This is a genomic window from Embleya sp. NPDC008237 (assembly GCF_042956465.1).
Classification (GTDB): domain Bacteria; phylum Actinomycetota; class Actinomycetes; order Streptomycetales; family Streptomycetaceae; genus Embleya.
In genome coordinates this window covers 57105-170970 of sequence record NZ_JBIBGL010000014.1, presented here as the reverse complement: position 1 = coordinate 170970, position 113866 = coordinate 57105, and the positions used below count along the sequence as shown (strand labels likewise).

100 protein-coding genes, 3 tRNA genes, 1 pseudogene and 1 riboswitch (2 of these 105 only partly in view) are annotated in these 113866 nt (G+C 69.8%); of the genes and pseudogenes, 45 read left to right on the top strand and 59 right to left on the bottom strand.

The features are described 5' to 3' along the window. On the bottom strand, positions 1-195 hold the 5' portion of the coding sequence (locus ACFZBU_RS32600) for a rhodanese-like domain-containing protein (RefSeq protein ID WP_391587288.1). 138 nt of this gene lie to the left of the window's left edge; 195 of the gene's 333 nt are visible here — the first part of the coding sequence; its start codon is at positions 193-195; its stop codon lies beyond the left edge, outside the window. 292 nt (positions 196-487) lie between these two features. Then, positions 488-1318, bottom strand: coding sequence for a hypothetical protein (locus ACFZBU_RS32595; protein ID WP_391587287.1), 831 nt, complete (start codon positions 1316-1318; stop codon positions 488-490). Between the two features lie 182 nt (positions 1319-1500). Between ACFZBU_RS32595 and ACFZBU_RS32590 the strand changes: the two genes are divergently transcribed. Continuing rightward, positions 1501-2088: a TetR/AcrR family transcriptional regulator gene (locus ACFZBU_RS32590; protein ID WP_391587286.1), complete on the top strand. Its 588-nt coding sequence runs from the start codon at positions 1501-1503 to the stop codon at positions 2086-2088. A 473-nt stretch (positions 2089-2561) separates the two neighbouring features. Here the strand turns inward: ACFZBU_RS32590 and ACFZBU_RS32585 are convergent, their stop codons facing one another. Beyond that, entirely contained in the window at positions 2562-3944 is a 1383-nt protein-coding gene (locus tag ACFZBU_RS32585) for a DUF2252 domain-containing protein (RefSeq protein ID WP_391587285.1), read from the bottom strand. A gap of 110 nt (positions 3945-4054) precedes the next feature. Continuing rightward, a tRNA-Leu gene (locus tag ACFZBU_RS32580) sits at positions 4055-4138 on the bottom strand. Between the two features lie 387 nt (positions 4139-4525). Here ACFZBU_RS32580 and ACFZBU_RS32575 point away from each other — a divergent pair. The 6 genes and pseudogenes from ACFZBU_RS32575 (at position 4526) to pknB (ending at position 12887) form a co-directional block, all read left to right on the top strand. Then, complete coding sequence (locus ACFZBU_RS32575; protein ID WP_391587284.1) at positions 4526-5413, top strand: FhaA domain-containing protein; 888 nt, start codon at positions 4526-4528, stop codon at positions 5411-5413. A gap of 10 nt (positions 5414-5423) precedes the next feature. Continuing rightward, positions 5424-5960: an FHA domain-containing protein gene (locus tag ACFZBU_RS32570; protein ID WP_391587283.1), complete on the top strand. Its 537-nt coding sequence runs from the start codon at positions 5424-5426 to the stop codon at positions 5958-5960. Between the two features lie 5 nt (positions 5961-5965). Beyond that, positions 5966-7546: a PP2C family protein-serine/threonine phosphatase gene (locus ACFZBU_RS32565; protein WP_391587282.1), complete on the top strand. Its 1581-nt coding sequence runs from the start codon at positions 5966-5968 to the stop codon at positions 7544-7546. Further along, positions 7512-8942 (top strand): annotated as a pseudogene (locus ACFZBU_RS32560) (FtsW/RodA/SpoVE family cell cycle protein); the annotation flags it as partial. The gene ACFZBU_RS32565 and the pseudogene ACFZBU_RS32560, both read left to right, overlap by 35 nt. Positions 8943-9252: 310 nt before the next feature. Continuing rightward, positions 9253-10779, top strand: coding sequence for a peptidoglycan D,D-transpeptidase FtsI family protein (locus ACFZBU_RS32555; protein WP_391587281.1), 1527 nt, complete (start codon positions 9253-9255; stop codon positions 10777-10779). A gap of 206 nt (positions 10780-10985) precedes the next feature. Next, the gene (gene pknB, locus ACFZBU_RS32550) at positions 10986-12887 is read left to right on the top strand and encodes a Stk1 family PASTA domain-containing Ser/Thr kinase (RefSeq protein WP_391587280.1); all 1902 of its coding nucleotides are present in this window, start codon (positions 10986-10988) and stop codon (positions 12885-12887) included. A 155-nt stretch (positions 12888-13042) separates the two neighbouring features. Here pknB and ACFZBU_RS32545 read toward each other — a convergent pair whose 3' ends face one another. From ACFZBU_RS32545 to ACFZBU_RS32520, 6 genes are all read right to left on the bottom strand, one after another. Next, entirely contained in the window at positions 13043-13828 is a 786-nt protein-coding gene (locus tag ACFZBU_RS32545) for a class E sortase (protein ID WP_391587279.1), read from the bottom strand. Between the two features lie 65 nt (positions 13829-13893). Continuing rightward, complete coding sequence (locus ACFZBU_RS32540; protein WP_391587278.1) at positions 13894-14592, bottom strand: class E sortase; 699 nt, start codon at positions 14590-14592, stop codon at positions 13894-13896. 596 nt (positions 14593-15188) lie between these two features. After that, positions 15189-15827, bottom strand: coding sequence for an aminodeoxychorismate/anthranilate synthase component II (locus ACFZBU_RS32535; protein WP_391587277.1), 639 nt, complete (start codon positions 15825-15827; stop codon positions 15189-15191). Next, positions 15824-16081 carry a hypothetical protein gene (locus ACFZBU_RS32530; RefSeq protein ID WP_391587415.1) on the bottom strand — a complete coding sequence of 86 codons (258 nt, stop codon included), beginning with the start codon at positions 16079-16081 and terminating at the stop codon, positions 15824-15826. Before ACFZBU_RS32530 ends, ACFZBU_RS32535 begins: the two co-directional genes overlap by 4 nt. A 46-nt stretch (positions 16082-16127) precedes the next feature. Then, entirely contained in the window at positions 16128-16820 is a 693-nt protein-coding gene (locus ACFZBU_RS32525) for a class E sortase (protein ID WP_391587276.1), read from the bottom strand. A gap of 49 nt (positions 16821-16869) precedes the next feature. After that, positions 16870-17619, bottom strand: coding sequence for a DUF881 domain-containing protein (locus ACFZBU_RS32520; RefSeq protein WP_391587408.1), 750 nt, complete (start codon positions 17617-17619; stop codon positions 16870-16872). A 130-nt stretch (positions 17620-17749) separates the two neighbouring features. Here ACFZBU_RS32520 and crgA point away from each other — a divergent pair, with 130 nt between their 5' ends. Next, positions 17750-18001, top strand: coding sequence for a cell division protein CrgA (gene crgA, locus ACFZBU_RS32515; RefSeq protein WP_020557121.1), 252 nt, complete (start codon positions 17750-17752; stop codon positions 17999-18001). Positions 18002-18196: 195 nt separating this feature from the next. Here crgA and ACFZBU_RS32510 read toward each other — a convergent pair whose 3' ends face one another. After that, on the bottom strand, positions 18197-19084 hold the full coding sequence (locus ACFZBU_RS32510; RefSeq protein ID WP_391587275.1) for a rhomboid family intramembrane serine protease: 888 nt from the start codon (positions 19082-19084) through the stop codon (positions 18197-18199). 56 nt (positions 19085-19140) lie between these two features. Continuing rightward, the gene (locus tag ACFZBU_RS32505; protein WP_391587274.1) at positions 19141-19671 is read right to left on the bottom strand and encodes a peptidylprolyl isomerase; all 531 of its coding nucleotides are present in this window, start codon (positions 19669-19671) and stop codon (positions 19141-19143) included. A gap of 201 nt (positions 19672-19872) precedes the next feature. Here ACFZBU_RS32505 and ACFZBU_RS32500 point away from each other — a divergent pair, with 201 nt between their 5' ends. Then, the gene (locus tag ACFZBU_RS32500; RefSeq protein ID WP_391587407.1) at positions 19873-20484 is read left to right on the top strand and encodes a DUF5324 family protein; all 612 of its coding nucleotides are present in this window, start codon (positions 19873-19875) and stop codon (positions 20482-20484) included. A 130-nt stretch (positions 20485-20614) separates the two neighbouring features. Here the strand turns inward: ACFZBU_RS32500 and ACFZBU_RS32495 are convergent, their stop codons facing one another. Further along, entirely contained in the window at positions 20615-21427 is an 813-nt protein-coding gene (locus ACFZBU_RS32495) for a helix-turn-helix domain-containing protein (RefSeq protein WP_391587273.1), read from the bottom strand. Positions 21428-21688: 261 nt separating this feature from the next. Here ACFZBU_RS32495 and ACFZBU_RS32490 point away from each other — a divergent pair, with 261 nt between their 5' ends. Both ACFZBU_RS32490 and ACFZBU_RS32485 read left to right on the top strand, forming a co-directional pair. Next, a complete protein-coding gene (locus ACFZBU_RS32490; RefSeq protein WP_391587272.1) occupies positions 21689-22336 on the top strand; it encodes a hypothetical protein in 648 nt (215 codons plus the stop codon). A 29-nt stretch (positions 22337-22365) separates the two neighbouring features. After that, positions 22366-22932: an RICIN domain-containing protein gene (locus ACFZBU_RS32485; protein ID WP_391587271.1), complete on the top strand. Its 567-nt coding sequence runs from the start codon at positions 22366-22368 to the stop codon at positions 22930-22932. A 72-nt stretch (positions 22933-23004) separates the two neighbouring features. Here the strand turns inward: ACFZBU_RS32485 and ACFZBU_RS32480 are convergent. The 11 genes from ACFZBU_RS32480 to dnaA form a co-directional block, all read right to left on the bottom strand. After that, positions 23005-23077: transfer RNA gene (locus ACFZBU_RS32480), tRNA-Ala, on the bottom strand. A 134-nt stretch (positions 23078-23211) separates the two neighbouring features. After that, complete coding sequence (locus ACFZBU_RS32475; RefSeq protein ID WP_020557117.1) at positions 23212-23349, bottom strand: DLW-39 family protein; 138 nt, start codon at positions 23347-23349, stop codon at positions 23212-23214. A gap of 263 nt (positions 23350-23612) precedes the next feature. Continuing rightward, positions 23613-23686, bottom strand: a tRNA-Ile gene (locus ACFZBU_RS32470). 50 nt (positions 23687-23736) lie between these two features. After that, a complete protein-coding gene (locus tag ACFZBU_RS32465) occupies positions 23737-24159 on the bottom strand; it encodes a DUF3566 domain-containing protein (protein WP_391587270.1) in 423 nt (140 codons plus the stop codon). Positions 24160-24564: 405 nt separating this feature from the next. Beyond that, positions 24565-27189 carry a DNA gyrase subunit A gene (gene gyrA / locus ACFZBU_RS32460; protein ID WP_391587269.1) on the bottom strand — a complete coding sequence of 875 codons (2625 nt, stop codon included), beginning with the start codon at positions 27187-27189 and terminating at the stop codon, positions 24565-24567. An 82-nt stretch (positions 27190-27271) separates the two neighbouring features. After that, positions 27272-29308 (bottom strand): DNA topoisomerase (ATP-hydrolyzing) subunit B, encoded by a 2037-nt coding sequence (gene gyrB, locus ACFZBU_RS32455; RefSeq protein ID WP_391587268.1) that lies wholly within the window; start codon positions 29306-29308, stop codon positions 27272-27274. Positions 29309-29700: 392 nt separating this feature from the next. Next, a complete protein-coding gene (locus ACFZBU_RS32450; protein ID WP_391587267.1) occupies positions 29701-30228 on the bottom strand; it encodes a DUF721 domain-containing protein in 528 nt (175 codons plus the stop codon). Continuing rightward, on the bottom strand, positions 30221-31363 hold the full coding sequence (gene recF, locus ACFZBU_RS32445; protein WP_391587266.1) for a DNA replication/repair protein RecF: 1143 nt from the start codon (positions 31361-31363) through the stop codon (positions 30221-30223). The genes ACFZBU_RS32450 and recF overlap by 8 nt, the downstream gene beginning before the upstream one ends. 19 nt (positions 31364-31382) lie before the next feature. Next, on the bottom strand, positions 31383-32324 hold the full coding sequence (gene gnd / locus ACFZBU_RS32440) for a phosphogluconate dehydrogenase (NAD(+)-dependent, decarboxylating) (RefSeq protein WP_391587265.1): 942 nt from the start codon (positions 32322-32324) through the stop codon (positions 31383-31385). 190 nt (positions 32325-32514) lie between these two features. Further along, positions 32515-33648, bottom strand: a complete 1134-nt coding sequence (gene dnaN, locus ACFZBU_RS32435) for a DNA polymerase III subunit beta (protein ID WP_360311326.1) — start codon at positions 33646-33648, stop codon at positions 32515-32517. A gap of 843 nt (positions 33649-34491) precedes the next feature. Beyond that, complete coding sequence (gene dnaA, locus ACFZBU_RS32430; protein ID WP_391587264.1) at positions 34492-36477, bottom strand: chromosomal replication initiator protein DnaA; 1986 nt, start codon at positions 36475-36477, stop codon at positions 34492-34494. 350 nt (positions 36478-36827) lie between these two features. Here dnaA and rpmH point away from each other — a divergent pair, with 350 nt between their 5' ends. The 8 genes from rpmH to ACFZBU_RS32390 all read left to right on the top strand — a co-directional run bounded on the left by rpmH (position 36828) and on the right by ACFZBU_RS32390 (position 42770). Then, positions 36828-36965 carry a 50S ribosomal protein L34 gene (gene rpmH / locus ACFZBU_RS32425; protein ID WP_010849920.1) on the top strand — a complete coding sequence of 46 codons (138 nt, stop codon included), beginning with the start codon at positions 36828-36830 and terminating at the stop codon, positions 36963-36965. 16 nt (positions 36966-36981) lie between these two features. Then, positions 36982-37485: a ribonuclease P protein component gene (gene rnpA, locus ACFZBU_RS32420; RefSeq protein WP_391587263.1), complete on the top strand. Its 504-nt coding sequence runs from the start codon at positions 36982-36984 to the stop codon at positions 37483-37485. Further along, positions 37482-37826 carry a membrane protein insertion efficiency factor YidD gene (gene yidD / locus ACFZBU_RS32415; protein WP_020557146.1) on the top strand — a complete coding sequence of 115 codons (345 nt, stop codon included), beginning with the start codon at positions 37482-37484 and terminating at the stop codon, positions 37824-37826. The genes rnpA and yidD overlap by 4 nt, the downstream gene beginning before the upstream one ends. Positions 37827-37828: 2 nt before the next feature. Continuing rightward, positions 37829-38998 (top strand): membrane protein insertase YidC, encoded by a 1170-nt coding sequence (gene yidC / locus ACFZBU_RS32410; RefSeq protein ID WP_391587262.1) that lies wholly within the window; start codon positions 37829-37831, stop codon positions 38996-38998. A 65-nt stretch (positions 38999-39063) separates the two neighbouring features. Beyond that, positions 39064-39615 carry a protein jag gene (locus ACFZBU_RS32405; RefSeq protein WP_391587261.1) on the top strand — a complete coding sequence of 184 codons (552 nt, stop codon included), beginning with the start codon at positions 39064-39066 and terminating at the stop codon, positions 39613-39615. Between the two features lie 82 nt (positions 39616-39697). Then, positions 39698-40450 (top strand): 16S rRNA (guanine(527)-N(7))-methyltransferase RsmG, encoded by a 753-nt coding sequence (gene rsmG / locus ACFZBU_RS32400; RefSeq protein WP_391587406.1) that lies wholly within the window; start codon positions 39698-39700, stop codon positions 40448-40450. Positions 40451-40719: 269 nt separating this feature from the next. Next, the gene (locus tag ACFZBU_RS32395; protein ID WP_391587260.1) at positions 40720-41652 is read left to right on the top strand and encodes a ParA family protein; all 933 of its coding nucleotides are present in this window, start codon (positions 40720-40722) and stop codon (positions 41650-41652) included. Beyond that, positions 41649-42770 carry a ParB/RepB/Spo0J family partition protein gene (locus ACFZBU_RS32390; RefSeq protein WP_391587259.1) on the top strand — a complete coding sequence of 374 codons (1122 nt, stop codon included), beginning with the start codon at positions 41649-41651 and terminating at the stop codon, positions 42768-42770. Before ACFZBU_RS32395 ends, ACFZBU_RS32390 begins: the two co-directional genes overlap by 4 nt. 468 nt (positions 42771-43238) lie before the next feature. Here ACFZBU_RS32390 and ACFZBU_RS32385 read toward each other — a convergent pair whose 3' ends face one another. The 9 genes from ACFZBU_RS32385 to ACFZBU_RS32345 form a co-directional block, all read right to left on the bottom strand. Next, positions 43239-44417, bottom strand: coding sequence for an N-acetylmuramoyl-L-alanine amidase (locus ACFZBU_RS32385; RefSeq protein WP_391587258.1), 1179 nt, complete (start codon positions 44415-44417; stop codon positions 43239-43241). 228 nt (positions 44418-44645) lie between these two features. Beyond that, positions 44646-44978 carry a thioredoxin gene (trxA, locus tag ACFZBU_RS32380; protein ID WP_391587257.1) on the bottom strand — a complete coding sequence of 111 codons (333 nt, stop codon included), beginning with the start codon at positions 44976-44978 and terminating at the stop codon, positions 44646-44648. Positions 44979-45028: 50 nt separating this feature from the next. After that, positions 45029-45976, bottom strand: a complete 948-nt coding sequence (gene trxB / locus ACFZBU_RS32375) for a thioredoxin-disulfide reductase (protein WP_391587256.1) — start codon at positions 45974-45976, stop codon at positions 45029-45031. A gap of 166 nt (positions 45977-46142) precedes the next feature. Continuing rightward, entirely contained in the window at positions 46143-47078 is a 936-nt protein-coding gene (locus ACFZBU_RS32370) for an anti-sigma factor family protein (protein WP_391587255.1), read from the bottom strand. Next, the gene (gene sigM / locus ACFZBU_RS32365; RefSeq protein ID WP_391587254.1) at positions 47075-47788 is read right to left on the bottom strand and encodes an RNA polymerase sigma factor SigM; all 714 of its coding nucleotides are present in this window, start codon (positions 47786-47788) and stop codon (positions 47075-47077) included. Before sigM ends, ACFZBU_RS32370 begins: the two co-directional genes overlap by 4 nt. Positions 47789-47874: 86 nt before the next feature. Then, complete coding sequence (locus tag ACFZBU_RS32360) at positions 47875-49791, bottom strand: protein kinase family protein (RefSeq protein WP_391587253.1); 1917 nt, start codon at positions 49789-49791, stop codon at positions 47875-47877. Positions 49792-50335: 544 nt separating this feature from the next. Further along, on the bottom strand, positions 50336-52999 hold the full coding sequence (gene murJ / locus ACFZBU_RS32355) for a murein biosynthesis integral membrane protein MurJ (protein WP_391587252.1): 2664 nt from the start codon (positions 52997-52999) through the stop codon (positions 50336-50338). Between the two features lie 52 nt (positions 53000-53051). Continuing rightward, positions 53052-55472 carry a DUF6049 family protein gene (locus ACFZBU_RS32350; RefSeq protein ID WP_391587251.1) on the bottom strand — a complete coding sequence of 807 codons (2421 nt, stop codon included), beginning with the start codon at positions 55470-55472 and terminating at the stop codon, positions 53052-53054. Beyond that, positions 55469-55930, bottom strand: coding sequence for an NUDIX hydrolase (locus ACFZBU_RS32345; protein WP_391587250.1), 462 nt, complete (start codon positions 55928-55930; stop codon positions 55469-55471). Before ACFZBU_RS32345 ends, ACFZBU_RS32350 begins: the two co-directional genes overlap by 4 nt. 129 nt (positions 55931-56059) lie before the next feature. Here ACFZBU_RS32345 and ACFZBU_RS32340 point away from each other — a divergent pair, with 129 nt between their 5' ends. Beyond that, on the top strand, positions 56060-57547 hold the full coding sequence (locus ACFZBU_RS32340) for a CCA tRNA nucleotidyltransferase (RefSeq protein ID WP_391587249.1): 1488 nt from the start codon (positions 56060-56062) through the stop codon (positions 57545-57547). Positions 57548-57607: 60 nt separating this feature from the next. On the opposite strand, the gene ACFZBU_RS32335 is transcribed toward ACFZBU_RS32340, so the two are convergent. The 5 genes from ACFZBU_RS32335 to ACFZBU_RS32315 all read right to left on the bottom strand — a co-directional run bounded on the left by ACFZBU_RS32335 (position 57608) and on the right by ACFZBU_RS32315 (position 62306). Next, on the bottom strand, positions 57608-58270 hold the full coding sequence (locus tag ACFZBU_RS32335) for a hypothetical protein (protein ID WP_391587248.1): 663 nt from the start codon (positions 58268-58270) through the stop codon (positions 57608-57610). A 145-nt stretch (positions 58271-58415) separates the two neighbouring features. Further along, positions 58416-58814: a hypothetical protein gene (locus ACFZBU_RS32330; RefSeq protein WP_391587247.1), complete on the bottom strand. Its 399-nt coding sequence runs from the start codon at positions 58812-58814 to the stop codon at positions 58416-58418. A 242-nt stretch (positions 58815-59056) separates the two neighbouring features. Then, entirely contained in the window at positions 59057-60376 is a 1320-nt protein-coding gene (locus ACFZBU_RS32325; protein ID WP_391587246.1) for an MFS transporter, read from the bottom strand. Positions 60377-60518: 142 nt separating this feature from the next. Next, positions 60519-61598, bottom strand: a complete 1080-nt coding sequence (locus ACFZBU_RS32320; protein WP_020557165.1) for an inositol-3-phosphate synthase — start codon at positions 61596-61598, stop codon at positions 60519-60521. A gap of 48 nt (positions 61599-61646) precedes the next feature. Beyond that, complete coding sequence (locus ACFZBU_RS32315; protein ID WP_391587245.1) at positions 61647-62306, bottom strand: PadR family transcriptional regulator; 660 nt, start codon at positions 62304-62306, stop codon at positions 61647-61649. A 531-nt stretch (positions 62307-62837) separates the two neighbouring features. Here ACFZBU_RS32315 and ACFZBU_RS32310 point away from each other — a divergent pair. Further along, complete coding sequence (locus ACFZBU_RS32310; protein WP_391587244.1) at positions 62838-65207, top strand: transglycosylase domain-containing protein; 2370 nt, start codon at positions 62838-62840, stop codon at positions 65205-65207. Between the two features lie 143 nt (positions 65208-65350). Beyond that, the gene (locus ACFZBU_RS32305; protein ID WP_391587243.1) at positions 65351-66790 is read left to right on the top strand and encodes a glycosyltransferase family 87 protein; all 1440 of its coding nucleotides are present in this window, start codon (positions 65351-65353) and stop codon (positions 66788-66790) included. A gap of 128 nt (positions 66791-66918) precedes the next feature. Here ACFZBU_RS32305 and ACFZBU_RS32300 read toward each other — a convergent pair whose 3' ends face one another. From ACFZBU_RS32300 to ACFZBU_RS32290, 3 genes are all read right to left on the bottom strand, one after another. Then, complete coding sequence (locus ACFZBU_RS32300) at positions 66919-67950, bottom strand: alanine racemase (protein WP_391587242.1); 1032 nt, start codon at positions 67948-67950, stop codon at positions 66919-66921. A 132-nt stretch (positions 67951-68082) separates the two neighbouring features. Then, positions 68083-69201: a lipid II:glycine glycyltransferase FemX gene (locus ACFZBU_RS32295; protein WP_391587241.1), complete on the bottom strand. Its 1119-nt coding sequence runs from the start codon at positions 69199-69201 to the stop codon at positions 68083-68085. A 248-nt stretch (positions 69202-69449) separates the two neighbouring features. After that, positions 69450-69776, bottom strand: coding sequence for a hypothetical protein (locus ACFZBU_RS32290; RefSeq protein WP_391587240.1), 327 nt, complete (start codon positions 69774-69776; stop codon positions 69450-69452). A 244-nt stretch (positions 69777-70020) separates the two neighbouring features. Between ACFZBU_RS32290 and rpsF the strand changes: the two genes are divergently transcribed. From rpsF to ACFZBU_RS32245, 9 genes are all read left to right on the top strand, one after another. Then, positions 70021-70311 carry a 30S ribosomal protein S6 gene (rpsF, locus tag ACFZBU_RS32285; protein WP_020557172.1) on the top strand — a complete coding sequence of 97 codons (291 nt, stop codon included), beginning with the start codon at positions 70021-70023 and terminating at the stop codon, positions 70309-70311. Between the two features lie 76 nt (positions 70312-70387). Beyond that, positions 70388-70993, top strand: coding sequence for a single-stranded DNA-binding protein (locus ACFZBU_RS32280; protein ID WP_391587239.1), 606 nt, complete (start codon positions 70388-70390; stop codon positions 70991-70993). Between the two features lie 66 nt (positions 70994-71059). Continuing rightward, the gene (gene rpsR / locus ACFZBU_RS32275; RefSeq protein WP_020557174.1) at positions 71060-71296 is read left to right on the top strand and encodes a 30S ribosomal protein S18; all 237 of its coding nucleotides are present in this window, start codon (positions 71060-71062) and stop codon (positions 71294-71296) included. A gap of 17 nt (positions 71297-71313) precedes the next feature. After that, entirely contained in the window at positions 71314-71760 is a 447-nt protein-coding gene (gene rplI, locus ACFZBU_RS32270; protein WP_020557175.1) for a 50S ribosomal protein L9, read from the top strand. A gap of 157 nt (positions 71761-71917) precedes the next feature. Then, on the top strand, positions 71918-73462 hold the full coding sequence (locus ACFZBU_RS32265; protein ID WP_391587238.1) for a phenylacetate--CoA ligase family protein: 1545 nt from the start codon (positions 71918-71920) through the stop codon (positions 73460-73462). Beyond that, positions 73459-73914, top strand: coding sequence for a DUF4188 domain-containing protein (locus ACFZBU_RS32260; RefSeq protein WP_391587237.1), 456 nt, complete (start codon positions 73459-73461; stop codon positions 73912-73914). The genes ACFZBU_RS32265 and ACFZBU_RS32260 overlap by 4 nt, the downstream gene beginning before the upstream one ends. After that, complete coding sequence (locus ACFZBU_RS32255; protein WP_391587236.1) at positions 73911-75023, top strand: hypothetical protein; 1113 nt, start codon at positions 73911-73913, stop codon at positions 75021-75023. The genes ACFZBU_RS32260 and ACFZBU_RS32255 overlap by 4 nt, the downstream gene beginning before the upstream one ends. Next, entirely contained in the window at positions 75020-75985 is a 966-nt protein-coding gene (locus ACFZBU_RS32250) for a hypothetical protein (protein WP_391587235.1), read from the top strand. Before ACFZBU_RS32255 ends, ACFZBU_RS32250 begins: the two co-directional genes overlap by 4 nt. A 126-nt stretch (positions 75986-76111) precedes the next feature. Next, complete coding sequence (locus tag ACFZBU_RS32245; RefSeq protein WP_391587234.1) at positions 76112-76321, top strand: heavy-metal-associated domain-containing protein; 210 nt, start codon at positions 76112-76114, stop codon at positions 76319-76321. A gap of 101 nt (positions 76322-76422) precedes the next feature. Here the strand turns inward: ACFZBU_RS32245 and ACFZBU_RS32240 are convergent, their stop codons facing one another. Further along, a complete protein-coding gene (locus ACFZBU_RS32240) occupies positions 76423-77706 on the bottom strand; it encodes an MATE family efflux transporter (RefSeq protein ID WP_391587405.1) in 1284 nt (427 codons plus the stop codon). A gap of 591 nt (positions 77707-78297) precedes the next feature. Here ACFZBU_RS32240 and ACFZBU_RS32235 point away from each other — a divergent pair. Then, on the top strand, positions 78298-80940 hold the full coding sequence (locus ACFZBU_RS32235; RefSeq protein WP_391587233.1) for a replicative DNA helicase: 2643 nt from the start codon (positions 78298-78300) through the stop codon (positions 80938-80940). Positions 80941-81068: 128 nt separating this feature from the next. Here the strand turns inward: ACFZBU_RS32235 and ACFZBU_RS32230 are convergent, their stop codons facing one another. The 3 genes from ACFZBU_RS32230 to ACFZBU_RS32220 form a co-directional block, all read right to left on the bottom strand. Beyond that, entirely contained in the window at positions 81069-81632 is a 564-nt protein-coding gene (locus ACFZBU_RS32230) for a dihydrofolate reductase family protein (protein WP_391587232.1), read from the bottom strand. A 262-nt stretch (positions 81633-81894) separates the two neighbouring features. After that, a complete protein-coding gene (locus ACFZBU_RS32225; protein ID WP_391587231.1) occupies positions 81895-82713 on the bottom strand; it encodes a hypothetical protein in 819 nt (272 codons plus the stop codon). After that, entirely contained in the window at positions 82700-83611 is a 912-nt protein-coding gene (locus ACFZBU_RS32220; protein ID WP_391587230.1) for an ATP-binding cassette domain-containing protein, read from the bottom strand. The genes ACFZBU_RS32225 and ACFZBU_RS32220 overlap by 14 nt, the downstream gene beginning before the upstream one ends. Before the next feature lie 850 nt (positions 83612-84461). Between ACFZBU_RS32220 and ACFZBU_RS32215 the strand changes: the two genes are divergently transcribed. Genes ACFZBU_RS32215 through ACFZBU_RS32205 form a run of 3 tightly spaced genes read left to right on the top strand, consistent with a single transcriptional unit; the run spans position 84462 to position 88642 of the window. Then, on the top strand, positions 84462-86630 hold the full coding sequence (locus ACFZBU_RS32215; RefSeq protein WP_391587229.1) for an MMPL family transporter: 2169 nt from the start codon (positions 84462-84464) through the stop codon (positions 86628-86630). A gap of 24 nt (positions 86631-86654) precedes the next feature. Then, positions 86655-87977 (top strand): sensor histidine kinase, encoded by a 1323-nt coding sequence (locus ACFZBU_RS32210; protein WP_391587228.1) that lies wholly within the window; start codon positions 86655-86657, stop codon positions 87975-87977. Beyond that, positions 87974-88642, top strand: coding sequence for a response regulator (locus tag ACFZBU_RS32205; protein ID WP_391587227.1), 669 nt, complete (start codon positions 87974-87976; stop codon positions 88640-88642). The genes ACFZBU_RS32210 and ACFZBU_RS32205 overlap by 4 nt, the downstream gene beginning before the upstream one ends. A 39-nt stretch (positions 88643-88681) precedes the next feature. Here the strand turns inward: ACFZBU_RS32205 and ACFZBU_RS32200 are convergent, their stop codons facing one another. The 4 genes from ACFZBU_RS32200 to ACFZBU_RS32185 form a co-directional block, all read right to left on the bottom strand. Continuing rightward, positions 88682-89143, bottom strand: coding sequence for an NUDIX domain-containing protein (locus ACFZBU_RS32200; RefSeq protein ID WP_391587226.1), 462 nt, complete (start codon positions 89141-89143; stop codon positions 88682-88684). Positions 89144-89243: 100 nt separating this feature from the next. After that, complete coding sequence (locus tag ACFZBU_RS32195; RefSeq protein WP_391587225.1) at positions 89244-90143, bottom strand: LysR family transcriptional regulator; 900 nt, start codon at positions 90141-90143, stop codon at positions 89244-89246. 74 nt (positions 90144-90217) lie between these two features. Beyond that, complete coding sequence (locus ACFZBU_RS32190; RefSeq protein WP_391587224.1) at positions 90218-91339, bottom strand: cystathionine gamma-lyase; 1122 nt, start codon at positions 91337-91339, stop codon at positions 90218-90220. Positions 91340-91403: 64 nt separating this feature from the next. Further along, positions 91404-91781: a phage holin family protein gene (locus ACFZBU_RS32185; protein ID WP_391587223.1), complete on the bottom strand. Its 378-nt coding sequence runs from the start codon at positions 91779-91781 to the stop codon at positions 91404-91406. An 82-nt stretch (positions 91782-91863) separates the two neighbouring features. Here ACFZBU_RS32185 and ACFZBU_RS32180 point away from each other — a divergent pair, with 82 nt between their 5' ends. From ACFZBU_RS32180 to thiC, 4 genes are all read left to right on the top strand, one after another. Beyond that, positions 91864-92181: a cupin domain-containing protein gene (locus tag ACFZBU_RS32180; RefSeq protein WP_391587222.1), complete on the top strand. Its 318-nt coding sequence runs from the start codon at positions 91864-91866 to the stop codon at positions 92179-92181. A 169-nt stretch (positions 92182-92350) separates the two neighbouring features. Continuing rightward, the gene (gene tenA / locus ACFZBU_RS32175) at positions 92351-93016 is read left to right on the top strand and encodes a thiaminase II (protein ID WP_391587221.1); all 666 of its coding nucleotides are present in this window, start codon (positions 92351-92353) and stop codon (positions 93014-93016) included. A 115-nt stretch (positions 93017-93131) separates the two neighbouring features. Beyond that, positions 93132-93350, top strand: a complete 219-nt coding sequence (locus tag ACFZBU_RS32170; RefSeq protein WP_391587220.1) for a hypothetical protein — start codon at positions 93132-93134, stop codon at positions 93348-93350. Positions 93351-93401: 51 nt separating this feature from the next. Continuing rightward, positions 93402-93510: riboswitch (TPP riboswitch) on the top strand. After that, positions 93501-95276, top strand: coding sequence for a phosphomethylpyrimidine synthase ThiC (thiC, locus tag ACFZBU_RS32165; RefSeq protein ID WP_391587219.1), 1776 nt, complete (start codon positions 93501-93503; stop codon positions 95274-95276). Its footprint overlaps the riboswitch before it by 10 nt. Before the next feature lie 51 nt (positions 95277-95327). On the opposite strand, the gene ACFZBU_RS32160 is transcribed toward thiC, so the two are convergent. From ACFZBU_RS32160 to ACFZBU_RS32140, 5 genes are all read right to left on the bottom strand, one after another. Continuing rightward, positions 95328-96023, bottom strand: coding sequence for a response regulator (locus ACFZBU_RS32160; protein ID WP_391587218.1), 696 nt, complete (start codon positions 96021-96023; stop codon positions 95328-95330). Further along, entirely contained in the window at positions 96020-97060 is a 1041-nt protein-coding gene (locus ACFZBU_RS32155) for a sensor histidine kinase (RefSeq protein WP_391587217.1), read from the bottom strand. Before ACFZBU_RS32155 ends, ACFZBU_RS32160 begins: the two co-directional genes overlap by 4 nt. Positions 97061-97143: 83 nt before the next feature. Next, positions 97144-97863 carry an ABC transporter permease gene (locus ACFZBU_RS32150; RefSeq protein ID WP_391587216.1) on the bottom strand — a complete coding sequence of 240 codons (720 nt, stop codon included), beginning with the start codon at positions 97861-97863 and terminating at the stop codon, positions 97144-97146. Continuing rightward, positions 97860-98756 carry an ABC transporter ATP-binding protein gene (locus ACFZBU_RS32145; protein WP_391587215.1) on the bottom strand — a complete coding sequence of 299 codons (897 nt, stop codon included), beginning with the start codon at positions 98754-98756 and terminating at the stop codon, positions 97860-97862. The genes ACFZBU_RS32150 and ACFZBU_RS32145 overlap by 4 nt, the downstream gene beginning before the upstream one ends. Positions 98757-98862: 106 nt before the next feature. Further along, complete coding sequence (locus ACFZBU_RS32140) at positions 98863-100182, bottom strand: transcriptional regulator (RefSeq protein WP_391587214.1); 1320 nt, start codon at positions 100180-100182, stop codon at positions 98863-98865. Between the two features lie 281 nt (positions 100183-100463). Here ACFZBU_RS32140 and ACFZBU_RS32135 point away from each other — a divergent pair, with 281 nt between their 5' ends. After that, entirely contained in the window at positions 100464-100943 is a 480-nt protein-coding gene (locus ACFZBU_RS32135) for an ATP-binding protein (RefSeq protein ID WP_391587213.1), read from the top strand. 165 nt (positions 100944-101108) lie between these two features. Then, positions 101109-102362, top strand: coding sequence for a methyltransferase (locus ACFZBU_RS32130; RefSeq protein ID WP_391587212.1), 1254 nt, complete (start codon positions 101109-101111; stop codon positions 102360-102362). Positions 102363-102481: 119 nt separating this feature from the next. Here the strand turns inward: ACFZBU_RS32130 and ACFZBU_RS32125 are convergent, their stop codons facing one another. The 5 genes from ACFZBU_RS32125 to ACFZBU_RS32105 all read right to left on the bottom strand — a co-directional run bounded on the left by ACFZBU_RS32125 (position 102482) and on the right by ACFZBU_RS32105 (position 107472). After that, positions 102482-103852 carry a flotillin family protein gene (locus tag ACFZBU_RS32125; RefSeq protein ID WP_391587404.1) on the bottom strand — a complete coding sequence of 457 codons (1371 nt, stop codon included), beginning with the start codon at positions 103850-103852 and terminating at the stop codon, positions 102482-102484. Positions 103853-104170: 318 nt separating this feature from the next. Continuing rightward, the gene (locus tag ACFZBU_RS32120) at positions 104171-104380 is read right to left on the bottom strand and encodes a hypothetical protein (RefSeq protein WP_391587211.1); all 210 of its coding nucleotides are present in this window, start codon (positions 104378-104380) and stop codon (positions 104171-104173) included. A 98-nt stretch (positions 104381-104478) separates the two neighbouring features. After that, positions 104479-105102, bottom strand: a complete 624-nt coding sequence (locus ACFZBU_RS32115; RefSeq protein WP_391587210.1) for a hypothetical protein — start codon at positions 105100-105102, stop codon at positions 104479-104481. 177 nt (positions 105103-105279) lie between these two features. Beyond that, complete coding sequence (locus tag ACFZBU_RS32110; RefSeq protein WP_391587209.1) at positions 105280-106209, bottom strand: metallophosphoesterase family protein; 930 nt, start codon at positions 106207-106209, stop codon at positions 105280-105282. 243 nt (positions 106210-106452) lie between these two features. Continuing rightward, positions 106453-107472, bottom strand: a complete 1020-nt coding sequence (locus tag ACFZBU_RS32105; RefSeq protein WP_391587208.1) for a LacI family DNA-binding transcriptional regulator — start codon at positions 107470-107472, stop codon at positions 106453-106455. Between the two features lie 244 nt (positions 107473-107716). On the opposite strand from ACFZBU_RS32105, the gene hisC reads away from it, so the two are divergent. The 4 genes from hisC to cydD all read left to right on the top strand — a co-directional run. Further along, a complete protein-coding gene (gene hisC, locus ACFZBU_RS32100) occupies positions 107717-108784 on the top strand; it encodes a histidinol-phosphate transaminase (protein ID WP_391587403.1) in 1068 nt (355 codons plus the stop codon). A 354-nt stretch (positions 108785-109138) separates the two neighbouring features. Then, a complete protein-coding gene (locus ACFZBU_RS32095) occupies positions 109139-110575 on the top strand; it encodes a cytochrome ubiquinol oxidase subunit I (protein ID WP_391587207.1) in 1437 nt (478 codons plus the stop codon). Between the two features lie 12 nt (positions 110576-110587). Next, a complete protein-coding gene (gene cydB / locus ACFZBU_RS32090) occupies positions 110588-111625 on the top strand; it encodes a cytochrome d ubiquinol oxidase subunit II (RefSeq protein ID WP_391587206.1) in 1038 nt (345 codons plus the stop codon). A 101-nt stretch (positions 111626-111726) separates the two neighbouring features. Then, positions 111727-113866: the 5' portion of a thiol reductant ABC exporter subunit CydD gene (gene cydD / locus ACFZBU_RS32085; RefSeq protein ID WP_391587205.1), read on the top strand. It continues 1421 nt past the right edge of the window; the window shows 2140 of its 3561 coding nt (coding positions 1-2140); its start codon is at positions 111727-111729; the stop codon falls past the right edge of the window.

Here is a 113866-nt window from a genome sequence, read left to right as displayed (position 1 = left end):
GCCGACGCGGCACATCACGTACACACGCGTGTCGTGCGGCACCTCGTCGATCCGCTCCAGGAGCGTGCTCATCGGGAGGTGCCGGGCACCGGCGACATGACCGGCGTCCCATTCGTGCACCTCCCGTACGTCCAGGACGAAGGCGTCGTCAGGGACCGCGGCGGCGGGCACGGCCGGCGGGGGCGACAGGTGCATCGAATCTCCGGGAGGTCAGGCGTCCGGAACCCGTCCGGCCGCGCTCATCGCACATTGTCGGCCATCGGCGCCGTGCACACGTGCCTCGAAAGAGCGAACCACCCCGCCCACGCGCACGACACGCGGCCGAAATGACGGCTGTGTGCCACCGAGCGAGCAGGATGGGCGAGCGGCGATGGCCGCAATCCTCCCGGGCCGACCGACGCCCATCCGGCCGGCCCGGGAGGGTCGCCGGCGCGCCGCGATCCGCTCGGCCCCCGCCGGAAGCCGCCGGACGGGCCCGGGCCCGCGGTCAGGGATCGACCAGCGTGCCGAGCACCTTCTCCTTCTCCGCGATGTCGTGCAGGAGCTGATCGGCCAGGTGCTCCAGCAGCCCGTCGGGGTCGTTCGGCGCGAGCTGGAGCAGCTGCCCCATCGCGCCCTCCATCAGCTGATCGCGCAGGCCCGCCAGCTCGGCCCGCCGGTGGGTGAGCCAGGCCAGTCGGCTGCGCAGCCACTGCCCCCGACTCTCCGCGTCCGGACCGATCGCACCCTCCGGGGAGGTGGCCCATTCCGTACCGAGAGCCAGCAGCTCGGTCACGTCGCCGCGCGCGTAGGCGGCGTTCACCCGGGCGATGAAGGTGCCTCGGCGCTGCTTCTCCTCGGGATCCTGGACCAGGTCCGGGTGGGCCCGCCGGGCCAGCTCGCGAAAGAGCTTGCGCGCCTCGGCACCGGGGCTGACCCGGTGCACCTCCGGCACCGGCATCGGCTCGTCGGCCGCCTCGCCGGCGCCGCCCGCCGCCCCGCCCGACCCCCCGCCCGCGCCGTCGAGGGCGCCCAGCAGCGAGTCCAGGTCCGGCATGTCCGTGACCACACCACGCAATTCGACCGCGCGCCGGATGTCCGTGGGATCGCCGGTGTGCGCCGCGATCGCCTCGGCGATCAGCGCGTCCAGCTCGTCGAGTCGCTCGTACAGCGGTCCCAGTCGGCGGTGGTGCACGATCGCCAGGTTGTCCAGCTCGACCTGAAGGGTCGTCACATCCACTTCGTCGTCGAGCAGCGCGGTCTCTGCGGCGGCGACCTGTCGTTCCAACTCGGCGATTTCGGGGTCCGACCAGGGGGTCGGCGCGCTGACCTCGTCCATCACGTCCCTTGTGTGCTGTTCTGTTCCCGCGCGACACCGGCCGGCGGGCGCGTCTGCCGGACTTTGAAGATCAAATCACTCGCAACACCCCCCAGCAGCCTATGTGGTAGGGCAGCATGGTCAGGCCGTCCCTGGCCAGTCGATCCAACAAAGCAGTTGGCTAGAGGGGATAAGATCCAGCCATGCCGCCCGACACCGCACGCACCCGAGCCAAACTTCTCGACGCCGCCCGCGCGGAGTTCGCCGAGCACGGCATCGCCGGCGCCCGCGTCGACCGCATCGCCCTGCGCGCCGGGGTGAACAAGGAGCGCATCTACGCGTACTTCGGCAACAAGGAGCAGCTCTTCCAGCACGTGCTGACGGAGTCGCTCCAGGAGCTCAACACGGTCGTCACGATGCCCAACGACGACCCGGCCGAGTACATCGCCCAGGTCTACGACTTCTACTGCGCCCGCCCGGAGCTGCTCCGGTTGCTGGTGTGGGAGGCGTTGTACTACGGCCACGACCCGGTTCCGGACGAGGAGCGGCGAGTCACGAGCTACGCCGCGAAACTTCAGGAGTTCGCCGATCATCTCGGCGTGAAGCCCTCGCCGGAGGTCGCCCAGCTGCTCTTCTCGCTCATCGGCGTCGCCGCCTGGCAACAGACGATGCCGCAGATGTCGCGGGTACTGCTGGGGGCCGACTCGGAATCCGAGGAGGCCCGGGCGAACCGGCGCAAGCACCTCATCGAGTTCACGCGAGCGTCCATCGCGTCGATGAAGCAGTCATAGGGCGCACGGCCGGATGAAGGGTCCACCCTTCATCCGGCATGCCCACGCAATACCGTCCTTCCCGGCACCGCATCCCCCGGGGAAGGCGCACCCGAGGTCCTGCTCGTCCCCGCGGATCCCCTGAACCCCCGTCGCACCGACCCGCACTTCGTCCCCGAGGCAACGGCCGCGCTCGCGTCGGGGATCCCGGTGGCGCGGGTGGACCACGAAGCCCTCGTGCGCGGCGACGCGCACGAGGCGGTGCACCGCGCGCCCCACGATCGGGGACCGCCGCACCATCGCCGCGGCGCACTACGCCGCCCCGGACGCGGCCCCGCCGGCCCGTGGCACGAGCCCGGCCGGTTCGCCGGAGCGCCGGCGGGCGGCCCACGAACTTCCCGGCCGGTATCCGCGCCTTCGCGACCCGACTCCGCACCCGGTGCGGGATCCCGCACCGGCGGCACGGCTGTTCGCCGGCCGCCCGTGACCCGGGGTCAGACCCCGGTCTCGGCCGGCAGCCGCCCCGATCGCACGGCCGCGAGCAGTTGTTCGTGGTCGGCTTCGGTGCGATCCGCGTAGCGCACCGCGAACCGCGCGAACGCGTCGTCCAGCCGATCGCTCTTGCCGCAGTAGCCCGCGAGCACCTTGGGGTCCACCGAGTGGCTGTGCGCGCGGGCCAGCAGCGCGCCGGTCATCCGGGCGTAGTCGTCTATCTCGTGCGCGGCCAACGCGCTCGGGTCGATGCTCCCCTTCATGTTGCGGAACCGGCGCACCATGTACGCGCGCCCGTCGATCGAGGTCCACCCGAGCAGCGAGTCGGTACCGGCCTGCATCCATTTCTGGCCCACCACGACCCGGCGCCCCTCGTGCTCGACGTGCGCGGGCGGCAGATACGGCGCGAGCGCCGAGGGCCGGGCCTCCTTCACCTGGAGCACCAGCGGCTCGTCGCCGTTGCCCAGCAGCAGCACCACGTAGGCCCGGGTACCGACACTGCCCGTGCCCACCACCCGAAATGCCACGTCCTCGATCGCGAACCGGGCCAACAACGGCCGGCGTTCGGTGGAGAGCGTGTCCACATAGCTCTCCAGGCCGGCCGCCACCGCGTGGGCGAGCGCGTCGTCCACCGAGGTGAGCACCGGCGGCTCCGGCACGAAGTGCCAGGTGCCGTCGGAGCGCCGCCGGGTCGCCTTGGCCGCGAACCGCGCGCTGGTGTTGCGCCGGGCCTTCGCGGTGACCTGGGCCAACAGACCGGACAGTTCGGCCGCGTCCGCATGCGCCACCAGCGACTCGTCCGCGATCGCGTGCCACGCCTGCAACACCGGCAGCTTCGCCAGCACCTTCATCGTCTTGCGATAGGAGGCCGCGGCGTCGTAGGCCGCCCGGTGACACGCGTCCGCATCCAGACCGCCGACCCGGCCGGCCACCACGAGCGAGGCGGTCAGTCGTTTCAGGTCCCACTCCCACGGGCCCTGTACGGTCTCGTCGAAGTCGTTGAGGTCCATCACCAGCCGGCCCTCGGCGGTGCCGAACACCCCGAAGTTCCCGGCGTGCGCGTCACCGCAGATCTGCCCGGTCAATCCGGTGACCGGCTGCGCCGCGAGATCGGCCGCCATCAACCCGGCCGAGCCGCGCAGGAATGCGAACGGCGAGGCCGCCATGCGGCCGATCCGCAGCGGCACCAGGTGTTCGAGCCGCCCGAGGTTGGCCCGCTCGACGCTCTCCACCACGTCGGGCCGATCCACCGCGGGTTCGAAGCTCGCGTGCGCGGCCCGCGACACCCGCTCGCGCAGCCCCTTGCCCAGCGCCTTCGACGCCACATCCGACCTGTCCCGAAAACCCGGAACGATGAATTCCCGCCCCACCGAAGTCCCCGACATGTACCGATCCTCCCCGGATCAAGCGCACGGCCCACCGCCGACACCCAGCCGGCTCACCCGGCCGGAGATACAGAAAGGCCCCAGGTCGATGACCTGGGGCCTTTGCTCGGTGCGCGAGGGGGGAGTTGAACCCCCACGCCCTTTCGGGCACTGGAACCTGAATCCAGCGCGTCTGCCTATTCCGCCACCCGCGCGAGCAATCAAAGATTAGCACGGGCTCCAGGCCCGATACGAATCCATACCCGCAGGCCCCACCGCTCACACCATGAGCATCCGTATGGACACCCACAGCAACCAACGGTTCATCTTTGTGGACCGGGATCCCCACGACCCCCACCTCTCCGGCATGCTTGCCCTGCACCGTACGGTGAACGGGCTTCGACCCCGGCCACGCACACGGTCGCGGCACAACTACTGCAAGCGAGCCACGGAGGGGGCAACAGGGTGTAGGAATCCCTGTGAAAGCCAACACTCCTTACAGTGGCCACGGTAGGGAACCGCGCCCGTTTCCCACGCGTGGATACGATCAGTGAGCAGACTGTAGGACCGGACCGGCCGATCGCGTACGGAAGGAGGTGCCCGTGGGTCCCCTGAAGAAGTTCGAGCAACGGCTTGAGGGCCTGGTCAACGGCGCCTTCGCCAAGGCGTTCAAGTCGGATGTCCAGCCCGTCGAGATCGCCAGCGCGCTCAAGCGCGAGTGCGACAACAACGCGACGATCTGGAACCGCGACCGAACCATGGTCCCGAACGACTTCGTCGTCGAGCTCGGCCAACACGACTATGAGCGCCTGAGCCCGTACGTGCAGCAACTCGGCGGCGAGCTGGCGACCGTGGTGCGGGACTACGCGCAACAACAGCGCTATTCCTTCATCGGTCCGGTCGAGGTCCACTTCGAGCATGCCGACGACTTGGACACGGGTCTGTACCGTGTGCGCAGTCAGGCGCTCGCGGGCAGTCAGTCGCACGAACTACAGCAGCCCCCACAACAACCGCCCTTCCCGGGCGGGGGGCCGCAACCGGAGCAGCCACCACAGGGTTACGGATACGGTCGACCCGGCGGGCCACCCCCGCCCGGGGTGCCCGCACCACCGCCCTTCGGTCCGCCCGGGACCCCGGGAACGCCGACGCCTCCCCGGCCGCAGCCGGGGGAGCAGGCCGCCTACGGCCAGAATGCGCAGCCTGCACCACGGCTGCGTACCTGGCTGGAGGTCAACGGGGTACGTCACGAGCTCACTGCCCCGGTCGTGAAGTTGGGCCGCAGCACCGATGTGGAAGTTCGCGTGGACGATCCGAGCGTCTCGCGGCACCACGCCGAGATCCGCATCGGCGCTCCGGCGTCGATCACGGACCTCGGTTCGACCAACGGGATCGTCGTCGACGGCCAGCACTGTCAGCGTGCCGGTCTGCGGGACGGATCGCGCATCGTGCTCGGCAGCACCACTGTCGTGTTCCGCCAAGCCGAGGGGTGACAACGGGCGCATGTCTGAGCTGACCCTCACCGTTATGCGGTTGGGTTTCCTCGCTGTGCTGTGGTTGTTCGTGATCGTCGCCGTACAGGTGATCCGTAGCGACCTCTTCGGCACACGCGTGACCCAACGCCCCGCGCGGCGCAGAACCGCCGCGCCCGCCGCCGGTGGAGGAGGTGCCGCTCCGCCTCAGCAGGCGCAGCAGGCCCCGCCCCCGCAGCGGCAACAGGCCCGGCCCCGCCGCGGCCAGCGCAACAATCCCAGCAAGTTGGTGATCACCGAGGGCTCGCTGACCGGCACGACGATAAATCTGACGGATCAGCAGATCACCATCGGCCGGGCGCACGACTCGACCATCGTGCTCGACGACGACTACGCGTCGAGTCGGCACGCCCGCATCTACCCTGCGCCCGACGGCAGCTGGGTGGTCGAAGACCTCGGGTCGACGAACGGTACCTACTTGGACCGTACGCGCCTGACCGGTCCGACCCCCGTGCCGCTCGGAGCGCCGATCCGTATCGGCAAGACCGTTATCGAGCTGCGCAGGTAGCCTGAATGAGCCTCTCTCTCCGCTTCGCCGCCGGATCCCACAAGGGCATGATCCGAGAAGGCAACGAGGACTCCGGCTACGCCGGCCCTCGCCTGCTCGCGGTCGCCGACGGCATGGGCGGGCAGGCAGCGGGCGAAGTCGCCAGCTCCGAAGTCCTGTCCACCATCGTCGAACTCGACGAGGACGTGCCCGGAGCCGATCTGCTGGACGCGCTGCGTTCGGCGGTCGATCGCGCCAACGACCGACTGCGTGTGATGGTCGACGACGACCCCCAGCTCGAGGGCATGGGGACCACGTTGACCGCGCTGCTGTGGACGGGTAGCCGACTCGGCCTCGCCCACATCGGCGACTCCCGTGCCTACCTCCTGCGTGACGGCGCCCTGGAACAGATCACCCAGGACCACACCTGGGTGCAGCGCCTGGTCGACGAGGGCCGCATCACCGAGGAGGAAGCCGACCATCATCCGCAGCGCTCGCTGTTGATGCGTGCCCTGGACGGGCGCGGCCACGTCGAGCCGGACCTGTCGGTGCGCGAGGCCCGCCCCGGCGATCGTTATCTGATCTGCAGCGACGGCCTGTCGGGGGTGGTCAGCCGGGAGACCATGGAGGCCACCCTCCTGACCTACGCCAACCCCGGCGACGCGGTGCAGGAGCTGATCCAGCTCGCGCTGCGCGGCGGCGGCCCCGACAACATCACCTGCATCGTCGCCGATGTGGTGGACCCGGCCGATCAGCCCTCCGACAGCCCGATCGTGGTCGGCGCGGTGGCCAGCGTCGTGGACGACACCACGACACTGCCGACCACACCCGCGTCCCGGGCCCGCGAGTTGACCGCCGGCGAGTACGAGACCGAGGCCCTGGTCTCCGAGCCGGGCAGTCGGCGCAAGCCCAAGCCGAAGTCCACACTGCGTCGGACACTGCCGATCTGGGGCGGGGTCGCGGTGCTCGTGGCCGCACTCGGCGGCGCGTACTACTGGACGCAGACGCAGTACTTCGTGGCCGACAAAGGAGACCACGTCGCGATCTACCGGGGGATCGACTCCAAGATCCTGGGCCTCAACCTCGCGAGCACCTACCAGAGCTACGACGAGCTGAAGCTCACGATGATCGGCCAGACCAACCGGGACGCGGTCAACAGCACGCTCGACGCGGCCAGCCTGACCGAGGCCCGGCACACCATCGACCGGCTCAAGCGGCAGGCCGACGTGTGTCGCAGGGCGTATGCGGCGGACGACGCGAAGAAGGCGGTCGAGGGCAACCCGGGCGCCCAACCCGCGGGCAGCGTGGACACGTTCCCGCAGCAGAACCCGGGCTTGCCGGCCGCGCTGCAGACCAACGCGCCGGCCGCCAAGCACACCCCGACCACCGCATCGCGAAGCACTCGAAGCTCCTCCACGGCCGACCCGGGATCCAAGGGCCGCGGTGCCACGGCGACCAGCCCGACCGCACCGGCGAGTTCGGCGCCACCGAGTTCGGCACCGCCGGCCGCGGTGCCGGAGGCGCCCGGATCGGGACTCTCCGCCGAAGAGGCCGACCTGGCCAAGCAGTGCTATCCGCGACTGCCCGGAACCACCGGAACGAACTGAGGGGAGCGCCGTGAGCAACACGACGATCACCCCCCAAGCCGCACCGAATCGCCGCAACACCGAGTTGATGATGCTCGGCTTCGCGGTTCTGGTGCCGATGCTGGCTTATGCCAACGTGGGACTGGCGGGGGACGGGTCACTGCCGGTGGGGAGCCTGGTCAAGTACGGGCTCGGCCTCGGCGTCTTCGCGGGCCTCGCGCACCTGTTGGTGCGCAAGTTCGCGCCGTACGCCGACCCGCTGCTGCTGCCGTTGGCCACCTTCCTCAACGGCATGGGCCTGATGTTCATCAATCGGCTCGACCTGGACATCGTCAAGGGGGTCGGCCTCCCCGGCAACCTCAAGGGCACCGCGGCGGCCGGATCCCAGCTGATGTACTCGGCGATCGGCGTCGCACTGTTCGCCGTCGTGGTGGTCGCCTTGCGCGACCACCGTCTGCTGCAGCGCTACACCTACACGTTCATGGCGTTGGCCCTGGTACTGCTGGTGTCCCCCATCCCGTTCCCGGGTGACACGTACGGCGCCAAGATCTGGATCCGACTCGGACCGTTCTCGATCCAGCCCGGCGAGTTCACCAAGATCGTGATCACCATCTTCTTCGCGGGCTACCTGATGGCCAAGCGCGACGCGCTGGCGCTGGCCAGCCGCAAGGTGATGGGCCTGTACTTCCCGCGTGGCCGGGACATGGGCCCGATCATCGTGGTCTGGTTGCTCAGCATCCTGATCCTGGTCTTCGAACGCGACCTCGGTACCTCGCTGCTGTTCTTCGGCGTCTTCGTGGTGATGCTCTACGTCGCCACGGAGCGCACCAGTTGGCTGCTGTTCGGTGTCGTGATGGCCGTTGCCGGCGCGGTGGTGGTCGGCACGCTCGAACCGCACGTGCACGACCGGGTCGCGGCCTGGATGGACCCGATGGACGCGTACGCGAACCCTGCCCCGGGCAAGTCGCAGCAGCTGGCCCAGGCACTGTTCGGCTACGGCACCGGCGGCCTGCTCGGCACCGGTCTCAACCAGGGACACCCCACCGAGATCGGTTTCGCGGCGCGCAGCGACTTCATCCTCACCACGGTCGGTGAAGAGCTGGGTCTCGCCGGAATGATGGCCATCTTCATGGTGTACGCCCTGCTGATCGAACGCGGCCTGCGTACCGCGTTGGCCGCTCGCGATCCGTTCGGCAAACTGCTCGCGGCGGGCCTGTCGATCGCGCTCGCGCTCCAGGTCTTCATCGTGGCCGGCGGTGTCACCGGACTGATCCCGCTCACCGGTATGACGATGCCCTTCCTGGCGCAGGGTGGTTCGTCCGTGATCACCAACTGGGCCCTGGTGGCGGTCCTGATCCGGATCAGCGATACGGCCCGCCGACCGGCGCCACCGCCCGGCGCGTTCGACCCGAGCGAGGGCGTCGCACCCAGGCGCGGCTCGCATGCCTCGGGCCGGGGCGACACCCCCGCCGCCGGCTCCACCCCGCCGCCGAGTTCGACGCCGGCCGAAGGCTCCGCCTCCCCCGAGGCGCTGACGGTCGCGGGCGGAGTGCCGAGCGCACCCGGCGGACCGGCACCCTCGGGCGGATCCCCGACGCCACCCAGACCATTCGTTCCGCCGCCGAGCCCCGGCGGCGGAACACCATACGGCCCACCGGGCCAGAGCGGCACCGGCGGGCAGAACCCGTGACCGCCGCCGCAACGCACGCCCAGGGGAGGGACATACCGTGAACAAGCCTTTGAGGCGGGTCTCCGTCTTCTGCCTGATCCTGATCGCGGCGCTGATGCTGCGGGCCAACTGGGTCCAGGTCGTCAAGGCCGACGACTACGCGGACAACAAGAACAACAGACGCGCGGCCTACGAGAAGTACTCGCACCCGCGCGGCGACTTCCTGGTCGAGGGCAAGCCGATCACCAGCTCGGTCAAGACCGACGACCGGCAGTACGAGTACCTGCGCAAGTACGAGTTCGGCCCGATGTACGCGCCGATCACCGGCTACATCTCGCCCTTCATCGGCAGCAACCTCCTCGAGAGCATCGAGGACGACATCCTCAGCGGCAAGGACAGCCGACTGTTCGTCCGCAAGGTGCTCGACACCGTGACGAACAAGGGCACCCGGGGCGGCAACGTCGCGCTGACGATCAACGCCAAGGCCCAGGAGGCCGCGTTCAACGGCCTCGACGGCAAGACCGGCGCCGCGGTCGCGATCGACCCCGACACCGGCAAGGTGCTCGCGATGGCCAGCACGCCGTCCTACGACCCGAACGTGCTCGCCCAGAACGACCGCAACGCGGTCGCCAAGGCGTACGACGGGCTCACCCTGGACACGTCCAAGACGCGCAAGACCCCGGATACCAACTTCGACCCGAAGAAGCCGATGGACAACCGGGCGATCCGATACACCTACGCACCCGGTTCGACCTTCAAGCTGGTCACCGCCGCGGCGGCGCTGTCCTCGGGGGATTTCAAGCCGGACACCGTGCCGAACGTCCCGCTCGTGGGGGGCAAGCTGTTCTACCCGAACTCGACCCAGTTCCTCCCGGACTCGCACCCCACCGAGTGCGCCGGCGCAACACTGCAGAAGGCGCTCGAACTGTCCTGCAACACCGTGTTCGCCAGCGTCGGTCAGCAGTTGTCGCAGGAGAAGGTGAAGGCCCAGGCCGATGCCTTCGGCTTCAACAACTTCGGCAAGGGCACCAACCAGAACCCGCTGGACATCCCGAGTCGGGTCGCCCCCAGCGTGTTCCCCGCCGGGCTGGACCAGGGCCAGCTGATGCGCTCGTCGATCGGCCAGGACAGCGTGGCCTCGACCCCGATGCAGATGGCCATGGTCGTCGCCGGGATCGTCAACAACGGCAAGGTGATGAAGCCCTACCTCGTCGACGAGTTGCGCGCGCAGAACCTCTCGGTGCTGGAGAAGACCCAGCCGCAGGTGGCGAACCAGGCCATCACGCCCGAGGTCGCGCAGATGCTCCAGGACATGATGAAGGGCGTCGTCGAGAACGGCACCGGCAAGTCGGCCCGGATTCCCGGGGTCACCGTCGGCGGCAAGACCGGCACGGCGCAGCGCGGGGTCAAGAACAGCGAGCCGCCCTACGCGTGGTTCGTCTCCTACGCCAAGGGCGCCGACGGCAAGAAGGTCGCCGTCGCGGTCGTGGTCGAGGACAGCGACGCCGAGCGCAACGAGGTCAGCGGCAGCAGCCTCGCCGCTCCGATCGCCAAGGCAATGATGGAAGCCGTGGTCAAGAAGTGAGCCATGGCCTGCGATCACACCGATAGCAACTCCGACCACTACTGCAATCAGATACCGACGTGTCCTCGTGACTCGGGTGTGACGACGACCCGGGCCGTCACACCGGTACCGTGTCGGAGAACGTGCCGGACCGGTCGGGCAACCGCCCCGGTCCCGGCCGGCCGAAGACCGAAGGCCGTGGACCGGTAAGGGAAGGGCTGGAAGTTATGGAAGAGCCGCGTCGCCTCGGCGACCGGTACGAGATCGGCGCGGTCCTCGGCCGTGGTGGCATGGCCGAGGTGTACATGGGCCGTGACATTCGTCTGGGACGCAGTGTGGCGGTCAAGACACTGCGCGCCGATCTCGCCCGTGACCCTACGTTCCAGGCCCGGTTCCGCCGCGAGGCGCAATCCGCCGCATCGCTGAACCACCCGGCGATCGTCGCGGTCTACGACACCGGCGAGGACTACATCGACGGGATCTCGATCCCGTACATCGTGATGGAGTACGTGGACGGCTCGACGCTGCGCGAGCTGTTGCACTCCGGTCGCCGGCTGCTGCCCGAACGGGCGCTGGAGATGACGGCCGGCGTGCTCCAGGCCCTGGAGTACAGCCACCGCAACGGGATCATCCACCGCGACATCAAGCCCGCCAACGTCATGCTGACGCGGCAGGGCACGGTCAAGGTGATGGACTTCGGCATCGCCCGGTCCATGGCCGACAACGGCATGACGATGACCCAGACCGCGGCCGTGATCGGCACCGCCCAGTACCTCTCCCCGGAGCAGGCCCGCGGCGAGACCGTGGACGCCCGTACCGACCTGTACTCCACCGGCTGCCTGCTCTACGAGCTGCTCACCGAACGCCCGCCGTTCATCGGCGACTCGCCGGTCGCGGTGGCCTATCAGCACGTCCGCGAGGACCCGCTGCCGCCGAGCACCTTCGACCCGGAGGTCTCGCCGACGATCGACTCGATCGTGCTCAAGTCGCTGGCGAAGAACCCGGACAACCGGTACCAGAGCGCCGACGAGATGCGAGCCGACATCGAGCGGGCCCTGCACGGGCTCCCGGTGGGCGCGCCGAGCGTGATGGCCGCGCCGATGGGGGCCGACCCGGCGACGCAGTACCTGCCGCCGACCGCGGGCGGGGCGACCCAGGTCATCCCGGCGCACGGTCGCGGGCCGAACACCGGGCAGTACGAGCTCGACGACAACGATCGCCACCGGGACGAGCCCCGGAAGTCCCGCGGCGGTGCGTGGATCCTGCTCGCCCTGGCCTGCGTCGCCGTCCTGGTCGCCGCGTTCTTCGTGGGCAAGACCCTGATGGGCGACGGCGAGGACAAGTCGGCGAGCACGCCGACGCTGGTGGGGAAGACCCTGGTCGAGGCCACGACGGCGGTGGAGAACGCCGGCTTCAAGATCAACATGAACGACGATCCGTCGAAGTGTCCACCGGGCGCCACCGGCACGAAGGGGAACATCTGCAAGCAGACCCCCGAGGCCGGCACGAGTGCCAAGAAGGGCGACACGATCCAGGTCTGGGCCTTCGGCGGCCCGAAGAAGACCACCGTGCCCACCGGCCTCAAGGGTCTGTCCGAGGAAGAGGCCACGGCCAAGCTCAAGGCCGCGAACCTGGTGGCCGAGGTGACGCGCAGCCAGACGCTGACCAGCTGCCAGCGCGACACGGTGTGCTCGACCAACCCCGACTCCGGCACCGAGCTGAACGAGGGCGACAAGGTCACCCTGACGATCTTCAGCGGCAAGCAGCAGGTACAGGTGCCGAGCGTGGTCGGACTCTCCTACGAGGAAGCCAAGGCCAAGCTCGAGAACCTCGGGTTCAAGGTCACCAAGTCGCCCGACCAGTACTCGGCGGACAAGCCGGTGGGCCAGGTCGTCAAGCAGAGCGAGACCGCGAACTCGAAGATCAACGAGGGCAGCACGGTCAACCTGACGGTGTCCAAGGGCCCGCAGCCGGCCACCACATCGCCGCCGCCGTCCAACTCGACGGGCAACCCCGGCGGCAACACCGGCGGCACCACGTCCCCGCCCCCCTCGGGTGACAACCGCGGCGGTGGCAACCCGATCATGGGCGGCGACCTCCGCGGCGGCCACGGCAACTGGCCCAACTGAGCCGGGCGGTCACCGCACATCAAGGCCCGAGGCCCCGGAAGCGTTGCTTCCGGGGCCTCGGGCCTGTTCGTTGCGGAAGTTCCGTGCACGTCCCTCGACGGCGCGATCGGCGGGGCCGCACAGGAGCAGCCGCCCCGCTCGGCGGCGCGACTCGCTCAGTGGCGCAGCGCCGCCGGCTTGGATTTGCCCTGTTTGGCGTCGGTGGCGGTGAGTTCGCCCCAGTAGATCATCCGGTTCCGGGAGGTGAACTCCGGATCGCACGTGGTCAGGGTGATCAGCCGACGACCGGCCGGGCCGCCCAGGTCCGGCGGTTGCGCGGTGAGCACCGAGCCGTTGGAGGGCTTGGTGATGAACGGGCCCTTGACGATCGTGTAGGTGAACCACTGGTTCTTGGTCTCGACGACCACCTTGTCGCCCGCCCTGAGCTTGTTGAGGTACCGGAACGGCTCACCGTGTCCGTTGCGGTGCCCCGCGAGCCCGAAGTTGCCCGGGCCACCGGGGCCGATGTAGGGCGGATAGGTGTAGTGGCCGACGCCCTTCGACAACGATGCCAGGCTGGAGCCCTCGATGATCGGCTGGGCCCAGTCCGAGCCGAGTCTGGGAATCCACAGGATGGCCAGCGTCTCACCGCGAATACTGTACGAACCGGGCACCCGCTGGCCGTCCTTGCCGCCGTCGACGCTGACGTCGGTGGGGCCGTCCACGATGTCGCTCGGTGGCAGCGCCTCGGGCGGCGCGGAGTTCGGCGCGGAGTCCGGCGCGAAGGCCGGTGCGGGCGCCTTGGCCCAGTTCTTGCGCAGTTGCTCCACTTCGCTGCGGGCCTCGGCCCGGGCCTCGAAGTTGGTCCAGTAGAGCTGGTGGACACACAGCAGCAGACCGACCAGGCCGAGTGTCAGGAGGAGTTCCGCCCCGACGCGAATCGTTTTGCGTACAACGCCCATGAGCCGACAGCTTGGCATAGACAAGCAGTTAGGTCAGGTCCCGGAGACCGGAATGTGATGCGTCCTCACTTGGCCGCGGCGAGCAGCGCGTCCGGTTTCCCCTGCGACCGGGGACGCTCCTCCTCCAGATGTCCCCAGACGATCAGCCGGTAGGTCGACGCCCCGTCGGGGGTGCACGTGGTGAGCGTGATGTACCGGCCGGCCTTCTTGTACGGCCCCCGGTCCGGGATCGGGTCGATCACCTCGATGTGCTGCGGCGAGGTCTGCGGCAGGTCGGCGTCGACGGTGTACGTGAAGTACGTGGTGGCCGTCTCCACGACCAGCTTGTCGCCCGGCTTGAGCTTGTTGATGTAGCGGAACGGCTCACCGTGTCCGTTGCGGTGTGCGGCCACCGCGAAGTTGCCCTGGGCATCCCACGGCATCGCCGTCTGCGGGTCCGTGTAGTGGCCCACCAGGCCGTTGTTGAGCACCTTGGCCCGATCGGTGCCCTCGGCTATCGCCTGCTTCTCCATCCCGATCCGGGGGATGTACAACAGCGCGAACCCCTTGTTCGGCGCGACGAATTGGCCGGGGTTGCGGGGATCCACCGCCGCCGGGTCGCCCCAGCTCTGCTGTATGTTGTGCGCCGTGTCCCGGGCCTTCTCCTCCGCCACGATGTTCGTCCACCACTTCAGGTAGACCACGTAGAGCACGAGCAGCAGGCCCACCGTCATGGCGAGTTCGCCGACGAATCGGGCACCCGCGGTCAACACCCGCGAACCCATCGACGGTTTGGCGGCCCGACGTCGGGCGGCCCGACCGGCCCCCTCGGCGACCGCCGGGCCCGCGGGCGGCCGGCCGCCGGTTCGACCGGGCTTCCTCCGTTGCGCCTTGCGCCGGGCCGCCCGCCCGCCGGGGGTGCTCGAAGCCGCGGTCGTCGGACTCGACCGCACGGCCGGTGCGGGGGACGGGTCGACGACCGGGTCGAGCACCGGCCCGCCAATCGGTACCTGCGCGTCGACCCGAAACCACGCGTCCGGGTCGTCCGCCGGCTCGGTCGGAGCCGGTCGAGCCGCGGGCACTCCCGACACCGGTCGAACGGCCGGCAACCCGGCCGCCCCCGGCGTCGCGGGGAACGACCGCGTCGGGGCGTCCGGGGGTGTCCCGATCGGAGCCTGCGCCCCGGCCGCGGCCGCCCGGCTCTGCGCAGCCCGCCGCCGCGCCGCACGACCACCGGGCATCGGCTCGGAAACGGCGGGAAGGGCCGTTGTGGGCGGTTCCGCGAAGCCTGGCTGGACCAGGTCCCCCGAGTACGCTCCGGCCGCGTATGGGGCGATCTCGCCGGATCCGTACCCGCTCTCGGGTATCGGGGCGGCCTCGGTCAGGTCGGGAGCGGCGTGCGCTCTACGACGGGAGCCAGTCCCGCCGACCGGGCCGGCGCCGTCGGGTCCCCGCACGTCACCAGCCAGTTCGCCAGCATCCGGTGGCCGTACTCCGTCAGCACCGACTCCGGGTGGAACTGCACGCCTTCGACCGGTCGGTCGCGGTGCCGCAGGCCCATGATCACGCCGGTCCCGGTCCATGCGGTCACCTCCAGTTCGGCCGGAATCGTGTCCGGATCCACCGCGAGCGAGTGATAGCGCGTCGCGGTGAACGGCGACGGCAGGCCGGCGAACACGCCCGCCCCCTCATGCACCACAGGGCTGGTCTTGCCGTGCAGGAGTTCGGGGGCTCGGCCAACGGTAGCGCCGTGCGCCGCCGCGATGGACTGCATGCCCAGGCACACCCCGAAAACCGGCACCCGGCCGCCCTCGCGACGGACCATCTCCATGCAGATCCCGGCACCCTCGGGCGTCCCGGGGCCGGGCGAGAGCAGTACGCCGTCGAACTCCTCGGCCTCTTCGACGGTCACCGCGTCGTTGCGTCGGACCTCACAGGTCGCGCCGAGTTGGTACAGGTACTGCACGAGGTTGAAGACGAAGCTGTCGTAGTTGTCCACGACGAGAATGCGCGCGCTCATCCGGGCAGCCCTCCCGGCAGCGCCGCAGGGGAGGTCCCACCGGTCGCACCGGCCGGGCGCGGTGCGCCGCCGGGGCCGGTGGTGTTCGTGACGTTCTCCTGATCGACCGTCACATCGCTGAACGGGAGCAGGGGTTCCGCCCACGGGAAGACCCACGTGAACAGCGCGTACACGATCGCCAACACCAGGAGCAGGGAGATCAACAGCTTCACCCACGCGTTTCCCGGCAGAGTGCGCCAGATCCAGCCGTACATCAGGCCCAGGCCCTCTCTCGCTCGCCGCCCGCGCGGCTCGACTCGCTCATCCCTGCAACGCCGCCGGCTTGCCCGCCGCCAACGGAGTACGCGACTCCAGGTGGCCCCAGACGATCAACCGGTGCGTGCTGCCGAACTCAGGTTCGCAGGTGGTCAGGGTGATGTATTTCCCGGGAGTCGTATAGGCCTTCTCCGGGACCGCGTCGAGCACGTGCACGTCCTCGGGGATGGTCTTCAGGACCGCCTTGTCACCGCTGAGGCTGACCGGCTTGTCGATCGAGTAGACGAACCACTCGGTGATGCCCTCGATCACGATCTTGTCGCCCACCTGCAGCTTGGGCACGTTCAGGAACGGGTCGCCGTAGGTCTTGCGGTGCCCGGCGATCGCGAAGTTGCCGTCCTCGCCCGCCTGCGCGCTGCCCTTGTACCAGCCCAGGCCCTTCTGCAGTTCCTTGGGCGTCACGCCGGGTCGGATCGTCTTGTACCAGTCGTTCCCGAAGCGCGGCACGTACATGGTGCCGAACGGTTCGCCGTCCTGGTACGGAGCCTGCTTGGGCGTCTGCGCGACCGGTGTGTCCTTGGGCATCGCCGCCACGGTCCGCTTGCGCGCCTCGTCGAGCTTGTGCATCTCGTCGGCCCGCGCCCGATCGGCCAGCACGCCGGTCCAGTAGAGCTGATAGACGACGAACAACAGGATGACGACGCCCAGCGTGATGAAGACCTCCCCGAGGCCTCGCATCGTGGTCCGCAACACTGTCGTCAGACTCCCCTCGGTTCACCGCTGCCGATCACGTCCCGGAGACTTTCGCATACTCCAGGCCGAGGGGGCCCGTATACCCCGGCGCGTCCAGGCGCTTCCTGTCCTCGACCTTCCAGCCGAGTCCGAACGCCTCGACGTAGTCGGTGTAGTTGGACACGCTCTTGCTCTGGTCCAACGCGCGCCGCAGGGCACCGGTGTCGCCCACCGCCGAGATCACGTACGGCGGCGAGTACACCCGACCGTGCAGGATCAGCGTGTTGCCGACACACCGCACGGCGGAGGTGGCCACGATCCGCTGGTCCATGATCTGGATCGCCCGGGCGCCGCCGCTCCACAGCGCGTTCACCACGCCCTGGATGTCCTGCTGATGCACCACCAGATCGTCCGCGGTGGGCTCGCGCACCCCGGGCACGCGCGACTTCGCGTCCGGCGGGGCGTCGGTCAGGGTCACCGTCAGCCCCTCGCCGGACACCGGGGTGACCCCGGCCGGGTCCGCGACCGCGTCGATCCGTCCGCGTGCCTGCGGGTCGTTGGCCTGCTCCTGCACCAGCGAGTCCACGTCCTTCTGCAACGCGGACAGATCCTGCTGGGCGCTCTCGTTGCGCCTGCCCTGGTCCCGGATCACATCCGACAGCCGAAGCATCTGCGCGTCGCTGCGCAGATTGGTGCCGTGCGAGGTGTCCGCACTGATCCAGAACAGCAGCCCGGCCAGGGCGAACACCACAAGAGCGGACAACCGGGGTACGATCGCACGCCAAGTCGTTCCGAACGGCCGCATGGCGAAGATACGCACGTCGCCGTACCCTCCTTCCGGACCTGACAGCGACTACGCTAACCGACACATCACCGGATCGTGTCGCGTGTGCTGCGCACCCACTCGTCCGGCTACATCGACAGGAGAGACTCTCGTGCCGAAGTCCCGGATCCGTAAGAAGGACGACTTCACCCCGCCGCCGCCCAAGAAGACGACCATAAAGCTGGACTCGCGCCGCTGGGTGGCGCCGTTCATGCTGGCTCTCTTCGCGATCGGCCTGCTGTGGATCGTGGTCTTCTACGTGACCGACATGCGCTTCCCGGTCGAGTCCCTGAAGAACTGGAACATCGTCGTCGGCTTCGGCTTCATCGCCGCCGGCTTCGGTGTGTCCACCCAGTGGAAGTAGCGCATCGGCGCAGCTCAGCGAGTTTTCCCCGGAAGACTCCACAGAGTTATCCACAGTGGGGATAACCCGGCAAAGCCTGTGGATAACCCTTCATGGTCCAACGAGCGACCGGGATGCGGGCAACGGCTCGCATCCCGGATTCATCACTTCGGGTCATTGAAATGATTCACTGCGCAACCGGGACCCGTCGCTCGATCAGGCGATCTGCGCGGTCCGGACCAGCACGATCACCACGATGACCGCGGACACCGCGAGCAGTGTCCCCACCTGGATCAGTGTGCGATTGCGCTGCGGTGCGTAGACCAGGCCGATCGCCGCGAGGGTGCCCGCGACGAGTCCGCCGATGTGCGCACGCCAGTCGATCGTGCCCATGTTGAGAAACGTGATCATCAGGTTGAGCGCGAGCAGGATGCCCAGCGGTCGCAGGTCGTATCGGAGTCGGCGACCGAGCACGATCATCGCGCCGAACAGCCCGAACAGCGCCCCGGAAGCACCCAGCGAGCCCTGCCGCGGATCGGCGATCAGGTACGACAGGGCGGTGCCGCCGAACGCGGAGACCAGATAGAGGGCGACGAATCGGGTACGGCCGAGCGCGGCCTCCAGCGGGGGCCCCAGCATCCACAGGCCGACCATGTTCAACCCGATGTGCCACACCTGCTGATGCAGGAACGCCGCGGTGAGCAGGCGGTACCACTGACCCTCGGCGACCCCCTGCCACTCGCCGCCGTCGAAGAACCGGCCGACCAGGATCATCCTGTCGACGAACTTGTCGCCGACCACCAGGACCAGCACGAAGACCGCGAGGTTGAGCCCGATCAGGGTCTTGGTCACGATCGCGTTCGCGGTCGCGGTCGCCACCCGGCCGCCCGCCACGGTGCGCGCCTCGCGAACCTGACGGGTGCCCTGCCGTACACAGTCCGGGCACTGGAAACCGACCGACGCGCTCACCATGCAATCGCCGCAGACCGGGCGCTCACAGCGGGTACAGCGGATGTTCGTCTCGCGGTCGGGGTGCCGGTAACACACGGGCGGACCGGCCGGTCCGGCCGTACCCGGTCTTTGTTCGTCGGGGCTCATGCTCACCTTCGGGCACGTGACGCGGGCCGGGACCCGAAGGCCCCGGCCCGCGTACTCGGGGTTCAGGACGTGACGGTCTCGACCTCGACGGTGTTGATCAGGACGTCGGAGGTCGGACGGTCCCGCATGTCGGTCTCGGTGCCGGCGATCGCGTCGACGACCTTGCGGCTGTCCACGTCGGCGACCTCGCCGAAGATGGTGTGCTTGTGGTTCAGGTGCGGCGTGACACCCACGGTGATGAAGAACTGGGAGCCGTTGGTGCCCGGTCCCGCGTTCGCCATCGCCAGCAGGTACGGCTTGGAGAACTGCAGATCCGGGTGGAACTCGTCGGCGAAGCGGTAGCCCGGGCCACCGGTGCCGGTGCCCAGCGGGTCGCCGCCCTGAATCATGAAGTCGGCGATGACGCGGTGGAAGACGGTGCCGTCGTACAGCCGGTCGGTGGTCTTCTGCCCCTTGCCGGGGTGGACCCACTCGCGCCGGCCCTGGGAGAGCTCCACGAAGTTCGCGACCGTCTTGGGCGCGTGGTTCGGGAACAGCCGGATACGGATGTCCCCGTGGTTGGTCTTGATGGTGGCGAAAAGGTCCTCGGCCACTGGTGCGCCTTCCCTACGGTTACACGGACGGTCTTCTTGAATCCTCGAAATCCTCGCACGCCGCGGTCGGCTCCTGCCACGAGACCACCGCGGGCACCTTTCCACCGTACGGATCCCCGGCCGATGCGTGGCGCATGATCCCGGGATCGTCGGGAACAGATAGCGGATGAACCCGGCGAGTAGGAGGATGTCGTGACCCGCATGGATCCGGTACGTGAGGCGACCGGCAGGACCAGGGAGCGGCTCGCCCCACACGCCGCCAACGCGAAGGACGCGGCGGCACACTACGCGGGCGCGGCTCGTGACCGAGCGGTCGAGACCACCCGCGAACGTGTGGTCCCCGCCCTGGTGCACGCCAAGGACAGCGCCGCCCCCCGTGTGGAGCACGCCGTGGAGGTGGCCCGGCACCGGGTCCGCCACGACGTGGTGCCGCGCGTGTACCAGGCGGTCGACCAGGCCCGGGTGGCCGCCGAGCCGGTCCGCGACGAGGCTCGCTCCAGGGCCGGCGCGGCGCTTTCGGTGATCAAGGGCGAGGTGACCGCGGCGGAGATCGAGAAGGTCGCCCGCAAGAAGCGGCGTCGCGGACGCGGCCGGCGCGTCCTGCTGATCACCGCGGTCGCGGGCGGTGGCTACCTGGCCTTCACGTGGTGGCGTCGGCGCAACGCGCAGCCCGAGTGGCTGACCGACGAGCCCGACCCCACGCTCCAGGGCGCCGCGACCACGCCCAAGACCCCCGAGTCGCTCGACAATCTCGACAACGAGGCCAAGCCCGCAGAGGACGAGTTCCGCTCGACCACCCCGAAGAACGACTGACGGCACGACACCCGCTCCGCAGGGCCCGCCGCACCACCCGGTACGGCGGGCCCTGCGGCGTGCGCGCGGGCGCGGGCGCCGAGTGCGGGGCGGTGTGTGGGCCGGGCGTGCGCGTGGGCCGCGCCGGCGGTCAGGCCAGCCGGCCCAGCGCCGCCGCGGTTCGCGCGTTCGCGGCGGTGTAGACGATGACCAACTCGTCCGGGTCGCCCTTCGGTTGGAACGCCTCCCAGGTCAGGTCCAACGTTCCGACGGGTGGACGGTTGAGGTGGGTGATGTCGTGCGTGTGGTCGAGCACGAGCTGCGCCGCCCACAGCCGCCGGAAATCCGCGCTGGCCTCGGCCAGTTCCTCGATTTGCCGGGACAGCGCCGCGTCGTGCGGCCGTTTCCCCGACTCGGTCCGCAGATAGGCCACCGCCTCCCGCGCCTTCACTTCCCAGTCCACGTAGAGGAGGCGGGCCCGGGGATCGGTGAAGACGAGCAGACCGACGGTGCGCCGAGCCGTCGGCACGCGCGCGAAGTCGACGAAGACGAGCACGGCCATGCGGTTCCAGGCGAGGATCGCCCCGCCGCGGCCGACGAGGTAGGCGGGCGTGTCGCACATCGAGTCGAGGAAGCGCTGCACACTCTCCCGCACCGGCCTTCCGGCGCCCGCCTCCGGGGACGCGGCGGCCGGGCGGGCCAGGCTGCGCAGATAGCGGCACTCGCCCGGGGTCAGGCGCAATGCGTGCGCAACGGCGTCGACGACCGCGTCCGACACCCGGGACGCCTGTCCCCGCTCCAGGCGGATGTACTGGTCGACGCTGACGTTCGCGAGGGCGGCGACCTCTTCCCGGCGTAGCCCCCGCACCCGGCGCATTCCCTGCCGCGGCAGCCCCAGATCCTCGGGGCGCAGCTTCGTCCGGCGGGAGATGAGGAAGTCCCGGATCGCGATCTCGGTGTCCATGCCGCATTCTCGGCGCTCATCGATCCCTGCCGAAAGTCACCAACCAGCCATTCGGGGCATCGACGGTGGCCCGGTTCCAGGGCAAGCCTTGCACTGGAATGCCGAGTAACACCACGTGACCCTTGAATCGCTCACAGCACAAAGAGCACACAGGAGACGTCATCGCCTGCCCCCGCTCCCGGGGCGGGACGAGACCTGTCCGCCCGCCCCCGCTCCCGGGGCCGGGACACCGCAGCACCCAATCCCCGAAAGGGAATCGGCATGTCCATATCCGCCAGACGCGGTGCCGTGCCCGCCGTCCTCGCCGTTGTCGTCGCCACCGGCTTCGGTGGGCCGACCGTTGGGACCGCGCACGCCGACACGCCTCCGCGTCCCCCGGCCACCAGCAGTTGCAATCCGACCGTCGACTCCGTCTATTACGACGTGACCACCCGCGTCACTCCGGTGATCACCGACTTCCTCCCCGTCTACATCGCAGAGGGCACCACCGGTCAGCGCACCGAAACCCTGACGCAGGTCGACTCGGTGGCAACCACGGTCAACAACAGCGAGGAGTTCAGCGCGTCCGTGGGCCCCGTCTTCGCCAAGGTCGAGTTCAAGGTCGGCTTCTCCGTCTCGAACACCAAGTCGTCCACCAGGACGAATGCGATCACCAACACCTGGAACTTCAACAAGACGGGCTACTACGGCCTCTATCGCGGCACCCGCCGGGTCGACGGCCGGTTCGTGAAGTACATCTGCGCCCAGACCGGCCCGACCACCGGCATCTGGATCAACGCGATCAGGGGCGGTATCGGCACCTACACCACGTTCGAGACCCCCGAGATCGGCACCGTCGTCAAGAACTGCATCCCCGAACCGGTGAACACAGTGCGTCGCGCCGCCCAGGACCGCCTGGGTCCCTGCTGACCCGGCAATCGATCCGAGAGGAAAACAGCGTGACCACGATTCCCCACCGCAACCGACGCCGAGCACGGCGCCCGCTGCGGGCTCTGGGCGCCGCGCTCATCGCCGTCATCGCGATGCTGTCGACCGCCCTGCCCGCGTCGGCGTCACCCAATCCCACCGACGATGGCTGGATCTGCGACGGCTACTACACGATCGGCACCTCCAACGGCATGGTGTTCGACATCTCGTTGGGCCCCGACAACGCAGGATCGGTCCTGCAGTACCGCTACTGGGGTGGATACAACCAGCAGTGGCGGGTCTGCCACTGGCCCGGCGACACGGCCCAGTACATCTTCAAGTCCCGACACAACGGCAAGTGCCTCACGCTGTGGTCCCAGGATGAAGGCGCGTGGGTCACCGAGGGCGACTGTAACGGCTGGATCTACGGAAACCAGATTTTCTGGCTCTCCCGTGATGCCGCCACCGGCAAGGTCGCCCTACAGGCCGAGCACTCCGACATGTGGCTGACGACGGAGGCGGGCAAGTACACCGTCGAGCGATCCCACATCGTCCAGTCGGCCACCCGGGCCGGCGCCTTCACGCTGAATCCCGTCTGATTCGATCGCGCCCGATGCGATCAAAAAGACCCCGCCGACTGCGTGGTCGCAGTCGGCGGGGTCTGATCCCTGTGGAGCCTAGGGGAGTCGAACCCCTGACATCTGCCTTGCAAAGGCAGCGCTCTACCAGCTGAGCTAAGGCCCCTCGGTGCCGAACCAGGTTACCGGTAATCGCGGTCGGCGTTGGACAATACCTCACCCGGGGAAACGGGCGTTTCACGTGAAACGTGCGTTTCCCCGGGTGGGTCAAGCTTCTGCGGGGTCTCCCCCAGGATCTGCTCAGCGGGTGGCAGTACCCGCCGGAACCGCGTCCGTCGCCTCGGTCCACAGATCCTGCTCGGCCCGATCCGCCTGGATCTGGCGGTAGACCAACAGGCCACCTACAGCAGCCAAAGCCACCAGGATCAGCTTCTTCATCAGCGTGGCCTCTCCGTCCTGCGAGTGACGTTCGTGCACCTGTCCGCACGCCTGGGGCGCCGCGGTCGGGTTGGGCTCGACAATAACAGGTGCATCAAGGCACCGACCAATACCGAAAGACCCGGTCAGGCGCCAGTCGAGCCCCCCACGAGAACCGCGGGTGGACGGGCGCCGACCACGGGAGATCCCCGCTCGATCCCGGAAACGATCGAGGGCCCTTCCCCGAATCACGGGGAAGGGCCCTCGAACTGCTTGCGCGAAAGTGGGCCTAACAGGACTTGAACCTGTGGCCTCTTCCTTATCAGGGAAGCGCTCTAACCGTCTGAGCTATAGGCCCGCGTGCGTGCTCAGAGAGCGTACCGCACCGCTTGCCCGCCTCCAAAATCCTTAGTCCTCCTCGGCCAGCGTGACCTCGATGCCACCCGTGAACGACGCGGTGAGGTTGTAGAGGAATGCTCCGAGTGTGGCCAGCGCCGTCACGAGGATGACGTCGACGATGGCCACGACGCCGCTGAAGAAGAGGGTGTTCTTCAGGGACAGGAAGTGCTGGAGATCGAAGCCGGCGTTGTTCTCCGACTGGGTGGCTTCCTTGACCGTGTCACCAACCGAGGTGAACACCCCCAGGCCGTCCAGGACCAGCCACAACACGGTCACCGCGACCATCAGCACCACGCCCAGTGCCAAGGACAGCAGGAAACCGACCTTCATCACCGACCACGGGTCCACCCGCGCGGCCCGCAGCCGGGCCCGCCGGGTGCGCGCGATCGGTCGGGCCTGCGCCTCCGGCCCGGTCCGCCCTTGCTGCGCCACGGGCTGCCCCACTCGGTGAGCGGACGACGGGGCACCGCCGGCCGGGGTGCCCCGGGTCGGGCGCGGCGAGGTCATCGTGCCGCCACCCGTCGGGCGGGTGGCGGCCTTGCTGCCGTTGACTGCGGCCGGCGGCCGCTCCGTGCCCGCGCCCGCGCCCGCCGCTGCCGCGGGCGGGAACGGCGACGTGAACGGGGTGGGCGCCGAAGGACGCGGCGGGCGAGCCGCCGCGTCCCCGGTGGGCCCGGCCCCGTGCACGGGGGGTGGGGCTGCCGGCTTCGGCGGCACCGGTCCCGTGGGAGGCGGTGCCGCCTCGTTGCGGCTCGTGCTGTCAGCGCGCCCGCCGGCCCGACCCCGGTCGGCGCGCTCGCCTCTCCCGCCGGCCGACTTCCGGTCTGTGCTCACGCGTCACCCTTCCTGCCCGCCGGGCGCGACCTCCCCTTCGACGGTGGAGGTCGGCTCGTGCGTGCCATCGGCCGCACCGGCTTCGGCCCCGTCGACCTCAGGGTCGATCTCGGCCTCGGGCTCAGGTTCGGCGTTACGTGCGATGCCGACAACGGCGTCGCCCTTACCCAGGTTGATCAGCTGCACACCCATCGTGTCACGTCCGGTGTGCCGGACACCCGCGGCGCGGGTGCGGATCACTCCACCGCCGAGCGTGATGGCGAGGATTTCATCCGTGTCGTCCACGACGAGCGCCCCGACGAGTGAACCTCGGTCCTCGACGATCTTGGCGGCCTTGATACCCAGGCCCCCACGTCCCTGGACGCGATACTCGTCCACACTGGTTCGCTTTGCGAAGCCGCCATCGGTGGCGGTGAACACGAAAGTACCCTCGCGCACCACATTCATCGACAGCAGTTCGTCGCCTTCGCGGAAACTCATCCCCTTCACCCCGGATGTCGCCCGACCCATCGGTCGCAGCGTCTCGTCCGTGGCGGTGAACCGGATCGACTGTGCCTTCTTGCTCACGAGCAGCAGGTCGTCGTCCGCGGAGACCAGTTCGGCGCCGATCACCTCGTCGTCGTCACCGGCCTCGTCCGAGCGCAGGTTGATCGCGATCACGCCGGCCGCGCGGTTGGTGTCGTACTCCTTGAGCGCGGTCTTCTTCACCAGACCGGCCTTGGTCGCCAGCACCAGGTACGGCGCGACCTCGTAGTCGCGCAGGTCGAGCACCTGGGCGATCTTCTCGTCCGGCTGGAACGCGAGCAGGTTCGCCACGTGTTGTCCACGCGCGTCGCGACCGGTGTCCGGCAGCTCGTACGCCTTCGCCCGATAGACCCGGCCCTTGTTGGTGAAGAACAGGATCCAGTGGTGCGTGGTGGTCACGAAGAAGTGGTCGACGATGTCGTCCTGCTTCAGCTGCGCGCCGCGCACCCCCTTGCCGCCACGCTTCTGCGAGCGGTACAGGTCGGTCCGGGTGCGCTTGACGTAACCGCCGCGCGTGATCGTGATGACGATGTCCTCTTCGGCGATCAGGTCCTCGATGGACATGTCACCGTCGAAGGGCACCAGCGCGCTGCGCCGGTCGTCGCCGAACTTGTCGACGATCGCGGCCAGTTCCTCGCTGATGATCTGCCGCTGCCGGTCCGGCGAGGCCAGGATCGCCTGGTAGTCGGTGATCTTCGCCATCAGCTCGTCGTGCTCGGCGGTGATCTTCTGGTGCTCCAGGGCGGCCAGCCGGCGAAGCTGCATCTCCAGGATCGCGTTGGCCTGGATCTCGTCGATCTCCAGGAGCCCGATCAGGCCCGTACGCGCCTCGTCGACCGTGTTCGAGGCCCGGATCAACGCGATGACCTCCTCGATCGCGTCCAGGGCCTTGAGCAGACCACGCAGGATGTGCGCGCGCTCCTCGGCCTTGCGCAGCCGGAAGCGGGTCCGCCGGACGATCACCTCGATCTGGTGCTCCACCCAGTTGCGGATGAAGAGGTCGATCGAGAGCGTGCGCGGGACACCGTCCACCAGCGCGAGCATGTTCGCGCCGAAGGTGTCCTGCAGCTGGGTGTGCTTGTACAGGTTGTTCAACACGACCTTGGCCACCGCGTCGCGCTTGAGCACGATCACCAGGCGCTGGCCGGTACGCGAGGAGGTCTCGTCGCGGACGTCGGCGATGCCGCCGATCTTGCCGTCCTTGACCAGGTCGGCGATCTTCTGCGCGAGGTTGTCCGGGTTGACCTGGTAGGGCAGCTCGGTGACCACCAGGCACTGCCGGTTCTGGATCTCCTCGACCTCGACCACCGCGCGCATGGTGATCGAGCCGCGGCCGGTGCGGTACGCGTCCTCGATCCCGCGACGGCCCACGACGAGCGCGCCGCTGGGGAAGTCCGGGCCCTTGATCCGCTCGATCAGGGCGTCCTGGAGTTCTTCCGCGGAGACGTCCGGGTTCTGCAGGAACCACTGCGCGCCCGACGCGACCTCACGCAGGTTGTGCGGCGGGATGTTGGTCGCCATGCCGACCGCGATGCCCGCGGAGCCGTTGACGAGCAGGTTCGGGAAGCGCGCCGGCAGGACCGTCGGCTCCTGGTTGCGGCCGTCGTAGTTGTCCTGGAGATCGACGGTGTCCTCGTCGATGTCCCGGAGCATCTCCATGGACAGCCACTTGAGCTTGCACTCGGTGTACCGCATGGCCGCGGCCGGGTCGTTGCCCGGCGAGCCGAAGTTGCCGTTGCTGTCCACCAGCGGCATCCGCATCGACCACGGCTGGGCCAGCCGGACCAGCGCGTCGTAGATCGAGGTGTCGCCGTGCGGGTGGTAGGTGCCCATCACGTCGCCGACGACGCGGGCGCACTTGTAGAAGCCCTTCTCGGGCCGGTAGCCGCCGTCGTACATCGCGTAGAGCACGCGGCGGTGCACCGGCTTGAGACCGTCGCGCACGTCGGGCAGGGCGCGCGAGACGATCACGCTCATCGCGTAGTCGAGGTAGCTGCGCTGCATCTCGGTTTCGAGCCCGACGGGCTCGATCCGCAGACCGCCGGTGCTGTTCACCGCGTCCGCCGGGTCGCCTTCGGGCGCCGGGGTGTTCTCTTCGGCCATTGCTGGTCAAAGTCCTTTCGAGGTGTGGCGTGGGGCCGACTCGGAGGTGGACATCCGCGCTGCCGCGGATCCCCCCGGCTGGTCAGATGTCCAGGAACCTGACGTCCTTGGCGTTGCGCTGGATGAAGGAGCGGCGGGCTTCGACGTCCTCGCCCATGAGCACCGAGAACAGTTCGTCGGCCTGGGCCGCGTCGTCGAGCGTGACCTGGCCCAGGACCCGGTGGTCGATGTCCATCGTGGTCACCCGAAGCTCCTCGGCGTTCATCTCGCCGAGACCCTTGAAGCGCTGGATCGAGTCGTCCTTCGCGCGCTTGCCGGCCTGCCGGCCGAGTTCGAGCAGCGCGTCGCGCTCGCGGTCGGAGTAGGCGTACTCGAAGTCGTCCCGGCTCCACTTGATCTTGTAGAGCGGCGGGCGCGACAGGTAGACGTGTCCGGCCTCGACCAGTGGGCGCATGAAGCGGAACAGGAAGGTCAGCAGCAGGGTGTTGATGTGCTGGCCGTCGACGTCGGCGTCCGCCATCAGGATGATCTTGTGATAGCGGAGCTTCTCGATGTCGAAGTCCTCGTGCACACCGGTGCCGAAGGCCGAGATGAGCGCCTGGACCTCGGTGTTCTGCAGGATCTTGTCGATCCTGGCCTTCTCGACGTTCAGGATCTTGCCGCGGATCGGCAGGATCGCCTGGTACATCGGGTCACGGCCGGACTTGGCCGAACCACCGGCCGAGTCGCCCTCGACGATGAAGATCTCGCACTTGGACGGGTCGTTGCTCTGGCAGTCGCTCAGCTTGCCCGGCAGCGAGGCGGTCTCCAGGAGGCCCTTGCGCCGGGTCAGGTCGCGCGCCTTGCGGGCGGCCATCCGCGCGGTCGCGGCCTGGATCGACTTGCGGATGATGTCCGCGGCCTCGCTGGGGTTGCGGTCGAGCCAGTCGGTGAGGTGCTCGTGCACGACCCGCTGCACGAAGGTCTTGGCCTCGGTGTTGCCCAGCTTGTCCTTGGTCTGGCCCTCGAACTGCGGGTCGCCGAGCTTGACCGAGATGATCGCGGTCAGACCCTCGCGGATGTCCTCGCCGGCGAGGTTCTCGTCCTTCTCCTTGAGCAGCTTCTTCTCGCGCGCGTAGCGGTTGATCAGCGCGGTCAGCGCGGACCGGAAGCCCTCTTCGTGGGTACCGCCGCCGTGCGTGTGGATCGTGTTGGCGAAGCTGTGCACACCCTCGGTGTACTGCGAGTTCCACTGCATCGCGACTTCCACCGAGATGGTCCGCGCCTTGTCCTCGGCCTCGATGTCGATCACCGACGGGTGGACCAGCTCGCCCTTGCGCGAGTTGAGGTAGCGCACGAAGTCGGCGATGCCGCCCTCGTAGTGGTACGTGACCGTGAGCTGCTCGCCCTTGTCGTCCACGTGGTCCGGACGCTCGTCGGTGAGCGAGATGGTCAGGCCCTTGTTGAGGAAGGCCATCTCCTGGAAGCGCCGGGAGAGCGTCTCGAACGAGTAGACCGTGGTCTCGAAGATGTCCGCGTCGGCCCAGAAGGTGACCTGGGTGCCCGTCTCGGTGGTCGCCTCGTGCCGCTCCAGCGGCGCGGTGGGTGTGCCGAGCTTGTAGTCCTGCGTCCAGCGGTAGCCGTCGCGGCGGATGTCCACCGCCAGGCGCGAGGACAGCGCGTTGACCACGGAGACGCCGACGCCGTGCAGACCACCGGAGACCGAGTAGCCGCCGCCGCCGAACTTGCCGCCCGCGTGCAGGATGGTCAGCACGACCTCGACGGCGGGCTTCTTCTCCACCGGGTGCATGTCGACCGGGATGCCACGCCCGTTGTCGACCACGCGCACGCCGCCGTCGGCGAGGATGGTCGCCTCGATGTGCGTCGCGTGGCCCGCGAGCGCCTCGTCGACCGAGTTGTCCACCACCTCGTAGACCAGGTGGTGCAGGCCGCGCTCACCGGTGGAACCGATGTACATGCCCGGGCGCTTCCGGACCGCGTCGAGGCCCTCCAGGACCTGGATGTCACTCGCGCCGTACGACTGCGAGTTGATCGCGGCAGAGGTTTCCGGCGAGCCGGCCACGTCATTCTCCTTGGGGTTGCCGGAATCGGCCACGAAGCGCCCTTTCTGGCACAGCACGGCTCCCTGCCCGGGAGCAGGATCGGCAGGGAGGGTCGGACGGCAGGCAGCCGGCCCGACACGCCCCCGGGCACGGAGCCGCGGAAGTCGAAACAGGATCCGCATGAGCGGTATTGCTGGTTCAGTCTACCGGTCGGGGCGACACAAAGATGGGTTCCCAAGGGCCCTGTGTCCGCGTGTGGCGCCCTGATGTGCCCTGTCGCATGTCCCCCTACTTGCCCCGGGGTCCCGAATCGCTCTCATGGCTGTCCACGCGGCGCGAGCGACTCGGACGGTAACAGCGTGTCAGACCGGTATGACACCGGACACATCGTCCCCGCCGACCCGGCCGATCGGAGCGGATGCACACCCGGGAGTGCACGCCGGCGGTACATCCCGTGGCCGAAAACCACCTACGGCTGTGCGCGCCACTGTCCCCGGCGGCGCTCCTGCGCCGGGCCGAGGACCCGAATGAAGGTGACGGTGCCGTCGCCCAGCTCCTGATTGAGGCGGGCGAGCAGTTTCGGCGCGAGCCAGCGCACGTGGGTCGCGTAGTTGTCGGATTCGGCGCGGACCACCAGTTCGCCGTCCTCGAAGCGCTCCGGGCGACAGTTGGCCGCCATCGCCGGACCGACGATTTCCGGCCACCGCTGGAGTACGCCGTGCACCGCCGCCGGGGTCTGCCAGCCGCGCTCGGTGACCAGGCGCCCCATGATCTGACGCAGCGGCTGGGGGTCGCGGTCGTCGGGTCCCGAACCACTGCGTTTCAAGCCACGCCGTGCCTGGTTCTGGTCCTGCCGAAGATCGTGTCGGGTCCGTGCCTGGGCGCGGGCCTGGGTCAGCGCCGCGCGGGCCAGGTCGATCCCGCGGATCGGCTCGGCGGCCGGCTGCTCGGCCCGCCCGGGGCCGCCGGGAGACGGGATGTGGGCCTCGTCACTCATCCTCGACCCTTCGCACCTCTCCCGCGGCGACGTCGTAGCGCGCACCCGCGAGCGCGGGCGGCACATCCTCGGCCACCGCGGCCGTGACCAGCACCTGTTCACCGTGCGCGACCATCTCGGCGAGCCGCGCGCGACGTGTGACGTCCAGTTCGGCGAACACGTCGTCGAGCACCAGGACCGGCTCGCCGCCGTCCGCGCGCAGCAGCTCGTAGGAGCCCAGCCGCAGGGCCAGCGCGTACGACCAGGACTCGCCGTGGCTGGCGTAGCCCTTGGCGGGCAGCGGGCCCAGCCGCAGCACGAGATCGTCGCGGTGCGGGCCGATCAGCGTCTGACCGCGCTCGACCTCGGCCGCCCGGCCGGCCGCGATCGCCGCCGTGAGCACCGCGTGGATGCCGGCCCGGTCGGTGGGCAGCGGGTCCTCCGACATCGAACTGCGGTAGTCCAGCACGATCGGTCCACCGCCTGTGGACAACGCGTCGTAGGCCTTGTCCACCAGCGGTTGCAGCGCGGCGACCAGATCGAGCCGGGCGAAGGTGAGTTCGGCGCCCGTGGCGGCCAGGTGCTCGTCCCACACGTCCAGCGTGCTCAGCGCACCGCTGCGCCCACCGCCCGCCCGCCGGGCCAGCGCCGCGGTGCGCAGCAGCGTGTTGCGCTGCTTGAGCACCCGGTCGTAGTCCTGCCGCACCCCCAGCAGGCGCGGGGTGCGCGCGGTCAGCAACTCGTCGAGGAACCTGCGACGTTCGCCCGGATCGCCCTTGACCAGGGCCAGGTCCTCCGGGGCGAACAGCACGGTGCGCAGCAGGCCGAGCAGGTCGCGCGGGCGGGTCGCGGGCGAGCGGTTGATCCGGGCCCGGTTGGCCTTGCCGGGGTTGATCTCCAACTCGGCCAGCGCACTGCGGCCGTCCTCGCGGACGATGCTCGCCCGTACGTACGCCCGCTCGGCGCCGAGCCGGACCAGGGGTGCGTCCGAGGCGACCCGGTGGCTGCCGAGCGTGGCCAGGTAGCCGATCGCCTCGACGAGGTTGGTCTTGCCCTGGCCGTTGGGTCCCACGAACGCGGTCACGCCCGGTTCGAGGGGGAGCTCGATCCGGGCGTACGACCGATAGTCGACGAGTGACAGGTGCGCTACATGCATGGGCGGGCGGGCCGATTGCTCAGCCTGCGTCGGCCTCCTTCGGCGGCGTGGTGTCGGCGCCCGGGGCGTCGGCCCCCTTGTGCGTCGACGCGGCGGTGACCGCGTGCCCACCGAACTGATTGCGCAGCGCGGCGATCATCTTCATCTGCGGCGAGTCGTCCTGCCGGGACGCGAATCGGGCGAACAGCGACGCGGTGATCGCGGGCAGCGGGACGGCGTGGTCGATCGCCGCCTCCACGGTCCAGCGGCCCTCGCCGGAGTCCTCCGCGTAACCGCGCAGGCCTTCCAGGTGCTCGTCGTCGTCCATCGCCCGCACGGCCAGGTCGAGCAGCCACGAGCGGATGACGGTGCCCTCCTGCCAGCTGCGGAACACCTCGCGCACGTCGGTGACCACATCGGCGGCCTCCAGCAGTTCCCAGCCCTCGGCGTAGGCCTGCATCAGCGCGTACTCGATGCCGTTGTGCACCATCTTCGCGAAGTGCCCGGCGCCGACCTTGCCCGCGTGCACGAAGCCCGCGGGGCCCTCGGGCTTGAGTGCGTCGAAGATCGGCTGGACCTTCTCGATGTTCGCGGCGTCGCCGCCGCACATCAGCGCATAGCCGTTGTCCCGGCCCCAAACGCCGCCCGAGACACCGCAGTCGACGAAGCCGATGTTCTTCGCGGCCAGCGCCTCGGCGTGCTTGATGTCGTCCGTCCAGCGCGAGTTGCCGCCGTCGACGAGCACGTCACCGGGGGACAGCAGTTCGCCGAGTTCGTCGACCGTGGCCTGGGTGGGTGCGCCTGCGGGCACCATCACCCACACCACGCGCGGCGTCGGTAGTGCGTCCACAAGTTCCTTGAGGCTGTGCACATCCGCGATGTCCGCGTTGCGGTCGTAGCCCACCACCGTGTGGCCCGCGCGGCGCAGACGCTCGCGCATGTTGCCACCCATCTTGCCGAGGCCGACGAGTCCGAGCTGCATCCTGAAATCCTTCGTTCGCTGCTGCGATGCCGGGTGGGGCACCGCCGAGGCCGCTTCCGCACCCCTTGTGGGGGCTTTTCACCGCGTCGACGGTACGCGGGTAGCGGTTGCCCGTGCTGCTGCGGGGTCATGCACGGCGAACCCGTACGAACCCGGAGCCCGTTCGGCCCGGTTGAGCCGCGGCCCTCGGTCAGCCGGACAGGCGCACCGGCATGATCAGGTAGCGGTACTCGTCGGTGGCCTCGGCCTCGACGTCGGGCTTGCCGGTCATCACGGCCGGCTTCGTGGACGTGGTGAAGGAGATCTGGGCGACCGGCGAGCCGATCGCGCTGAGTCCTTCGAGCAGGAACGTCGGGTTGAAGGCGATCGAGATCTCCTCGCCCTCCAGCGTCGCGTCGATCGCCTCGGAGGCCTGCGCCTCGTCGCCGGAACCGGCTTCGAGCACCAGTCGGCCGTCGGAGAAGGACAGCCGCACCGGGGTGTTGCGCTCGGCGACCAGGGACACGCGCTTGACGGCGTCCACGAACGGCGCGGTCTCCACCGTCGCGACGGTCTCCGACTGCTCCGGGAACAGCGCGCGGTACTTGGGGAATTCGCCTTCGAGCAGGCGGGTGGTGGTGCGCCGGCCGGCGCCCTCGAAGCCGATCATGCCCTCGCCGATCTTGTCCCCGGACAGCGCGATCTGCACGCTGTCGCCCTGGGTCAGCGACTTGGCGGTGTCGTTGAGGGTCTTGGCGGGCACCAGGGCCACCGCCGAGGAGAGGCCGTCGGCCTCGGGCTTCCAGTGGAACTGGCGGACCGCGAGCCGGTATCGGTCGGTGGCGGCGAGGGTGACCAGGTCGCCCTCGATCTCGACCCGGACGCCGGTCAGCATCGGCAGCGTGTCGTCGCGGCCGGCCGCGATGGCCACCTGGGCCACGGCGGCGGCGAAGACATCGCCCTCGACGGATCCCGCGGCGGTGGGCATGTCCGGCAGCGCCGGGTAGTCCTCCACCGGGAGGGTGGGCAGGGTGAACCGTGCGCTGCCGCAGACCACGGTCACCTTGGCGCCGTCGGTGGACACCTCGACGGGGCGGTTCGGCAGGCTCTTGGAGATGTCGGCGAGCAGTCGCCCGGACACCAGCACCCGGCCCGGCTCGTCGATCTCGGCCTCGACGCCACCGCGGGCGGAGACCTCGTAGTCGAAGCTGGACAGCGTCAGTCGCTGGTCCGCGGCTTCCAGGAGCAGTCCGGCGAGGACGGGAACCGCCGGCCGCGCCGGGAGACTCCGCGCGGTCCACGCCACCGCATCAGCGAGAACGTCACGCTCGACCCGGAACTTCACCGGTTCACCGCCTCCTGCCGTTACCGGCCGTCTGTCTGTCGTGTGTCTGCCGTTCGTTCGTTCGGCATCGGTGGCAGGCCGTCGGGGCCTACCACCGGCACACAGTCTGACGCACCGCGCCGACAGCCCGCGCAGCCCCCGGCAAACCGGCAGTCCACAGATTCGGGCCGACCCGACCGTTTTCCGTGGATCTCTCTTGAACTACGTGTGGTCGTAGTAGTAGGGGGTGTGGATACCGTGGATAACCGGTATACGCGCAGGTCAGGGCCGGTTTTTTGTCCACTTCGAGGTGTGGGTGAACCCGTGGATAAACCCCCTGTGTCTGTGGATGCCCGAATTGGCTCCACAGGCCGTCCCCAGCCGTACCCGTACTTGTCCCCAAACAATCCCCAGGTCGAGGGCCACTTGTCCCCACCCTCTGCGGATGCCCGTTGGCTTCGGATTCACCGTAAGGGGTGAAACCGACCCGACTGTGGACAGATCCGTGGACAACCTGGGGACAAGCGCGGAATTTCGGTGGACGGGACGTGGACAACCGGACAACACGGCGGTGGACGGTCTGCGGCGGAAAAGTTATCCACAGTCTGTGGAGGAATCCATTCCACATCACCACAGGAACCTGACCTGCCGGCTCGCCGGCTTTTTCCCCAGGTTCCCGCAGCCATTGTGGGGAACTCCGAGGCGGATGCGTCATCCCCATGGTGTGGAAGCCCGAGTCGGCGCCGATCGGTGGATAACTCGGCCCCATTTCGGGCAATGTGACGAAGGTCACATCGAACATGCGAAGGCCGGCGGCCCCAAAGGGGAACGCCGGCCGCTTCTCGGTGGTGATCGGGTGCCGTTTCAGCTCTTGATGCGGTTCGTCAACTCGGTCACCTGGTTGTAGATCGAGCGCCGTTCGGCCATCAACGAGCGGATCTTGCGGTCCGCGTGCATCACCGTCGTGTGGTCGCGTCCGCCGAACTGGGCGCCGATCTTGGGCAGCGAAAGATCGGTCAGCTCACGGCACAGATACATCGCGATCTGGCGCGCGGTGACCAGCACCCGGCTGCGCGAGGTGCCGCACAAGTCCTCGACGGACAGGCCGAAGTACGCGGCGGTGTGCGCCATGATCGTGGTCGCCGTGATCTCGGGTCCCGCGCTGTCCGGGATCAGGTCCTTGAGCACGATCTCGGTGAGCTGCAGGTCCACCGGCTGGCGGTTCAGGCTGGCGAACGCGGTCACCCGGATCAGCGCACCCTCCAGCTCGCGGATGTTCCGGGAGATCTTGCTGGCGATGTACTCCAGCACGTCCGGCGGCGCGTTGAGGCCCTCCTGGATCGCCTTCTTCCGCAGGATCGCGATCCGGGTCTCCAACTCGGGCGGCTGGACGTCGGTCAACAGTCCCCACTCGAATCGGTTGCGCAGCCGGTCCTCCAGCGTCACCAGCTGCTTGGGCGGCCGGTCGGAGGAGATGACGATCTGCTTGTTCGCGTTGTGCAGCGTATTGAAGGTGTGGAAGAACTCCTCCTGGGTCTGCTCCTTGGTCTCCAGGAACTGGATGTCGTCCACGAGCAGGACGTCCACGTCTCGATAACGTCGACGGAAGCCGTCGGCCTTGCCGTCGCGGATCGAGTTGATGAATTCGTTGGTGAACTCCTCCGAGCTCACGTAGCGCACCCGGGTACCCGGATACAGGCTCTTCGCGTAGTGCCCGATCGCGTGCAGCAGGTGTGTCTTGCCCAGCCCCGACTCGCCGTAGATGAACAGCGGGTTGTACGCCTTCGCGGGCGCCTCGGCGACCGCCACCGCGGCCGCGTGCGCGAACCGGTTGCTGGAGCCGATGACGAACGTCTCGAACAGGTATTTGGGGTTCAGTCTGGCGGCCGGCTCGTGCTCCACCACGCCGTGCTCGCGCCCGGTGCCCGGCCGGGCCAACCGCAGCGGTCGCCCGCCGGGCGCATCGGCCGGCGGCACGGGCGGGGACTGGTGGGGAGGAGGGGACTGCTGTGGCGGTTGCGCGACACCCGGCGACTGGTCTCTGTCGCCGGATTGATGTGTCGAATTATCCACAAAGCTGTGGACGGAAGGTGTGGAAAAGCCGGGCGGCCCGAACAGGTCTTCGCGGTCCGCAAAGAGGGTTCCATCCGATGGCGGAATTCCCGGGTGATCGGATGAAACGTTCGGATTGCCCCCGTATCCGTATTGATCGCGAGAATCCCGTGGATCCCGCGGATCGCGGGCGTCCCGGGACTCGCGCGGCTCCCGCGGATCGCGCAGTTCGCGCTGCTCCCGGGCATCGCGCGCATCCCGGGGGTCCCTGGGGTCGCGCTGCTCGCGCGGGTCGCGCTGGTCCCGGTACGGTCCGGGCGCGTAGCGCTCGTGCGGGTAGTCCTGCTGATACTGCGGCTCGGCGTAGGGATCGCGGTCCTGGCGATACGGCTGCTGGCCGTACGGCTCCTGCGGGTAGCCGTCGCGGCCGTAGCGGTCGCCGCCATAGGAGGAGCGACCGTAGGGGCCGGGGTTGTAGTCGTCGTGCCGGGGCGAACGGTCGTGCCGCTCGGGCACCGGCTCCGGCTCGCCGGCACCCGGCTCGACGCTGACCGCGAACCGGATCGGCCGCCCGAAACCGTGGCTCAACGCGTCCGTGACCACCTGGCGGAGCCGGGTCTCCAGGACTTCCTTGGCGAACTCGTTCGGCACCGCGAGCAGCGCGGTGTCGGAGAAGAGGGTCAGCGGCTGTGTCCGCTGGAGCCATCCTTTGTCCTTGGCCGTGACCGAGTCGTCGGTGGCCAGTCGTTCCAGGAACCGTGCCCAGACTGCGGCGAGGTCGCTGGTGATGTCAGCCACAGTGCACGCTCTTTCATTGCATCGACGCAGGTCTCGGGAGGGCTCCCAGTGTCCCGGACCCCGGGAGCGAGCGCTCCGGTCCGACCCACCTGTTCACGGTAGTGGCGCCCGGTAGCCTGCTCAACCCGTTGTCCACAGGCTGTGTACAGCCTGCCCCGTACGGCGTTTCCGCAGGTGGGCGACGTGCCCCGGATCCCCCATTTGACCCCGTCGCCTGTTGGTACGTACCGTGGGCCGGTCTAGTTGTCTGACGACCGCTGCCGCATGTCCGAGATCATGTCGATGCGGACGTACGGTGGTGGCCGGCGGTCTTTTCTGCCGGCCCACGATTCAAATCCTGGAGCCCCCGAGTGAGCAAGCGCACCTTCCAGCCGAACAACCGTCGCCGGGCGAAGACCCACGGGTTCCGGCTGCGCATGCGCACCCGTGCCGGTCGCGCCATCCTTGCTGCCCGCCGCCGCAAGGGCCGCGCGGAGCTTTCCGCCTGAGTTCGCGGATCTCTCCGTGCTGCCTGCCGATAACCGGCTGAGGCGGCGCGAGGACTTCGCGATCGCGGTTCGCCGCGGGCGTCGAGCCGGCCGTCCCCATCTGGTCGTCCACCTGCATCGTCAGGAGACGAGCGGACCAGTGACGTCCGAACGCACCCCGGCGACCGCACCGCCGTCCGAGCCGGACACCCTGCGCCAATCTGTGGCAGAGGACCCGCACGCGGATGTGGAGCACGCTCCACCACCGCGTGCGGGTTTCGTCGTGAGCAAGGCTGTCGGCCCCGCGGTTGTCCGTAACGTCGTCAAGCGTCGGCTACGCCACCTCATACGCGATCGGATGGCCCTGCTCCCGGCAGGTAGCCTGGTCGTGGTACGGGCATTGCCACCCGCAGCCCAGGCGGACCATTCCGCCCTGGCACGGGATCTGGACGCAGCGTTCGACCGGCTCCTGGGCCGGGCCGGGCGCCCTGTCGCGGTTCGAGCGGATGGGCCCGCGGCCAAGCCTGGAGCGACGGCGTGAAGTACCTGTTCATGGGGTTCATTCGGGTCTATCAGTGGACGATCAGCCCGATGCTGGGGCCGGTGTGTCGCTTCTACCCGTCGTGCTCGCATTATGGGTACGAGGCGATGTCCGTGCACGGCGCCTTCAAGGGCACCTACCTCACCGTGTGGCGCATCCTGCGCTGCAACCCCTGGAACTCTGGCGGTGTCGATCCTGTGCCGCCGCGCACACGCCGACCGTGGCGACTCCCCGAGCGGAAGTCGCGCTCGGAGTCGGAGCCGCACGAGCGGCAGCAGACGTCCAGCACCGGCCGTACCGAGCCCGCGCCCGGTGCGAACACCACCGCCCGAGGAGCTTGACCGTGGGGATTCTTAACCCCCTATATACCGCCGTCTCGTGGATCATCGTTCAGTTCCACTCGTTGTTCAGCCCGATCTTCGGCAAGAGCAGCGGTTGGTCCTGGGGCCTGTCCATCGTCTGCCTCGTGGTCGTCATCCGGATCTGCCTGATCCCGCTCTTCGTGAAGCAGATCAAGGCGACCCGTGGTCTTCAGGCGCTGCAGCCGCGGATCAAGGAGGTCCAGAAGCGGTACAAGGACGACCGTGAGCGTCAGTCCCAGGAAATGATGAAGCTCTACAAGGAGACGGGTACCAACCCGCTCTCGAGCTGCCTTCCGATCCTGGTCCAGTCGCCGTTCTTCTTCGCCCTGTTCCACGTGCTGCAGCGCGTCTCGCAGAACCGCACGGTCGGCGTGATCGACCGCGACCTGGTGAACAGCGCCCAGCAGGCGCACATCTTCGGCGCCCCGATCGCCGCCAAGTTCACCGACTCGGCGGCCAAGATCGCCAGCCTCGGGGCCGACCTGACCACCGTGCGCATCGTCACCATCGTGATGATCGTGCTGATGTCCGGGTCGCAGTTCTTCACCCAGCGCCAGCTGATGACGAAGAACACCGACCCCGCTTCGCTCGTGGGCAATCCGTTCGCGAAGCAGCAGAAGCTGATGATGTACGCGTTCCCGATCATGTTCGCGGTCTTCGGCATCAACTTCCCCGTCGGTGTGCTCATCTACTGGCTCACCACCAACGTGTGGACGATGGGTCAGCAGCTGTTCGTGATCAACCGCAACCCCACGCCCGGCAGCCCGGCGTTCAAGGTGCGGCAGGAGAAGCTCGCGGAGAAGGCGCGCAAGCAGGGCAAGGTGCTGCTTCCCGACGGCAAGCTGATGGACGCCGCCGAGTACGAGGCCCAGCAGGCCGAGCTGAAGGCCCAGGCCGCCCGGCGCCAGCAGCCCACCAGGCTCACCAAGTCGCAGCGCAAGGCCCGTGCCCGGGACGACGCGGACGCGGCCGCCAGGGACGCCGAGGAGGGCTCGGAGGCCGGCGCTGCGGCGAGCAACGGCACGTCCGGCACCGCCCGCTCGAACGGCTCGGTGAAGGGCTCGACCGCGCGGACACCGCATTCCGGCGCGCGTAACGCCGGCCCGCGCAAGCAGACCCAGAGCCGGAAGCACCACCCGAGGAAGAAGTGACCGCCCTCGACGGGGCGGCCGCCCTCTCCACCGACTCGCTCACTCGTCCACAAAGGAGTTCCCCTGTGACGGAAGGCACGACCCCCGCCGTCGACTCACCCGCCGCCTCGCGTCGGATCACGCTCACCGCGGAGGAGATCAGCCGTCTGGAGCAGGAGGGTGAGATCGCCGCGGACTACCTGGAGGCCCTGCTCGACATCGCCGACCTCGACGGCGACATCGACATGGACGTCGAAGGCGGACGCGCGTCGGTCTCGGTGATCGCCGGCGACGAAAGCGAATCCTCCGGTGCCGACCTCAAGCGGCTCGTCGGTCGCGACGGCGAGGTCCTGGAAGCCCTCCAGGAACTGACCCGGCTGGCCGTGCACCGCGAGACCGGCGAGCGCAGCCGGTTGATGCTCGACGTGGACGGCTTCCGTGCCGCCAAGCGGGCGAACCTGGCGGAGATCGCCACCGAGGCGGTGGAAGAGGTCAAGGCGGCGGGTACGTCCCTCAAGCTGAAGCCGATGACCCCGTTCGAGCGCAAGGTCGTGCACGACACCGTCGCGGAGGCCGGACTGCGCAGCGAGTCGGAGGGCGAGGAGCCCAATCGCTGCGTCGTCGTCCTGCCCGCCTGATCGGATCCCCGGATCCGTTTCCGCAAACCGTCGCGCCGGCCCCACCCGCATCCCGGGTGGGGCCGGCGCCGTTCCTGGGATGATGTTCCACGTGAAACGTCAGGACGACACGACCCCCGACCCGCCGGCGGACGAGCGCGCGCCCGAGGCCCCGGAGGCGGCGGCTCGCCTCTTCGGTGCCAACCTGGACCGCGCGATCCGCTATGCCGATCTGCTGGCCGGTCCCGGTGTACGCCGGGGCATGGTCGGCCCACGCGAAGTCGGCCGGCTCTGGGAGCGGCACCTGCTCAACTGCGGGGTGGTCGCCGAATTGATCGCCGAGAACGCGATCGTGCACGACGTCGGTTCGGGTGGTGGTCTGCCGGGCATTCCGCTCGCGCTGGTCCGGCCGGACCTGCGGATCACCCTCGTCGAGCCGTTGTTGCGGCGCACCACGTTCCTCGACGAGGTGGTCGAGGAACTCGGCCTCGACAACGTCGAGGTGCTGCGCGGGCGCGCCGAGGAACTGCGCGGCCGTACCTCCGCCGACGTGGTGACCGCACGTGCGGTCGCGCCGTTGGCCAAGCTGGCCGGGTGGGGCCTGCCGCTGCTCGGCTCGGGCGGCGAGATGCTCGCCCTCAAGGGCGACTCGGCCGCCGAGGAACTCCTGGAGTCCGAGGCGGACTTGCGCAAGCTCGGTGCCGTGTCCTGGACGGTCGCGCACGCGGGTGCCGGAATCGTGGACCCGCTGACCACCGTGGTCCGGGTGCGGATCGGCACCGTCGTGGCCAAGGAGTCCAAGGCGACGAAGGCGCGCCGAGCCGCGAAGACAACGCGGCGGCGTCCCGGGAAGTAGCAGCGCCCCCGGGTTGGGCCGGACGGCTGAAACGCCGTTCCTGCCCGCTCGGGGTGTGTCGTGAGCGCCGTGGCATCGCCGCACCCGGGATCGTGTTTCACGTGAAACGTCTTCCGTGGAAACGCTTCTACTCGCCTGAGGCGCGCCGGAACGTGACACCCTCTGAGGGTGCCGCCGCAGTGCGTGGTCATTCCGTCGGCCCGAGTTCCCATGTCGCCGCGGCAGGAGAGGAGAGTGGACCGTTGCCGTCCGAGTATCCGACAGCCTCGATGCCGGCGCCCCGAGTAGGCGCCGGCGTCGACGTTTCACGTGAAACAGAGGCCCCCGGTATCGAAGACACGCCCATCGCTCGAGCGGCCAGACAGGCCGTCGAGACGATGGGCCGCGCTTCGGAAGGGCTACCGCGCCCGGAGCGCACCCGGGTCATGGTGGTCGCGAACCAGAAGGGTGGCGTCGGCAAGACCACGTCGACCGTGAACCTCGCGGCGGCGCTGGCGATGCACGGCGCCCGGGTGTTGGTGATAGACCTCGACCCGCAGGGCAACGCCTCCACGGCGCTCGGGGTGGACCATCACGCGGGCACGCCGTCGATCTACGAGGTGCTCGTCGAGGGCCGCGACCTGGCCGAGGTCGTCCAGCCGGTGCGCGACGTCGAGGGCCTGTTCTGCGCTCCGGCCACGATCGACCTGGCCGGCGCCGAGATCGAACTCGTCTCCCTGGTCGCCCGGGAGAGTCGGCTCCAGCGCGCCATCTCGTCCTACGAGCAGCCGTTGGACTACATCCTGATCGACTGTCCGCCCTCGCTCGGCCTGTTGACCGTCAACGCGCTCGTGGCGGGTGCCGAGGTGGTCATCCCGATCCAGTGCGAGTACTACGCGCTGGAGGGGCTCGGCCAGTTGTTGCGCAACGTGGAACTGGTCCGCGCGCACCTGAATCCGAACCTGGCCGTGTCGACGATCCTGCTCACCATGTACGACGCCCGCACCCGGCTTGCCTCGCAGGTGGCCCAGGAGGTGCGCGACCACTTCCCGGACGAGGTGCTGCCGACCGCGATCCCGCGCTCGGTACGGATCTCCGAGGCACCCAGCTACGGCCAGACCGTGATGACCTACGACCCGGGCTCCACCGGTGCGTTGTCGTATCTTGAAGCGGCTCGGGAGATGGCGCTGCGCGGCGTGGCGAAGGCGAAGGAGGAAGTATGAGCGGACAACGCAGGGGTTTGGGCAAGGGGCTCGAATCGATCATCCCCACTCGGGCACTGAAGCCGTCGTCCTCCGCCGCGGAGACCCTGCGCAGGATGGCGGAAATAGCGACCGACGAGCCGGCCATGTCGCCGGCCTCGGTCCCGGTCCAGGAATCGCCACGGGGCAGCAGGACGGCGGTGCAGCCGGCCGCGCTGTACGCCGAGTTGCTGCTCGATGTGATCACGCCGAACCCGCGCCAGCCCCGCGAGGTGTTCGACGAGGGCGCGATGGCCGAGTTGGTCCAGTCGATCCGGGAAGTGGGTGTGCTCCAGCCGGTCGTGGTCCGTGCGTCGGGTGACGGCACCTACGAACTGGTGATGGGCGAGCGACGGTGGCGGGCCTCTCGCGAGGCGGGGCTGACCCACGTGCCGGCCATCGTCCGGGTCACCCAGGACGACAAGCTGTTGCTCGACGCGCTCCTGGAGAACCTGCACCGTTCCGAACTCAACCCGCTCGAAGAGGCCATGGCCTACGAGCAGTTGCTGGAGGAGTTCGCGTGCAGTCACGACAGCCTTGCCAAGCGGATCGGGCGCTCGCGCCCGTATGTGTCGAACACCCTGCGGCTGTTGAAGTTGCCGACCGAGGTGCGGACCAGCCTGGCGGCCGGGACGCTCCTCGCCGGGCACGCGATCGCGTTGCTCAAGATCGAGGAGTATCCGGACGAGCTGGCCAAGCTCGCCAAGCGCATCATCCGCGAGGGCATGACGGTGCGCACCGTCGAAGAGATCGCCTCGCAGATCAAGGGTGAGGGTCCGGCGCGGCCGGCGAAGACGCAGAAGCCGCGACCGGGTGGGCTCGTCGCACCGGCCCTGAACCAGCTCGCGGATCGGCTCAAGGACCGCTTCGAGACCGAGGTGAAGGTGGTCCTCGGCCCGAAGAAGGGCAAGATCGTCGTGGAGTTCGCGTCGGTCGAGGATCTGGAACGCATCCTCGCCTCGATGGCGCCCGGTGAAGGCGACCAGTTCGCCAAGCGGCTGAGTGAGCCGCAGGGTCGGGCGCGACCCGAGTCGCCGGCCGAGTCGACCGCGGCCGAGTCGACCGCGGCGGATGACCAACCCTCGGTGTTGGTCCCGTAGTCGACGCAGAAACACCGAAGCACCGAAGCACCGAAGCACGGAAGTACGGAGAAGGGGCCCGCGGTCGTTGACCGCAGGCCCCTTCCTTGCTTGTGTTTCACGTGAAACGTGCCGCCTGCTCGATGCGGCGGTGCTGCTCGCGCACGTTTCACGTGAAACGTGGCACCCCTGGAGGGGCGATGAGGTCGATGCGTTGGATCGTCGCGGGTCTGGGAGTGGGTGCCGTCGGCGGTTTCGTCGGCGGGCTGCTCGGTGGTTCGCCGCGTTCCCGGGTGTCGATTCCCGCGCCGTGGACGCCCGATGGGCCCGCGATTCCGGTTCATGCGCTGCCTGAGGGCTCACGTCGGCCGGTGGATCGGGTCGTCCTCGACGAGGCGGCGCTCGCTCGAGCGAGAGCCGATCGGCTCGGGTACTGAGTGGCTCGGTTGCTGCCGGCTCGGACGCCGGTCGACTCGGGTGCCGGTCGACTCAGGTGAAGACGGGCAGTCGCAGCATGCCGGTGGGCACGTCCTCGTCCGGCGGCAGGTAGAGCCGCTGGAGGGCCACCACGATCGACTCGGCGGCGTGGTCGCGGAATTCCGACCCGGCCAGTCGGGCCGCGTCCTCCGCGTTGGTGAGGTAGCCCAACTCGATCCGCACGGCGGGCATCCGGGTGCGCCGTAGCAGCGTCCACGCCTTGCCGTGGGTCCGACCGTCGACCAGGCCGGTACGCGCGACGAGTTCGCGCTGAACCAGGCTCGCGAAGTGCTCTCCGGTCGGCGAGCGTCGCCCGTACCGGTCGCTTCCGCTGCCGTAGTAGTAGCTGGAGACGCCGCTCGCCCGCGGGCTTTCGTTGCGGTCCGCGTGCAGGGATATCACCAGGTCCGCGTCGGTGGCATTGGCGAAGGCCGCACGGTCCTCCTCGCCGATGCCGTCGGAGTCCAGGCCGCGGGTGAGGTACGCCTGGACGCCGAGGGCGGACAGCCGACCCTCCAGTCGCCGGGCGAGATCCCACACCACCTCGGCCTCGGCCAATCCGTGTGCCACCACGCCCAGGTCCGTGCCGCCGTGACCCGGGTCGATCACCACGGTCTTGCCGGCCAGCGATGGGCCGGAGCGGTGCAGCAGTTCGGATTCGCGCATCGCGTGCGGCTGGCCGCCGACGACCGTGCGTGCGAGCCGGTCGAGGGCTCGGAACGTGGCCGGTCCACACGTGCCGTCTGCGCCCAGCCCGTAGTTGCGCTGGAATTCGCGCAGCGCGCGCTCGGTGGCGGGGCCCAGGATGCCGTCCACCCGGCCGCAGTCGAAGCCCATGTCGAGCAGCCGCTGCTGGAGGGTGGCCACGTCGTCCCCGACCGTCGGGTGACCGATCGAGTAGGACAGCATGCGGTCGCCGAGGCGCCATCGTGCCTCGTCGAGGTGACGGTAGGTCTCCGGGCCGACGATGCCGTCCACGGTCATTGCCCGCTGCTGCTGGAAATGCCGGACGGCGAGATCCACGGAATGGTCGAACACCGCGTCCGCGTAGCCGCCGTGGCCGTCCCCGTCCCCGCTGCCGGCGACCGCATGGGCACCGGCGGGCAGGAGGCCGAGCAGCACCAGTTTGGACCTGATCTCGGCGACTGCGGGGCCGGTGTCACCGCGTCGGTACCGCCGCTGCATGGTCATGGAAAGAAGTCCTCCCGAGTTTTGACGCAACACTCGATCGTACGCGCGCATTCGGTCGTTCCCGTACCGGAGCGGGGCTCTCGGGGCGGATTCCGGCCCGGGCGGGCGATCGGCCGTCCCGGGGCCGCCCACCGGTCGTCGGTACGCCCTGACACGCGCGAAGGGCGCTCCCCGGTTCCGGGAAGCGCCCTTCGGATGCCGCGCGGCCGCCGCGTCGATCGGGTCGACTCAGACGTACTCGGCGAGCTCCTTGAGGAGCATCGACTTCGGCTTGGCACCGACGATCGTCTTGACGATCTCGCCGCCCTTGAAGACGTGCAGGGTCGGGATCGACATCACGCCGTAGCGGGTGGTGATCTCCGGGTTCTGGTCGATGTTGAGCTTCGCGACGGTGAGCTTGTCACCGTTCTCGTCCGCGATCTGCTCGAGCGCCGGGGCGATCTGGCGGCACGGGCCGCACCACTCGGCCCAGAAGTCGACGAGCACTGCCTTGTCGCTCATCAGGACGTCGGTGTCGAAGGTCTTGTCGGTGACGGTGACGGTGACGGTGGCCCCGGCCATGGTTGCTCCTCGGTGTGCTCGGGTGGAAGGAAGTGGGACGAGTTTGTGGGTCAGGCGACGGCGCCGTCGGCGAGCGAGGCGAGGTAGCGCTCGGCGTCGAGCGCGGCGGCACAGCCGGTGCCGGCCGCGGTGATCGCCTGCCGGTAGGTGTGGTCCACGACATCGCCCGCCGCGAAGACGCCGGTGAGGTTGGTGTGCGTGGTCGGGGCGTCGACCTTGATGTAGCCCTCGGCGTCCAGCTCGATCTGGTCGCCCAGGAGTTCGGTGCGCGGGTCGTGGCCGACCGCGATGAACAGGCCGGTCACCGCCAGGTCGCGCAACTCGCCGGTGCCGGTGTCACGCAGCTTGACGCCGGTGAGCTTGCCGTCGCCCACGATCTCGGCGACCTCGCTGTTCCACGCGAACGAGATCTTCTCGTCGGCGAACGCCCGATGTTGCATCGCCTTGCTCGCGCGCAGCTCGTCCCGACGGTGGATGACGGTCACCGAGCGGGCGAAGCGGGACAGGAACGTGGCCTCCTCGATCGCCGAGTCGCCACCGCCGACCACCGCGATGTCCTGGTCCCGGAAGAAGAAGCCGTCGCAGGTGGCACACCAGGAGACGCCGCGACCGGAGAGTGCGTCCTCGTTGGGCAGGTTGAGCTTGCGGTACGCGGACCCGGTCGCCAGGATCACCGCGTGCGCCTTGTGCACGGTGCCCGCGCCGTCCGTGACGGTCTTGACCGCGCCCGTGAGGTCGACGGCCACGACGTCGTCCGGAATCAGCTCGGCGCCGAAGCGCTCGGCCTGCTTGCGCATGTTGTCCATCAGATCCGGACCCATGATGCCGTCCGGCCAGCCGGGGAAGTTCTCGACCTCGGTGGTGTTCATCAGTGCGCCGCCCGCAGTGACGGCGCCTTCGAAGACCAGCGGCTTCAGGTCCGCGCGTGCTGCGTAGACGGCGGCCGTGTACCCGGTCGGACCCGATCCGATGATGATCACGTTGCGGACGTCGCTCACGCTGAGCCTTTCCTGGTTCCTTGTCGAGCCTCGGGCCGGAGGCCGGCCTCGGCTGTGCGGGTCTGCGAGCCCCGCGCCCCGATGAGATGCGGTGTCTCGTTCGACAACGGATCCTAGGTGCGCACCATTCCCGGCTCCCAACGCCGCGAGCGCGGCGTGCCGGGGATCACCCTCGGGGGACCACGGTGCTGAGCAACACGGAGCCCGTGCCGGGGCCCGACGGGGCCGCCGAGAGCTGTGTGGCGCAGGACGCGTCCACGATGTACACCCGGACCCGGTCGGCACTCGGGCCGTTCAGGACCACGACCCGGACCGGCTTGCCGGCGTAGCGGCCGTCGTCGGTGGCCAGCGGCCGGGCGGCGTCCGGACCGATCGCGGCGGCGACGCAGTCGGGCAGGTCCGCGAGCGGGGTCGCCGGGGTGCGGCGCAACAACTGCGCGACCTGCTCGGGCAGTCCGGCGGCCGTGTATTCCCGGGGAGCCGCGATGGACGGCCGCTGCGGCGTCTCCGGGGTCTGCGCTTCCGACTTCGCGCCCGGTTGCTCGCCCGCCTTGCCGGACGGCGCGGGCCGGTCGGCACCCTGGGGCGCGGACACGGCGGAGTTGCCCTTGGCGGCGGTCGGTTTGTGGGCGCCGTCGTCGTCCCCGGTGCCGACCAGGACGGTGACGCCCAGGGCCACCGCCGCCACGGCGGCGGCCGCGAGCAGCAGCGGACCGCGGCGCCGCCGGCGCCGGGCGGCGTCCAGATGGACGACGTCGTGGTCGAAGGCGTGCTCGGACGCATGCGGTGCCGTGGTCGGTGCGGGCGGTGCCGGGGCGGCCGGGACGCTCGTGCGGGGGATGCCCACCGAAGGTGCCTCGGCGGGTCGCGGCGGCGGGAGCGCGGCCAGCGCGAGCGCGTCGTCGATCCGCGCGATCACGTCGGCGGGCATCGGTTCGGCGGGTTGTCCGCCGAGCAACTCGCGGACCTCCGCGAGCGCGTCCCGGGTGTCGCGACACTCGGCGCACTCGGCGAGGTGTGCGTGCACGGCCGTCGCCTGCTCCGGATCGAGCAGTCCTTCGACGAGGTCGGACAGCACCTCGACGTCGATGTGCTCGCTCATCGTGTGCCACCTCCCTCCATGCTCGTGCCGCCCGCGTCGGGGGCCGGACCGCCGGCTCTCGGTCGGTCGTCCGTCGATGGGACGGATTGTCCGGCTCCGGGGTTCCCGGATGCCCGGGACGGTCCGGGCGGCCCCGCCTCGCGCAGGTGCCGCACCAGCGGCAGCAGCTTGGCGCGACCGCGGGCGCAGCGGCTCTTGATGGTGCCCGAGGCGACCTGCAGGATCCGGGCCGCCTCCTCGACGGGGTAGCCCTCCATGTCCACCAGCACCAGTGCGGCCCGCTGCTCGGCCGGCAGCGTGGCCAGCGCGGCGAGAACTTCCGCGCGGGTCTCGCCGCGGATCGCCGGGTCCTCGTGCACGGGCGCGGGCAGCCGCTGGTCGAGATCCTCGGGCAGCGGTACGGCCGGCCGGGCGGCCCGACGCCGGGCCCGGTCCAGGCAGGCGTTCACCACGATCCGGTGCAGCCACGTCGTGACGGCCGCGCGGCCCTCGAACCTACCCGCGGCACGGTAGGCGGATACCAGGGCGTCCTGGAGGGCGTCAGCGGCTTCCTCGCGGTCGCCCAGCGTGCGCAGCGCCACCGCCCACAGCCGGTCGCGGTGCCGACGGACGACCTCGCCGAACGCGTCGGGGTCGCCGGCGGCGTGCCGGGTGAGCAGATCGGCGTCGGTGACGTCCGCGTACGCCGATCCGGTCTGCTCCGTACTCACCGCCTACCTCCCCTGGGCCCGGGGTCATCCTGGCACGGGCCGCCGGCGCCTTGGAGAGGGGTTCGCCTCGATCGCCCGGGCAGGGGTCAGCCGTTGACGATGAAGCTGACCTCACGCCAGGCGTTCTGATAGCCCGGGGTGTAGATGTCGTAGTCGCCGACGTCCCGCAGAACCTCGGGCATCGTGGTCATCAGAACCAGCACGTAGCGGGTCTTGACCGCCTGGTCGCCGACCACGTTCAGCTGGGTGTCGTCGGTCCCCTTGCTGCCGATGGTCACCCTGTAGGCTTCCTGGTTCGTCGGCATCGTCGACCCGGCGCCGGGCGCGGCCTTGAGGGTGACGGTGGTGGTCGACCCACCGGCGCCGAGCGCGATGTTCACGCCTTGTACCTCCATCGGTTCGCCGAGGTCGTAGACGATCCCGTAACCCGTGCGGCCGTTGTATTTGATGGTCGGGCCGTCGAGCATCATGTTCGTGTGCCAGTAGGTCTGACGCTTGCCGTCGTATGTCTTCGCCACGCCGTCCGGGTCGGTGGGTGCGGCGCCGATCGAGATCTCCCTGCCGGTCTTCGGGGTGACCTCCCGAGAGGTCGCCGGTACCGTCGGAGGCTGGGTCGGCGTGCTCGACGGGCCGCCCCCCTGCCGCTTCAACGGATCCGGCTTCTCCTCCCCGTCCCCCACATGGCTGGCCACCTGCCACGTCACCAGGACGATCGCGAGCACCACGAGCACCGCGACCGCACTCTTGACCGTCGCGCCGAACCGGCCGCCCAGCGGGGGCGGCGGTGCGACCGGCGGTCGGACGGAGCCGTTCGAGCCACCACCGCCGGTGTAGCCGGCCGTCGAGTAGACCGTCCGGGTCGGCGTCGGCGTGTAGACGGGGTACTCGTCCTGCTCCGGGCCGCCGACGATCTCGCCCTGCTCGGGCGGATGGATCTCCGGGATCGCGCCGATCGCCGCGGACAGTTCGCCCGGTGTCTCGAACGCCGGTTCGTGCTTGACCTCGTGGCCCAGCGCGCGCATCGTCAGCGCGGCCAGCGTGTCGTCCACTCCGGCCCGGATCTGGCCGGGCGCGCAGAGCCTGCCACCGGTGAACGGAGCGGCCTGTAGCCCGTATTCGGTGCCGTCGACCCAACGCCGGGTCAGCGCCGCGTACATCAGCCTGCCGACCGCGTGCGTGTCGTCGCGGGCCGCGTCGGTGGTGTCGTGTCCGTAGAGGGCCGCCTCGACCGCCAGGCCGACGATCTTGTACTGGCCGGTGTGCATGCGCAGCACGTTCTCCGGCGTCAGGCGCAGGTGCGACAGACCGGCCCGGTGCGCGACGGACATCGCCTGGGCGACCGCGCGGGAGAGTTCGTACACCTCGTGCGGCGGCAGCGGCGCGCTCTCGAAGACCTTGGTGAGGTTGTCCGCGTCGGGCAGCCATTCCTTCACCACGTAGATCAGGCCGTCCTGTTCGGCGCAGTCGAGCACCTGGACGAAGCGTGGGTCGCCCATCAGCGCGGCGGCACGGGCGGCGGAGATCACGGCCCGGCCGTGCTCCCCGCCGGCGGGGACGATGTGCACGCCCACCGCGCGCCGGAGCTTCTCGTCGACGGCGCGCCAGGTCTCGCTGCGGCCGTTCTGCGACAGGCGGTGTTCGAGCCGGTAGCGGTCGGCCAACCGGGTGCCGCGACTGACCCGCGGCGCCGCGGGTTCCGCGGCCGGCGCCGGCCGAGCCGACTCGGGCTCGGTGGTCTTCGGGGCGGCCGACTCGGGGGTGCTCGCCCTGCCGCTCCGGGCGGTGGAGTCGGCAGGCCTTTTCCGCTTCGCCCGCTTGTGGGTTACCGGTTCGTCCTCGGCCGACTCGGAATCGGACTCGGCGGCCACGGACACGGCGGCCACGGACGCTGCGGGCGGGGCCTCGGCAGCGGGGGCCCGGGAAGGCGCGGTGGACCCGGCGGCCGCGGCAGGTGCGGTGTCCGCGATCTCGGCCGAATCGCCGTCCGCAGAGCCGTTGTTCACACCGGCGCCGGTCACGGACTCGCCGGCTTCGGTGGATGTGGCGGCTTCGGATCCGACTTCTTCGCCCGCGTCGGGTTCGGGTTCCGCATCGACGGGCAGAACCGTGGTGGTACTTCCCGAGACCCCTGAGACATTACCGCCGGAGACCTTGCCGTCCGAACCGACCGGATTGTCCGACGATGTATCAGAAGCCTTTGGCGGTACGGGGTTTGCCTCGTCCGTCGCTAGGTCGACGGATCCTGCGGTTCGGTCCGTCACCTCGGCCTCATCCTCCTCGTCGGCGTACTCATCGTAGAGGTGAGGCATCTCGGGCCGTAGGTCAGGGACGACCTCTACACACCATGAGACTCTCCGGCCCCACTTCGGGTTGCCTCCTCGCAAGATCCGTAAGGAAACCGAGACCGGCGTAACGGGAGCTTTACCCCGGTTCCGGCGTGCGGCACACCCTCACTCGCCCATGGTGGTACATCCCACACCGATCCGCCCGCCGAATTCCCGGTGCGGGATTCGGCGGGCGGTGGTCCGTGCGGGGTCGAGGCGGCGGTCAGCGGCCGAGCCGGCCCTTGATCATCCCGGTCATCGCGGTCATCTCCTCGACCCGCATCCGGTTGGCCGCGATGAAGAACACGACGAACATCGTCACGATCCCCGCGCCCACCGCGATCGCCGAGCCGCCCATGCCCGAGCCGAAGTGGCCCGTGCACACCCGGGCCACGAAGAACGCCGCGGCGCCGCCGACCGCGGCGGCGATCGACAGCCGGGTGTAGGTCCGGGTCACCCGTCGGCCGTCCAGGTCGCCGAGCCGCTTCTTGAGCCGTTGTGCGGCCAGCACCACGCCCACCAGGTAGGCGAGGCTGTAGCCGCCGGCGATGCCGACACCGGCCCACTTGGTGGGCAGCGCGACGTAGGCGAGACCCGCGAAGGCCGCCTGGGCGCCGGCGATCCATACCGTGTTCAGGAACGGCGTCCGGGTGTCCTCGTACACGTAGAACCCGCGCAGCAGCACGTATTGCGCCGAGTACGGGATCAGTCCCAGGCCGAGCGCCATCAGCATGTAGCCGATCCAGTGCGCGCTCTGTTCTCCGGTCGGGGCGAAGATGAAGCCGCCGATGTCGCGACCCAGCGCCACGAAGATCGCCGCACACGGGATCATCGCCACCGCCGACAACCGCAGCCCGGAGGAGATGTCGCCACGCACGCTGGCCAGGTCGCCGTCCGCGGCGGCCCGGCTCATCCGGGGCAACATCGCGGTCATCACCGACACGGTGATCACCGCTTGCGGCAACTGCCAGATCAGCAGCGCGCTGCTGTAGGCGGTGAAGCCGACGCCGAACTGGATGTTCTGGTCCCGCGCGTCCACGTCGATCGCGGTGGCGAGCTGGGTCACCACCAGGTAGCCCGCCTGGTTCGCGAGCACGAACAGGAACGTCCACTTGGCCAGCCCGAGCGCCTTGCCCATCCCCGAGCCGCGCCAGTCGAACCGGGGCCGGAAGCGGAACCGGGCCGCCTTCAGGTACGGGATCATCGCCATCGACTGCACGACCATCCCCAGCAGCGTGCCCAGGCCCAGCAGCCGGATCTCGTCCGGAGTGATGGTGTCCGAGTTCTGCCCGGTGTTCTTCGCGGTGCCGGCCACCCAGATGTACAGGCCGAACGTGGCGATGATGACGATGTTGTTCAGGACCGGGGTCCACATCATCGGGCCGTAGCGCTCGCGCGCGTTGAGGATCTGCCCGAACAGCACGTGCAGACCCATGAAGAAGATGATCGGCAGGCAGTAGCGGGCGAAGGTGATCGCCAGCTCGTAGTCCTGGTGGTGTTTCGCCAGCGAGTTCGCGAAGGCCCGGATCAGCAGCGGCGCGCCCAGCCAGGCGATCACCACCAGCCCTGCGAGCACCGTCATGACCAGGGTGAGCAGGCGGTTCGCGTACGCCTCGCCGCCGTCGTCGTCCTGGCGCATCGCGCGCACCAGCTGCGGTACGAAGACCGCGTTCAGCGCACCGCCGCCGACCAGGATGTACAGCAGCGTCGGCATCGTGTTGGCGACGTTGTAGGTGTTCGCCAGGATCGCCGTGCCCAGAGCCGCCGCGGCGACCAGGTTGCGCACGAAGCCGGTCATCCGGGACACGATCGTGCCCGCCGCCATCACGGCGGAGGATCGCATTATCCCGCCGAGCTTGCTGCCCTTCTTGCCCTCGCCGCCGACCGGGATGCCGGCCATGCGCTCTTCGGCGCCCGAGCCGGGCATCCGGTAGACGGGCGACGTGGAGGGGTTCAGCGGGACCGGCGGGGCGTCCAGGACCGCGCTCGCGGACATCGACGCGGCCGCGGCCTCGGCCCGGTGCTGGGTCTCGTAGCGCTGGTACGCCTCGGTGTAGGAGGGCATGCCCGCGATGTCGCCGGCGAGGCCGAGGTTGATGCCGGTCAGCGTCTGGTCCATCAGCCAGCCGCCGGGCCGGTCGTAGTCGCCCCAGCCGCCCTGCCCCTGCTGCGGGCTCGGCTGCTGCGGGACATACGACTGCTGCTGCACCGGCTGCTGGTGTGGCTGTTGATGCTGCTGGTGTTGTTGATGCTGTGGCTGCTGCTGGTAGTTCTGCGCCGGCGGGGCCTGGTGCTGCTGGTACGGGTCGCCCGAGCCGTATCCGCCGCCGCCGTAGTGCTGCCCCTGGGCGGACGGGTCGTACGGCACGCCCGGGTCGTACTGCGGGCCCGCGTCGTAGCCGCTCGGCGCCTCGGGGGTGAAGAGTTCGTCCACGCCCACGTAGGGATCGTTCGCCGGCGGGTCGCTCAACTCGTCCCGGAACCACGCGCCGCCGCCCTGGTCGGGCTGCTGCTGCTGCGGCGGCTGCTGGGCGTACGGGTCGTAGCCGCCCGCGTTCGATCCGGAGCCGTACGGATCCCCGTAGACCGGTTCGGGCCCGGAGCCGTAGCCGCCCTGCCCGGGGTAGCCCTGCTGCGGGTACGCCGCCGGCTCGCCGTACCCCGGGTGCGGTGCGTTCGGGTCGGCATAGCCCGGATCGCCCGGCTGCGCGTACGGGTCCGGCGGTTGCGCGGCATAGGGATCGGCCGGCTGTCCGTACGGATCGACGTACTGCTGCAGGTAGGGGTCGGCGGGCGGCCGACCCCGGTAGGGATCGTCGTGCGCGCCGTCGTCCGGCTCGGCGGAGCCGCCGGTGTACGGCTGACGTTCGTCGCTCCGGTCGCTCATGCGGGCGGGCCCTCGTCTTCTCGGTCAGGTTGAGTGTCCGGTGCCCACTTTCTCATTCGGGGCGGTCGGTCGTGGATCTCGACGGTGTGTGTCCGTGCGGGTCGGCCGGATCCGGCGGTCCGTTTCCGCCGGCGTAGGGCCCCGCGAAGTGGGCCGGCGGCCACCCGGATGCCGGTCGGATCGCATCCGAGCCGGGCTCCTCCGGGAAGCCGGCATGCGACGGCGTGTCGTCGCCGTCCTCACCATCCTCGTCGTTCGTGTCCCCGGCAAGGGCCGCTTCCCGACGTTTGCGCAGGAAGGCCCGCAGCGAGAAGACCGCGAGCAGGAAGGCGAGGCCGCCGATGATCCAGCGGGTCAGCGCGTCGATCGTGGTGGTGTTGACGAAGAACGACTCGGGCGGCCGGACCGCCCGTCCGTCCGGGGTGAGCAATTGGACATCGACCATGACCTTGCCGTTCGCGGCCGACTTCGCCGAGATCGGCACCTCCCGCCGGCGCCCGTCGGGCACCGTCACGGTGATCGGGTCGCCGAGTTTGAGCCGGTTGGGCTGATGCGAGCCCACCGCGATCCGCACGGTGACCGGTTGTTGGAGGTTGTTCACCACGGTGACCGGGATGTTGCCCTCGTCGCCGGACAGCGTCACGCCGGTTCTGCGGATGATGTAGACCAGCGATTGCAGTTCGCGCAGGCCACGGGTGACGCCGAGCCGATAGCGGTCCATTCCCTGCGGGTCGCCGCGCCACTCGGTGGACAGCAGGCGCAACAGCGCGGGGTTGAACGGGCCGGTCACCCGCTCGGGGCGGGTCAGTATCGAGGCGAAGGTCTGCATCGAGCGGACCAGGTTGTCGGTCTCGGTGAGGTACTGCAACGACGGCTCGCTCGCCCGGACCGCCTTGGGATAGCCGGCGAGCTTGCGGGCGGGCAGCGGGGCGGGCTCGGCGGCGAGCTCGGCCAGGGTGCTGCTGCGGGTCCAGTCGGCCGAGGCGTTGAGCACGTCCTTGAGCACGTTGGCCAGCGCGGCGTCCATGGTGCGCGGCGGGGCGATCAACAGGCTGCGCGAGGCCGAGGGCTCCTGGAGCACGATCGTCAGCAGCTCGGCCAACAACTGCTGGGTGGTCAGCACGCCCTGCCCCGGCGCCTTGGCATCGGTGGCCAGGATCTTGTCGATGTCCGGGTCGGTGACCAGCGCGGTGCCCTTGTCGGCCCCCGGCAGGGCGGAGGTGGCCGATGGGGTGACCCGGGGTTCCTTGGTCGGCGCCAGGGACGCGCCGGAGGCGATCACGGTGCTTGCCCCGCTGCCGCTCGCGAGCTGGACGATCGAGGAGTCCAGCGCACCGCCGGCGGGCCAGGCGACGTCGGTGCCCACCGGGCGGGCCAGGGTGCGCTGCATGACGGTGGCGGATTCGGCCAGGGCCTCGCTCAGCTGCGGGCGCAGGTCCGCCCGGCCGGCCTCCAGGGCGTGTGCGACCGCGGCCAGATCGGTGTCGGCGTACGGCAGCGCGATCACCGGCTGGGTGCCGAGGCCGGCCTTGAGCCGATCCAGCCAACCGGCCGCGACCTGGCCGCCCCCGCCGGCGAGGGTGTTCGTGGTCTGGTTCGGCGTCGCCTTGGCGGTGTCCTCCTCGCTCGGCGGCTTGCCGTCCCGGGACTTCTTCGGCTTGTCCGGGTCCAGGCTGCCGGGCGGCGCGACCCGATAGCCGCCGGTCATCTCGGCGGCGGAGTCCACCAGTTCGGGATCGATCGCCCAGTCCACCTTCATCCCGGTGCCGATGTTCACCAGGTCGTACAGCCGCCCGCCCGGGGCGAACTGCGCGGCCAGGCCGTCGTCGCGGAACACCGGCGTCTGGGCCTCGTCACCGAGCGTGGTGCCGTCCCGATGCGGGCGATCGACGAGCGGCCAGACCGTGGCGACCCGCAGGTTCTGGACGTTCTTCAGGCCGTTCCTGGGAATCCACGGCAGGAACGTGCGGGCCGCGCCGATCGTCTTGCCCCCGGTCCTGGCCTCGATTCCCAGCGGGTACGCGCCGGCCGCGTTCAGACCCAGCGGGTCGGCGGGGAAGGTGAAGGTCCACGGTTGGGCCGCGCCCGGTCCGGGGGCCAGGTTGTGCACTACGACCGGCTTGGGGGTGCGCAGCAGGGTCCCGGTCGACTGGGCGTCCTCGGGCGAGCCGATGCCGCTTCGAAAGAGCGGCTCGGAGGTGCGCAGGCGCACCGCGACCTCCATCGAGTCGATCGCCCTGCTGCCGGTGTTCAGCACCCGGCCCTCGATGGTGACGCTTCCGCCGGCCTTGGCCACCGGGGTCATCTTGGTGATCAGGACCTGGATCCCGTCGCCGTCGGCGGCGCGCGCGGCCGTCGGCGGGAGCATCCCGAGCAGGCCGGCGGCGAGCACCAGGGCCAGTATCAGCACCGCGAGCATCCGGCCGCGAAGCACGATGACCCCGGGTCCGGGCCGGGATCGGCGATCGCTCACGCGCTGTCCGCCAACAGCTCCGGGGCGAGCGTGACCAATCGCCGCTCGTCGGGGTAGGCGAGGCGCGCCGTGAGCGCGCCGAGCGGAACCCAAGCCACCGCTTCGACCTCGATGTCGTCGTCCGACAGATCCCCGCCCGCCGCCTCCATGAGGTAGTGGTGGACGGTCTTGTGCACCCGCCGATCCGGCGCGGTGAACCAATAGTCGATCACCCCGAGCGGGGCCAGCACCCGACCCACGATGCCGGTCTCCTCCTCGACCTCGCGCAGCGCGGCGTCGACCACACTCTCGCCGCTCTCGATGTGCCCCTTGGGCAGCGACCACAACAACCGGCCGCGACGATCCCGACGCGCGATCAACGCCGCACGCAGGGTGAGTCGATCGACCACCAGACCACCTGCCGAGGTCTCCTCGACCACCTGCAGCCGACGGCGCGGCGGCGTGGTCTCGGAAGGCATCCGCCAAGCTTAGTGCGACATGCGCCACGCCATCACGCCATGATCACCCCATCGCACGGCCCGTTCGCGGATGCGGCCCCGACGTAATGCGCGCGAGACCCGCGGCCTCGACCCGTAACCTTGTCTCCCGTGCCGAACGCCAAGAACACACCCCACCCGGACGACCCGCCGGCCATCGGCGAACTGAGCGCCGTACAGCGCCGCGCCGTCACCGAACTGTTGCGCGTCGCCCCCGTCGCCGACGACCTCGCCCGCCGCTTCGAGGCGGCCGGGCACACGCTCGCGCTGGTCGGCGGCTCGGTGCGGGACGCCCTGCTCGGTCGGCTCGGCAACGACCTCGACTTCACCACCGACGCGCGCCCCGAACAGGTGCTGGCGATCGTGCGCCCGTGGGCGGACGCGGTGTGGGACGTGGGGATCGCGTTCGGCACGGTGGGATGCCGAAAGAAGCTCGCGGGCTCGCCGGACTACCAGATCGAGATCACCACCTACCGCTCCGAGGCGTACGACCGCACCTCGCGCAAGCCCGAGGTCTCCTACGGCGACTCGATCGACGACGACCTGGTCCGTCGCGATTTCACGGTCAACGCGATGGCGGTCGCGCTGCCCGGGATCACCTTCGTCGACCCGCACGGCGGGCTGGAGGACCTGGCCGCGCGGGTGCTGCGCACACCGGGCAGGCCCGAGGACTCCTTCGGCGACGACCCGCTGCGGATGATGCGCGCCGCGCGCTTCGCCGCGCAGCTCGACTTCGAGGTCGCGCCCGAGGTGGTCGCGGCGATGACGGACATGGCCGAGCGGATCGAGATCGTCTCCGCCGAGCGGGTCCGGGACGAGCTCAACAAGCTCATCTGCTCCGACCACCCGCGCAAGGGCCTGGAGCTGCTGGTCTCCACCGGGCTGGCCGCGCGGGTGCTGCCCGAGCTGCCGACGCTGCGCCTGGAGGTGGACGAGCACCACCGGCACAAGGACGTGTACGAGCACACGCTCACCGTGCTCGAACAGGCGATGGCGCTGGAGTCGCCGGGCGAGCCGGACCTGATCCTGCGGTTGGCCGCGCTGCTGCACGACATCGGGAAGCCGCGCACGCGGCGCTTCGAGCCGGACGGGCGGGTCTCGTTCCACCACCACGAGATGGTCGGTGCGCACATGACGCGCAAGCGGCTGAAGGCGCTGAAGTACCCGAAGGACGTCACGGACGACATCACGCGCCTGGTCGAGCTGCACCTGCGCTTCCACGGCTACGGCACGGGCGAGTGGACCGACTCGGCGGTGCGCCGATACGTGCGGGACGCGGGGCCGCTGCTGGATCGGCTGCACAAGCTGACCCGGTCGGACTGCACGACGCGCAACAAGCGCAAGGCGGCCACGCTCGCGCGCGCCTACGACTCGCTGGAGGAGCGGATCGCGCAGCTCGCCGAACAGGAGGAGCTGGACTCGATCCGGCCGGACCTGGACGGCAACGAGATCATGAAGCTGCTGGAGGTGCCGCCCGGCCCGCTGGTGGGCAGGGCCTACCGGCACATGCTGGAGATGCGGCTCGAACACGGCCCGATGGACCACGAAGCGGCGGTTGCGGCGCTGCGGGAGTGGTGGGCGGCGAACGCCGAGGCGTGAACGCGCGAAGCCCGCCGGGGGGACGACCGGCGGGCTTCGTCATGAGCGGGGTGCGGGACGCTACTCGAACTTGGCGCCCGCTTCTTCGAGTTCCTTCTTCTTCGCCTGGAAGTCGTCCTCGGTGACCCTCATCGTGCTGATCGGGTCGAGGGCCTTGACGTCCGCGAGGGTGGTCTTCGACGTGAACGTCATGCAGACCACGCCGTCCTTGGAGCCGGACCAGTAGAAGGTCGCGAAGTAGCCCGAGCTTGCCGGGAGGTCATTGCACTTGTTCTTGTCCGAACTCCCGCTGACCTTCTTGAGGACCTTCCACTTGGCGTCCGGCGAGTCGCACTTGGCGATCTTCGGCATCTTGGACTTGCCGAGGCCACCCTCGATGCGGGCGAGGCAGTCGCCGGCCTTCGCGCTCGACGCGTCGTCCTTCTTGAGCGCGCCCTTGACCACGACACCGACGATCGCCAGCACCACGAGAACGACGATCGGGATGACGATCTTCTTGACCTTGCTGCTGCGCGGCGGAGGCGGCGGCGGGCCGCCGTAGAAGCCCGGCTGACCACCCTGCGGGAAGCCCCCGGGCGGCGGGAAGCCGCCCTGCGGCTGCTGCGGCTGACCGGGCTGCTGACCCCAACCCTGCTGGGGCTGCTGGGGCTGGCCCGGCTGCTGGTTCCAGCCCTGGTTCGGCTGCTGGGGGCCGTTCGGGCCGGGCGGGAAGGGATTGGACATGGGGACGATCTCCGTTGCAGGGGACTGGTGAGACAGTCCGGAACACTAGGGGTCCCGCCGGACACCCGCTGCGGGGATTCCCCTTGTGCCGGTCGAATGTGAGCGGAATAACGGGCATAGAGGCGTTATTCGGCTGTGCCGCGGATCATTTCCGTGCGGCGAGACACAGGACGAAGCTCTCCACGGTGGGGTCCGAGGCCAACGCGATGGGATCGCCCGGCACCGAATCGCAGACCCCCGAGAACGTGGTCCCCTGGACCCGCTCGACCACGATGAATCGCGCCGCCGGGTCCTCGCACTTCACCGGGTCCTGGTCGATGGTCGCCTTGTCCCGCAGACAGTCCCCCTCGTGGATCCGCGGTCCACCGTCCTCCTTGTGCACGTACCACCAGCCCCCGGCGGCGGTGCCGCCGACCAGCAGCACGGCCAGCACCGCGATCCATGCCCCGTGCCCGCGTCCGGTCCGCCCGCTCGGCGGGGCCGCCGCCCGGCGTGCCGCGCGTCCGTCGCCCGTCGCCCGGCGAACCACGGGCGGGTGCGACATCGACGCTTCCTGCGGCGGGAGCGCGTGCCCGTGCGGCGGGGTGTTCTCGGTCCATGCCGGTATGTACGGCAGAGGATCGTTTTCACCCGAACCGACGTTATTGGACATGGAGTATCTCCAGAGGTGCCGAAAATCGCTGGATGTGCAGATTAGAACTTCGCTCTCGCCATTGCACTACCCGCAGGTAATTTCCTGGACATGTAGCCGAGGAAAATAAGCCCCGAGAGGTATCAAAAGGGATATCAGGGCCGGCGACTGTCCATCGGAAGGGCTGTGGTGATCACCGGAGGGTGCCGGCGCGCTGCCAGTGTGTACAGGACACCGGTCGACGCGTACACCGCGGCCACCGCGAACAGCACCGCCGGCGAGCGGCCGTCGTCGGGCAGTCCGAGCGCGGCGACCGCGGCAGCGCCCACGAAGGCGACGTTGAACAGCACGTCGTACACGGAGAACACCCGGCCCCGGTACGCGTCGTCGACGGTGGTCTGCACGATCGTGTCCACGCCGATCTTGGCGCCCTGCGAGGTCAGCCCGAGCAGGAACGCGCCCACCACCAGCGGCGCGAACGCGAACGGCAGGCCCAGCGCGGTCTGACACACCGCCCCCGCGAGCGCACACGTGCCGATCCAGGCAGCGACGCCGATCCGGGTGGTGATCGCGGGCGTGGCCACGGCCGCGACGAAGAAGCCGAGCGCGGAGACGCTGACCGTGATCCCGAAGGTGGCCAGTCCGCCGTCGGGGTCGCTCGGATCGTTGAACGTGTTGCGGCAGAGCAAGACGGTCATCACGGTGAGCACGCCGTAGCAGAACCGCATCGCGGTGATCGCCGCCAACGCGTGCGCGGGCGCCCGACGCCGCCACACGTGCGTCGCGCCCTCGCGCAGCCCGCGCGCCACCGAACGCAGCGCCTGGCCCACCCCGGGCAACACCCGGTCCGGGTCGGGGCCGAGCAGATCGGTCGGCATCGTGGCCGCGACCGCCGCCGAGCCCAGGTACAGCAGCCCGGACACCACGATCACCAGCGCGGTCGCCGCGGAGCCCTCGGCCAGGAACGCGTGCACGAGCACCGCCGCCCCGCCGCCGATCGCCGCCGCGACGGTCCCGGCCGTGGGCGACACCGAGTTCGCGGTCACCAGCCGCTCGGTCGGCACCACCCGCGGCAGCGACGCGGACAGCCCGGCGAGCACGAACCGGTTCACCGAGAGCACGGCGAGCGCCGCCGCGTAGAAGACCGGGTCGGGCACCCCGAGCAGCACCAGGCCCGCGGTCGCCGCGACCAGTACCGCCCGCAGCAGGTTGCACAGCACCAGCACCTGCCGGCGCCGCCACCGGTCGAGCAGCACCCCGGTGAACGGTCCGACCAGCGAATAGGGCAGCAGCAGTACCGCGAATGCGGTCGCGATGTCCGCCGCCGAGGTCTGCTTCTCCGGCGAGAAGAACGCCTGGCCCGCGATGGCGACCTGGAAGGCCCCGTCGGACAGCTGTGAGGTCAGCCGGGTGGCGAAGAGCCGACGGAAGTCGCGCAGCTTCAGCAGCGAGCGCAGATCACGGATGAGGGCCACGGCGCCCACCGTAGCCGGCGGCCGGTCCGCGGCCGGAAACGCACCCGGCTCCGGCGGGTACGCCGAAGGCCCGGCTCCTGGACGGGAGCCGGGCCTTCGATTGCCCGGGTGCACCACGAGGGTGCGCGACGAGCGGAGCGGGTCAGCGCTCGATGTCGCCCTTGATGAAGGACTCGACGGCGTTGCGGGCCTCGTCGTCGAAGTACTGCACCGGCGGGGACTTCATGAAGTACGAGGACGCCGACAGGATCGGGCCACCGATGCCGCGGTCCTTGGCGATCTTCGCGGCGCGCACGGCGTCGATGATGACACCGGCCGAGTTCGGCGAGTCCCAGACCTCGAGCTTGTACTCCAGGTTCAGCGGGACGTCACCGAAGGCGCGACCCTCGAGGCGCACGTACGCCCACTTGCGGTCGTCGAGCCACGCGACGTAGTCCGACGGGCCGATGTGCACGTTGTCCGCGCCGAGGTCACGGTCGACCTGCGAGGTGACGGACTGCGTCTTGGAGATCTTCTTCGACTCCAGGCGCTCGCGCTCCAACATGTTCTTGAAGTCCATGTTGCCGCCGACGTTGAGCTGCATGGTGCGCTCCAGCAGGACACCGCGGTCCTCGAAGAGCTTCGCCATCACGCGGTGCGTGATCGTGGCGCCCACCTGCGACTTGATGTCGTCGCCGACGATCGGCACGCCCGCCTCGGTGAACTTGTCCGCCCACTCCTTGGTCCCGGCGATGAAGACCGGGAGAGCGTTGACGAACGCGACCTTGGCGTCGATGGCGCACTGGGCGTAGAACTTGGCCGCGTCCTCGGAGCCCACCGGGAGGTAGCAGACGAGGACGTCGACGGCCTGGTCCTTGAGGACCTTGACCACGTCGACGGGGGCCTCGGGCGACTCCTCGATGGTCTCGCGGTAGTACTTGCCGAGACCGTCCAGGGTGTGGCCACGCTGCACGGTGACACCCGACGGCGGCACGTCGCAGATCTTGATCGTGTTGTTCTCGCTGGCACCGATGGCGTCCGTGAGGTCGAAGCCGACCTTCTTGGCGTCCACATCGAAAGCGGCCACGAACTCGACGTCACGCACGTGATACTCGCCGAACTGCACGTGCATCAGGCCGGGGACGCGGCTGTTCGGGTCGGCGTCCTTGTAGTACTCGACGCCCTGCACCAGCGAAGCGGCGCAGTTGCCCACGCCGACGATGGCTACGCGAACCGAACCCATTCCGGTTGCTCCCTGTGATCTCGACGAAGCCGCCATGAACCGGCGACCTCAGTTGTTGGATGCGGACGGGTCCGAGGCCACGTCCTGGGTGGGGGTCCGAAGTCGGTCGGCGTCCTTCGACGCGTCGACCGGTGCCTCGGGTCCGGCGGCGTCCGGAGTGGCTCCGGCGTGCCGCTCGGCGGTGATGAGCTCGTTCAGCCAGCGCACCTCGCGCTCGACCGACTCCAAGCCGTGTCGCTGCAACTCGAGGGTGTATCCGTCGAGCTTCTCCCGCGTCCGGGTCAGCGACCCGCGCACCCGGTCGAGGCGTTCCTCGAGCCGGCTGCGCCGACCCTCGAGGATACGCATGCGCACCTCGTGGTCGGTTCGACCGAAGAAGGCGAAGTGCACGCCGAAGTTCTCGTCCTCCCAGGCCGAGGGCCCGGACTCGGACAGCAGTTCTTGGAAGTGCTCCTTGCCCTGTGCCGTCAGCTGGTAGACGATCCGGGACCGCTTGCTGCCGGCGAGTGCCGTCACCTCCGGAACCTCCTCCGCGAGCCAGCCCCGTTCCAGCAGGGACTTCAGGCACGGGTAGAGGGTGCCGTAGGCGATGGCACGGAACGAGCCGAGCACGGTGTTGAGCCGCTTGCGCAGTTCGTAACCGTGCATGGGGGAGTCGTGCAGCAGGCCGAGGATCGCGAATTCGAGGACGCCACCGCGCCTGCTCATCGCCTTCCTCCATCCACTGCGGACCGGACCGGACGTGGATCCTGCGCAACCGTGGGATACGGTCGCAGCCGACCTTCGTCCGGCCGGGGCTCCTGCGCCCCCGGCTCGATGTACCGGCCCGATGTATCGAACCGATACATCGAGACGATAGGTCTCCTTGCCGTGTGGTGGCAAGGCGGCCGCCGGTGACTCGGGTCACAGGCAGGTCACAGTGAGGTCGCGAAAGCGGTTCCGCGTAGTCTGTTCCGCCGTGTGGTACCTCAAGCCCCGCTTCCTGCGGAACCGCCCCCCGCGCGTGTGCGTCCTGGGGAGCGGAGAGCCACGACCCGTGCGTCCGACCTCCGCGTCGTACGGCCGAGGAGTAGCGAACGCATGAGTGAACATCGCCGTAGATCACAGCAACCGCGCCCCGAGGGGCGCGGTGACTCGTATTCCGGGGGCGCAGGTGGTGCCGGGGGCGGGACGCCACCCGGTGGCTCGTCGCTGCCCGCCGGGCCCGGGGGAGGCGACGAGGAGCGCCCGCTCTCGCGCGTGGAGGCCCGGCAGGCCGCCCGCTCGGGTGGTCGGCGCGCCGCCAACGGCCCCGCGTCCGGCGGCCGATCGCGAGCGGAGGCCGGACCGCCCCGGAAGAAGCGGTTCATCGACTACCCGAGGTACGGCAAGACCGGTGTACGCCGCTGGTTGCCGTCCTTCAAGCAGATCCTGGCGATGATCCTGTTCTTCCTCGCGTCGATCATGGGCCTGGCGGCCCTGGCGTACGCGATGGTCAAGGTGCCGGACCCGAACGCGAACACGACCTACCAGTCGAACATCTACTACTACGCCGACGGGAAGACCGAGATCGGTCGGACCGGGCAGGTCAACCGGCAGAACGTGACGGTCGATCAGATCCCCAAGCACGTACAGCGGGCCGTGATCGCGGCCGAGAACCGGTCGTTCTACAGCGACTCGGGCGTCTCGCCGAAGGGCTTGCTGCGGGCCGGGGTCACCATGGTCAAGGGTGGCGACACGCAGGGTGGTTCGACCATCACCCAGCAGTACGTCAAGAACACCTATCTGACCCAGGAACGCACCTTCAAGCGCAAGTTCAGCGAGATCTTCATCGCGCTCAAGGTCGACCGGCAGATGCGCAAGGACGACATCCTCGTCGGTTACCTCAACACCGCCTTCTACGGCCGCAACGCGTACGGCATCCAGGCCGCCGCCCAGGCCTACTACGGCAAGAACGTCGGCGAGCTGAACGTGGCCGAGGGCGCGTATCTGGCGACCCTGCTCAACGCGCCGGGCATCTACGACGTGATCGAGTTCCCCCGACAACTCGAGAACGTCAAGGGGCGCTGGAACTACGCGCTGGACGGCATGGTCAAGGAGGGCTGGCTGGCCAAGGCGGAGCGGGACACGCTCCAGTTCCCGATGCCGATCAAGCCCAAGCCGGCCACCAACAAGGCCGGTCAGGCCGGATACCTGATGAAGGTGACCGACCAGTACCTCAAGGCCAACAAGGTGATTCCCGAGGCGGAACTCGCGCGCGGCGGCTTCAAGATCGTCACCACGTTCGACAAGGCCAAGCAGGACGCGGCGGTCGCGGCGGTGCAGACCCAGTTGACGGACACCCTCAAGCCCGAGAAGAACAGCGCGGACAAGTACGTGCGCACGGGCCTGGCCTCGGTGGTCCCCGGCGACGGCGCGGTGGTCGCGTTGTACGGCGGCAAGGACTTCGTCCAGCAGGAGTTCAACGACGCGATACGACAAGACATCCAGGCCGGTTCGACGTTCAAGCTGTTCGTCCTCGCGGCGGCGTTGCGCGAAGGTGGAAAGGACGGACCGATCGGGCCGGAGAGCATCTACAACGGCGACAGCAAGATCCCGATCAAGCTGCCGAACGGTTCGACCTACAAGAACAGCAAGACCAATTCCGACTATCTGGCGCCGAACGAGGGCGACCAGGACTACGGTCCGGTCACCATCACCAGAGCCATGGAGAAATCGGTCAACACCGTCTTCCTCCAACTCGCCGCCAACGTCGGGGCGGACAAGGTCAAGAAGGCCGCGATCGACGCGGGTCTGCCGGAGAACCTCGACGACTTCGCTCCCGAGCCGGTGATCGCCCTCGGTGTGGCCCCGCCCAGCGCGCTGGACATGGCCGAGGCGTACGCCACGTTCGCCGCTCGCGGCCTGCACGCGGATCCGTACTTCGTCAAGGAAGTCACCCACGACGGCTCGAAGGTCGATCTGCCCAAGCACGAGCCCAAGCAGCTCTTCGACAAGAACGTCGCGGACACCGTCAACCAGGTGATGATGCGGGTCGTCGACAACCCGCCGACCAACGACGGCACCGGTCGGGAAGCGAAGAAGTTGAACCGCCCGGTGGCCGGCAAGACCGGTACCACCGACGAGAACAAGTCGGCGTGGTTCGTGGGCTACACCCCGCAACTGGCGACCTCGGTCGCGCTGTTCCGGGAGGATCCCAACACGCACGACCGGTTGTCGCTGGAAGGTCTGGGCGGCGGTGGATCCGTGCACGGTGGTGCGATGCCGACGCTGGTGTGGACCGAGTACATGAAGAAGGCGATGGACGGCATGCCGTCCACGGACTTCGCCCAGCCGGGTGAAAAGTACGCCAAGAAGGACAACGCAACGCTCCCGCCGACGACGGCGCCGCCGACGACGCGCGCACCGTCTTCGCCGCCGCCCACCACCGCGCCGCCGACCTCGCCGGCAGCGCCGACCACCTCCGCACCCGGAGGCCCGCAGGGCGGCGGCACGGGCGACCCCGGGGGTGGCGGGCACACCACCAAGCCGCCGAGCACCACCAAGCCGCCGAGCACGGATCCGCCCGGGGGGCCGCAGGGCACCACCCGCGGGGGTTCGAGCGGCTTCATCATCGGCGGGCGGGGCTGACCGCTTCGGTGCCGTACCGGCGTCGGTGCCGTGAACGGCGCCGGGCGCGGCACTAGCCTTACGCGTGCCCCATCGCTTCGGCGGTGGGGCACGCGTTGTCGTATCCGGCCGGCGAGGGCAGCTTCCTCGGGGAGCGCGAGAGGATGGGCGCCATGACGCCGACATCGACCGAACCCGTCCTGCCCACCCGGGACGACCCCGTGGTCCGGGCGGGCAGCGAACTCGTCGGCGGACCGGCCGGCCGCCGGATCCGGTTCGTGCCGAACCGGTGGTGGACCCCCGTCCGGGTGCTCGTGCTGCTCGCGGTGGTCTGCTTCGCGCTGGGAATCATGCAGAAGAAGCCCTGCTACGACGGCGGCTGGTTCTCCGGCACCACGCAGTACTCGCACGCCTGCTACAGCGACATGCCGCACCTGTACGTCAATCGCGGCCTCGCGGACGGGAAGATCCCGTACTTCCAGGAGACCGGCGACAAGGACATGAGGTTCCTGGAGTACCCGGTCATCACCGGCGGGGTGATGGCCTTCGCCGGGACCCTGGCACGGGCGGCCGGGGACATCACCGGGGGCGATCTGCGGGACGAGCAGCTGTGGTTCGTGATGATCAACGCGTTGATCATGATGGCCTGCGCCGTGGTGACCGTGATCGCGGTCAAGGGCACCTCCGGACGACGCCCCTGGGACGCCGCGATGGTGGCGTGTGCGCCCGCGTTGGCGCTGAACGGGCTGATCAACTGGGACCTGGTCGCGGTCGCGCTGACGGCGGTGGCGATGTGGTCGTGGGCGCGGCGCAACGTGGTGGTCGCCGGCGTGCTGATCGGCCTGGCGACCGCGGCCAAGCTGTATCCGGTGCTGCTGCTGGCCCCGCTGTTCCTGCTGTGTCTGCGCTCGGGCCGGATGTCGGCCTTCGCCAGGACCGCGGCGGCGGCGACGGTGTCCTGGCTGGTGGTGAACCTGCCGGTGATGGCGGACTTCGACGGCGGCTTGCACATCCGCGAGGGCTGGAAACTCTTCTACACGTTCAGCCAGGACCGCCCCGCCGACTACGGCTCGCTGTGGTTGATCATCCAGCAGCGCGACGGTCGACCACTGGAGCACCTGAACACCTACGTCACGCTCAGCCTGGTGCTGTGCTGTCTGGCGATCGCCGCGCTGGCGATGTACGCACCGCGCCGACCGCGGTTCGCCCAACTGGTGTTCCTGATCGTGGCCGCCTTCATCCTGACCAACAAGGTCTATTCGCCGCAGTACGTGCTGTGGCTGATCCCGCTGGCGGTGCTCGCCCGGCCGCGCTGGCGGGACTTCCTGATCTGGCAGGCGTGCGAGGTGACGTACTTCATCGGCGTGTGGATGTACATCGCCTCGTTCTCCGGCAAGGGCCTGTCGCAGAACGCCTACCATGTGGTGATCCTGCTGCACCTGCTCGGCACCGCGTACCTGTGCATGGTGGTGGTGCGCGACATCCTGCGCCCGGACCGGGATCCGGTGCGCGCGGACGGCGGCGACGACCCCTCGGGCGGGGTGCTCGACCGGGCGCCGGACGCCTTCGTGCCGACCTCGGTTCTGGCCCGCACGCAGGGCTGAACACGTCGAAGCGGCCCCGGTCGCGGCGGTTCGCCCGCCGCGACCGGGGCCGCCTTCTTCTTTGTCCGATCAGCCTTCGCCGTTCGGGTCGGCGCTGCGTTGTTCGGGCAGGCGCTGCGTTGTTCGGGTCAGCGCAGGGCGATCCGGTCGAAGTGCGTCGTGGTGTGCCGCAGCGCGGCCTCCAGCTCGTCGCCGGGCTTGGGCGGGGCCACGTCGTTGGCCAGGAACAGCAGGCTGACCTGCATGTGCGGCGGCTCGGCGAACCAGCGCTGCTTGCCCGCCCAGGTGAACGGGGACAACGAGCGGTTGACGGTGGCCAGGCCGGCCCGGGCGACGCCCTTGGCCCGCGGCATCACCCCGCGCACGGTCTTGGGGGCCTCCAGGCCCACTCCCTGGGCGGTGCCGCCGCTGACCACCACCAGGTGTCCGTCACTGGGCGCCTTGCGCTGGCGGTAGCCGAACCGCTCGCCGCGCGCGATCCGCACCACGTCCAGCACGGTGCCCCGACTGGCCAGCGCGTCGTGGTCGCCCAACCACAGGTCGGTGCCGATCCGCGGCCGGAACTCGGTGTCCGGGTGCCGTTCGCGCAGCACCGCGAGCTCGGGCGCGGTGAGGTGGCTGACGTACATCGTGCGCACCGGCAGCCGGGCCGCGCGCAGTCGCTCGACCCAGCCCACCACCTCGGCCACCGGGTCGTATCCGTCCGGGTGGTCCAGCGGCAGGTGCAGCGAGAAGCCCTCCAGGCGCACGTCGTCCATCCCGGTGCGGAGCTTGACCAACTCCTCCTCGGTGACCCCGTCGCGCTTCATCGTGGTCATGCACGCGACCACCACCCGGCAGCCCACCAGGTCCCGGGCGGCCTGCACCGAGGAGACCGTGCGGATGGTGCGATCCGGCAGCGGGACCGCCTCCTCGCCGCGCAGGTACGGCGTGAGCACCAGAACCTTGCCGTCGAAGTGGTCCTTGACCACCGCGGCCTCGTACGTGGTCCCCACGGCCACGGTGTCCACGCACATCCGGGCGGCCTCCTCGGCCAGCCTGGGATTGGTGAACCCGTACCCGTTGCCCTTCATCACCGGTACGAGACCGGGGAACGTGTCGCGTACCTCGTCCTGGTGCTTGCGCCAGCGGGCGGCATCGACGTAGAGCGTGAGCGACATGGGCGTTTCGGGGCCTTCCGTGTGCGGGACTTGCCCTTGGGGAACGCAGGGCGGAGGCGGGGAACACACGACGCCGGGTGCGTCGCGACGAGCACGTATCGAGCCGACGACACAGGTGCCGCCGGCGTCGCGTCAGCGACGTGACATGTACATGTCCAGTGCCTTGTGCAGCATCTTGTTGAGCGGGAAGTCCCACTCGCCGAGATACTCGACGGCCTGACCACCGGTGCCGAGCTTGAACTGGATGAGCCCGAAGAGGTGGTCGTTCTCGTCCAGCGTGTCGCTGATGCCGCGCAGGTCGTAGGCCGAGGCGCCGAGCGCGTACGCGTCCCGCAACATCCGCCACTGGATCGCGTTCGAGGGCCGGACCTCGCGCTTGTGGTTGGCCGATGCGCCGTACGAGTACCAGACGTGGTCGCCGACGGTGACCATCGTGGTGGAGGCGAGCACCTCGCCCTCGTGCTTGGCCAGATACAGCCGCATGCGCTCGGGGTCCTCGGCGTTGAGCGCCTTCCACATGCCCTGGAAGTAGGCCAACGGCCGCGGGGTGAAGTGGTCGCGTACCGCGGTGACCTTGTAGACCTCGTGGAAGACGGGCAGGTCGTCGTAGCCGCCCTGGACCACGTCCACGCCGGCCTTGGTGGCCTTCTTGATGTTGCGTCGCCACAGCTGGTTGAAGCCCGCGTGCACGTCGTCCAGGCTGCGCCGGACCAGCGGCACCTGGAACACGTAGCGCGGCTGCACGTCGCCGAAGCCGGCCCCGCCCGACGCGTCCTGCTGCCAACCCAGGCCGCGCAGTTGCCGCTCCAGCTCGGCGCTCCGGTCGTCGGTCCAGTCCGGGGTCAGATCGCGCAGCCGGTTCGCCGACTTGGCCGCGATCGCCTTCTTGATCGTGTCCGCCTCCCAGCGGGCGATCACCACCGGCGGGCCCATCTTGACCGAGAACGAGCCGCGGCTCTTGAGGTGCGCGAGCATCGGGTCGAGCCACTTGCGCAGGTCGCCGTCGAACCAGTCGATGACCGGGCCCTCCGGCATGTACGCGAGATAGCGCTTTATCTTCGGCAGTTGCCGGTACAGCACGAGTGCCGCGCCCACGACGGCGCCCGACTCGTCGATCCAACCGATGCTCTCGGATCGCCACTCACTCTTCACCGCGCCCCACGAAGGGCACTGAAGAAAGCTCACGGAGGGCCTGCCCTTGATGAAGGCGAGATGCTCCTCGGCGGTGAGCGTCCTCAGGCGCAAAGACATGTAAGAGCTCCTCGAAATCGGTTCGGCCGTGACAGAGGTTACTGCGCCTTTGGGCGCTATGGATCGTGCCCGGCGACCCGAGTCGGACCGTACGAGGACGAGGCGGACCTTACCCGTCGAAACGGATGCTCCCGCGGGCTCGCGCCCGACCCGTACGCGCACTCGACTCGGCCCGCCGGTTTCCTGTCCGGCGGGCCGAGTCGGTCGCGGCGCGTGCGCGGGTGGAGCGGCTGGGGCGGGTGGAGCCGTCAGTACAGTCCGCCGTGGAACATGTTCATGAACAGGGCCACGGCGGACACGCCGAGCGCGAGTATCGTGACCACCCGTTCACCCGTGGTCGCGGAGAACATCTGGCTGACCAGGCCGGTCACCACGCCCGCGAGCGCGGTCCACGCGCCCAGGATGTGCATGTTCTCGAAGATCGCGCAGATGCCCCCCACCAGCGCGAACAGCACCACCGCGGCCACCAGCGCGTTCTCGCGCGGATGGGCACGGCCGTCGGAGTTGAGGGTCAGCCGGGGCCGGTGCGCTCCCGCGGTGGCCGCGGTTCCCGTACGGCGGATCGTATGTGCCATCACGCACCTCCGGTGAGTGACTGCGGGACGGACGTTTTGTCCGTATAAACATCCCCCGCGGTGACCGGCGTCATGCTCGGATTTCAAGACTGTGACCGGGGCCGGGTACGCTGTACCGTCCGCTGCACTCTCGGCACCCCCGTGTGTTCACGAATCGGGGGCCGCCTTGGCGTGGCGGCATTACGCAAGCCCTCCTGCCACGGAGATTCCGTGGCCGATCAGTCCACAGGAGGTGGGTGTTCACATGCGTAGCTACGAACTCATGGTCATCCTCGACGCGGACCTCGAAGAGCGCGCGGTCACGCCGCTGCTCGAGCAGTTCCTCAATGTCATCCGCAACGACGGTGGCAAGGTCGAGAAGATCGACACGTGGGGCCGTCGCCGGCTCTCGTACGAGATCAAGAAGAAGTCCGAGGGCATCTACGCCGTCGTGGACCTGGCCGCGGAGCCCGCGACCGTCAAGGAACTCGACCGTCAGATGAACCTCAACGAGTCGGTGCTGCGGACCAAGGTCCTGCGCCCCGACCAGCGCTAGTCCGAGCTCGCGCGCACCACCAACCGCACCGCACGTCGAAACGCAGCACTGCGCTGAAATCAGCGAAGGGGTCAGCATGGCAGGCGAGACCATCATCACTGTTGTCGGAAACCTGACTGCCGACCCGGAACTGCGCTTCACGCCCAGCGGTGCCGCTGTCGCGAACTTCACCGTGGCGTCCACGCCGCGCACGTTCGACCGTCAGACGAACGAGTGGAAGGACGGCGAAGCGCTGTTCCTCCGTTGTTCGGCCTGGAAGCAGCTGGCGGAGAACGTCGCGGAATCCCTCCAGCGCGGCACGGGCGTCATCGTCCAGGGCCGGCTGAAGCAGCGGTCCTACGAGACCAAAGAGGGCGAGAAGCGCACCGTCGTGGAGCTCGAGGTCGACGAGATCGGCCCGACCCTGAAGTGGGCCACCGCCAAGATCACCAAGACCAGCCGCGGAGGCGGCGGTCAGGGTGGGTACGGCGGCGGTCAGCAGCAGGGTGGCGGTTACGGCGGCCAGCAGGGCGGCGGACAGCAGGGCGGCGGTGGCTACGGCGGCCGTCCCCAGCAGGGCGGTGGCGCACCCGCCGACGACCCGTGGGCCACTCCCGCAGGGGGCGGCCAGCAGCAGGGCGGCGGCGGCGCGGGGGGCTGGGGTCCCCCGCCGGGCGGCTACTCGGACGAACCCCCCTTCTAGGCCGCACGGCCGAGGGATCGGTTCGCACCCCGAGCTGAAGACTTCTGAAACGATCTGGAGAGCACAATGGCGAAGGCGCCTGCGCGCAAGCCTAAGAAGAAGGTCTGCGTGTTCTGCAAGGAGAAGATCTCCTATGTGGACTACAAGGACACCAACCTGCTGCGGAAGTTCATCTCCGACCGCGGGAAGATCCGCGCTCGTCGCGTGACCGGTAACTGCACGCAGCACCAGCGTGACGTCGCCGTGGCTGTCAAGAACAGCCGCGAGATGGCGCTGCTGCCGTACACCAGCACTGCTCGCTGAGAAAGGGTGATCTTGTCATGAAGCTCATCCTCACCCACGAGGTGACCGGTCTCGGTGAGCCCGGCGACATCATCGAGGTCAAGGACGGCTACGGCCGCAACTACCTCATCCCGCGCGGCTACGCGATTCGCTGGAGCCGTGGCGGCGAGAAGGACGTGGCGGCCATTCGTCGCGCCCGCAAGGTCCGCGAGATCCGCACGCTCGACCAGGCCGCCGAGGTCAAGGGTCAGCTCGCGGGTCTCAAGGTGACGCTCCAGACGCGCGCCGGCGAGACGGGCCGACTCTTCGGCTCGGTCACCGTCGCGGACGTCGTGTCGGCCATCAAGGCCGCCGGCGGTCCGGACATCGACAAGCGTCGCGTCGAGATCGGCACGCCGATCAAGACCGTCGGCTCGCACCGCATCACGGTCCGCCTCCACCAGGAGGTTTCGGCCGCGCTCGACCTCGACGTCGTGCCTGCCTGACCTGAAGCACCCGAACGGCCCGACCCCTCCCGGGGGTCGGGCCGTTCGGCGTTTCGAGTAGCCGACTGAGTAGCGGTACTCATGTCCCGAACACCCCTGTCACCGCAGGCTGGAGACACACGCCGGGTGGGCCGGCGGGGCAAAGGGGCGGACGGTCATGGCCAGGTTCATCCGACAGTGGTTGCTGCGTGTGGTCAGCTTCGCGCTGACCGGTCTGTATCAGCTCTACCGCGTCCATCCCGTCGTGTGGCGTTGGACCGCGCGCAACTACCGGCCGTGGATGCAGCGGTTCGCCCGCCGACACGCGTGGATGACCTGCCAGTTCGCCGCGCTCGATGTCCCCGCCTACCGCGACTTCCTGCGCCGGCACCGGTGGCGCTTCCGCTGGTTCGACCTCACCTCGTACCCGGAGACGTCCAAGGAGAACTACGTCAAGGCGTACCCCGAGGACACCCGCTGCTGGCTGGGCACCCTGGAGGTGGCCGGGACGGTCGTGGACGAGTCGTCCGGATCCTCCGGGACACCGCACAACTGGCTGCGGTCGCGGCGTGAACTCAAGTCGGTGCACCGCAATGTGGCCGGCTACACCTCGCTGGTCTTCCCCCGGCGCAAGTTGTTCGTGATCAACGCGTACTCGATGGGCGCGTGGGCCACCGGGACCAACACCGGGATCGCGATGGCCCGGGTGGCGATGGTCAAGAACACCGGTCCGGACATCGACAAGATCGTGGACACGCTGCGCCACTTCGGGCCGCGTTTCACCTACCTGGTCACCGCGTACCCGCCGTTCCTCAAGCACCTGCGCGACCGGCTGGACGCCGACGGCTTCGACTGGCGTCGGCATGCGATGTACGGCTTCGTCGGGGGTGAGGGCATGACCGAGGCGCTGCGCGACTACCTGGAGGAGCGCTTCGTCAAGGTGCGCTCCGGCTACGGGGCCTCGGACCTGACCATCGGGATGGCCGGCGAGAGCGACGCGACGGTGTGGCTGCGCAAGCGGCTGCTGACCGACGAGCGACTGCGGGCGCAACTGCTGGGGCCGGACGAGGGCCGGGTGCCGATGGTGTTCCAGTACAACCCGCTGGAGACGTACCTGGAGACCAACGCCGAGGACGAGGTGATCTGCACGATCAACTCGACCGCGGTGATGAGCCCGAAGGTGCGCTACAACATCGGCGACGAGGGCCGGTTGCTGACCTTCGCGCAGGTCGAGGAGATGATCCGGCCGGACGCCCGGGCATGGGTCGACTGGGAGCGCGCGGCCCGGGTCGAGGGCATGCGGCTGCCGCTGCTGCTGCTGTTCGGACGCAAGGACAGCACCATCTCGTACATGGGCGCCAACATCTATCCGCAGGACGTCGAGTACGGGCTGTATCGGGACAACCCGATGGCGGCGCACCTGGAGGGGTTCTGCCTGACCGTCGACGAGTACGCCGATCTGGAGAGCCGGCCCGTGGTCAATCTCCAGCTGCGCGACGGGACTTCGCCGGGCGACGTGGATCGGGACAAGCTCGCCCGGGTGTGCCGCGAGGGTGTGGTGCGGCACCTGGCCCGGGTCAGTCGGGACTTCGCCCAATCGCTCGCGGAGGACCCCACGTCGGCCGATGTGCGGGTGCTCGTGCACGACTTCGGGACCGGGCCGTTCCTGCGCGGCACCAGCAGGATCAAGAACGTCTACCTCGTGGAGGGGGAGCAGCGATGAGGACCACCGACTTCTCGGCGGCGCCGCCGCAGGCACAGGGCGAGGCGTTGTTCATCGGGGCCACGCACTACAGCGGACTGCGCTCGCTGCTCTCGCTGGCCCGGCCGTGGTTGCGGATGGTGCGCACCATGAAGCGGATGGACGGCTACCGCTGGCACAAGGTGTACCGGCAGGGGCCGTTTACGCTCGGTACGGTCGCGGTGTTCGCGGACCGGGACGCGCTGTTGCGGTTCGCCCGCTCCAAGGCGCACCGCGACCTGATGTGCTGGATGACCGATCACGGCGACCGCAACGGCACGGCGGGCTTCATCCGGCTCTTCGACGCGCAGCCGGCCGGCTACAGCAACGGTACGTGGCGGGCCGAGGGCAACGAGATGGCGCACATCGAGGAGTTCACCCCGATCGGATCCGAGCCGAGCGGCGCGCCGGTACACCGGAAGGCGAAGTCGTGACGCTCACCGTGGAGCGGGTCGCCTCCCGTCGCGCGCTGCGCGACTTCTGCGCACTCCCGTTGCGGCTGCACCCGAAGGATCGCTACGTGCCGGTGCTGCACGGGCAGGTGCGGCAGTGGCAACGGGCCGGGATCGAGTTGTACGTGGTGCGCGACCGGGCCGGCCGGGCGGTGGGCCGAACCTGTCTACACACCGACGGGCGCTTCGACGCCAAGCTGCGCGGCCGGCACCAGTTGTTCGGGCTCACCGAATTCGCCGACGACCCGGCGGTGTTCACGACCCTGGTGGAGCTGATGGAGCGGCAGGCCGCGCGGGCCGGCCGCGGCACCCTGTTCGGGCCGGTCGCGCTGCTGCCGAACCAGACCGGTGGGGTGATCACCTCCGGGTTCACCGAGCGCGGCTTCGTGGACTCGGCGTGGAATCCGGCGCGGTATCCGGAGATGTACGAGCGGGCCGGATTCGCCCGGCGATTCGCCGCGTCCACCTGGATCTGCCCGGATCTGCGAGGGCGCACCGACGATCCGGACACGACGTATGTGTTCGACGACGCGCGGATCGCCGCCGAGAAGTTGGTGATCCGGCGCGGCTCGCGTCGTCGGTTGGCCGAGCAACTGCCGATCCTGCACACGATGTTGAACGCGAGCTTCGGGCAGCTGGGCTACTACACGCCGATCGAGCTGGACGAACTGCGGGCGCAGACCGACGGGTTGGCCCATCTGCTGGACGAGTCGCTGCTGCTGTGGCTGGAGCGCGCGGGCGAGCCGATCGCGTTCACCCTCGCGGTGCCGGACATTTCGGAGTTCCTGATCCGGATCGGTGGCGATCTGCATCTCGCCAACCAGCTGCGGCTGTTGGCCACCCGCGGACGCTATCGCCGGGAGGCGGTGCTGATCATCAAGGGCACGGTGCCGGCCGCCCAGGGGCGCGGCTATCTGACGCTGCTGGCCCGCGAGCAGTATCGGGCGCTGCGGGCGGGCGGCTACGACACGTTGCGCAGCACATGGGTCGAGGACGACAACAAGGCGTCGGCCGCGCAGTATCGCCGGATCGGTGGCCACGAGCTGCACGGGCACACGTTCTACCAGCGAACAGTGGGGTTCACCGGGTGAGTACCCGACTCGCGGAGCTGCTGAGGTTGGCCGGGCGGGCGCCCAGCGCACACAACACGCAGCCCTGGACGGTGAGGCCGAGCGGCGCGCTGGGCTACGCGTTGTCCTGGGACGCCGAGCGCGAGCTGCCGGTCGGGGACCCGACGCGGCGGGACCTGTTCCTGGCGCTCGGCGCGTTCACGGAGGCGTTCCTGATCGCGTCCGCGGCGCTGGAGGTGCCGCTGCGGGTGGAGTGGGGCGAGGCCCCGGAGCGGGGTGCGGTGGCCCGGTTCGTGCGGGCGGAGGAGTGTTATCCGACGCCGTTCACCGCGGCGGAGTTGGCGGGGCGGCGCAGTGCGCGCGGGGCGTACGCGCCGGGGACGCTGCCGGACTCGCTGTTGGCCGAGGCCACGGAGGCGCTTGCCGGGTCGGCGGGTCTGTGGCGGGGTGGCACCCGGGCATTGGCGCCGTTGCTGGAGGAGGCGGATCGCCGGCTGTTCGCGGACCCGGCACTGGTCGCCGAGCTGCGCCGGTGGTTGCGGTTGCGACCCGCGCCCGCCGGTCGCCCGGATGCCCGGGACGGGCTGACCGGGCCCGCGTTGGCGCTGTCCCGGTTCGAGGAGCGGGCGCTGCACACGGTGCTGCGCCCGGGCGCGTATCGGGTGTTGCGGCGGCTCGGGCTGGCGCGGGGGCTGGCGGCGGCGTCGCGGGGGGTGTTGCGGTACGACGGGAGTGTGCTGGTGCTGACCGCGCCGAGCGGGCCGGTGGGTGCGGTGGACCTGCTGGAGTCGGGGCGGGGGTTGCTGCGCTGTTGGTTGACGCTGGCCCGGCACGGCTACGCGACGCATCCGCTCAGCCAGGTGATCGACTGTGCGCGGACGGCGGGAGAGGTGGAGGCCATGGTGGGCGCCACGGCGCTCGCGGTGTTCCGGGTCGGGCGGCCGGTGGCCGAGCCGGTGCGTTCCGCGCGGTGGACGGACTGAGCACGGGGTCGGCGCCAAGTCCCTCGAACGGGTGGGCGGATCGGCTTGCCTCGATACCCTAGGGGGGTATAAATTCGTCCTCGTGGGGCCGATCATGGTCCTCGTGTCGACGAAAGGATCACCGTCATGAGCACCGCCACCTTCACCGTCAGCGGGATGACCTGCGGCCACTGCGTCTCGTCCGTCACCGAGGAGGTCTCCGAGGTGTCCGGCGTGACCGACGTCAAGGTCGAGCTGGCCTCGGGTCTGGTGACCGTGACGTCCGAGCAGCCCGTGGATGCGGACGCGGTGCGTGCGGCCGTCGTCGAGGCGGGTTACCAGGTCGTCGGGGCGTGAGTCGTCGTCGTCCCGTCGGCCCGGCCGACGGGACGCGGCCGAGGGCACGGGAGGTCGTGGTCCGGTGAGATGCGGCCTTCCGCAGGCCGCACCCCGGTGCTTCAGCGCCTGCCGGTCACCAGCCAGGCGTCCCCGTACGCTCGCCTGCCGAGCAGGAGCACCCGGGTGACCATGAAGGTGCCGATCGCCCACCACCACACCGCGATCAGCCCGCCGCCCAGGGCCAGCACGGTGCCCAGCGCCGCGCAGAAGGCGGCCAGCACGATGGGCATGGTCAGCGCGAGGTAGCGGCCGTCGCCCGCGCCGATCAGCACCCCGTCCAACACGAACACCGCGCCGGCCAGCGGCTGGAGTGCGGCCACCGCGAGCAGGGTGCCGGCGAGCAGGTCCCGCACCGCCGGGTCGGTGGTGAACAGCGGGATGTACAGCGGGCGGGCGGCGATCACCACGACCGCGAACAGCACGCCGGTCCACATCCCCCACACCAGCATCCGGCGGGTCGCCGCGCGGGCGCCGCTCGCGTCCCCCGCGCCCAGGGCCCGGCCCACGATCGCCTGCGCCGCGATGGCCAGGGCGTCCATCGCGAAGGCCAGGAACGTCCACACCTGCCAGGCGACCTGGTGGGTGGCGATCGAGGTGTCGCCCATGTGGGTGGCCGCCACGGTGGCCACGATCAGGATGGCCCGCAGGCTGACCGTACGGACGAACAGCGGCGCGCCGGCCGAGGCGGAGGCCCGGATGCCGGCCGTGTCCGGGCGTAGCGAGGCGCCGTGTCGGCGGGCGCCGCGGACGACGGTGACCAGGTAGACCAGGGCCATCGCGGTCTGGGCGAGCACCGTGCCCCACGCGGAACCGGCGATGCCCCAGTGCAGGCCGTACACGAACCCGACGTTGAGCAGCAGGTTGGCGCCGAAGCCGAGGACCGCGACCACGAGCGGGGTTCGGGTGTCCTGGAGGCCGCGCAGCACGCCGGTGGCGGCGAGCACGATCAGCATCGCGGGGATGCCCAGCGAGCCGATCCGCAGGTAGGTCACCGCATGCGGCGTCGCGCTGTCCGAGGCGCCGAACGCCGCGACGATCCACGGGGCGCCGACGAGGCCGACCACGAGCAGCCCGATGCCCAGCAGCGCGGCCAGCCAGACGCCGTCCAGGCCCTGGCGGATCGCGGCGCGCGGATCGCCCGCGCCCATGAGTCGGGCGACCGCGGCGGTGGTCGCGTAGGCGAGGAACACGCACAGGTTGACCAGGGTGGTCAGCATTGTGCCCGCGACGCCCAGGCCGGCCAGTTGGGGTGTGCCGAGCCGGCCGATGATCGCCGAGTCGACGAGCACGAACAGCGGCTCGGCGACGAGGGCGAAGAAGGCCGGTATCGCCAGGCGCAGGATGTCGCGGTCGTGGGCGCGGCGCTGCGTCCGGGCGGTGGGCGGTGAGGCGGGCCGGGTGGTGGGCTCGGCGGTGGGCTTGCCGGTGGGCTTGCCGGTGGGCTTGGTGGGCTTGGTGGCCGGCTCCGGGACGGGCGGCTCTGGGGGTGGGGACGGGACCGTGGACGGCACCCGTCCACCGTAGTCATCCACAGGTAAGGGTCACAATGCGCTCCTGGTCATTACCGGCGAGCGCGGGGCGTACGCGGGTGCACACGTGGGGCGATAGCCGCATGATTCGCCCAACAGTTTTTCACATACACAGCCGGTGGATAGAGAAATCGCAGGTCAGGGCGGGTTTGTGGACATGATTGCGAAGCGTTGGCGGCTGACTGCACACAGCTTGTGCACAGCTGGACCCACCTCTCTCCACAGGTTGTCCACAGTTATCCACAGGCCCTGTGTATGACCGTCTTGGTCGTCCCCGGGTCCACCCGTACGGTGAAGGGCCGCACGCCGCGTCGCGCGGCGGATCTGTCGGCCGTGTGGCGTATGAAGGACACGGTGTACTGCGGTGCGACCTCGCGCGAGCCTTTGTGAAAGGAGACCCCGGGCATGAGCGTCTCCGAGTTCGAAGAGGCCAGGCCCGAGCCGGCCCGCGAAGGATTCGAGCGGACCCCGCCCCAGGACATCGCGGCCGAGCAATCGGTGCTCGGCGGCATGATGTTGTCCAAGGACGCCATCGCCGACGTCGTGGAGAACCTCAAGCCGATCGACTTCTATCGGCCCGCCCACGAACTCGTCTACAACGCGATCCTGGACCTGTACGCACGCGGCGAACCGGCCGACGCGGTCACCGTCGCCGCCGAGCTGACCAAGCGCACCGAGATCGGCCGGGTGGGCGGCGCCCCGTACCTGCACACGCTGATCTCGTCGGTGCCCACCGCCGCCAACGCCGAGTACTACGCCCGGATCGTGCGCGAACAGGCGGTGCTGCGCCGCCTGGTCGAGGCGGGCACCCGCATCGTGCAGATGGGCTACGCGGCCGACGGCGAGGTCGACGACATCGTCAACAACGCCCAGGCCGAGGTCTACAAGGTCACCGAGCAGCGCACCACCGAGGACTACGCGCCGCTGGCCGACATCATGGAGGGCGCACTCGACGAGATCGAGGCGATCAGCTCCCGCGGCGGCCAGATGTCCGGCATCCCCACCGGCTTCACCGACCTCGACTCCCTCACCAACGGCCTCCACTCCGGCCAGATGATCGTCATCGCCGCCCGCCCGGCCATGGGCAAATCAACGCTCGGATTGGACATTGCGCGTGCATGTTCGATCAAGAATGGGCTTGCCAGTGTGATTTTTTCGCTGGAGATGGGCCGCAACGAGATCATGATGCGGCTGTTGTCGGCGGAGGCTCGGGTCGCGTTGCATCACATGCGGTCGGGGAGCATGACCGACGACGACTGGACGCGGCTCTCCCGCAAGATGGGCGAGGTCACTGCAGCGCCGATGTACATCGACGACTCGCCGAACCTGTCGATGATGGAGATCCGGGCCAAGTGTCGCCGGCTCAAGCAGAAGCACGATCTGCGGCTGGTGATCATCGACTACCTCCAGCTGATGCAGTCGGGCGGCTCGCGCCGGGCGGAGAACCGCCAGCAGGAGGTCTCCGAGATGTCGCGAAACCTCAAGCTCCTGGCCAAGGAACTCGAGGTCCCGGTCGTTGCGATGTCCCAGCTGAACCGTGGCCCGGAGCAGCGCACGGACAAGAAACCGATGGTTTCCGATCTTCGTGAGTCCGGCTGTGTCACGGCGGCGACCCGGGTGTTGCGGGCCGATACCGGTGCCGAGGTCTCCATGGGCGAACTGCTGGCAACGGGCGAGCGGGACATTCCCGTTTGGTCCCTGGACGAGCACTTGCGGCTTGTTCCGCGCACCATGACCCACGTCTTTCCCAGCGGGGTCAAGGAGGTCTTCCGCCTGCGACTGGCATCCGGACGGGAGATCGAGGCCACCGCGAATCACCCTTTCCAGACCTACGACGGGTGGAAGCCGCTGGGGGAATTGACCGTGGGCGCACGTGTCGCCGTGCCTCGACGGATCGATGCTCCCGCACGTCCGGTTGCCTGGCCCGAGGCCGAAGTGGTCATGTTGGCGCACCTTCTCGGCGACGGTTGTGTCGCCCCGGGGCAGCCCATTCACTACACGAGCAACGATGAGGCCAACCTCGGTGCGGTGGAGGAGGCGGCGGTTCACTTCGGGATCACCCCGCGCCGTGAACAGCAGCAAGCTTGGTGGCACGTCTACCTCCCGGCCCCTCAGCGCCTTGCCCGAGGCCGGCGGAACCCGATTGCGGCATGGCTCGACCGATTCGGTTTGTACGGCAAGCGCTCGCATGAGAAGTTCCTGCCCCCGGAGATTTTCGGGTTGCCCGACGATCAGGTACGGCTGTTCCTGCGGCACCTGTGGGCGACCGATGGCTCGGTCACGGTTTCGGCGGCGGGTGCGGTTCGCGTGTACTACGCCAGCACGAGCGAGCGCCTCGCCCGAGACCTGCAGCTTTTGCTCCTACGGGTGGACCTTCGCGCGAGGCTGCGCAGGGTGGGCAACACCAAGGGACGCCCGGGCTGGACCGTGGATATCTCCGGGGTCGAGGACCAGCGTCGGTTCCTGACCGAAGTCGGGGTGCATGGCGGGCGTGGGGAGTGCGTGAAAAAGGCCCTGAACCGGCTTGACGGGGTGATGGCGAACACGAACCTGGACACCGTCCCGCGGGAGGTCTGGGATGCCGTCAAGGCGGCCATGCTGGGTCGACGGATGACCACGCGGGCCTTTCAGGCGGCCCTGGGTACCAGATACTGCGGCTCATCCCTGTACAAGGCGGCGCCGAGCAGGACCAGACTCGCCAATGTCGCGAGCGTGTTGGAGCACGCGGACCTGGAACTGCTCGCTACCAGCGACGTGTTCTGGGATCGGGTCACCGAGATCGAGAGCATCGGCGAGCAGGAGGTCTATGACGCCACCGTGCTCGGTACACACAACTTCATCGCCAACGGGATCAACATCCACAACTCCATCGAGCAGGACGCCGACATGGTCATTTTGTTGCATCGTGAGGATGCCTACGAGAAGGAGTCGCCGCGGGCCGGCGAGGCGGATCTGATCGTGGCCAAGCACCGCAACGGGCCGACGGCGACGATCACCGTGGCGTTTCAGGGGCACTACTCGCGCTTCGTGGACATGGCGCAGAGCTGAGCCGCGGCTTGTTGCAGTCGCTCACCGTCCGCTGAAGCCGAGGGCCCGAACTGCCAGGTCCGGGCCCTCCGGCTGCTCGGCTCGTGGTCGGTCCACCGACGTGTCGAACAGCGTGGGCGGACGGGCGCTCAGCGCCGCGTCTCGTACCTGGTCAGGATCACGCCGCCGGGAAACGTCCGCGTCTCCACCAGGTTCAGGTTCTCCCGGTTGTCCAGCGCGGTGAAGAACGGCGTGCCGCCGCCCACCAGGACCGGCGCGGTGGCCAGCACGTACTCGTCGATCAGCCCGGCCCGCATGGCCGCCCCGGCGAGCGTCGCGCCGCCGATCTCCATCGGGCCGCCGTCCTCGGCCTTGAGCCGGGTGATCTCGGCGACCGCGTCGCCGGTGACCAGGCGGGTGTTCCAGTCGACCTTGTCGATCGTCGAGGAGAACACCACCTTCGACATGTCCCGCCAGCGGCGCGCGAACTCGATCTCCGCCGGGGTGGCGCCGGGCCGCTGGTCGCCGGTCGGCCAGTGGGAGCTCATCGCCTGCCACAGCTTGCGCCCGTACAGCGTCAGGTCGGTCGCCTGCAACCGGTCGGACCAATACTGGAAGAGCTCGTCGCTCGGCACGCCCCAGCCGATGTCGTCGCCGGGCGCGGCGATGTAGCCGTCCAGGCTCAGGTTCATCCCGTAGATCAGTTTCCGCATGTCGCCGGCCTTCCATGAGTCGCTCTCACGCGTACAGACCGACGCGGCGCGGGAAACTCATCGGTGCGCGATCCGAGCGCACAGGGTGGTTCTCGGGCTCGGCGGTTCAGCCGCAGGCTCGTCGTTTCGCCGAGGAAAAGGCATCGATCGCAGGCCGATCCGGGGTGACATCGCGGTGGGACAACAGAGAACCGGCAGGTCACGGCAGATCGACACGTCATCGGCGGCGAGAACCTACCGACGTGCCCGGCCGGCCGCTCGGTCAGATGTCGCGCCGGCCCAGGGCTGCCCAGCCTGCGAGTTGGGCGGCCAGGGCCCACCCGGCGAGGATCGGCCCGCCGGCGGCGTTGCCGTCGAGCAGGTTCATCCCGGCCCGACCGGGAAGGAAGTCGGCGGCCGAGGCGGCGATCAGCATCGGCAGCGCGAGCATCACCGTCAGCACCACACTCAGCGTGGCCACCGGGCTGCGCAGGAGCGCACCCAGGCCGACGGTCAGGATCGCGGTGAGCACCAGGTAGGCGGTGATCGCGGCGATGTCGCCGGCCACCGCGGCGGAGCCGGTGACCCCGTACGAACCGAGTGCGAACCCGCCGATGCCCACGCCCGTCAATGCGAGCAGTGCGGCCAGTGGTGTGGTCACCGCGACCACCACCGTCGTCTTCGCGAACAGCACCCGGCCCCGACGCGGGTCGGCGGTCAGCGTGGTGCGGATGGATCCGGTCGCGAACTCGGCCGTGATCACCGCCATCGCGAGGGCGACGACGGCGAACTGCGCGAGCAGCGTCGACGCGGTCGCGGGTTCGCCCACGGCCATGGTCAGGCCGTCCTTGGTCTCGCCGCGCTCCACGTCGCCGGCGAAGTCCATGCCCATGATTCCCGCGCTCGCGCTCATCAGCAGCACCGAGACGGCCACCGCCCACCACGTGGAGCGCACCGACCACAGCTTGATCCACTCCGAGGCCACCGCCGCGCGCAGGGCGAGCGGCCTGCCCCGAGCCGGCTCCCGGGAGAGGCGGGCCTCGTGGAGGGCGCCGGAACGGTGCCCGACCTGTCCCCGACTCGCCGCCTCAGCCGGCCGCATACTCCACCGCCTTTTCCGTCAGTTCCAGGTACGCCTGCTCCAACGAGGCCCGTCGGGGGCTGAGTTCGTACAGCGGTACGCCGAGCGCGTGGGCGGCTCGGCCGATCTCCTCGATCGACACGTCGGCGTAGCCGCTGGTCCCCTCGCCCGTCGCGACGACCCGCGCGCCGGTCCCGACCAGGTGCTCGGTCAGTCGGGCAAGGCCCGCCCGATCCGGGCTGCGGACCAGTACGCCGGAGGCGCCGGCCGCGTCGAGCACCTCGGCGATCGGTGCGTCGGCGATCAGCCGTCCGCGGCCCATCACGACCAGGCGATCCGCGGTCTGTTCCATTTCGCTCATCAGGTGGCTGGAGACGAACACCGCGCGTCCCTCGGCCGCGAGCGAGCGGAGCAGCTCGCGGAGCCGGCGCACGCCGTCGGGGTCGAGCCCGTTGATCGGCTCGTCCAGGACCAGGGCCCGCGGATCGCCGAGCAGCGCGCCGGCCACGCCCAGCCGTTGGCTCATGCCCAGTGAGAACTGGCCGGTCCGGCGGTTCGCCACGTCGGACAGGCCGACCAGGTCCAGCACCTCGTCCACCCGCCGGAGGGCGATGTCGTGGGTTCGGGCCAGGGCGCGCAGGTGCGCTCGCGCGGTCCGTCCGGGATGCACCGCCCTGGCGTCGAGCAGTGCGCCGACCTCGTGCAGCGGCCGGTGCAGCCGGGCGTACGGTCGGCCGTCGATCCGGGCGTGTCCCGATGTCGGTCGGTCCAGCCCGAGAATCATCCGCATCGTGGTCGACTTGCCGGCGCCGTTGGGCCCCAGGAAACCGGTCACCAGGCCGTTCGGCACGGTGAGCGTGAGTCCGTCGACGGCGGTGCGTTCGCCGTATCGTTTGGTCAGCCGTTCCAAGGTGATCATCGTGCCCCTTCGTCGTCTCCGAGACGAAGCTAGGAGTGCGACGCGGGGTGCGGCATCGCTCGTTCGACAGACCCCACCCGGGACTTTCGACACAGACGCGGCCGCGAACGCGGACTCGGACCCGCGCACCTGCCGCCCGGGGACGGGTGCGCACGGGTGGGTCTGGCCCACCCCGGGTCGCTGGGTCGTCGGCTTCCCGACCGGCCCGGCGCTGCCGCGGGTGCACGGGCGGTGGACCCGCTCGCTGCTCGGCCCGGCCGCGCCGGCGCGGGAGAGCGTGATGCCGGTCCGGTACGCCGTGGCCCAGGGGCCGCACCACCGCCGCCCGCCGGGACGCTCCCCGTCCCGGCGGGCGGCGTACGTGGCGGGGGCCGGAGGGCGGCGAAGGCGGGGAGTCCGGTCCGGAGCCCCTCCCCCTCGGAAGGCTCCGAACCGTCCCGGTGCGGCGGACCCGATCACGGGGTCGTCCGGGCCCGCCGCATGTCGTCGATCATGGTGGGCCGCGCTTGGGATTCGTTGGGCGCGTGCTTGGCGTTCACTGCCGCGCTCGGCGCCTCGACCCGCCGCGCGTCGTTCGCCCACGCGCACGAGCTGTGGATACTCCCGCTGTAGTACGCCGTGGTACTCGCGTCTGCGAGGGGGGTGCGGCCCTGTAGTACCCGGGGCGGAACTTGCCTCTCCGGCCCCGATTTCGGTTGAAGTGCCTGTTCGGCCCTGCCTACCTTCGAAGCCGACACCACCGGCGTTGTTTCGGCTCACGCGGCGATCGGTGCCTTGTGAATTCGATCACAAGGGGTGTTCCGGGGGCCGGTCACATCGCGGGATCGCGTACGCAACGGAGGAGACATCGATGTTCGGACGACTCGGCAGGCTCGTCGTCCACAACCCCTGGAAGGTCATCGCCGCCTGGCTGATAGCCGCGGTGGCCCTGGTCATGTTCGCGCCCAAGCTGAGCGATCTGACCAACCAGGACCAGGCGAGCTTCCTGCCCGACAAGTACGAGTCGGTGCAGGCCCAGAAACTCGCGGAGAAGGCCTTCCCGCAGTCCACCGAGCAGACCGCCCTGATGATCTTCAAGCGCGGTGACGGCAAGAACCTCACCGAGGCCGACAAGAACAAGGTCAGGGAGATCAGCGGCAGGCTCGGTGCGGCCGGCGTCGAGCACGTGAGCAAGGTCGAGGCGGGCGACGCCAAGGACCGGATCGCCCTGGCCACCGCCTACATCAAGGGCGACCAGCAGGACAAGTTCGTCAACGAGGCGCTCAAGGAACTGCGCGACAAGGCCAAGCCACTGGTCGAGGGGAGCGACCTCAAGCTCGGCTTCACCGGCGGCGTGGCGATCAACGTCGACAACGAGGACGCCTTCAAGAAGGCCGAGGCGATCGTCGGCATCGTCACGATCGTGCTGATCATCGTGCTGCTCCTGGTGATCTACCGGAGCCCGATCGCGGCCCTGCTGCCGGTGATCATGGTCGCCCTGGTGTCCCAGGTCGCCTCGCCCGTGATCGCGATCGTCGGCAAGGCCACCGGCCTCCAGGTCGACCAGTCGCTCAACACGATCCTGATCGTGGTGCTGTTCGGCATCGGTACCGACTACATCCTCTTCCTGCTCTTCCGCTATCGGGAACGGTTGCGCGCGGGCGACGACAAGAAGCAGGCGATGGTCGTCTCGGTCGAGCGGGTGGGCGAGGCCATCGCCTCGGCCGCCGGCGCGGTCGTGATCGCCTTCGGCGCGATGTTGCTGGCCACCTTCGGTGCGTTCAAGTCGATGGGCCCGGGGCTGGCCATCGCGGTGATCGTGATGGCGGTCGCCGCGCTGACCCTGGTGCCCGCCGTGGTCTCGTTGATCGGCCCGAGGGTGTTCTGGCCGTCCAAGACCTGGCAGAAGCAGCCCAAGGGCACCGCGTTCCACAGGATCGGCGGCCTGGTCGGGCGCAAGCCGCTCGCGGTGGCCGTGGTCTCCGGCGTGATCATGATCGCCTTCGCGGCCGGCGCGCTGAACTTCAAGGCCGACTACGACCAGTTCGGCCAGCTGCCCGGCGACACCGAGTCGGCCAAGTCGATGAAGGACATGCAGCTCGACTTCGCGGCGGGCACGCTCAACCCGACGCAGATCTACCTCGAGAGCAGGAACGGTCGGCCGATCGACAAGGGCGCGGCCGAGCAGTTCGCGCTCTCGCTCAAGGGCGTCGAGGGCATCGGCGACGTGAACGGCGCCGGCGGCCCCGAGGAGAACTCGCACGTCAAGCTCAGCGACGACCGGATGTCCGCCGAGATCGCCATCGTGCTCAAGGAGAGCCCGTTCGCGAACAAGGCGCTGGACACCATCGACCCACTGCGCGACTTCGTGCATGAGCACCGGCCCGACGGCACCAAGGCGATGGTGGGCGGCCAGACCGCGTCCTTCACCGACATCCGTGCGGCCACCAACCGCGACCTGTCGGTGATCTTCCCGGTCGCCGGTCTGTTGATCGCCCTGGTGCTCGGCCTGCTGCTGCGCAGCGTGGTGGCCCCGTGGTACCTGATGCTCGCAGTGGTCCTGGGCTTCATCTCGACCATCGGTGCGACCGTCTTCGTCTTCCAGACGTTGCTGGGCAACTCCGGCGTGATGTTCATGCTGCCGGTGATGATCTACATGTTCGTGGTGGCCATCGGCACCGACTACAACATCCTCATGGTCGCCCGATTGCGCGAGGAGGCGAAGGAGGGCAACGAGCCGAGGCAGGCTGCGGCTTTGGCCGTGGAGCATGCGGGGCCCTCGATTGCCGCCGCGGGTGTCATCCTGGCAGGGACCTTCGCGTCGCTCATGATGGCGGGCATCGACATGATGACCCAGATGGGCTTCGCTGTCTCGGTCGGCATCTGCATCTCGGCCTTCGTGATGTCGATGTTCCTGGTTCCCTCCGTGACCGCCCTGATCGGGCATGCGGCGTGGTGGCCCGGACACGCCGACCGTGCGTCCGGCCCGGTCGGTCGAGGCGGGCGGGATCGGGAGCCGGCAATGGCCGGGGACCGCTGATCAGGGAGTACCCGAGGAGTACGGATGTCCGTGGAAGGCCCCGCGCGAGTCGCCGTGCGGGGCCTTCCCGCGTCCGCGAACGGTTCCCGTCCGAGCGAGTCGGTCGAGCCCTGGCTGCTGCCGGTGCCCAAGCCGCTCGCGCGCTGGCTGCCCTGCCGGACCTGGGTGGGCGAACTGCTGATGGTCGCGCTGGTGCTGCTGTGCGTGATCGGCGGCTCGCTCGGCGGGTCCACCAGGGATCACAACCCCGGACACCCGAACGCGCTCAACCTGGTCATCGCCGGGATCACCTGCCTGGTGCTGCTGGGCCGGCTGCGGTGGCCGCTGACGGTGCTGGCGCTGACCGAGGCGGGCCAGGTGTTCTACCTGGCCGCGGACGGCCTGGACGGCCCGATCCTGATCCCGACCATGGTCGCGCTGTACACGGTGGCCGCCAGCGGGCAACTGCGCCGCTCGGTGCTGATCGCCTCGGCGGTCGCGGTGGTGCACGCGGGGATGCGGATAGGGCTCACCCCGGACGGGTTCCTCTCGCCGGAGAAGTACCTTTCGGGCATCTGGATGTACCTGCCGGTCGCCATCGGCGAGGCGGTCCGCGCCAAGCGGGCCTACTGGGCGGAGGTACAGGCCCGGCTGGCGCGTGCCGAGCACGAGCGCGAGGACGAGGCCCGGCGCCGGGTGACCGCCGAACGCATGCGCATCGCCCGCGAGCTGCACGACGTGGTCGCGCACAGCATCGCGATGATCAACATCCAGGCGGGCGTGGCCGCGCACGTGATCGACCGGGACGTGCCGCAGGCCAAGGAGGCGCTCGTGCACATCAAGGTGGCCAGCCGGGACGCGCTCGCCGAACTGCGCACCACGCTGGGCGTGCTGCGCCAGGACGGCGACAACGACCTGCCCACCGAGCCGACCCCGGGTGTGGACGACGTGGACGCCCTGGTGGCCTCCTACCGCAACGCGGGCCTGCCGGTGCTCCTGGAGGAGTCCGGCGAGGCCCGGAACCCGTCCGCGCCGGTCGGCCTCGCGCTGTACCGGATCGTCCAGGAGTCGCTCACCAACGCGATGAAGCACGGCGGCGACGGTGCGTCGGCGATCGTGCGGGTCGTGTACGGCGAGCACGCGGTGGAGGTGGACGTGCTCGACGACGGTCGGGGCACCCCCGAGACGGACTCGGTCAAGGGCGCCGACGGCACCGGGCACGGGTTGCTCGGCATGCGGGAACGGGCGGTCGCCGTGGGCGGTTCGCTCGCGGTGGGACCCCGCCCCCATGGCGGTTTTTCGGTACACGCGGTGCTGCCGCACCACAAGGGCGCGCTCGTCGCGCGTCGGGACGGAGATTCTTCATGACGGTGCGCGTGCTGATCGCGGACGACCAGTTGCTGGTCCGGTCGGGCTTCAAGGTGCTGGTCGGCAGCGACCCCGAACTGGAGGTGGTCGGCGAGGCGGCGAACGGCACCGAGGCACTGGCGCTGGCCAAGGAGACCCGACCGGACGTGGTCCTGATGGACATCCGGATGCCCGGCATGGACGGCCTGGAGGCCACCCGTCGGATCGTCCGCGACGACGACCTCGCGGGCGTGCGGGTGCTGGTGCTGACCACGTTCGAGGTCGACGAGTACGTCTTCGAGGCGCTGCGGGCCGGGGCCAGCGGCTTCCTGGTCAAGGACACCGACCCCGAGGACCTGCTCAAGGCGATCAAGACCGTCGCGACCGGAGACGCGCTGCTCTCGCCGGGTGCCACCCGGGCGCTGGTGGCCCGCTTCCTGTCCCAGCCCGAGCCCAAGGTGGCCGCGCCGGATCGGCTGGAGGCGCTCACCGACCGCGAGCGCGAGGTGCTCTCGCTGGTCGCGGCCGGGATGAGCAACGACGAGATCGCCGAGCACCTGTTCGTCTCGCCGCTGACCGCCAAGACCCACGTCAGCCGGGCGATGGTCAAGCTCGGCGCACGCGATCGGGCGCAGCTGGTGGTGATCGCGTACGAGTCGGGCATGGTCCGGCCGGGACGCGGCTGAGCACCGCGCCCCGGACCCGGCCTCCGTTCGGACGGGCCCCTAGCCGAGGTCGCTCGCCAGCAGGGTGTGGATGCCCTCGATGTTGGCCTGGAGATAGGCGGCCAGGCCGGCCGGGACCAGGCCGACCGAGGCCAGCCCGGAGGGGGTGAAGGGCACCCGCACGATGTCGTACTCGCCGTTCGGCTCGTCCACCTCGGGGCCGTGCCGCAGTGCCGGGTCCATCGATTCGAGCCGGCATGCGAAGAAGTGCTGGATCTTGACCCCGCCGGGCTCGGGCACGGTGTCCACGAACGCGGGCACCGGCCGGCCGATCTTGCCGCCGAGTTCCTCGAACACCTCGCGGCGCAACGCCTCGGTCACCGTGGCGTCCTCGGGTTCGACGCCGCCGCCGGGGGTGATCCAGTACGGGGGGCTGTCCGGCTTCGTGCGTTTGATCAGCACCATCCGGTCCTCGTCGTCGAGCAGGATCGCGCGTGCCGTCCGCTTCACCACTGAACGCATCGTCGGTGCCCTCTGCTTCCTTGCCAGGCGTTGCCCCCGTCTGAAGTCTCCCTTTCCGATCGGACGGGTGGTTTATGCCTGTGCGGCGCCACCTTCGGGATCACGCCCAGCGCGCGGCGCGCGCGATCAGCTCGCCGTGCAGATGCGAGATGTGCGGTTGGCTCAAAGTGCCCTCCCGAACCGCGAGGAACACCGTGTGCAGCGGCGGCAGTTCGGGTTCCAGAAGGGCGACCACCGCGCGCCGGTCCAGCGCCTCGGCGCACAGGTAGCGCGGCAACACCGCGATGCCGTGTCCGGCGCGTACGCACTCCAGCACGGCGCGCAGGTCGGGCACCGTCACCGCGGCCGGGGTGACGGGTTTGGCGTCGAACACGGTCGACCAGTAGCGCCGGATCAGCGGTTGCTCCTCGGCCTCGCCGATCAGCGGCACCCCCTCCAACGCGGCCGGGCCCCGGGCCAGGATCCGGCTCGACGGCAGCCGCGCGGCCCAGTGCGGAGCGCCGATCAGGACGTACTCCTCGTCGGTGAGCGGCGTGCCCACTATGCCCCGCGCGCGCGGGCGCACATCCGAGATCACCAGGTCGTGCCGAGCCGCCGCCAGGCCCGCGAGCAGCACGTCGCCGGGGCCCAGGGTCACCCGTAACCGCAGGCCGCGCCGGACCAGATCGGCCAGCGACGGCAGCACGCGCAGCGCGGTCAACTCGGTCGGGCCGCCCAGGTGCACGGTGCGCCGCAGCGGGTCCACGCCGCGCACCTCGCGGGCCGCGATCTCCTCGATCGCGTCCAGGTGCGGTGCGAGCCGGCGGGCGAGTTCGTCGGCGGGGCCGGTGGGTGCCACGCCGCGCGGCAGGCGTTCGAACAGCTGCTTGCCGACCTGCTTCTCCAGGGTGCGGATCTGCGCGGTTATCGCCGGCTGCGAGAGCCCGAGCGACGCGGAGGCCCGGGTGAAGGAACCCGCGCGGTGTACGGCCAGGAAAGTGCGCAACAGCGTCAGGTCCACGGGTCCCCCGTCTCGTGTCCCCCGACCACTCCCGAGAGTCGGGGACATCACGTGATCTTGCCCGAAGTCGCAGGTCAGCCCGGGGAGGCGGGGTCCAGGGCGCGCAGGATGTCCGCGACGAGATCCGCGGTGTCCTCACAACCGGCCGAGAACCTGACGAATCCTTCCGGCACATCGTTGCCGGCCCACCGGGCACGTCGTTCGGCCATGCTGTGCACACCACCGAAGCTGGTGGCGTCGGAGACCAGTTCGAGCGCACCCAGGAACCGACGAGCGGTGTCCGCGTCGGCGAGCGTGAAGCCCACGACGCAGCCGAACCGCCGCATCCGACGGGTGGCCACATCGTAGGCCGGATCGCCTTCGAGTGCGGGGTGGCGTACGCCCGTGACGTCCGGGCGTTCGCTCAGCGCCCGGGCGACGGCCAGCGCGTTGACCGCCTGCCGATCCACCCGCAACTGCAGGGTGGACAACGAGCGATGCGCCAACCAGGCCTCCATCGGCCCGGGCACCGCGCCGGTGAGCGAGCGCCAGGAACGCACCCGGGCGCCGAGGTCGGCGCTCGCGCAGGAGACGTAGCCGAGCAGCACGTCGCTGTGCCCGGTCAGCGCCTTGGTGCCGCTCGCCGCCGAGATGTCGGCGCCGAGGGCGAGCGGGAGTTGGCCCAGCGGGGTGGCCAGGGTGTTGTCGACGGCCACCAGGGCGCCCTGCGCGTGGGCGAGGGTCGCGATCCGCTCGATGTCGCACACGTCCAGGCCCGGGTTGCTCGGGGTCTCCAGCCACACCAGGCGGGCGCCGGTCAGGGCCTGTTCGAGCTCGGCGCCGGCGGTGGGCACCAGCCGTACGGTGATCCCGCGCGCGGCGAGGTGCGCGCCGACCGCGCGGGTGGCCGGGTAGCCGTCCGACGGCAGTACGACCACGTCACCCGGCTCGGTGAGTCCGAGCAGGACCGCCGAGACGGCGGCCATACCGGACGCGAACGTGACGGTGTCGGCGGCCCCCTCCAGCGCGCCGATCGCCTGCTCCAGGCCGACCCAGGTCGGGTTCGCGTAACGCCCGTACTGGTAGGGCCCGTTCACCTCGCCGGGCATGTGGTACGTGCCGGCGAACACCGGTCCGGGCAGGAAGGGGTCGCCCGGCGCGTGGCCCGGACTGCCGGCCCGGACCGCCCGGGTCCCGTCGCTCCATTCGGCGGACATTCCCGACTCCCTCACTGCCTGTTTCACGTGAAACCTCGACCGAGCCCATCGTGGTGCGTGGCCGTCAATCGCGGTCCAGGATCATGCTCAGGAACCAGCTCACGATGCTGATCACCAAGGCGCCGAGCAGCGCGGCCCAGAAGCCGTCGATGTGGAAGTCGAGATCCAGCTTGTTGGCGATCGCCTCCGTCAGCCACAACATCAGCGCGTTGATCACGAACGTGATCAGACCCAGCGTGAGTACGAAGAGTGGCAGTGAGAACAGCTTCACCACCGGTTTGATTATCGCGTTGACGATCCCGAAGATGAGCGCGACGAAAATTATCGTCTTGGCCTTGGTGCCGGCAGAGGCGCCGTCGGCGAGGTCGATTCCGGATACGAGCCAGCTGGCGAACCAGATGGCGAGTGCGTTGGCACCCAGCTTGATGATCAGGCTTTTCATATCCTGATGCTGGCATCCGGCAGGTCCTTCCCGCTTGAGCCGTGGGGGGAATGTCGGTTTGTGTCGGTAAGGAGTTGGTCACATGAAGGTTTTTCGGCTCGACGACCTGGACGCGGAGCGCGCGTTCGAACAGGGCGCGTACCTGAAGTTCCTCAGTGAACGGAACTTCTCGATGGGCCTGTACGCGCTGGAACCGGGCGAGACCGACACCCAGAAGCCGCACGGCCAGGACGAGGCGTACGTGGTGATCAGCGGTCGGGCCACGCTCACCGTCGGCGAGGAGTCCACCGCCGTGGCGCGCGGCAGCGTCGTGTACGTACCGGCGCAGGTGCCGCACCGCTTCCATCGGATCACCGAGCCGCTGCGGGTCCTGGTGTTCTTCTCGCCGCCGGAGGGCTGAGCGGCAGGACCGGCCGCACGGAGGCGGGTGCGTGGGGCCGGGCGCGTGGGGCCGGGGGCGGGCGCGGGCCGCGTGGGCTGGGCGGTGGGCGGTCCGGGCCGGTGTACGACAATCGGACCTTGGGATCCAGCGATCGGGTCTCGGGATCCGACGATCGGGAGTACATCTGATGGCGCTGCGCGACGAACTCTGGGCTGCGATCGAGGACGTCTACGCGGCGATCCTGGACCACCCGTTCATCCACGGGCTGACCGACGGCACGTTGCCGCGCGAGGCGTTCCGGCACTACGTCGTGCAGGACTCGCACTACCTGCGCGACTACGCCAAGGCGCTCGCGGTGTGCGCGGCCAAGGCGCCGGACGAGGCGACGACCGTGCAGTTCGCGGGTGACGCGGCCGGTGCGATCGCCGCCGAGCGTTCGCTGCACGAGGGCTTCATGGTCGACTTCGGCAGCTCGGTGGCCGACGCCACCGCGACCGAACCGGTACTGCCGAGCACCCGGGCGTACGTCAGCTACCTGCTTGCCACGGTGCACAACGGCTCGTTCGCCGAAGGGGTGGCGGCGGTGCTGCCCTGCTACTGGATCTACGCCCGAGTGGGCGACGCACTGCTGGCCAAGGGCTCGCCCGACGAGCTGTACGGACGCTGGATCGCCACCTACGGCGCCGAGGAGTTCCAGGCGACGGTGCGCGCGGTGCTCGATCTGGTGGACCGGATCGGCGAGGACCTCTCGGCGACCGAACGGGCGCGGATGATCGAGCACTTCACCACCACGGCACGCTACGAGTGGATGTTCTGGGACGCCGCGTGGCGCGGCGAGCGCTGGCCGGTCTGAGCGAGTCCGGGGCGCCCGGGATCGTTCCCGGGCGGACCGGAACCGGTGCGCCCGGGTACGACGTGTCCTCCCGGGGAATGTGCTCCCCGGGCGTGCACGTCTCGCGGGAGTTCGCGTGACTGGGGGTTGGACGATGGAGACATGGCCGCAGTGGGCGCGCATCGGCGTACCGGTGCTCGTGCTGGTGTTGCTGTGCTGGTTGCTGATCTGGCTGTTCTCGGCCTTCCTGATGCTCATCGTCAAAGGCGTCGTCGGGCTGTGCGTCACGGTCGGGATGGTCGTGCTCGCGCGCACCGCGGTGGTCGGCCGGGGGCCGCGCGACCCGCTCGGTTGAATCCGGCGCTGGTCGTGCGGGCGGTGGTGTGCCAGGGTGGGGGCGCACCACACGGAGATACACGGGAGCTCGGGGCACCGGGCTGAGAGGGCGCTGAGGCCGCGCCGACCGCAGAACCTGACCGGGTAATGCCGGCGTAGGGAGCCTTCCATGACCTCGCACGACACCTCGCTGCCCGCTGCCCCGTCGGCCGATCCGGCCGCCACGCAGACGGTCACCAGCGGACCGATATCCCCCGCTCACCACCGCGGCTACGTCGCCGGATCGCGCGAGGACCTGCGCGTTCCGGTACGCACGGTGCATCTGACCAACGGCGAGACGGTTCGCCTGTACGACACCTCGGGCCCGTACACCGACCCCGCCTTCGAGGTGGACGTGCGGCGCGGCCTGCCCGCGCTGCGCGAGGCCTGGATCGAGGAGCGCGGCGACACCGCCCGCTACGACGGCCGGATCGGCGCATTGACGCCGGCCGGGTTCGCGGTGCCCGGCGCGGGGGCCCGACCCAGGCGGGCGTCCGGATCCGAGGCGGTGACCCAACTCGCCTACGCGCGGCGCGGGCTGGTCACCCCGGAGATGGAGTTCGTGGCGATCCGCGAGGGCTTGACGCCCGAGCTGGTCCGGGACGAGATCGCCGCCGGTCGGGCGGTGTTGCCCGCGAACATCAACCACCCCGAGATCGAGCCGATGGTGATCGGCAAGAACTTCCTGGTCAAGGTCAACGCGAACATCGGCAACTCGGCGGTGTCCTCCTCGATCGAGGAGGAGACCGACAAGCTGGTGTGGGCGATCCGCTGGGGCGCGGACACCGTGATGGACCTGTCCACCGGCAAGGACATCCACACCACCCGCGAGTGGATCGTGCGCAATTCGCCGGTCCCGATCGGCACGGTGCCGCTCTACCAGGCACTGGAGAAGGTGAACGGCAAGCCCGAGGAACTCACCTGGGAGCTGTACCGGGACACCGTGATCGAGCAGTGCGAGCAGGGTGTGGACTACATGACGGTGCATGCCGGCGTGCTGCTGCGCTACGTGCCGTTGACCGCCCGGCGCAAGACCGGCATCGTCTCGCGCGGCGGCTCGATCATGGCCGCGTGGTGCCTGGCGCACCATCGGGAGAACTTCCTCTACACGCACTTCGCCGAGCTGACCGAGATCCTGCGCGCGTACGACGTGACCTACTCGCTCGGCGACGGACTGCGTCCGGGCTCGATCGCGGATGCCAACGACGCGGCGCAGTTCGCCGAGTTGGAGACGCTGGGCGAACTGGGCCGGATCTCCCGGTCGATGGACGTGCAGGTGATGATCGAGGGCCCGGGCCATGTGCCGATGCACAAGATCAAGGAGAACGTCGACCTCCAGCAACGCATCTGCGACGAGGCGCCGTTCTACACGCTCGGCCCGCTGACCACGGACGTCGCGCCCGGCTACGACCACATCACGTCGGCGATCGGCGCGGCGATGATCGGCATGTGGGGTACCGCGATGTTGTGCTACGTGACGCCGAAGGAGCACTTGGGCCTGCCCGACCGGGACGACGTCAAGGCGGGCGTGATCGCCTACCGGATCGCGGCCCACGCGGCGGACCTGGCCAAGGGCCACCCGGGCGCCCAGGCGTGGGACGACGCGCTCTCCGATGCCCGCTTCGAGTTCCGTTGGCAGGACCAGTTCGATCTGGCGATGGACCCGGACACCGCGCGGGCCTACCACGACGCGACGCTCCCGGCGGAGCCGGCCAAGACGGCCCACTTCTGCTCGATGTGTGGGCCGAAGTTCTGTTCGATGCGCATCTCGCACGACATCCGTGCGGAGCACGGCGACGGGGCGGCTGCCGTGGCGGCGGAGGCGGATGCCGAGGCCGGAATGCGGGCCAAGTCGGCGGAGTTCGCCGCCGCGGGCAACCGGGTCTACCTGCCGCTGGCCGACTGAGGTTCGGGCGCGGGACGACGCCTCGGGGACCGGGCGGTTCCCGGGACGTCGTCAGGCCGGTCCGGGCGGGTCGCCCGCGCCGGCGACGATGACGCCGTGTTCGTAGGCGAAGACCACCGCCTGGGCTCGGTCGCGCAGGCCCAGTTTGGCGAACATGCTGCCCACGTGGCTCTTCACGGTTGCCTCGGTGACCACCAGGTGGGCGGCGATCTCGCTGTTGGAGAGGCCGCGGGCGACCAGGAACAGGGCCTCGCGTTCGCGCGGGGTCAGGGCCGTCAGGAGCGCCGGGGGCGGCCGGAGCGGTTCGGTACGGGCGGCGAAGTTCTCGATGAGGCGCCGGGTGATCGAGGGCGACAGCAGCGCCTCGCCGGCGTGCACCACGCGGATCGCTTCCAGCAGGCGGGCCCGCGAGGCGTCCTTGAGCAGGAATCCCGCGGCGCCCGCCCGCAGCGCGCCGAAGACGTATTCGTCCAGGTCGAACGTGGTGAGGATGAGCACGCGCGGGGGCGGCGAGATGCCCTCCGCGTGCACTCGGGCGGTGGCCTCGACGCCGTCCATGCGTGGCATCCGGATGTCCATCAGGATCACGTCCGGACGCAGGCGGGCGGCCAGTTCGACCGCCTCGTCGCCGTCCTCGGCCTCGCCGACGACGACGAGGTCGTCCTGGGTCTGGAGGAACAGGCGCAGGCCGGTTCGGATCAGCTCCTGGTCGTCGGCGATCAGCAGGCGGATGCTCCGGGCGCTCATTTCGGGTCCTCCAGGGGAAGCCGGGCGGTGACCCGGAACCCGCCGTCCGGTCCGGGACGGGCCGCCAACTCGCCGCCGAGGACGCCGATCCGCTCGCGCATGCCGACGATGCCGTGGCCGCCCGAGGAGGGCTCGGGCACCTTCGCACCGTCGTTGGCGACCGTGATGTGCAGGTGGGTTCGGCCGAAGTCCAGGGTCACCGCGACATGGGTGGGTCGGGCGTGCTTGAGCACGTTGGTCAGTGCCTCCTCGACGATGCGGTACACCGACAACTCCACGCCGCCGGCGAGCGGCCGGGAGGTGCCGGTGACCTCCAGGTGCGCCGGCAGCCCGGCCTCACGGTACGAGGCGACCAGCGAGGGCAGTTGGGCCAGCGAGGGTTGTGGCTGCATCCGTACCCCCTGGTCCGTCTCGCGCAGCAGCAACAACATCCGGCGCAACTCGGCCAGGCTCTGCTCGGCGTTGGTCTCGACCCGCTCCAGCGTGTCGTCGGCCACGTCGGGCGCGGTGTGCAGCACGTCGCGCGCGCCGCGTACGCCCACCAGCGTCACGGTGACCGAGTGGGCGATGATGTCGTGCAGTTCGCGGGCGATCGCGGCGCGCTCGCGCTGGGCCACGATGACCGAGAGCTGCTCGTGCTCGCGCTCCAAGTGGGCGGTGCGTTCCTCCAGGGCGGCGGTGTAGCGGCGCCGGGTCTGGGCGTAGCTGCCCAGGGCCCACGCGATGACGGTGACGGGGAACGAGACGATGTCCGCCACCATCAGGAACAGCGCCGTCGGCACGAGGGCGGCCACCGACACCCGTCGCTCGCGCAGTTCGGCGATGGTGAACAGGGCCGCCAATGCCGGTGCGCCGCCGGGGTTGCCGCCGGTTGCCGCGAGCAGCGCCTCGACTGCGCAGACGGCCGGCAGCACGGCGAGTGGTGCGTGTCGTCGGGCGAGCAGGAGCGCACCGGAGCACACGATGATCACGACGAGCAGGGGCCGGACGGGTATCGCGTCCTCGAAGGTCAGACCGAGTTCGACGATGGTCGTCACCGACGCGACGATGGCGTCGAACAACGCCGAGCGGCGCGGGCGGATCCACCGGCGCGCCGCTCGGACGGCTCGGTATATCGCGTTCACGCCAGGTCGCGCCGACGTTCGGCGGCGATGGCGGCGATGACGAACACGATCGCCCAGGCGGACAGCACCCCCAGGGCGGCACTCGGCGACAGCGTCGTGTGGTGGGTCGAGCGGGCCAGCACGCCGGCGGCTCCGAGCGGGGTGTAGTTCGCCGCGGCTTCGGCGACGCCGGCGACCAGCGGAAGCACCGCGAAGTTCACCAGCAGCACCACGACCACCCCCACGACCGGACTGCGTACCATCGCGCCGACGGCGGCACCCATGATCGCAGAGAGCACGAAGGCGGCCAGGTTGCCGGTCGCGACCGAGGTGACCTGGCCGGGGGTGAGGTCGGCGCCCGGATGGTCGTCGAGCAGCGGTACGGCGAGCGCGACCGACACGGCGACCAGGAGCGCGCCGATCAGCAGGCCGGTCAGCGCGTAGGCGCCGATCCTGGCGAGCAGGAGTGTGCCGCGGTCGCGCCGGGCCACCAGCGCGGACGGGGCGGCGGTGCGGTGGCGATACTCGCCGGCCACGCCCACGATTCCCCACAACATCAACAGGACCGGCAGGCCGGACAGGGCCTCCTCCTTCTCGCCCACCTCGTCCAGCCGGCCCGATGCGACGGCGATGATGACGACGTTGAGCACGGTGTAGGCGACTCCGCCGACGACGAACGCGTGGATCGAGCGGGTGGTGAGGGTCTTGAGCAACTCGCCTCGCACCAGGCGGCTCATGCGTTTCGGCCTTTCGTCAGGTCGAGGAACACGTCCTCCAGGGACGCGGTCCGCGAGGTGATCTCCTCCAGCGGGATGTGTTCGCGCAGGGCCAGGCGGGCGACCTCCGCGGCCGGGAGTCCCTCGACGCACAGTCCACCCGCGTCTGCGGGCCGGACTCGTCCGCCGGCGCTTTCGACGAGTGCCGAGAGCCGCTCGGGTTCGGGGGTCCGTACCGAGAGGGCGCCCTGTTCGAGATCGCCGATCGGGCCGGTGTGGACCAGTCGGCCCTTGTCGATGACGACGACGTCGTCGACCGTTTGTGCGGCCTCGCCGAGCATGTGGCTGGAGAGCAGGGTGGTACGGCCGCGCGCGGCGCGTTCGCGCAGCAGCGTGCGCAGGCGGCGGATGGCCTGGGGGTCCAGGCCGTTCACCGGTTCGTCCAAAACCAGGACCTCCGGATCGCCGAGCAACGCGGTCGCCAGCCCGAGGCGTTGGCGCATGCCCAAGGAGTACTTGCCGACCCGCATTCCGGCGGCCTGCTCCAGCCCGACGGTCTCCAGAACCTCGTCGACCCGGGCGGCCGGCAGCCCGGCCAGGATCGCCAACGCCCGCAGGTGGGCGCGGGCGGTGCGGCCGGGGTGGGCCCCGCACGGCTCGATGTGCACCCCCAGCAGTCGGGCGTCGCAGGGCACCGGGCCGCCTCGGAAGGACACGTGACCGGCGGTGGGCCGGGCCAGCCCGACGACGGCCTTCAACACGGTTGTCTTGCCGGCTCCGTTGGGGCCGAGGAACCCGGTCACCACGCCCGCCCGCACGGTGAAGGAGAGGTGGTCGACCACGGTCGTCCGGCCGTACCGCTTGGTCAACTCGTGAACCGCAATCGCTACGGTGTTCGATGGCGCGGAAGTCATGCCGCAAGCATCGGCGCCGCCGATCTCGCGGTCTTCAGCCAAAGGATCAAAGCCGACTTGCCACTTGCGGAGGAGCCGGGAGCCGAAAGCGGGTCGAGGCAGGCAATCAAGTAGTCGTGGTCCCGGGCTGCTTCAGGTTTTCGTACGCCGCTCTGAGGTCCGCGGCTTCCGGTAGGCGACGGCTCTCGACCGCCTTCACGACTTCGAGGGCTCGCCAATGGCTGGAGGCCACCACGCGCTTGGAGCGGATTGCCTGTTCAGCCGCCTCGCACGCCTCGTCGAGGTGGTCACGGGTGAGCAGGATCAGGGCCAGATCGAGATGGGCCACGGCAGCTCGGCGGGTCAATCTCACGCCCGGAGTGGGGGCGAGCCGGGCGATCACCTCTCGGGCGTATTCCTCGGCGGCCGGATCTCCCAACCAGGAGAGTGTGGTCGCGGTATACGACGTCGATTTGTCCGGGTCGTAGTGGTAGTGATGCTCCGGGCGGTTCGTCGCAGGCAGGCGCGACACGTAGCCGTGCACTCGCGCTATCGAGTCGTAGGTTTCCCGCGATCGGCCCAGTCGGGCATATGCCCGGCCTTCTTGAGCGGTTGCCTGGATGGCCACCGAACTCCCTTTCGGAGCAAGGCTTCGGGCCGCGCCGGAGAGTGTCAGAGAGCGCGCGTAGTCCCCCTGTACGAGGGACCTCCACGCATCGGTCTCGTAACACCACGCTTCGAGTTCGGGCCGGTCCGCTTGTCTGGCCAGATCGACCGCGGTCCTCAGGCCGGCCGTTGCCGCGCCCTGTCGACCGAGATCGATCTGCAGCGTGGCCCCCATCAGGGCAAGGCGCCCTCCGACAGTCACCAGTCGGCGATGCTCGGCCAGTGTCTTGCGGGCGTCGAAGAGCCGCGTCGCGTAGGACAGGTAGCGACGTGTCCGGACGAGAAGGTCGCGCGGGGGGATCCTGGAGTAGTCGACGGCCAAGGCGTCGAAGGCGTTCTCCAGGCGGATCAGGGTCTCGTCGCCCACGTCGCTTGCCGCAGCACGTCGGCCCAACTCCAGGGAATCCATTTCGTCGTCGATCGACGGGATTTCCACCGAGTGGACAGCCGAGACGGGCGTCGGCGCTTCACGGTGCAAAGCGTCGCGGCGCGATTCCCACTCCCGTGGCGCGATCCCGACCATGAGCCCCGGCACGCGGAGGGCGTCGCAAATCCGGCGGACCTTCTCGACGGTGGTGATACGCCCCTCGCCGCGGGCAAGTGTGCCGACTCGATCGGGCTTGATGTCGCAGGCGTCGGCGATCTTTTGGTAGCTGATCCCACCGTACTTGCGGGCCAGCCGGAAGACCGTGCCGAAGTCGTGATCGCGCAGGGCTTGGCGCACGTCATCGCGGTCGAGCACTCGGCGCGGTAGCGCGGCCGGCGATACGTCACGTGTCACGACCGGTGACCCCCTGGTCCATGCTTCGTCACACTATGTGGCGAGTCTACCCACCGCGGGTACGCCTCCATGGGCTGATCACGGACATCTCGGCCGGCCATGCTCGTTGTATGGCCAGAACACGAACAGGACGAACGGGTCTGCGGCATGTGATCAGGCGGGAGACGCCGGCGAAGGAAGAACGGGACGTCGTTTCGGAGGCGTGGTCGGAGGCGGATGGGCGGTTGAGTCCCGGGGAGCGGTGGTTGGGGGCCGTGCTTCGGGGGCCGGGGTGGGAGCCGGTGTGGGTTCGGCAGCGGGCGTGGGAGTCGCATCCGGCGGCCGTGCGGGAGGTGCGGGCGCTGACGTGGGCCGCCATGGCGGATTGGAACCTGCTCGAACTGACCGACGAGGCGATGTTGTGCGCGTCGGAGTTGGCGACCAACGCCGTCGTGCACGCGATGATGCCCGATCAGCATGTGGACTGGCTGTGGCGGACGTTCACGGTGCGGTTGTCGTTCTGGCCCAAGCGGGCGGTGGCGATCGAGGTGCGGGATGCCGACCCCCGTCTGCCGGTGGTGCCGGGGCCGGGGGTGTTGCGACCCTCGCCGACCGAACCGGAGCGGATCGGGGGCTCGTTGCGGGGCCTGCGAATGGTCGAGGCGGTGTCGGACCTGGTTTCGTGGGGGCCGGTCGCCACGGGTGGCAAGACCGTCTGGTGCCGCTTCGACCTGGTACCTCGTGGATTGGCAAGGCCGTTCACGATGACCGGAAACCGATAGCCGAAGGTCCGATGGATTGTTGAACCACCCGAAGGGAGCCCGACATGGGTGAGCACAAGAGCCCGATTCCGAGCGACGGGAACCAACCCGGGCGGCCGATTCCGCCACCGATCCTTCCCGATAAACCGCCGAACCCCGGAACTCCCGGGAAAGACAAGTGAAATCGTGACGGATGCGACCGCGGAGCGCGGCCCGGACCGCTTGCTTCGCCTTGTCGAGCAGGTGACGGGCCCACTGCCGGCGCCTTGGCGGGCCGCCTTCGAGCACGTCCCGCGCGACGCGTTCCTGCCGGATGTGATCTGGCTGCGCCGGGCGGACGGTCTACCGGACCACGAGCCCTGCGAGCGGGCCACGGACCCGGACCGCTGGGAGGACGCGGCCTGGTCGGATGTGCCTGCGGTGATTCAGGTCTGCGATGGCCGCGTACCCGAATCTGGCGAACCGGCGTGGGCGTCGTCGTCGGTCTCGCAACCCTCCATCGTCGCGGAGACGTTGCTGATGCTCGATGTCCGGGATCGACATCGGGTCCTGGAGATCGGCACCGGAGCGGGGTGGTTCGCCGGGCTCCTCGCGCATCGCCTCGGCGGCGACAACGTCGTCACGATCGAGGTGGACCGCGAGTTGGCCACGGCGGCACGCGGTCGGCTCGACGCGCTCGGGCTGCGGCCCCTGGTCGTGGCCGGCGACGGTGCCGAGGGGTGGGCCGACGGAGCCCCGTACGACCGGCTGGTCGGCACCTGTGCCGTGGCCCGCGTCCCATGGGCCTGGCTCGAACAGGTGGCACCGGGAGGGCTGATCGTCACGCCGTGGACCACATCGTGGGCCGCGTACGGGAATCTCGTCCTGACGCCGCGTCAAGGCGGCGGCGCCACCGGGCGGTTCGCCCACGGCGGCGCGTTCATGGCGATGCGCGGCCACCGCTCCCGTGTGTACGACGTGGCCGACGTCGTCGGATCGCACGACCTACCAGACCCGAGCACCACCACCCTGTCCCCGTGGGACGTGGCCGGCGGGGACCGCCGAGCCGAGGCCGTCATGGGCCTCGTCCTGCCCGGGCTGTGGACGCACTGGAACGACGACCCGGGCGTGGACGGTGTGCGATCCCGGCTCTGGGTCGGAGACGATGCGCTGACCTCATGGGCCACGGTGGACTACGACGGTCGCCGACTCGACACCTTCCGCCTTCGTCAACACGGACCCCGGCGGTTGTGGGACGAGGTGGCGGCGGCCTGGTCCCGGTGGAACTCCGTCGGTCGCCCGGCCTTCGACACCTTCGGCCTGGACATCGACCCGGACGGCACCCAGACGGTGTGGTGCGGCACGCCGGGCGGCCCGTCGTGGCCCATTTCCGCCGGGTCGCCCGGGAGCGCGGCCAGGGCTCCATCGCGCCGTGAAGCGGGTCGAGGAGTGATCCGGTAGCCGACGAACGAGGCGAGGGTGTCCGCGCACGTCGAAGCCGCAACCCCGGGCCGGCCCCGACAGCCTCGGCCGCAGCCGGCCCCCACCTCCTCGGGGCCGGCTGCGGAGGTGTGCCGTGGTCAGTTTTCCGGGGTCTCGGCGAGGCGAAGCTCCGGTTCCGGGGCCGGGTCGACCTCGACCTCGATGCGGACGGACTCCTTGGGGGTGGTGTCCGTCGTGGGTTTGGCGCCGTTGGCGTTGCCGCCCGCCAGGAGTTGGCGGGCTATGCCCAACCCCGTGCCGCCCATGGTCAGGGCCTTGGCGAACAGGTCGCCCATGCCGTCGCCGCCGTTGAGCAGGACCATGTGGTCCACGTTGCCGAAGGCTTCGGCGCCGGCCCGGACGATCTCCGGCCAGTTCTCGGCGAGTTGCTGGGCGACGACCGCCTCCTGGTTCTCCGCCAGGGCCGCCGCCCGGGCGGCGATCGCGGCCGCCTCGGCGAGGCCCTTGGCCTTGGCCGCCTCGGCCTGGGCCTTGCCGGTCGCCAGGGTGGCCTCGGCCGCGGCCAGCCCGCGCACCTTGGTCGCCTCCGCGTCGGCGATCGCGGCCAGTTCGGTCTCCCGGGCGCTCGCCTCGGCCGCCGAGATCCGCGCGTCGCGCTCGGCCTGGGCCCGGGTCCGGGTCTCGTACGCCTGCGCGTCGGCCGGCTTGCGCACGTCCGCCTGGAGCTGCTGCTCGCGCCGCATGGCCTCCAACTCGGCCACCCGGGTCTCCTGGACCACCACCTCCTGCTTGGCGGCGGCATCCGCCAGCGGGCCCGCCTGGCGCGAGCGCGCGGTGGCCTCGTCCCGCTCGGCCTGGTAGCCGGCCTGCTGGATCTCGCTGTCCCGGGTGGCCTGGGCCATCCGCGCCTTGGCGTCCTGCTCGGCCTCGGTGGCCTTGCGGGTGGCCAGTGCCTCGGCGATCCGCGCGTCCCGGATCACCGCCGCGGTGTGCGGTGCGGCCATGTTCTTGATGTAGCCGGTCGGGTCCTCGATCTCCTGGATCTGCAGGCTGTCCACGATCAGCCCGAGCTTCTCCATGTCCGATCCGGACGCGGCGCGGACGTGCGCGGTCAGCTTCTCCCGGTCGCGGATCATGTCCTCGACGGTCAACCCGCCGACGATCGAGCGCAGATGACCGGCCAGCACCTTGCGGACCCGGGACTCCATCTGCTTCTGCTGGTCCAGGAAGCGGCGGGCCGCGTTGGCGATCGAGACGTAGTCGTCGCCGATCTTGAAGATCACCACGCTCTGCACCCGCAGCGGAATGCCCTGGGTCGTGACGCATTCGACCGAGAGTTCCGCCTCGTTCAGATCGAGCGAGAGCTTGCGTACCGCCTGCACGAACGGCAACACGAGCGTGCCGCGCCCGGTGACGATGCGAAATCCCATGCCCTCGCCCAGGCCCTCGGTGTGGTGCCGGGAGCCGGAGATGACGAGTGCCTCGTTGGGCTCGGCGACGCGCCACATGAGTTTGAAGACCACGATCAGGACCACGAGCAGACCGAGCACGGCGAGCACGGTGTAGAGCACGGAGCATTCCCCCTTTGGCCTGTTCCGGAGTGTCCTCGCCACCGGTGTGGACGCCAAGAGGGAGCTCCCCAGGGGTGGTTGCCCCCGCGCCGGGCCCGCATCCGGGCCCGCGCCGACCCGACCCACACCCGCCCGCGCGGCCCCGAACCCGCACGCGCGCCGACCCGCCCGTCCGTACCCGACGGCCGGCCCACGCCCGCCTTCACCCCCGCGCCGTCGCGGCCCGCCCCGCCCCCGCCGCCGCCCCGCTCGACCTCAGCCGAAAGCCGCCGCCACGTACACCGTGCGCGGCGGCAGGTACTCCACGATCACCACCAACGTCCCCACCGCATGCTCCTCGCCGGGCAATGCCGAGTACGCGAGGAACGCCTCCACCCCGCCGCGCACCTCGATCATGACCTCGCCCACCAGCCCGGGTCCGATTCCCCCGGTGACCTTCCCGCGTTTGCCGACCATGCCACCCATGCCGCCCATTGTGTGGCCCAGCCGGATCCGCCGGATCCCGCCGGCGTGATCCGGCCCTCCCGCCCCGAGTGGAGGGGAGAGCCGGCGCCGATCGTCGGTCAGCCGAGGAGGGTGGTGCCCTCGTCGGATGCCTCACGCAGGCGCGAGCGCATGAACGGCAGGATGCCCCGGTGCAGGATCGCCCGGCGCCATTCCTCGCGTGCCAGGTACACCTCGACCTCGCCGGTCGGCCGGGCCCGATTGCGCGCGGCCACCGCCAGCATCGCCAGTCCCCCGATGGCCGCCGCCCCGAGCGAGATGCCCACGGCCGCGAGCGAGGCGAGTTGCATCGTGTGCTGCATGGTCGAGTCGTCCATCGTGAGCGGCAACAACACGTAGCCCACGATCAGGAAGACGACCGCCGAGATACCGGCCACGATCACCGCCATCGCGGTGGCGAGCGCGAACCAGCCGAAGCTCTCGCCGGCCTCGATCATCGATGCGCCGAAGTCCTGACGGATCCCCGACTCGAAACGCTGCTCTGTACGTTCGTAGCGGTCGTACTCGTCGCGTGCCGCGTCCGCGATCGACGGGGTCGCGTCCAACGTGGCCGTCCGCAGCTGCTCGACGTTCAGGTTGGGTACCGCCGCAAGACCGGAGAGGGTCTCCTCCAGGTGCAGTGCGTCATCGACGAACTGCTCGTACTGACGGCGGTGCTCGTCACTTCCAAACCAGTGTTGCATCGGATCCCCCGAATGAGGCCGCGCGGGCGTTTCCCGCGTCCGCCGGGCCCGTCAGGGGACCCGTGCAAGCTGTCGGTGGATCAACGACCCGCAAAAGCACCTGACGGTGTCGAGGCGGATACCAATGATGATAAGGTGCTTCCCCGGCTTTTGGGCAGGGAGTTCCCTCCGCTGCGGCTACGACTGCGGCTCTCCGCCGAGGTCCCCCAGGTCGTACACACGACCCTGCGTCTCCTCCAACGCGCTCGGCAGCGCGCCCGGTTGGGCGCCGGCCAGCGGCAGGCGCGCGACCAGGCACGGGCCGCCCAGGTAGATCCCGCCGTCCAGGTTGACCACCTGTCCGTCCGCGTACACGCGCGGCTCGACGATCGTCGAGGGGTCCTCGCCCGTCTGGTACGGGATGGGGGTGTGACCGTGCACGATCCGTCGGCCGCCCAACTCGCTGAGCAGGTCGGCCGCCGCGTACGGGCCCACCTCGCCCATGAAGGCGCCGCGTCGGGTCAGGTTGCGGAACAGGTCCCACCACGCGAGCGGGTCCGGCTCGCGCAGTATGTCCGCGACCGCGCCGTCCACCTCCTCGATGGTGTCGCCGTATTCGAGGTAGGCGTTGCTGTCGGAGTGGATCAGCAGGTGCCCGTCGACCACGGCCGCGACCGGCTGTGCGGCCAGCCAGCCGGCCTGTTCGTCGGTGAAGCGGTCCAGGTCGGACTGCATGCCGCCGTTGCGCAGCCAGATCTCGCGGAAGGTGGTCGACCCACCGGCCACCGGCACCGGGTGGTCGCCGAAGCGGAACACACCCAGCAGCAGGATCTCGTGGTTGCCGAGCAACATCCGGGTGCTGCCGCCGGCCTCGGCCGACTCGCGGGCCAGCGCCATCGCCAGTTCGACCACGCCGATGCCGTCCGGACCGCGATCGGTGAAGTCACCCAGGAACCACAGCCGGGCCCGGCCGCCGCACCAGTGCGCGTCGGCGTCGATCAGATCCCGGGCGCGCAGGGCGGCCTTGAGCTCCTCCAGATGACCGTGGACGTCGCCGACCACGTACAGCGGGGCGTCCTGCTCCGCTGCGGCGCCCATCGGGGCCGGTGTAGCCGAGACGTTGCTCACCAGAAGGGTCCTTTCTTCACGATCCGCACCACCGTACGGCGGCGATGCCGACACCCGTTGTGAACCAAGACGCACAACAGCCGGGTTCGGCTGCGGCTCACCCGGTCCGATTCGGATGATTCCTGGACCGTATCTCTCGTGCGGGCACGGCGGAACGGACCACGCTCAATTGTGCTTGCCGCCGTGCCGGTCGCGCCCGGCGACCCCGACCGCGGCCGACCGGGCCGGGCGGGCGCACGCGGGTCAGCGTCGGGTGGAGGAGTCGCGCACCGACAACCGGGTGGGCACGGTGCGCTGGGCGGGCAGCAGCGACCCCGCCCCGGCGTCCTCGATCACGCCCACCAGCAGTTCCACCGCCCACGCGCCGGCCAGTGCCGGTTGCAGGCTCAGCGAGGTCACCGACGGGTCGGCCCCTTCGCCGCAGCAGGCCAGGAGCAGGTCGTCGGGCACCCGCAGATCGCGGGCACGGGCCGCGGCGAGCAATTCCGCCGCACAACCCTCGTGCAGTCCGAAGACCGCGTCCGGCGCCCGATCCAGCAGCCGGGTCGCGGCGGCCCGACCGGCGCCGGGGCAGCGCGCCTCGTACTCCTCGGTGATCGGCGCCACACCCCGGTCCGCGCACCAGGCGCGGTAGCCCGCGAGGCCCTTGCCCGCGCCCGGCCCGTCGGAGGCGGCGAGCAGTGCGATCCGGCCGGCGCCGGCCTCGGCGAGGTGGTCGAGCACGGAACGCACCGCGGCCACGTGGTCGTTGTCCACCCAGCCGTAGACCGGGGTCGAGCCGGGATGGCCGCCGCTGACCACCGGCACGCCCCGGCGCAGCAGCTCGTGCACGAGCGGATCGTCGTCCACCGGGTCGACCACGATCGTGCCGTCGAGCGCCACGTTGCCCCACACGTCGTGCGGCGAGGAGGCGGGCAACACCACCAGCGCGTAGCCCCGGTCCAGGGCGGTGGCGGTGGCCGAGCGGACCAGCTCGGCGAACCAGGCGAACTCGGTGAGGGCGAACGGCTCGGTCGAGCGCATGGTCGTGGTCAGCCCGAGCAGCCCGGACCGGCCGGTGCGCAGCGTGCGGGCCGCGGCCGAGGGGCGGTAGCCCAGCCGGTCGGCGACCTCACGCACGTGCAGCCGGGTCGTGTCGGGCAGCCGACCCTTGCCGTTGAGCGCGTCGGAGACGGTCGTGATCGACACCCCGGCGGCCGCTGCGACGTCCCGGATGCCCACCCGGATCCGCCGCCCCACACGCGGTACATCTGGCGCTGTCATCGTCCCGACAGTAGGCCGAATGCGCCGCCCTGGCCCGGTTCATGTCATTGCTTTACGAAGAAACGTATCCCCCCATACCTGCCCCTGAACGTTCGGCGAAGGTCGTGATCCGCCCGCCCGTCCACTCCCGGGCGGACGGACCATAGAGTTGAGACGACCGGGACGTGCGCCCAGGCACCCCGACCAGTATGCGAGGAGGACGGGCGTGACCCAGCACAACGCCCCAGGCACGGACGACAGCGGCATTCCGAGGTTCCGGGCGGTCCTGGCCGAGGTGCCCGTCTACAAGGCGGGCCGACCGCCGGTGGCGGCGGAGGGCGTACCGGCGTACAAGCTCTCCTCCAACGAGAACCCGTACCCGCCGCTGCCCAGCGTGCACAAGGTGGTGGCGGACGCCGTCGGCGAGATGAACCGCTACCCGGACCCGGCGAACACGGAGTTGGCGCAGACGCTCGCCGAGCGGTTCGGGGTGCCCGCGTCGCACATCGTGGCGGGCACCGGTTCGGTGACCGTCGCGCAGCAGCTGGTGAACGCGACGGCCGGCGAGGGCGACGAGGTCGTGTTCGCGTGGCGCTCGTTCGAGGCGTACCCGCTCCTGGTGCTGCTCGCGGGCGCGACGCCGGTGCAGATTCCGCTGCTCGCCGACGAGAGCCACGACCTGGACGCGATGGCCGCCGCGGTCACCGAGCGCACCCGGCTGATCTTCGTGTGCAACCCGAACAACCCGACCGGTGCGGTGATCCACCGTGCCGAGCTGGAACGTTTCCTGGACCGGGTGCCGCGCAACGTGCTGGTCGTGCTGGACGAGGCGTACCGCGAGTTCATCCGGGACGAGCAGGTTCCGGACGGCGTGGACATCTACCGCGACCGGCCCAACGTGGTGGTGCTGCGCACCTTCTCGAAGGCGTACGGTCTGGCCGGCCTGCGGGTGGGCTTCGCGATCGCGCACGAGCCGGTCGCGGACGAGCTGCGCAAGACCGGGATGCCGTTCTCGGTGAACCGGCTGGCCCAGGTGGCGGCGATCGCCTCGATCGGCGCCGAGGGCGAACTCCTGGAGCGCGTCGACGCGTTGGTCGCCGAGCGGGAGCGGGTGCTGGAGACGCTGATCGGCCAGGGCTGGACGGTCTTCGACTCTCAGGCCAACTTCGTCTGGTTGCGGCTGGGGGAGCGCACGAACGAGTTCGCCGCGCTGTGCGAGGCGGCCGGGGTCACCGTACGGCCGTTCGCGGGCGAGGGCTGCCGGATCACCATCGGCGAGACCGAGGCCAACACGATCTTCCTGGAGACCGCCGCGCGGTTCATGAACGCGTAGGCGGGCGCAGTCCGGCGGGCACGTGCGGTCGGTGGTCGGCGGGTGCGCCCGGACGGCCGCGGGGTCCGAGTCGCCCGTCGTCGTTTGGGTCCGTTCGGACCACTTCGAGCCCTCTCGGGTACCCCCTCAAGGGGTGTCCGGGAGGGCTCGCTAGTGTTTGTGAACGGATGCACAAGCCCGACTTTGTGAACCCATTCACAAAGTCGGCTCGGTGAAACCGAACATCCCTCCCGGTTCCTCCGGGTTTGCCCGGCGGAGTGTCGGGCGGGGTGCGCGGGGGCGCCGTGTGCATCGTGAACCAAACGTGCGCTCGCGTGCGAGACGCGTCCGGCGATCAGGAGGAATGAGGGGCCCATGGACCTCGCCGTCGAAACACTCGACGTAGCCCGGTGGCAGTTCGGCATCACGACCGTCTACCACTTCCTCTTCGTCCCGCTCACGATGGGTTTGTCCATCCTGGTCGCGTGTCTGCAGACCGCGTGGGTGCGCACCGGCAAGGAGCACTACCTCCGGGCCACCAAATTCTGGGGCAAGCTCTTCCTGATCAACTTCGCGCTCGGCCTGGTCACCGGCATCGTGCAGGAGTTCCAGTTCGGGATGAACTGGTCCGACTACTCGCGCTTCGTCGGCGACATCTTCGGCGCCCCGCTCGCCATCGAGGCCCTGGTCGCCTTCTTCCTGGAGTCGACGTTCCTGGGCCTGTGGATCTTCGGCTGGGAGCGGCTGCCGAAGAGGATCCACCTGGCCACGATCTGGGCCGCGGCGATCGGCACGATCCTGTCGGCCTACTTCATCCTGGCCGCGAACTCGTGGATGCAGCACCCGGTCGGATACCGGATCAACCCGGAGACCGGCCGCGCCGAGCTGACCGACTTCATGGCGGTGCTCACCAACAACACCGCGATCGCCGCCTTCCTGCACATCCTCCCGGCCGCCTTCCTGGTCGCCGGCGGGTTCCTGATCGGGATCAGCTGCTGGCACCTGCGCAAGCGCAACGAGGTCGCGGTGTTCCGCCCGTCGCTGCGGCTGGGCCTGTGGGTCTCGGTGCTGGCGGGTGTGGGCCTGGCGCTCACCGGTGACATGCAGGGCAAGCTGATGTACGAACAGCAGCCGATGAAGATGGCCTCGGCCGAGGCGCTGTGGGAGACCTCGAAGCCGGCGCCGTTCTCGATCTTCTCCTACGGCGACGTCAACAAGGGTCACAACAAGGTCGCCATCGAGGTCCCCGGCGCGTTGTCCTTCCTGGCCAAGAACGATCTCGACGCCGAGTTGCCCGGGATCAACGACCTCCAGGAACAGTCGGTGGTCAAGTTCGGTCCCGGCGACTACCGGCCCAACATCTTCGTCACCTACTGGTCGTTCCGGCTGATGATCGGCGTCGGCATGGTCACCGCGGGCATCGGCCTGGTCGGCCTGTGGCTGACCCGGCGCAAGCGCGAGCTGCCGACCAACCCGTGGGTGTACCGGATCGGCCTGTGGACCATCGCGTTCCCGTTCGCGGCCAACTCGTTCGGCTGGATCTTCACCGAGATGGGCCGCCAGCCGTGGCTGGTGTTCGGCGTGCTCAAGACCGAGGCCGGGGTGTCGCCGAGTGTGTCCACCGGCGAGGTGCTGACCTCGCTGATCGTGTTCACGCTGCTGTACGGCGCGCTCGCGGTGGTCGAACTGGGCCTGATCCGGCGCTACGTCAAGGCCGGGCCCGAGCCGATCAAGGTGCCCGTGAGCAAGGACCCCGACGATCCGTCGGACGAGGGCGAGGACGCCGACCGTCCGCTCGCCTTCGCGTACTGAGGGGAGAGTGACATGGGACTCAACGAATTCTGGTTCCTGCTGATCGCCGTCCTGTGGATCGGCTACTTCTTCCTCGAAGGCTTCGACTTCGGTGTCGGCATCCTGACCAGGGTGCTGGCCCGGAACGAGACCGAGCGCCGGGTGTTGATCAACACCATCGGCCCGGTGTGGGACGGCAACGAGGTCTGGCTGATCACCGCCGGCGGGGCCACCTTCGCCGCGTTCCCCGAGTGGTACGCCACCTTGTTCAGCGGCTTCTACCTGCCGCTGCTGCTGATCCTGGTCGCGCTGATCCTGCGCGGGGTCGCGTTCGAGTACCGGGCCAAGCGCGACGAGGACCGCTGGAAGCGCGGCTGGGAGCAGGCGATCTTCTGGGGCTCGCTGGTACCCGCCTTCATGTGGGGCGTCGCGTTCGCGAACATCACGCGGGGGGTGAAGATCGACGCGGACAAGGAGTACGTCGGCAACCTGCTCGACCTGCTCAACCCGTACGCGCTGCTCGGCGGCGTGGTCACCACGGTGCTCTTCACCTTCCACGGTGCGGTGTTCGTCGCGCTCAAGACCAACGGCGACATCCGGGTCCGGGCCAACGCGCTGGCCGGGAGGCTGGGCCTGGCCACCGCCGTGCTCGCGGCGGCGTTTTTGATCTGGACCCAGGCGCAACACGGCAACGGACGCACCCTGGTCGCGCTGATCGTCGCGGTGGTGGCCCTGGTGGCCGCGCTGGGGATGAACCGGATCGGCCGCGAGGGCTGGGCGTTCGCCCTGTCCGGCGTGACAGTGATCGCCGCGGTGGCGATGCTGTTCCTGTCGCTGTTCCCGAACGTGATGCCCTCCAGCCTGGACTCGGCGTGGAACCTGACCATCCACAACGCGTCCTCGACGCCGTACACGCTCAAGATCATGACCTGGGTCGCCGGCTTCATGACCCCGATCGTGCTGTGCTACCAGGCCTGGACGTACTGGGTGTTCCGCAAGCGGATCAGCACCAGGAGCATCCCGGCCAAGCCGGCCTTCGGTGCCGCCGCGGCCGACCTGGTCGGCAAGTAGCGGACCAGGTGCCGTACCCGGCGACGTTCACCCCGTCGCGGCGCCCGGCACCGGTCGCCGCGTAGGACCGCACCGACGACGTACCGACGAAAGAGCGGCTCGTGAAGCCTGTAGACCCGCGCCTGCTGACCCACGCCCGTGCCACCCGGGGCTTTCTGGCCCTGACCGTGGTGCTGGGCACGGCGGGCGCGGGTCTCGTGCTCGTCCAGGCGGGCCTGCTCGCCCGGGTGATCGTGGCGGCCTTCGAGGAGGGGGCCGCGGTCGACGACCTGTGGCCGGAGCTGGGCCTGCTCGCCGGCGTGATCGCCGCCCGCTCGGCGATCTCCTGGCTCACCGAGGTGATCGCGCACCGCACCTCGGCGGCGGTGAAGTCGCAACTGCGCTCGCGGCTGCTCGCACACGTGGTCCGGCTCGGCCCGGCCTGGTCGAACAACGAGCGCTCCGGTGAGCTGACCACGCTGGCCACCCGCGGCGTGGACGCGCTCGACGGCTACTTCGCCCGCTACCTGCCGCAGTTGATCCTGTCCGTCACCGTGCCGGTCGCGGTGCTCGCGCGCGTGGTGTTCGGCGACTGGATCTCGGCGGTGACGATCGTGGTCACCCTGCCGCTGATCCCGCTGTTCATGGCGCTGATCGGGATGGCCACGCAGAAGTACATGGACCGGCAGTGGACGGTGCTCAACCGGCTGGCCGGGCACTTCCTGGACGTGGTCGCCGGACTGCCCACCCTCAAGGTGTTCGGCCGGGCCAAGGCCCAGGCCGGGTCGATCCGCACGATCACCGACGACTACCGCCGGGCCACGCTCAAGACCTTGCGGATCGCGTTCCTGTCCTCGTTCGCGCTCGAACTGCTCGCCACCATCTCGGTCGCGCTGGTCGCGGTCGGCGTCGGCCTGCGCCTGGTCGACGGCGAGCTGAGCCTGGAGACCGCGCTCGTGGTGCTGATCCTGGCACCCGAGGCATATCTGCCGCTGCGTCAGGTCGGTGCCGAGTACCACGCCAGCGTCGAGGGGGTGAGCGCCGCGGAGCGGGTGTTCGCCGTCCTGGAGACCACCCCCGACGCGCCCGCCGGGACCGCGCCGGTGCCCGACCCGCGCTCGGCCGAGCTGGTGCTGACCGGCCTGACCGTGCGGCACGAGGGTCGGGCCGCCGCGGCGCCCGCCGAGCTGGATCTGACCGTACGACCGGGCGAGACGATCGCGCTGACCGGGCCCAGCGGGTGCGGCAAGTCCACCGTGCTCGCGGTATTGCTCGGCTTCACCCGGCCGACGGCGGGTCGCGTCACCGTCGGCGGCGTGGACCTGGCCGAGCTGGACCCCGACGCGTGGCGGGCCCGGATCGCGTGGGTCCCGCAGCGGCCCTACCTGTTCGCGGGCACGATCGGCGCCAACGTGCGCCTGGCCCGTCCGGACGCCGGCGACGCCGAGGTGCACGACGCGCTGGTCGCGGCCGGTGCGGCGGACTTCGTGGCGGCCTCGGGGGGCCTGGCCGCGCCGCTCGGCGAGGACGGCGCCGGCCTGTCCGCCGGACAGCGGCAACGCCTCGCGCTGGCCCGGGCGTTCCTGGCCGACCGGCCGATCCTGCTGCTGGACGAGCCGACCTCGAATTTGGACGGCGACGCCGAGGCGACCATCGTCGAGGCGGTCCGCCGGCTGGCGGTCGGGCGTACGGTCGTGCTGGTCGCACACCGGCCCGCGCTGCTGCCGTTGGCCGATCGGGTGGTGGCCGTGGGCGCGGGGGCGGCGGGGTCGGGCCCGGCGGGCGCACACCCGGCGGGCGCGGCCCAGGCGCCCGCACCGGAGGTCGAGGCGGCGCGGGCGGCGGACGACGTCCCGGCCGTGGAGCGGCCCTTCGAGCGGCCGGTGGAGCAACCCTTCGAGCGTGCCCTCGCGGACCCGCCGGTCCTCGCCGGGGCCGGGCCCGGACGCCGACTGCTCCAGCTGGCCCGGCCGTTGCGCGCCCGACTCGCGCTCGCGGTGTTGTGCGGGGCACTCGCGCTGGGCAGCTCGGTCGGCCTGATGGCCACCTCGGCGTGGCTGATCTCGCGTGCGTCCGAGCATCCGCCGGTACTCACCCTGATGGTCGCGGTCACCGGCGTGCGGGCCTTCGGCGTCTCCCGCGCGGTGTTCCGCTACGCCGAGCGGCTGATCGGGCACGACGCGGCGTTTCGGATCCTGGCCCGGTTGCGGGTGCGGGTGTACGAACGCCTGGAGCGGCTGGCGCCGGCCGGTCTGCCCGCCT

What these genes read in the sequence shown, in the direction of transcription:
- ACFZBU_RS32210 (WP_391587228.1), top strand. Translation starts at nt 86,655, where the DNA reads ATGTCCGTGGAAGGCCCCGCGCGAGTCGCCGTGCGGGGCCTTCCCGCG.
- recF (WP_391587266.1), bottom strand. Translation starts at nt 31,363, where the DNA reads ATGCATGTAGCGCACCTGTCACTCGTCGACTATCGGTCGTACGCCCGG.
- ACFZBU_RS32595 (WP_391587287.1), bottom strand. Translation starts at nt 1,318, where the DNA reads ATGGACGAGGTCAGCGCGCCGACCCCCTGGTCGGACCCCGAAATCGCC.
- ACFZBU_RS32570 (WP_391587283.1), top strand. Translation starts at nt 5,424, where the DNA reads ATGTCTGAGCTGACCCTCACCGTTATGCGGTTGGGTTTCCTCGCTGTG.
- ACFZBU_RS32475 (WP_020557117.1), bottom strand. Translation starts at nt 23,349, where the DNA reads ATGAAGAAGCTGATCCTGGTGGCTTTGGCTGCTGTAGGTGGCCTGTTG.
- ACFZBU_RS32320 (WP_020557165.1), bottom strand. Translation starts at nt 61,598, where the DNA reads ATGGGTTCGGTTCGCGTAGCCATCGTCGGCGTGGGCAACTGCGCCGCT.
- gyrA (WP_391587269.1), bottom strand. Translation starts at nt 27,189, where the DNA reads ATGGCCGAAGAGAACACCCCGGCGCCCGAAGGCGACCCGGCGGACGCG.
- ACFZBU_RS32225 (WP_391587231.1), bottom strand. Translation starts at nt 82,713, where the DNA reads ATGCGGCCGGCTGAGGCGGCGAGTCGGGGACAGGTCGGGCACCGTTCC.
- ACFZBU_RS32540 (WP_391587278.1), bottom strand. Translation starts at nt 14,592, where the DNA reads ATGGGTTCGCGGGTGTTGACCGCGGGTGCCCGATTCGTCGGCGAACTC.
- ACFZBU_RS32545 (WP_391587279.1), bottom strand. Translation starts at nt 13,828, where the DNA reads ATGGGCGTTGTACGCAAAACGATTCGCGTCGGGGCGGAACTCCTCCTG.
- rplI (WP_020557175.1), top strand. Translation starts at nt 71,314, where the DNA reads ATGAAGCTCATCCTCACCCACGAGGTGACCGGTCTCGGTGAGCCCGGC.
- ACFZBU_RS32180 (WP_391587222.1), top strand. Translation starts at nt 91,864, where the DNA reads ATGAAGGTTTTTCGGCTCGACGACCTGGACGCGGAGCGCGCGTTCGAA.
- rpsF (WP_020557172.1), top strand. Translation starts at nt 70,021, where the DNA reads ATGCGTAGCTACGAACTCATGGTCATCCTCGACGCGGACCTCGAAGAG.
- ACFZBU_RS32265 (WP_391587238.1), top strand. Translation starts at nt 71,918, where the DNA reads ATGGCCAGGTTCATCCGACAGTGGTTGCTGCGTGTGGTCAGCTTCGCG.
- ACFZBU_RS32290 (WP_391587240.1), bottom strand. Translation starts at nt 69,776, where the DNA reads ATGGCACATACGATCCGCCGTACGGGAACCGCGGCCACCGCGGGAGCG.
- ACFZBU_RS32205 (WP_391587227.1), top strand. Translation starts at nt 87,974, where the DNA reads ATGACGGTGCGCGTGCTGATCGCGGACGACCAGTTGCTGGTCCGGTCG.
- ACFZBU_RS32585 (WP_391587285.1), bottom strand. Translation starts at nt 3,944, where the DNA reads ATGTCGGGGACTTCGGTGGGGCGGGAATTCATCGTTCCGGGTTTTCGG.
- cydB (WP_391587206.1), top strand. Translation starts at nt 110,588, where the DNA reads ATGGGACTCAACGAATTCTGGTTCCTGCTGATCGCCGTCCTGTGGATC.
- ACFZBU_RS32565 (WP_391587282.1), top strand. Translation starts at nt 5,966, where the DNA reads ATGAGCCTCTCTCTCCGCTTCGCCGCCGGATCCCACAAGGGCATGATC.
- ACFZBU_RS32120 (WP_391587211.1), bottom strand. Translation starts at nt 104,380, where the DNA reads ATGGGTGGCATGGTCGGCAAACGCGGGAAGGTCACCGGGGGAATCGGA.
- ACFZBU_RS32190 (WP_391587224.1), bottom strand. Translation starts at nt 91,339, where the DNA reads ATGTCCGCCGAATGGAGCGACGGGACCCGGGCGGTCCGGGCCGGCAGT.
- ACFZBU_RS32115 (WP_391587210.1), bottom strand. Translation starts at nt 105,102, where the DNA reads ATGCAACACTGGTTTGGAAGTGACGAGCACCGCCGTCAGTACGAGCAG.
- ACFZBU_RS32490 (WP_391587272.1), top strand. Translation starts at nt 21,689, where the DNA reads ATGTCCATATCCGCCAGACGCGGTGCCGTGCCCGCCGTCCTCGCCGTT.
- pknB (WP_391587280.1), top strand. Translation starts at nt 10,986, where the DNA reads ATGGAAGAGCCGCGTCGCCTCGGCGACCGGTACGAGATCGGCGCGGTC.
- rpsR (WP_020557174.1), top strand. Translation starts at nt 71,060, where the DNA reads ATGGCGAAGGCGCCTGCGCGCAAGCCTAAGAAGAAGGTCTGCGTGTTC.
- ACFZBU_RS32260 (WP_391587237.1), top strand. Translation starts at nt 73,459, where the DNA reads ATGAGGACCACCGACTTCTCGGCGGCGCCGCCGCAGGCACAGGGCGAG.
- ACFZBU_RS32535 (WP_391587277.1), bottom strand. Translation starts at nt 15,827, where the DNA reads ATGAGCGCGCGCATTCTCGTCGTGGACAACTACGACAGCTTCGTCTTC.
- ACFZBU_RS32230 (WP_391587232.1), bottom strand. Translation starts at nt 81,632, where the DNA reads ATGCGGAAACTGATCTACGGGATGAACCTGAGCCTGGACGGCTACATC.
- ACFZBU_RS32300 (WP_391587242.1), bottom strand. Translation starts at nt 67,950, where the DNA reads ATGTCGCTCACGCTCTACGTCGATGCCGCCCGCTGGCGCAAGCACCAG.
- ACFZBU_RS32330 (WP_391587247.1), bottom strand. Translation starts at nt 58,814, where the DNA reads ATGTCGCACCCGCCCGTGGTTCGCCGGGCGACGGGCGACGGACGCGCG.
- ACFZBU_RS32185 (WP_391587223.1), bottom strand. Translation starts at nt 91,781, where the DNA reads ATGAAAAGCCTGATCATCAAGCTGGGTGCCAACGCACTCGCCATCTGG.
- ACFZBU_RS32160 (WP_391587218.1), bottom strand. Translation starts at nt 96,023, where the DNA reads ATGAGCGCCCGGAGCATCCGCCTGCTGATCGCCGACGACCAGGAGCTG.
- ACFZBU_RS32315 (WP_391587245.1), bottom strand. Translation starts at nt 62,306, where the DNA reads ATGAGCAGGCGCGGTGGCGTCCTCGAATTCGCGATCCTCGGCCTGCTG.
- ACFZBU_RS32245 (WP_391587234.1), top strand. Translation starts at nt 76,112, where the DNA reads ATGAGCACCGCCACCTTCACCGTCAGCGGGATGACCTGCGGCCACTGC.
- ACFZBU_RS32125 (WP_391587404.1), bottom strand. Translation starts at nt 103,852, where the DNA reads ATGTGGCGCGTCGCCGAGCCCAACGAGGCACTCGTCATCTCCGGCTCC.
- ACFZBU_RS32530 (WP_391587415.1), bottom strand. Translation starts at nt 16,081, where the DNA reads ATGTACGGCTGGATCTGGCGCACTCTGCCGGGAAACGCGTGGGTGAAG.
- ACFZBU_RS32450 (WP_391587267.1), bottom strand. Translation starts at nt 30,228, where the DNA reads ATGAGTGACGAGGCCCACATCCCGTCTCCCGGCGGCCCCGGGCGGGCC.
- ACFZBU_RS32500 (WP_391587407.1), top strand. Translation starts at nt 19,873, where the DNA reads ATGGATCCGGTACGTGAGGCGACCGGCAGGACCAGGGAGCGGCTCGCC.
- trxA (WP_391587257.1), bottom strand. Translation starts at nt 44,978, where the DNA reads ATGGCCGGGGCCACCGTCACCGTCACCGTCACCGACAAGACCTTCGAC.
- ACFZBU_RS32200 (WP_391587226.1), bottom strand. Translation starts at nt 89,143, where the DNA reads ATGCGTTCAGTGGTGAAGCGGACGGCACGCGCGATCCTGCTCGACGAC.
- ACFZBU_RS32590 (WP_391587286.1), top strand. Translation starts at nt 1,501, where the DNA reads ATGCCGCCCGACACCGCACGCACCCGAGCCAAACTTCTCGACGCCGCC.
- ACFZBU_RS32495 (WP_391587273.1), bottom strand. Translation starts at nt 21,427, where the DNA reads ATGGACACCGAGATCGCGATCCGGGACTTCCTCATCTCCCGCCGGACG.
- ACFZBU_RS32345 (WP_391587250.1), bottom strand. Translation starts at nt 55,930, where the DNA reads ATGCCTTCCGAGACCACGCCGCCGCGCCGTCGGCTGCAGGTGGTCGAG.
- tenA (WP_391587221.1), top strand. Translation starts at nt 92,351, where the DNA reads ATGGCGCTGCGCGACGAACTCTGGGCTGCGATCGAGGACGTCTACGCG.
- ACFZBU_RS32220 (WP_391587230.1), bottom strand. Translation starts at nt 83,611, where the DNA reads ATGATCACCTTGGAACGGCTGACCAAACGATACGGCGAACGCACCGCC.
- murJ (WP_391587252.1), bottom strand. Translation starts at nt 52,999, where the DNA reads ATGAGCGACCGGAGCGACGAACGTCAGCCGTACACCGGCGGCTCCGCC.
- ACFZBU_RS32215 (WP_391587229.1), top strand. Translation starts at nt 84,462, where the DNA reads ATGTTCGGACGACTCGGCAGGCTCGTCGTCCACAACCCCTGGAAGGTC.
- gnd (WP_391587265.1), bottom strand. Translation starts at nt 32,324, where the DNA reads ATGCAGCTCGGACTCGTCGGCCTCGGCAAGATGGGTGGCAACATGCGC.
- ACFZBU_RS32105 (WP_391587208.1), bottom strand. Translation starts at nt 107,472, where the DNA reads ATGACAGCGCCAGATGTACCGCGTGTGGGGCGGCGGATCCGGGTGGGC.
- ACFZBU_RS32385 (WP_391587258.1), bottom strand. Translation starts at nt 44,417, where the DNA reads ATGACCATGCAGCGGCGGTACCGACGCGGTGACACCGGCCCCGCAGTC.
- ACFZBU_RS32525 (WP_391587276.1), bottom strand. Translation starts at nt 16,820, where the DNA reads ATGCGAGGCCTCGGGGAGGTCTTCATCACGCTGGGCGTCGTCATCCTG.
- ACFZBU_RS32305 (WP_391587243.1), top strand. Translation starts at nt 65,351, where the DNA reads ATGGGCGCCATGACGCCGACATCGACCGAACCCGTCCTGCCCACCCGG.
- ACFZBU_RS32520 (WP_391587408.1), bottom strand. Translation starts at nt 17,619, where the DNA reads ATGCGGCCGTTCGGAACGACTTGGCGTGCGATCGTACCCCGGTTGTCC.
- ACFZBU_RS32235 (WP_391587233.1), top strand. Translation starts at nt 78,298, where the DNA reads ATGAGCGTCTCCGAGTTCGAAGAGGCCAGGCCCGAGCCGGCCCGCGAA.
- ACFZBU_RS32395 (WP_391587260.1), top strand. Translation starts at nt 40,720, where the DNA reads ATGCCGGCGCCCCGAGTAGGCGCCGGCGTCGACGTTTCACGTGAAACA.
- ACFZBU_RS32150 (WP_391587216.1), bottom strand. Translation starts at nt 97,863, where the DNA reads ATGAGCCGCCTGGTGCGAGGCGAGTTGCTCAAGACCCTCACCACCCGC.
- ACFZBU_RS32095 (WP_391587207.1), top strand. Translation starts at nt 109,139, where the DNA reads ATGGACCTCGCCGTCGAAACACTCGACGTAGCCCGGTGGCAGTTCGGC.
- ACFZBU_RS32335 (WP_391587248.1), bottom strand. Translation starts at nt 58,270, where the DNA reads ATGTCCAATCCCTTCCCGCCCGGCCCGAACGGCCCCCAGCAGCCGAAC.
- thiC (WP_391587219.1), top strand. Translation starts at nt 93,501, where the DNA reads ATGACCTCGCACGACACCTCGCTGCCCGCTGCCCCGTCGGCCGATCCG.
- ACFZBU_RS32145 (WP_391587215.1), bottom strand. Translation starts at nt 98,756, where the DNA reads ATGACTTCCGCGCCATCGAACACCGTAGCGATTGCGGTTCACGAGTTG.
- ACFZBU_RS32295 (WP_391587241.1), bottom strand. Translation starts at nt 69,201, where the DNA reads ATGTCTTTGCGCCTGAGGACGCTCACCGCCGAGGAGCATCTCGCCTTC.
- ACFZBU_RS32280 (WP_391587239.1), top strand. Translation starts at nt 70,388, where the DNA reads ATGGCAGGCGAGACCATCATCACTGTTGTCGGAAACCTGACTGCCGAC.
- rsmG (WP_391587406.1), top strand. Translation starts at nt 39,698, where the DNA reads ATGTTCCACGTGAAACGTCAGGACGACACGACCCCCGACCCGCCGGCG.
- ACFZBU_RS32390 (WP_391587259.1), top strand. Translation starts at nt 41,649, where the DNA reads ATGAGCGGACAACGCAGGGGTTTGGGCAAGGGGCTCGAATCGATCATC.
- ACFZBU_RS32370 (WP_391587255.1), bottom strand. Translation starts at nt 47,078, where the DNA reads ATGAGCGAGCACATCGACGTCGAGGTGCTGTCCGACCTCGTCGAAGGA.